Source organism: Janthinobacterium sp. GW460-12-1-14-LB5, from assembly GCF_059423585.1.
The window spans coordinates 57,086-167,694 of sequence record NZ_JBWKYD010000005.1 but is presented as its reverse complement, the minus strand read 5'-3'; the positions used below and the strand labels follow the sequence as shown (position 1 = coordinate 167,694).

The 110,609-nt window shown below is 63.4% G+C and carries 113 protein-coding genes and 1 other RNA gene (1 of these 114 cut by a window edge); 45 read left to right on the top strand and 69 right to left on the bottom strand.

The genetic code is table 11. The features are described 5' to 3' along the window. On the top strand, positions 1 to 395 hold the 3' portion of the coding sequence (locus AC07X6_RS06745; protein WP_494790461.1) for an FAD-dependent oxidoreductase. Its footprint begins 1,375 nt before the window's first position; the window shows 395 of its 1,770 coding nt (coding positions 1,376-1,770); its start codon lies beyond the left edge, outside the window; the stop codon is at positions 393 to 395. A gap of 124 nt (positions 396 to 519) precedes the next feature. Beyond that, the gene (locus AC07X6_RS06740; protein WP_494790460.1) at positions 520 to 2,085 is read left to right on the top strand and encodes a phospholipase D family protein; all 1,566 of its coding nucleotides are present in this window, start codon (positions 520 to 522) and stop codon (positions 2,083 to 2,085) included. 100 nt (positions 2,086 to 2,185) lie between these two features. On the opposite strand, the gene AC07X6_RS06735 is transcribed toward AC07X6_RS06740, so the two are convergent. From AC07X6_RS06735 to gyrA, 15 genes are all read right to left on the bottom strand, one after another. Then, complete coding sequence (locus tag AC07X6_RS06735; protein WP_494790459.1) at positions 2,186 to 2,866, bottom strand: ComEA family DNA-binding protein; 681 nt, start codon at positions 2,864 to 2,866, stop codon at positions 2,186 to 2,188. A gap of 165 nt (positions 2,867 to 3,031) precedes the next feature. Then, positions 3,032 to 3,985, bottom strand: coding sequence for a D-glycero-beta-D-manno-heptose-7-phosphate kinase (gene rfaE1 / locus AC07X6_RS06730; protein WP_474295314.1), 954 nt, complete (start codon positions 3,983 to 3,985; stop codon positions 3,032 to 3,034). Then, the gene (locus tag AC07X6_RS06725; RefSeq protein WP_474295312.1) at positions 3,982 to 5,349 is read right to left on the bottom strand and encodes a UDP-glucose dehydrogenase family protein; all 1,368 of its coding nucleotides are present in this window, start codon (positions 5,347 to 5,349) and stop codon (positions 3,982 to 3,984) included. Before AC07X6_RS06725 ends, rfaE1 begins: the two co-directional genes overlap by 4 nt. 82 nt (positions 5,350 to 5,431) lie before the next feature. Continuing rightward, a complete protein-coding gene (gene lapB, locus AC07X6_RS06720) occupies positions 5,432 to 6,607 on the bottom strand; it encodes a lipopolysaccharide assembly protein LapB (protein WP_494790458.1) in 1,176 nt (391 codons plus the stop codon). A gap of 46 nt (positions 6,608 to 6,653) precedes the next feature. Then, the gene (locus AC07X6_RS06715) at positions 6,654 to 6,956 is read right to left on the bottom strand and encodes a LapA family protein (protein WP_076567441.1); all 303 of its coding nucleotides are present in this window, start codon (positions 6,954 to 6,956) and stop codon (positions 6,654 to 6,656) included. Positions 6,957 to 7,192: 236 nt separating this feature from the next. Further along, positions 7,193 to 7,498 carry an integration host factor subunit beta gene (locus AC07X6_RS06710; protein WP_008446215.1) on the bottom strand — a complete coding sequence of 102 codons (306 nt, stop codon included), beginning with the start codon at positions 7,496 to 7,498 and terminating at the stop codon, positions 7,193 to 7,195. A 20-nt stretch (positions 7,499 to 7,518) separates the two neighbouring features. Further along, positions 7,519 to 9,231, bottom strand: a complete 1,713-nt coding sequence (gene rpsA, locus AC07X6_RS06705; protein ID WP_071650172.1) for a 30S ribosomal protein S1 — start codon at positions 9,229 to 9,231, stop codon at positions 7,519 to 7,521. A 119-nt stretch (positions 9,232 to 9,350) separates the two neighbouring features. Next, positions 9,351 to 10,019 (bottom strand): (d)CMP kinase, encoded by a 669-nt coding sequence (cmk, locus tag AC07X6_RS06700; protein ID WP_494790457.1) that lies wholly within the window; start codon positions 10,017 to 10,019, stop codon positions 9,351 to 9,353. 16 nt (positions 10,020 to 10,035) lie between these two features. Continuing rightward, positions 10,036 to 11,391: a 3-phosphoshikimate 1-carboxyvinyltransferase gene (gene aroA / locus AC07X6_RS06695; protein ID WP_494790456.1), complete on the bottom strand. Its 1,356-nt coding sequence runs from the start codon at positions 11,389 to 11,391 to the stop codon at positions 10,036 to 10,038. 15 nt (positions 11,392 to 11,406) lie between these two features. After that, positions 11,407 to 12,312: a prephenate dehydrogenase gene (locus AC07X6_RS06690; protein WP_474295307.1), complete on the bottom strand. Its 906-nt coding sequence runs from the start codon at positions 12,310 to 12,312 to the stop codon at positions 11,407 to 11,409. A 4-nt stretch (positions 12,313 to 12,316) separates the two neighbouring features. Beyond that, a complete protein-coding gene (gene hisC, locus AC07X6_RS06685) occupies positions 12,317 to 13,423 on the bottom strand; it encodes a histidinol-phosphate transaminase (protein ID WP_494790455.1) in 1,107 nt (368 codons plus the stop codon). A gap of 44 nt (positions 13,424 to 13,467) precedes the next feature. Then, the gene (gene pheA, locus AC07X6_RS06680) at positions 13,468 to 14,538 is read right to left on the bottom strand and encodes a prephenate dehydratase (protein WP_474295303.1); all 1,071 of its coding nucleotides are present in this window, start codon (positions 14,536 to 14,538) and stop codon (positions 13,468 to 13,470) included. 83 nt (positions 14,539 to 14,621) lie between these two features. Then, a complete protein-coding gene (serC, locus tag AC07X6_RS06675; protein WP_494790454.1) occupies positions 14,622 to 15,713 on the bottom strand; it encodes a 3-phosphoserine/phosphohydroxythreonine transaminase in 1,092 nt (363 codons plus the stop codon). Between the two features lie 24 nt (positions 15,714 to 15,737). Continuing rightward, positions 15,738 to 16,322, bottom strand: a complete 585-nt coding sequence (locus tag AC07X6_RS06670) for a DUF2059 domain-containing protein (protein ID WP_230538497.1) — start codon at positions 16,320 to 16,322, stop codon at positions 15,738 to 15,740. 156 nt (positions 16,323 to 16,478) lie between these two features. Continuing rightward, entirely contained in the window at positions 16,479 to 19,157 is a 2,679-nt protein-coding gene (gene gyrA, locus AC07X6_RS06665) for a DNA gyrase subunit A (protein ID WP_494790453.1), read from the bottom strand. Between the two features lie 220 nt (positions 19,158 to 19,377). On the opposite strand from gyrA, the gene AC07X6_RS06660 reads away from it, so the two are divergent. The 6 genes from AC07X6_RS06660 (at position 19,378) to AC07X6_RS06635 (ending at position 23,411) form a co-directional block, all read left to right on the top strand. Then, positions 19,378 to 19,593 carry a hypothetical protein gene (locus tag AC07X6_RS06660; protein WP_230538499.1) on the top strand — a complete coding sequence of 72 codons (216 nt, stop codon included), beginning with the start codon at positions 19,378 to 19,380 and terminating at the stop codon, positions 19,591 to 19,593. Between the two features lie 176 nt (positions 19,594 to 19,769). Beyond that, positions 19,770 to 20,480, top strand: a complete 711-nt coding sequence (ompA, locus tag AC07X6_RS06655; protein WP_071078971.1) for an outer membrane protein OmpA — start codon at positions 19,770 to 19,772, stop codon at positions 20,478 to 20,480. Positions 20,481 to 20,607: 127 nt separating this feature from the next. Next, on the top strand, positions 20,608 to 21,303 hold the full coding sequence (gene ubiG, locus AC07X6_RS06650) for a bifunctional 2-polyprenyl-6-hydroxyphenol methylase/3-demethylubiquinol 3-O-methyltransferase UbiG (protein ID WP_230538500.1): 696 nt from the start codon (positions 20,608 to 20,610) through the stop codon (positions 21,301 to 21,303). A 68-nt stretch (positions 21,304 to 21,371) separates the two neighbouring features. Further along, the gene (locus tag AC07X6_RS06645; RefSeq protein ID WP_494790452.1) at positions 21,372 to 22,076 is read left to right on the top strand and encodes an HAD family hydrolase; all 705 of its coding nucleotides are present in this window, start codon (positions 21,372 to 21,374) and stop codon (positions 22,074 to 22,076) included. Between the two features lie 91 nt (positions 22,077 to 22,167). Next, positions 22,168 to 22,528: a transfer-messenger RNA gene (gene ssrA, locus AC07X6_RS06640) on the top strand. A 463-nt stretch (positions 22,529 to 22,991) separates the two neighbouring features. Further along, a complete protein-coding gene (locus tag AC07X6_RS06635) occupies positions 22,992 to 23,411 on the top strand; it encodes a hypothetical protein (RefSeq protein ID WP_494790451.1) in 420 nt (139 codons plus the stop codon). Between the two features lie 284 nt (positions 23,412 to 23,695). Here AC07X6_RS06635 and AC07X6_RS06630 read toward each other — a convergent pair whose 3' ends face one another. From AC07X6_RS06630 to AC07X6_RS06620, 3 genes are all read right to left on the bottom strand, one after another. Then, the gene (locus AC07X6_RS06630; protein WP_494790450.1) at positions 23,696 to 24,148 is read right to left on the bottom strand and encodes a GTP pyrophosphokinase; all 453 of its coding nucleotides are present in this window, start codon (positions 24,146 to 24,148) and stop codon (positions 23,696 to 23,698) included. A 2-nt stretch (positions 24,149 to 24,150) separates the two neighbouring features. Continuing rightward, positions 24,151 to 24,999, bottom strand: a complete 849-nt coding sequence (locus AC07X6_RS06625; RefSeq protein ID WP_494790449.1) for a hypothetical protein — start codon at positions 24,997 to 24,999, stop codon at positions 24,151 to 24,153. Positions 25,000 to 25,131: 132 nt separating this feature from the next. Next, positions 25,132 to 26,733, bottom strand: coding sequence for a sensor domain-containing diguanylate cyclase (locus AC07X6_RS06620; protein ID WP_494790448.1), 1,602 nt, complete (start codon positions 26,731 to 26,733; stop codon positions 25,132 to 25,134). 240 nt (positions 26,734 to 26,973) lie between these two features. Here AC07X6_RS06620 and AC07X6_RS06615 point away from each other — a divergent pair, with 240 nt between their 5' ends. Continuing rightward, positions 26,974 to 27,438, top strand: coding sequence for a hypothetical protein (locus AC07X6_RS06615; protein ID WP_150130824.1), 465 nt, complete (start codon positions 26,974 to 26,976; stop codon positions 27,436 to 27,438). 1 nt (position 27,439) lies between these two features. Then, on the top strand, positions 27,440 to 27,808 hold the full coding sequence (locus AC07X6_RS06610; RefSeq protein WP_230538545.1) for a hypothetical protein: 369 nt from the start codon (positions 27,440 to 27,442) through the stop codon (positions 27,806 to 27,808). A 47-nt stretch (positions 27,809 to 27,855) separates the two neighbouring features. Here the strand turns inward: AC07X6_RS06610 and AC07X6_RS06605 are convergent, their stop codons facing one another. Next, positions 27,856 to 28,098 carry a hypothetical protein gene (locus AC07X6_RS06605; protein ID WP_230538546.1) on the bottom strand — a complete coding sequence of 81 codons (243 nt, stop codon included), beginning with the start codon at positions 28,096 to 28,098 and terminating at the stop codon, positions 27,856 to 27,858. A gap of 251 nt (positions 28,099 to 28,349) precedes the next feature. Here AC07X6_RS06605 and AC07X6_RS06600 point away from each other — a divergent pair, with 251 nt between their 5' ends. The 3 genes from AC07X6_RS06600 (at position 28,350) to AC07X6_RS06590 (ending at position 30,415) form a co-directional block, all read left to right on the top strand. Then, positions 28,350 to 29,108 (top strand): hypothetical protein, encoded by a 759-nt coding sequence (locus AC07X6_RS06600; protein WP_494790447.1) that lies wholly within the window; start codon positions 28,350 to 28,352, stop codon positions 29,106 to 29,108. Next, complete coding sequence (locus tag AC07X6_RS06595) at positions 29,105 to 29,347, top strand: Imm32 family immunity protein (RefSeq protein ID WP_494790446.1); 243 nt, start codon at positions 29,105 to 29,107, stop codon at positions 29,345 to 29,347. The genes AC07X6_RS06600 and AC07X6_RS06595 overlap by 4 nt, the downstream gene beginning before the upstream one ends. 63 nt (positions 29,348 to 29,410) lie before the next feature. Beyond that, on the top strand, positions 29,411 to 30,415 hold the full coding sequence (locus AC07X6_RS06590; RefSeq protein WP_494790445.1) for an SMP-30/gluconolactonase/LRE family protein: 1,005 nt from the start codon (positions 29,411 to 29,413) through the stop codon (positions 30,413 to 30,415). On the opposite strand, the gene AC07X6_RS06585 is transcribed toward AC07X6_RS06590, so the two are convergent. Next, the gene (locus AC07X6_RS06585) at positions 30,402 to 31,469 is read right to left on the bottom strand and encodes an SDR family oxidoreductase (protein ID WP_494790444.1); all 1,068 of its coding nucleotides are present in this window, start codon (positions 31,467 to 31,469) and stop codon (positions 30,402 to 30,404) included. The two genes, AC07X6_RS06590 and AC07X6_RS06585, sit on opposite strands and share 14 nt — an antisense overlap. A 95-nt stretch (positions 31,470 to 31,564) precedes the next feature. On the opposite strand from AC07X6_RS06585, the gene AC07X6_RS06580 reads away from it, so the two are divergent. The 3 genes from AC07X6_RS06580 to AC07X6_RS06570 all read left to right on the top strand — a co-directional run bounded on the left by AC07X6_RS06580 (position 31,565) and on the right by AC07X6_RS06570 (position 34,730). Then, on the top strand, positions 31,565 to 32,479 hold the full coding sequence (locus tag AC07X6_RS06580) for a LysR family transcriptional regulator (RefSeq protein ID WP_494790443.1): 915 nt from the start codon (positions 31,565 to 31,567) through the stop codon (positions 32,477 to 32,479). A 69-nt stretch (positions 32,480 to 32,548) separates the two neighbouring features. Beyond that, positions 32,549 to 33,583, top strand: a complete 1,035-nt coding sequence (locus AC07X6_RS06575) for a MerR family transcriptional regulator (RefSeq protein ID WP_494790442.1) — start codon at positions 32,549 to 32,551, stop codon at positions 33,581 to 33,583. Between the two features lie 67 nt (positions 33,584 to 33,650). After that, entirely contained in the window at positions 33,651 to 34,730 is a 1,080-nt protein-coding gene (locus tag AC07X6_RS06570) for a hypothetical protein (RefSeq protein ID WP_494790441.1), read from the top strand. Here the strand turns inward: AC07X6_RS06570 and AC07X6_RS06565 are convergent. Continuing rightward, a complete protein-coding gene (locus AC07X6_RS06565) occupies positions 34,727 to 35,947 on the bottom strand; it encodes a D-amino acid dehydrogenase (RefSeq protein ID WP_494790440.1) in 1,221 nt (406 codons plus the stop codon). The two genes, AC07X6_RS06570 and AC07X6_RS06565, sit on opposite strands and share 4 nt — an antisense overlap. Continuing rightward, on the bottom strand, positions 35,944 to 36,399 hold the full coding sequence (locus AC07X6_RS06560) for a winged helix-turn-helix transcriptional regulator (RefSeq protein ID WP_474295264.1): 456 nt from the start codon (positions 36,397 to 36,399) through the stop codon (positions 35,944 to 35,946). The genes AC07X6_RS06565 and AC07X6_RS06560 overlap by 4 nt, the downstream gene beginning before the upstream one ends. A 91-nt stretch (positions 36,400 to 36,490) precedes the next feature. On the opposite strand from AC07X6_RS06560, the gene AC07X6_RS06555 reads away from it, so the two are divergent. Next, complete coding sequence (locus tag AC07X6_RS06555) at positions 36,491 to 37,690, top strand: MFS transporter (RefSeq protein WP_494790439.1); 1,200 nt, start codon at positions 36,491 to 36,493, stop codon at positions 37,688 to 37,690. On the opposite strand, the gene AC07X6_RS06550 is transcribed toward AC07X6_RS06555, so the two are convergent. From AC07X6_RS06550 to AC07X6_RS06535, 4 genes are all read right to left on the bottom strand, one after another. After that, a complete protein-coding gene (locus tag AC07X6_RS06550) occupies positions 37,687 to 38,382 on the bottom strand; it encodes a Crp/Fnr family transcriptional regulator (protein WP_034759676.1) in 696 nt (231 codons plus the stop codon). The two genes, AC07X6_RS06555 and AC07X6_RS06550, sit on opposite strands and share 4 nt — an antisense overlap. A gap of 155 nt (positions 38,383 to 38,537) precedes the next feature. Further along, positions 38,538 to 39,215: a response regulator gene (locus tag AC07X6_RS06545; protein ID WP_442908025.1), complete on the bottom strand. Its 678-nt coding sequence runs from the start codon at positions 39,213 to 39,215 to the stop codon at positions 38,538 to 38,540. A gap of 3 nt (positions 39,216 to 39,218) precedes the next feature. After that, entirely contained in the window at positions 39,219 to 40,451 is a 1,233-nt protein-coding gene (locus tag AC07X6_RS06540) for a GAF domain-containing sensor histidine kinase (protein WP_230538558.1), read from the bottom strand. 69 nt (positions 40,452 to 40,520) lie between these two features. After that, entirely contained in the window at positions 40,521 to 41,102 is a 582-nt protein-coding gene (locus tag AC07X6_RS06535) for a DJ-1/PfpI family protein (RefSeq protein WP_230538559.1), read from the bottom strand. A 171-nt stretch (positions 41,103 to 41,273) separates the two neighbouring features. Here AC07X6_RS06535 and AC07X6_RS06530 point away from each other — a divergent pair, with 171 nt between their 5' ends. Next, entirely contained in the window at positions 41,274 to 41,603 is a 330-nt protein-coding gene (locus tag AC07X6_RS06530; protein WP_230538560.1) for a hypothetical protein, read from the top strand. Positions 41,604 to 41,670: 67 nt separating this feature from the next. Next, on the top strand, positions 41,671 to 41,970 hold the full coding sequence (locus AC07X6_RS06525) for an antibiotic biosynthesis monooxygenase family protein (RefSeq protein WP_230538561.1): 300 nt from the start codon (positions 41,671 to 41,673) through the stop codon (positions 41,968 to 41,970). Positions 41,971 to 41,995: 25 nt separating this feature from the next. Here AC07X6_RS06525 and pncB read toward each other — a convergent pair whose 3' ends face one another. The 3 genes from pncB to AC07X6_RS06510 all read right to left on the bottom strand — a co-directional run bounded on the left by pncB (position 41,996) and on the right by AC07X6_RS06510 (position 44,510). After that, complete coding sequence (gene pncB, locus AC07X6_RS06520; protein ID WP_230538562.1) at positions 41,996 to 43,186, bottom strand: nicotinate phosphoribosyltransferase; 1,191 nt, start codon at positions 43,184 to 43,186, stop codon at positions 41,996 to 41,998. 77 nt (positions 43,187 to 43,263) lie between these two features. Then, a complete protein-coding gene (locus AC07X6_RS06515) occupies positions 43,264 to 44,127 on the bottom strand; it encodes a cysteine hydrolase family protein (protein ID WP_494790438.1) in 864 nt (287 codons plus the stop codon). 128 nt (positions 44,128 to 44,255) lie between these two features. Beyond that, on the bottom strand, positions 44,256 to 44,510 hold the full coding sequence (locus AC07X6_RS06510; protein ID WP_230538564.1) for a hypothetical protein: 255 nt from the start codon (positions 44,508 to 44,510) through the stop codon (positions 44,256 to 44,258). A 137-nt stretch (positions 44,511 to 44,647) separates the two neighbouring features. Here AC07X6_RS06510 and AC07X6_RS06505 point away from each other — a divergent pair, with 137 nt between their 5' ends. Beyond that, positions 44,648 to 44,947: a YciI family protein gene (locus tag AC07X6_RS06505; RefSeq protein WP_230538565.1), complete on the top strand. Its 300-nt coding sequence runs from the start codon at positions 44,648 to 44,650 to the stop codon at positions 44,945 to 44,947. 16 nt (positions 44,948 to 44,963) lie between these two features. Here the strand turns inward: AC07X6_RS06505 and AC07X6_RS06500 are convergent, their stop codons facing one another. Both AC07X6_RS06500 and AC07X6_RS06495 read right to left on the bottom strand, forming a co-directional pair. Next, a complete protein-coding gene (locus AC07X6_RS06500) occupies positions 44,964 to 45,518 on the bottom strand; it encodes a Cif family virulence factor (RefSeq protein WP_494790437.1) in 555 nt (184 codons plus the stop codon). A gap of 114 nt (positions 45,519 to 45,632) precedes the next feature. Then, positions 45,633 to 46,238 (bottom strand): FMN-dependent NADH-azoreductase, encoded by a 606-nt coding sequence (locus AC07X6_RS06495; RefSeq protein WP_494790436.1) that lies wholly within the window; start codon positions 46,236 to 46,238, stop codon positions 45,633 to 45,635. A 134-nt stretch (positions 46,239 to 46,372) separates the two neighbouring features. Here AC07X6_RS06495 and AC07X6_RS06490 point away from each other — a divergent pair, with 134 nt between their 5' ends. Together AC07X6_RS06490 and AC07X6_RS06485 are read left to right on the top strand one after the other, a co-directional pair. Next, complete coding sequence (locus AC07X6_RS06490) at positions 46,373 to 47,287, top strand: LysR family transcriptional regulator (RefSeq protein ID WP_230538568.1); 915 nt, start codon at positions 46,373 to 46,375, stop codon at positions 47,285 to 47,287. A gap of 59 nt (positions 47,288 to 47,346) precedes the next feature. Continuing rightward, positions 47,347 to 47,574, top strand: coding sequence for a hypothetical protein (locus tag AC07X6_RS06485; protein WP_086138121.1), 228 nt, complete (start codon positions 47,347 to 47,349; stop codon positions 47,572 to 47,574). A 7-nt stretch (positions 47,575 to 47,581) separates the two neighbouring features. On the opposite strand, the gene AC07X6_RS06480 is transcribed toward AC07X6_RS06485, so the two are convergent. The 6 genes from AC07X6_RS06480 to AC07X6_RS06455 form a co-directional block, all read right to left on the bottom strand. Then, on the bottom strand, positions 47,582 to 47,893 hold the full coding sequence (locus tag AC07X6_RS06480; protein ID WP_474295250.1) for a chaperone modulator CbpM: 312 nt from the start codon (positions 47,891 to 47,893) through the stop codon (positions 47,582 to 47,584). A gap of 3 nt (positions 47,894 to 47,896) precedes the next feature. Then, the gene (locus AC07X6_RS06475) at positions 47,897 to 48,817 is read right to left on the bottom strand and encodes a DnaJ C-terminal domain-containing protein (protein ID WP_494790435.1); all 921 of its coding nucleotides are present in this window, start codon (positions 48,815 to 48,817) and stop codon (positions 47,897 to 47,899) included. A gap of 96 nt (positions 48,818 to 48,913) precedes the next feature. Then, positions 48,914 to 49,579, bottom strand: a complete 666-nt coding sequence (locus AC07X6_RS06470) for a beta/gamma crystallin-related protein (protein ID WP_230538571.1) — start codon at positions 49,577 to 49,579, stop codon at positions 48,914 to 48,916. Between the two features lie 159 nt (positions 49,580 to 49,738). Continuing rightward, positions 49,739 to 50,746 carry a beta/gamma crystallin family protein gene (locus AC07X6_RS06465; RefSeq protein WP_494790434.1) on the bottom strand — a complete coding sequence of 336 codons (1,008 nt, stop codon included), beginning with the start codon at positions 50,744 to 50,746 and terminating at the stop codon, positions 49,739 to 49,741. 102 nt (positions 50,747 to 50,848) lie between these two features. Further along, positions 50,849 to 51,715 carry a beta/gamma crystallin family protein gene (locus tag AC07X6_RS06460; protein ID WP_230538573.1) on the bottom strand — a complete coding sequence of 289 codons (867 nt, stop codon included), beginning with the start codon at positions 51,713 to 51,715 and terminating at the stop codon, positions 50,849 to 50,851. A gap of 180 nt (positions 51,716 to 51,895) precedes the next feature. Then, on the bottom strand, positions 51,896 to 52,579 hold the full coding sequence (locus tag AC07X6_RS06455; RefSeq protein WP_230538574.1) for a beta/gamma-crystallin: 684 nt from the start codon (positions 52,577 to 52,579) through the stop codon (positions 51,896 to 51,898). Positions 52,580 to 52,767: 188 nt separating this feature from the next. Between AC07X6_RS06455 and AC07X6_RS06450 the strand changes: the two genes are divergently transcribed. The 3 genes from AC07X6_RS06450 (at position 52,768) to AC07X6_RS06440 (ending at position 57,432) form a co-directional block, all read left to right on the top strand. Further along, positions 52,768 to 54,159 (top strand): MATE family efflux transporter, encoded by a 1,392-nt coding sequence (locus AC07X6_RS06450; RefSeq protein WP_494790433.1) that lies wholly within the window; start codon positions 52,768 to 52,770, stop codon positions 54,157 to 54,159. Between the two features lie 33 nt (positions 54,160 to 54,192). After that, positions 54,193 to 55,032, top strand: a complete 840-nt coding sequence (locus AC07X6_RS06445) for a PhzF family phenazine biosynthesis protein (RefSeq protein WP_494790432.1) — start codon at positions 54,193 to 54,195, stop codon at positions 55,030 to 55,032. A gap of 189 nt (positions 55,033 to 55,221) precedes the next feature. Further along, entirely contained in the window at positions 55,222 to 57,432 is a 2,211-nt protein-coding gene (locus AC07X6_RS06440; protein WP_494790431.1) for a S9 family peptidase, read from the top strand. Between the two features lie 74 nt (positions 57,433 to 57,506). Here the strand turns inward: AC07X6_RS06440 and AC07X6_RS06435 are convergent, their stop codons facing one another. From AC07X6_RS06435 to AC07X6_RS06425, 3 genes are all read right to left on the bottom strand, one after another. Beyond that, entirely contained in the window at positions 57,507 to 57,692 is a 186-nt protein-coding gene (locus AC07X6_RS06435) for a CsbD family protein (protein WP_071324957.1), read from the bottom strand. A 154-nt stretch (positions 57,693 to 57,846) separates the two neighbouring features. After that, positions 57,847 to 58,494 (bottom strand): class I SAM-dependent methyltransferase, encoded by a 648-nt coding sequence (locus tag AC07X6_RS06430; RefSeq protein WP_494790430.1) that lies wholly within the window; start codon positions 58,492 to 58,494, stop codon positions 57,847 to 57,849. Between the two features lie 70 nt (positions 58,495 to 58,564). Further along, entirely contained in the window at positions 58,565 to 60,622 is a 2,058-nt protein-coding gene (locus AC07X6_RS06425) for a M13 family metallopeptidase (RefSeq protein WP_494790429.1), read from the bottom strand. 161 nt (positions 60,623 to 60,783) lie between these two features. On the opposite strand from AC07X6_RS06425, the gene AC07X6_RS06420 reads away from it, so the two are divergent. Together AC07X6_RS06420 and AC07X6_RS06415 are read left to right on the top strand one after the other, a co-directional pair. Continuing rightward, on the top strand, positions 60,784 to 61,611 hold the full coding sequence (locus AC07X6_RS06420) for an HDOD domain-containing protein (protein ID WP_230538580.1): 828 nt from the start codon (positions 60,784 to 60,786) through the stop codon (positions 61,609 to 61,611). Between the two features lie 178 nt (positions 61,612 to 61,789). Then, positions 61,790 to 62,086, top strand: coding sequence for a flagellar protein FliT (locus AC07X6_RS06415; protein WP_494790428.1), 297 nt, complete (start codon positions 61,790 to 61,792; stop codon positions 62,084 to 62,086). Between the two features lie 416 nt (positions 62,087 to 62,502). Here the strand turns inward: AC07X6_RS06415 and AC07X6_RS06410 are convergent, their stop codons facing one another. Beyond that, positions 62,503 to 63,633, bottom strand: a complete 1,131-nt coding sequence (locus AC07X6_RS06410) for a type IV pilus assembly protein FimV (RefSeq protein WP_494790427.1) — start codon at positions 63,631 to 63,633, stop codon at positions 62,503 to 62,505. Between the two features lie 172 nt (positions 63,634 to 63,805). On the opposite strand from AC07X6_RS06410, the gene fumC reads away from it, so the two are divergent. From fumC to AC07X6_RS06395, 3 genes are all read left to right on the top strand, one after another. Continuing rightward, positions 63,806 to 65,200, top strand: coding sequence for a class II fumarate hydratase (gene fumC, locus AC07X6_RS06405; RefSeq protein WP_230538583.1), 1,395 nt, complete (start codon positions 63,806 to 63,808; stop codon positions 65,198 to 65,200). Between the two features lie 96 nt (positions 65,201 to 65,296). Next, positions 65,297 to 65,518: an RNA-binding S4 domain-containing protein gene (locus tag AC07X6_RS06400; RefSeq protein ID WP_092798343.1), complete on the top strand. Its 222-nt coding sequence runs from the start codon at positions 65,297 to 65,299 to the stop codon at positions 65,516 to 65,518. 125 nt (positions 65,519 to 65,643) lie between these two features. Continuing rightward, positions 65,644 to 65,931: a hypothetical protein gene (locus tag AC07X6_RS06395; RefSeq protein WP_494790426.1), complete on the top strand. Its 288-nt coding sequence runs from the start codon at positions 65,644 to 65,646 to the stop codon at positions 65,929 to 65,931. Here the strand turns inward: AC07X6_RS06395 and bufB are convergent. The 9 genes from bufB to AC07X6_RS06350 form a co-directional block, all read right to left on the bottom strand. After that, positions 65,926 to 67,563, bottom strand: a complete 1,638-nt coding sequence (gene bufB, locus AC07X6_RS06390) for an MNIO family bufferin maturase (protein WP_494790425.1) — start codon at positions 67,561 to 67,563, stop codon at positions 65,926 to 65,928. The genes AC07X6_RS06395 and bufB overlap by 6 nt on opposite strands. 17 nt (positions 67,564 to 67,580) lie before the next feature. Next, entirely contained in the window at positions 67,581 to 67,883 is a 303-nt protein-coding gene (locus AC07X6_RS06385) for a BufA1 family periplasmic bufferin-type metallophore (RefSeq protein WP_230538586.1), read from the bottom strand. Between the two features lie 221 nt (positions 67,884 to 68,104). Then, positions 68,105 to 68,305, bottom strand: a complete 201-nt coding sequence (locus AC07X6_RS06380; protein ID WP_071079054.1) for a YjfB family protein — start codon at positions 68,303 to 68,305, stop codon at positions 68,105 to 68,107. A gap of 57 nt (positions 68,306 to 68,362) precedes the next feature. After that, the gene (gene mobB, locus AC07X6_RS06375; protein WP_230538587.1) at positions 68,363 to 68,887 is read right to left on the bottom strand and encodes a molybdopterin-guanine dinucleotide biosynthesis protein B; all 525 of its coding nucleotides are present in this window, start codon (positions 68,885 to 68,887) and stop codon (positions 68,363 to 68,365) included. Between the two features lie 95 nt (positions 68,888 to 68,982). Continuing rightward, a complete protein-coding gene (locus AC07X6_RS06370; protein ID WP_494790424.1) occupies positions 68,983 to 70,470 on the bottom strand; it encodes an alkaline phosphatase family protein in 1,488 nt (495 codons plus the stop codon). 100 nt (positions 70,471 to 70,570) lie between these two features. Continuing rightward, entirely contained in the window at positions 70,571 to 71,281 is a 711-nt protein-coding gene (locus AC07X6_RS06365; protein ID WP_494790423.1) for a general secretion pathway protein GspB, read from the bottom strand. A gap of 1 nt (position 71,282) precedes the next feature. After that, positions 71,283 to 72,917, bottom strand: a complete 1,635-nt coding sequence (locus AC07X6_RS06360; RefSeq protein ID WP_494790422.1) for an ExeA family protein — start codon at positions 72,915 to 72,917, stop codon at positions 71,283 to 71,285. 51 nt (positions 72,918 to 72,968) lie between these two features. Next, on the bottom strand, positions 72,969 to 73,493 hold the full coding sequence (locus tag AC07X6_RS06355) for a hypothetical protein (RefSeq protein WP_230538591.1): 525 nt from the start codon (positions 73,491 to 73,493) through the stop codon (positions 72,969 to 72,971). 230 nt (positions 73,494 to 73,723) lie between these two features. Beyond that, positions 73,724 to 74,011 carry a hypothetical protein gene (locus AC07X6_RS06350; RefSeq protein WP_034759823.1) on the bottom strand — a complete coding sequence of 96 codons (288 nt, stop codon included), beginning with the start codon at positions 74,009 to 74,011 and terminating at the stop codon, positions 73,724 to 73,726. A gap of 346 nt (positions 74,012 to 74,357) precedes the next feature. Between AC07X6_RS06350 and AC07X6_RS06345 the strand changes: the two genes are divergently transcribed. The 12 genes from AC07X6_RS06345 (at position 74,358) to AC07X6_RS06290 (ending at position 87,457) form a co-directional block, all read left to right on the top strand. After that, the gene (locus AC07X6_RS06345; protein WP_494790421.1) at positions 74,358 to 75,230 is read left to right on the top strand and encodes a glucosamine kinase nucleotide-binding domain-containing protein; all 873 of its coding nucleotides are present in this window, start codon (positions 74,358 to 74,360) and stop codon (positions 75,228 to 75,230) included. 2 nt (positions 75,231 to 75,232) lie between these two features. Beyond that, entirely contained in the window at positions 75,233 to 75,967 is a 735-nt protein-coding gene (locus AC07X6_RS06340; protein WP_052140116.1) for a GntR family transcriptional regulator, read from the top strand. Continuing rightward, positions 75,964 to 77,076 (top strand): N-acetylglucosamine-6-phosphate deacetylase, encoded by a 1,113-nt coding sequence (nagA, locus tag AC07X6_RS06335; RefSeq protein WP_230538593.1) that lies wholly within the window; start codon positions 75,964 to 75,966, stop codon positions 77,074 to 77,076. The genes AC07X6_RS06340 and nagA overlap by 4 nt, the downstream gene beginning before the upstream one ends. Beyond that, positions 77,066 to 78,079 carry an SIS domain-containing protein gene (locus AC07X6_RS06330; RefSeq protein WP_070221837.1) on the top strand — a complete coding sequence of 338 codons (1,014 nt, stop codon included), beginning with the start codon at positions 77,066 to 77,068 and terminating at the stop codon, positions 78,077 to 78,079. Before nagA ends, AC07X6_RS06330 begins: the two co-directional genes overlap by 11 nt. Before the next feature lie 101 nt (positions 78,080 to 78,180). Further along, on the top strand, positions 78,181 to 79,437 hold the full coding sequence (locus AC07X6_RS06325; protein WP_494790420.1) for an ABC transporter substrate-binding protein: 1,257 nt from the start codon (positions 78,181 to 78,183) through the stop codon (positions 79,435 to 79,437). 7 nt (positions 79,438 to 79,444) lie between these two features. Next, positions 79,445 to 80,314: a carbohydrate ABC transporter permease gene (locus tag AC07X6_RS06320; RefSeq protein WP_219310923.1), complete on the top strand. Its 870-nt coding sequence runs from the start codon at positions 79,445 to 79,447 to the stop codon at positions 80,312 to 80,314. Between the two features lie 13 nt (positions 80,315 to 80,327). Further along, positions 80,328 to 81,164, top strand: coding sequence for a carbohydrate ABC transporter permease (locus tag AC07X6_RS06315; protein WP_230538595.1), 837 nt, complete (start codon positions 80,328 to 80,330; stop codon positions 81,162 to 81,164). Then, positions 81,161 to 82,159, top strand: coding sequence for a glycoside hydrolase family 3 N-terminal domain-containing protein (locus AC07X6_RS06310; protein WP_494790419.1), 999 nt, complete (start codon positions 81,161 to 81,163; stop codon positions 82,157 to 82,159). Before AC07X6_RS06315 ends, AC07X6_RS06310 begins: the two co-directional genes overlap by 4 nt. Positions 82,160 to 82,216: 57 nt before the next feature. Continuing rightward, entirely contained in the window at positions 82,217 to 83,563 is a 1,347-nt protein-coding gene (locus AC07X6_RS06305; protein WP_230538597.1) for an MFS transporter, read from the top strand. 14 nt (positions 83,564 to 83,577) lie between these two features. After that, a complete protein-coding gene (locus tag AC07X6_RS06300; RefSeq protein WP_494790418.1) occupies positions 83,578 to 84,711 on the top strand; it encodes an ABC transporter ATP-binding protein in 1,134 nt (377 codons plus the stop codon). A gap of 160 nt (positions 84,712 to 84,871) precedes the next feature. Next, the gene (locus tag AC07X6_RS06295; protein WP_494790417.1) at positions 84,872 to 86,176 is read left to right on the top strand and encodes a tetratricopeptide repeat protein; all 1,305 of its coding nucleotides are present in this window, start codon (positions 84,872 to 84,874) and stop codon (positions 86,174 to 86,176) included. A gap of 81 nt (positions 86,177 to 86,257) precedes the next feature. Beyond that, a complete protein-coding gene (locus AC07X6_RS06290) occupies positions 86,258 to 87,457 on the top strand; it encodes a hypothetical protein (protein ID WP_494790416.1) in 1,200 nt (399 codons plus the stop codon). Here the strand turns inward: AC07X6_RS06290 and AC07X6_RS06285 are convergent. The 3 genes from AC07X6_RS06285 to AC07X6_RS06275 all read right to left on the bottom strand — a co-directional run bounded on the left by AC07X6_RS06285 (position 87,454) and on the right by AC07X6_RS06275 (position 92,762). Continuing rightward, on the bottom strand, positions 87,454 to 88,566 hold the full coding sequence (locus AC07X6_RS06285) for an acyltransferase family protein (protein ID WP_494790415.1): 1,113 nt from the start codon (positions 88,564 to 88,566) through the stop codon (positions 87,454 to 87,456). The genes AC07X6_RS06290 and AC07X6_RS06285 overlap by 4 nt on opposite strands. Continuing rightward, positions 88,563 to 89,876: a glycoside hydrolase family 18 protein gene (locus AC07X6_RS06280; RefSeq protein ID WP_494790414.1), complete on the bottom strand. Its 1,314-nt coding sequence runs from the start codon at positions 89,874 to 89,876 to the stop codon at positions 88,563 to 88,565. Before AC07X6_RS06280 ends, AC07X6_RS06285 begins: the two co-directional genes overlap by 4 nt. Positions 89,877 to 89,999: 123 nt before the next feature. After that, on the bottom strand, positions 90,000 to 92,762 hold the full coding sequence (locus AC07X6_RS06275; RefSeq protein ID WP_494790413.1) for a TonB-dependent receptor: 2,763 nt from the start codon (positions 92,760 to 92,762) through the stop codon (positions 90,000 to 90,002). A 388-nt stretch (positions 92,763 to 93,150) separates the two neighbouring features. On the opposite strand from AC07X6_RS06275, the gene AC07X6_RS06270 reads away from it, so the two are divergent. Then, positions 93,151 to 93,891, top strand: a complete 741-nt coding sequence (locus AC07X6_RS06270) for a GntR family transcriptional regulator (RefSeq protein ID WP_034759852.1) — start codon at positions 93,151 to 93,153, stop codon at positions 93,889 to 93,891. Positions 93,892 to 94,083: 192 nt separating this feature from the next. Here the strand turns inward: AC07X6_RS06270 and AC07X6_RS06265 are convergent, their stop codons facing one another. The 10 genes from AC07X6_RS06265 to rpsP form a co-directional block, all read right to left on the bottom strand. After that, entirely contained in the window at positions 94,084 to 95,547 is a 1,464-nt protein-coding gene (locus tag AC07X6_RS06265) for a nitrilase-related carbon-nitrogen hydrolase (protein ID WP_494790412.1), read from the bottom strand. Next, entirely contained in the window at positions 95,544 to 96,362 is an 819-nt protein-coding gene (locus AC07X6_RS06260; protein WP_494790411.1) for an AraC family transcriptional regulator, read from the bottom strand. Before AC07X6_RS06260 ends, AC07X6_RS06265 begins: the two co-directional genes overlap by 4 nt. 88 nt (positions 96,363 to 96,450) lie before the next feature. Next, positions 96,451 to 96,900, bottom strand: a complete 450-nt coding sequence (locus tag AC07X6_RS06255; protein ID WP_070221849.1) for a CBS domain-containing protein — start codon at positions 96,898 to 96,900, stop codon at positions 96,451 to 96,453. 81 nt (positions 96,901 to 96,981) lie between these two features. Beyond that, positions 96,982 to 97,317: a DUF3579 domain-containing protein gene (locus AC07X6_RS06250; protein ID WP_029496213.1), complete on the bottom strand. Its 336-nt coding sequence runs from the start codon at positions 97,315 to 97,317 to the stop codon at positions 96,982 to 96,984. A 225-nt stretch (positions 97,318 to 97,542) separates the two neighbouring features. Next, positions 97,543 to 98,502 (bottom strand): CobD/CbiB family protein, encoded by a 960-nt coding sequence (locus tag AC07X6_RS06245; RefSeq protein WP_230538607.1) that lies wholly within the window; start codon positions 98,500 to 98,502, stop codon positions 97,543 to 97,545. A 97-nt stretch (positions 98,503 to 98,599) separates the two neighbouring features. Further along, positions 98,600 to 99,259, bottom strand: a complete 660-nt coding sequence (locus tag AC07X6_RS06240; protein WP_494790410.1) for a CoA pyrophosphatase — start codon at positions 99,257 to 99,259, stop codon at positions 98,600 to 98,602. 80 nt (positions 99,260 to 99,339) lie between these two features. Further along, positions 99,340 to 99,723: a 50S ribosomal protein L19 gene (gene rplS / locus AC07X6_RS06235; protein WP_035825414.1), complete on the bottom strand. Its 384-nt coding sequence runs from the start codon at positions 99,721 to 99,723 to the stop codon at positions 99,340 to 99,342. A gap of 132 nt (positions 99,724 to 99,855) precedes the next feature. Continuing rightward, positions 99,856 to 100,602 (bottom strand): tRNA (guanosine(37)-N1)-methyltransferase TrmD, encoded by a 747-nt coding sequence (gene trmD, locus AC07X6_RS06230; RefSeq protein ID WP_230538609.1) that lies wholly within the window; start codon positions 100,600 to 100,602, stop codon positions 99,856 to 99,858. Positions 100,603 to 100,652: 50 nt separating this feature from the next. Continuing rightward, positions 100,653 to 101,210 (bottom strand): ribosome maturation factor RimM, encoded by a 558-nt coding sequence (gene rimM, locus AC07X6_RS06225; protein ID WP_494790409.1) that lies wholly within the window; start codon positions 101,208 to 101,210, stop codon positions 100,653 to 100,655. 13 nt (positions 101,211 to 101,223) lie between these two features. Further along, complete coding sequence (rpsP, locus tag AC07X6_RS06220) at positions 101,224 to 101,475, bottom strand: 30S ribosomal protein S16 (protein ID WP_010395524.1); 252 nt, start codon at positions 101,473 to 101,475, stop codon at positions 101,224 to 101,226. Between the two features lie 277 nt (positions 101,476 to 101,752). Between rpsP and AC07X6_RS06215 the strand changes: the two genes are divergently transcribed. Together AC07X6_RS06215 and AC07X6_RS06210 are read left to right on the top strand one after the other, a co-directional pair. Continuing rightward, positions 101,753 to 102,187 (top strand): NINE protein, encoded by a 435-nt coding sequence (locus AC07X6_RS06215; protein WP_494790408.1) that lies wholly within the window; start codon positions 101,753 to 101,755, stop codon positions 102,185 to 102,187. A gap of 134 nt (positions 102,188 to 102,321) precedes the next feature. Then, positions 102,322 to 102,948 (top strand): glycine zipper 2TM domain-containing protein, encoded by a 627-nt coding sequence (locus AC07X6_RS06210; protein ID WP_230538612.1) that lies wholly within the window; start codon positions 102,322 to 102,324, stop codon positions 102,946 to 102,948. 76 nt (positions 102,949 to 103,024) lie between these two features. Here the strand turns inward: AC07X6_RS06210 and AC07X6_RS06205 are convergent, their stop codons facing one another. The 6 genes from AC07X6_RS06205 to AC07X6_RS06180 form a co-directional block, all read right to left on the bottom strand. Then, a complete protein-coding gene (locus AC07X6_RS06205) occupies positions 103,025 to 104,815 on the bottom strand; it encodes an acyl-CoA dehydrogenase (protein WP_494790407.1) in 1,791 nt (596 codons plus the stop codon). Between the two features lie 90 nt (positions 104,816 to 104,905). Continuing rightward, a complete protein-coding gene (locus AC07X6_RS06200; protein WP_494790406.1) occupies positions 104,906 to 105,838 on the bottom strand; it encodes an electron transfer flavoprotein subunit alpha/FixB family protein in 933 nt (310 codons plus the stop codon). Positions 105,839 to 105,878: 40 nt separating this feature from the next. Then, on the bottom strand, positions 105,879 to 106,628 hold the full coding sequence (locus AC07X6_RS06195; protein WP_034759884.1) for an electron transfer flavoprotein subunit beta/FixA family protein: 750 nt from the start codon (positions 106,626 to 106,628) through the stop codon (positions 105,879 to 105,881). A gap of 252 nt (positions 106,629 to 106,880) precedes the next feature. Next, the gene (locus AC07X6_RS06190; protein WP_010395510.1) at positions 106,881 to 107,108 is read right to left on the bottom strand and encodes a sulfurtransferase TusA family protein; all 228 of its coding nucleotides are present in this window, start codon (positions 107,106 to 107,108) and stop codon (positions 106,881 to 106,883) included. Between the two features lie 237 nt (positions 107,109 to 107,345). Next, the gene (gene alaS / locus AC07X6_RS06185; protein WP_494790405.1) at positions 107,346 to 109,958 is read right to left on the bottom strand and encodes an alanine--tRNA ligase; all 2,613 of its coding nucleotides are present in this window, start codon (positions 109,956 to 109,958) and stop codon (positions 107,346 to 107,348) included. Between the two features lie 119 nt (positions 109,959 to 110,077). After that, on the bottom strand, positions 110,078 to 110,524 hold the full coding sequence (locus AC07X6_RS06180; RefSeq protein ID WP_494790404.1) for a Fur family transcriptional regulator: 447 nt from the start codon (positions 110,522 to 110,524) through the stop codon (positions 110,078 to 110,080). Between the last annotated feature and the right edge of the window lie 85 nt (positions 110,525 to 110,609).

The window sequence follows — 110,609 nt, the reverse complement described above, 5'->3', positions numbered from 1 at the left end:
ACGATGGCTTGACGGAGGTGCGCTGGCGCAACAACCAGACGGGCACAGAGTGCGATTGCGCCGTGCGCCGCGTGTTCCTGTTCGTGGGCGCCGATCCGAACACGGACTGGCTGCACGACTGCGCCGTGGCCGTCGATGAACAGGGTTTTATCCGCACGGGCTTCGACGTCACGCGCGCCGAATGCCGCGCCCACGGCCACGCTGCGCTGTTGACCGAGCCGCCTCCCGACCTGCCCGAGCGGGCCGCGCTGGAAACGAGCGTGCCGGGCGTGTTCGCCATCGGCGACGTGCGGGCCGGTTCGACCAAGCGCGTGGCCGCCGCCGTCGGCGAAGGCGCGGCCGTCGTTTCCCAGATTCACGGCTTCCTGGCACGGCTGCCGGCGGGCTCGGCCTGAAATCGTGCGTTATAGAAACTGCTACAATCGGCTCTCGCCATCCAGCTGAAAGAGTCCGCATGCCCCACACCACCAGGCTTTCCCCGCGCCGCAGCATGCCCGCGGCCCGCTGACGGTGCGCCGCATGCTCGTCAAACTATTGCTGCTGGGCACGCTTTTTGCCGTGCTCAGCATCGCCGCCCTGTACAGCTACGGGCGCTTCGCCCAGCGTTCGCTGGGCGCGCCAGGGATGGCCTTGCCCGTGGCGATGGATGCCACCCTGCTCGACCGCGTGCTGGCGCCGCAACTGGCGCAACGCCCGGGCCACAGCGGCACGGCCCTGGTCGACGACAACCTGGAAGCGTTCGCCCTGCGCGCCCTGAGCGCGCGCGAAGCGGGCCGCAGCATCGACCTGCAATACTACATCTGGCATAACGACGTCACGGGCCGGCTGCTCGTGCGCGAACTGCTGCGTGCGGCCGACCGCGGCGTGCGCGTGCGCGTGTTGCTTGACGACATCAACGCACGGGGCCAGGACGCCGCCATCCTCGCGCTCGACAGCCACCCGCTGATCGACGTGCGCATCTTCAATCCAGGCCGCAACCGCGACGGCATCTGGTGGCGCGCCGTGGAAATGGCCTTGCGCGCCGTCAGCCTGAACCGGCGCATGCACAACAAGGCCTGGATCGTCGACGGCAGGGTCGCCCTGGTCGGCGGGCGCAATATCGGCGATGAATACTTCGATGCCGCCGAGCAAGTCAATTTCCAGGATGCCGACTTGCTGCTGGTGGGCCCCGCCGTGCAGCAGACGAGCGACATCTTCGACCGCTTCTGGAACAGCCGCGCCGTCCTCCCCATCGGTGCCTTGCATGCAGGCAAGAACGCGGGTGCGCCCGAATTGCAGGCGGTGCGCGCCCGCCTCGATGCGCTGACGGGAGAACTGGGCGCTTCGCCGTATTTGCGGCAACTGACCGACACGGGCCAGCTGCAGGCCCACCTCGATGGCCGGCTGCGGCTGCACTGGAGCGCGCAAGTGCAGGTGCTGTCGGACCCGCCGGAAAAAGCCGCGCCCGTGGCCAGCCTGCAGCGCAGCGAGCACTGGCTCATGCACAGCCTGCTGCCCCTGCTGACGCAGGCGCGCGAAGAAGCGCTGCTGACTTCGCCCTACTTCGTGCCCGGCACGGCGCTGAGCACGCTGCTGGGCGACAAGGTCGCGGCCGGCGTCCAGGTCAAGGTGCTGACCAACTCGCTGGCGGCCACCGACGTGGCCCTCGTGCATGCGGGCTATGCGCGCTACCGCCAGCTGCTGCTCGATGGCGGCGTCGACCTGTATGAATTGAAGACGCAGCATCGCAAGCGCATCAGCCTGATGGGTTCGAGCCGCGCCAGCCTGCATACCAAGGCCGTGGTGGTCGATGGCCGGCGTGGTTTCGTCGGTTCCTTCAACCTCGATCCCCGCTCGGCCCAGCTGAACACGGAAATGGGCGTGCTGTTCGACGATGCCGCGCTGGCGGCCGACATGCGCACCCTGTTCCTGCACTCGACCTCGGCCGACACCAGCTACCGCCTGTTCCTCGACGATGGCGCGCTGCGCTGGTCCGACGCCACCGAGCAGCCCGCCAAGCTATGGACGCACGATCCGGAGTCGGGTTTCTGGCGCCGCATGCTGGTGTCCGTGATGCGCTGGCTGCCGATCGAGTCGCAGCTGTAAACTGGCTGTCGCATAAAAAAACCCCGCGCGGCCGGTACCACGCGGGGCTTTCTTGCATGCTGCGCGGCACCACCACGCAGCACGCTCTACAACAAAACGCTTATTTTTTCTCGGCTTCCGCTTTCTTCGCCTCGGCGGCAGCCAGTTTCGCTTCTTTCTTCGCGGCAGCGGCAGCAGCCTTCGCTTCTTTCTTGGCAGCGGCAGCTTCCTTCTTCGCTTCGGCGGCCGTCTTCACTGGCGCGGCGCCATCGGCTGCGGCGGCAGGCGCTGCAGCGGGCACTGCCTTGGCGGCGGCTTCTTTCTTGGCTGCAGCAGCAGCGGCCTTGGCTTCTTTCTTGGCTGCAGCAGCTTCTTTCTTCGTTTCAGCGGCCGTCTTGGCTGGCGCCGCAGCGGTGTCGGTCGCAGCAGCTGGCTTCGGTGCGGCTTCTTTCGCTGCAACTTCCTTCACAGCAGCTTCCTTTTTTGCCGGGGCAGCCTTCGCCGCCGGGGCGGGCGCCGCCGGCGCGCCGGACTTGGCCTGGCCATTCACCTGCAAGCCCGCTTCCGACAGCTTCACGGAGCTTTTCGGGCCGATGCCCTTCACGCGGCTTTCGAAATCGGCCCAATCCTTGAAGGCGCCGCCCTTGGCGCGCTCGTCGATGATGGCTTTCGACGTGACGGGGCCAATGCCCTTGACGCTGTCGAGTGCCGCCTGGTCCGCCTTGTTGACATCGACCTGGGCAAAGGCAAAGCCCATCGTCGCGATCAGGGTGGCGATGGCCAGCAGTATTTTTTTGAACATGGGTATCTCTCCGTGATGTGGTTTCAAGATGACTCGAACGCAAGGGAGGAACAGCGCCTTAACGGCTTTAACGGCTGTGGCGTGATATGGTTGACAAGACGGCACGGCGGAACGGCAGGAAAACCTGCGCCAGATCAAACGGCCCGGCGCAGGTAGTGCAACAATTTACTGCGGGAACAGCTCTTCGCGGGTGACGGTGGCCGTGCCCAGCTTGCCGACGACGATGCCGCCGGCGCGGTTGGCCGTACGCACGGCGTCGCCCAGGCCCATCCCGGCGCCCAGCATGGCCGCCATGGTGGCGATCACCGTGTCGCCGGCGCCCGAAACGTCGAACACTTCGCGCGCATCGGTGGGCATGTGCAGCACGTCATCGGCCGTGTACAGGCTCATGCCTTCTTCCGAACGCGTGAGCAGCAAGGCGTCCAGCCCCAGCTGCGCGCGCATCTGCTGCGCGCGTTCCGTGAGTTGCTCTTCCGTGCTCCAGCTGCCGACCACGCGGCGCAGCTCGGACTTGTTCGGAGTGAGCACTGACGCTCCCGCATAGCGGCTGAAATCATCGCCTTTCGGATCGACCATGACGATCTTGCCGGCGGCGCGGGCCGCCTTGATCATCTCGGCCACGTTCACCAGGCTGCCCTTGGCGTAATCGGACAGGATCACCACGTCGTAGCTGGGTAACAGCGCATTGAATTGCTTGAGCTTGTCGCGCAGCACCGTGTCGCTGGGCGCATCCTCGAAATCGATGCGCAGCATCTGCTGCTGGCGGCCGATCACGCGCAGCTTGATGATGGTGGAAATGGCCGCGTCGCGCTGCAGATAGCTGTGGATGCCGCCGCCTTCGAGCAGGCGCTCGACCTGGCTGCCCGCCTCGTCGTCGCCCACCACGCCCAGCAAGCTCGTCTTCGCGCCCAGCGCGGCCGCGTTGCGCGCCACGTTGGCCGCGCCGCCCAGGCGCTCTTCGCGCTTCTCGATGCGCACGATGGGCACGGGCGCTTCCGGCGAAATACGGCTGACGTCGCCGAACCAGTAGCGGTCCAGCATCACATCGCCCACCACCAGCAGGCGTACCTGGGCCAATGCGGCCGGCGCCGTCAAGGCGACCACCTCATTGGCGCTCATGCGCGCGTCAGGATCGAGCGACCGATCCCGTGGTATTCGATGCCGTTCTCGGCCATGACGGCCGGCTCGAACAGATTGCGTCCGTCAAAGATCACGGCCTGCTTCAGGCGCGCCTTGACCTGCTCGAAGTCGGGGCTGCGGAAGGCTTTCCATTCCGTCACGATGAGCAGCGCATCGGCGTCCTGCAGCGCATCCTTCGGACTGTCGGCAAAGCGCACCTTCGCCAATTGCTCCGGCGTCAAGTCCAGTTGCAGCACGCGGCGCGCCTCGGCCATGGCGACGGGGTCGTACACGGCCACGGTTGCGCCGCGTCCCAGCAAGTCCGCCAGCAGGACGCGGGCCGACGCTTCGCGCATGTCGTCCGTATTCGGCTTGAAGGCCAGGCCCCACACGGCGAAATGCCGGCCCGTCAAATCTTCGCCGAAGCGAGTGACCACTTTGCGTCCCAGCACCTGCTTCTGCTGGTCGTTGACGGCTTCGACGGCACGCAGGATCAGCAATTCCTGGCCGTAGCCGCGCGCCGTGCGCTCGAGCGCCTGCACGTCTTTCGGGAAGCAGGAACCGCCATAGCCGCAACCGGCGTACAGGAAACTGTGGCCGATGCGCGGGTCGGAACCGATGCCATGGCGTACGGCTTCGATATCGACGCCCACCTTGTCGGCCAGGTTCGCCAGTTCATTCATGAAGGAAATGCGCGTGGCCAGCATGGCATTCGCCGCATATTTGGTGAACTCGGCCGAGCGCACGTCCATCCAGTGGGTGCGCTCGTGGTTGCGGTTGAACGGCGCGTACAGGCTTTTCAGCAATTCGCGTGCGCGCTCGCCGTCCGGCGTGGCATCGACGCCGACGACGATGCGGTCCGGGCGCATGAAGTCTTCGACGGCCGCGCCTTCCTTCAGGAATTCCGGGTTCGACGCCACCGAGAACGTGGCGGCCACGCCGCGCGCGTCCAGTTCGCCCTGGATGGCGGCGCGCACTTTTTCAGCCGTGCCGACGGGCACGGTGGACTTGTCGACGATGACCTTGAAGTCCGTCATGTACTTGCCGATGCCGCGCGCGGCGGCCAGCACGTATTGCAAGTCGGCCGAGCCGTCTTCATCGGGCGGCGTGCCGACGGCGATGAATTGCATCACGCCGTGCGCGGCGGCCGCTTCGACGTCGGTGGAAAAGGTCATGCGCCCGGCGGCGCGGTTGCGCGCAACGACTTCTTCCAGGCCCGGTTCATGGATGGGGATGCCGCCGCTGTTGAGCAAAGCGACCTTCTGTGCGTCCAGGTCGAGGCAAAAGACGTCGTTGCCCAGCTCCGCCAGGCAGGCGCCGGTCACGAGGCCCACATAGCCCGTGCCGATAATGGTGATTTTCATGGTTGTGCCGTATTTCTGAAATATAGGTGTTACATACGAGTACACGCCACGTTGCGCGAGGCAAGGTGGCGTGTACGATTGATCAATTCATGACATTTAATTCTTCAGTGCGGCGCGGCGGGTAGGTTTCCCACTTATTGCAGCCCGGGCAGTGCCAGTAGAACTGGCGCGCCTTGAAGCCGCAGTGGCTGCACTGGTAGCGGGCCAGCTTCTGCGTGTAGCCGTGCACGAGGTTTTTCACCATCGACAGCTCCGACCAGATGGCGGCCGGGGCATCCATCATGCGCGCTTCCAGCAGTTTATCGAGGCCCAGCAGGGTCGGCGTGCGGCGCAATTCCGCGCTGACCAGCTGTTTCGCCGCTTCCACGCCGTCGAGTTCGATGACGGCCTTGAAGACGACTTCGATCAGGTCGATCGACGACGCCTCTTCCAGGTAGGAACGCAGCAGGTTGACGCCTTCCTGCGGACGGTTCAACTTGGTGTAACCATCCATCAGGCGCTGGGCCACCAGGGCCACGTGCGGCACGCTTTGCTGCTCGACGCGGCGCCAGGTGGTCAGCGCGCCTTCCACGTCGCCGCGCGCCAGCAGCACGTCGCCCGTCAGGATGGTGGCGCGCACGCTCTTGCGGTCCGTCTGCAAGGCTTTTTCCAGCAGCGGCATGGCTTCGTCCGGTTTCATGTGCACGAGGGCGTCATGCGCCAGCTCGCAATAGAACTGGGCGATTTCCTTCTGGCGCGCGCCGGCGCCCGATTCCTGCAAGCCCACGGCCGCTTCGATGGCGCGTGGCCATTCCTTTTCGCGCTGGTAGATTTCCAGCAGCGCGCGGCGCGCCTGGGCCGCATATTGCGTGTCGACCAGGCTGTTGAAGGTTTCTTCGGCGCGGTCCAGCAAACCCGCCTTCAGGTAATCCATGCCCAGCTCGTAGGCGGCATGGCCCTGCTGTTCCAGCGGCAGATCCGGGCGCGCCAGCAAGTTCTGGTGCACGCGGATGGCGCGCTCCGTCTCGCCGCGGCGGCGGAACAGATTACCCAGCGCAAAATGCATATCGGCCGATTCCGGGTCCAGCTTGACGACTTCGATGAAGGCGTCGATGGCCTTGTCGTGCTGTTCATTGAGCAGGAAATTCAAGCCCTTGAAGTAATTGCGCGGCAGGCTGCGCGATTCGGACACCAGTTGATGAATGTCAACACGCGCGGCGATCCAGCCCAGCGCGAAAAACACCGGGATACCCAAGAGCCACCAGAGTTCAAAATCCATGCGATTGTTTTTATTCGAGTAAGAGAGATAGGAGCGAGGACGGCGCTTACTGCGCGCTCACGCTGTCCGGTTGCGGCTGGACATTGCTGGGCACGCCAACTGTCTGCAGCGCGGCAATGGTGGTTTTTTGCTTGCTCGCTTCGCGGCGGTGACGGAACACGGTCGGCGTCAGGGCCAGCACGCCCAGGCTGGCGCCAGCGACAAAAAAGCCCAGCAGCATCAGGACCAGGGGGCCGCGAATTTCATAATTGAGGAAAACATGCAGGTCGACAACCTGCGCATTCTTCAGCGCAAAACTGAAGAACAGGACGAAAAGAACACAGCCAACGATGGTGGAGATGATTTTCATCGATACGCCCAGAAAGTACAAAAAATGCCCGTATGGCACAACCTTGGAATGCCTGACAGAAGCGCAGCGAGCGTCAGTGATTTGTGGCCAAGAAGCGCAACCGTGCTCGAGCACGGTGAGCATCGCCGGCCGCAAAGCGCGACGCGCAGTAGCTTATGTCAGGTATTCTCAGCATATTAACAAAAAAAAGCGGCATCCAAGGGACGCCGCTTTCTATGTCGCCTTCCAGCAGACGATTAATCCTCGATAATCGGTTGCCCGACCATCGCGTCCACCCGCTCGCGCAACTGTTTGCCCGGCTTGAAGTGGGGTACCCGTTTTTCGGGCACCATCACCTTGTCGCCGGATTTCGGGTTGCGGCCGATGCGCGGGGGCCTGCTGTTCAGGGCAAAACTGCCAAAACCGCGGATCTCGATACGCTGACCGGTCGCCAGGGCGTTGGTCATCGCATCGAGAATGGTCTTGACGGCATACTCCGCATCTTTCGCCACCAGCTGAGAATAACGCTCAGCGAGGCGGTTGATCAGCTCGGACTTTGTCATCTGCCAGTATCCGCGAAGTCTTAGTTCTTGTTATCGAACTTAGCTTTCAACAAGGCGCCCAGGCTGGTGGTGCCCGAAGCTGCATTGTTGTCGGTAGCTGCCATCTTCTGCATGGCTTCCTGGGTTTCCACGTTGTCTTTCGCTTTGATCGACAGTTGGATACCACGGGCTTTGCGGTCGATGTTCAACACCATGGCTTCGACGGTATCGCCGACTTTCAGGTGCGTACCAGCATCTTCAACGCGGTCGCGCGAGATTTCGGAAGCGCGCAGGTAGCCTTCAACTTCTTCGGACAGTTGGATCACGGCGCCTTTAGGCTCAACCGATTTAACGGTGCCGGTTACCAGCGAGCCCTTGTCGTTCATGGCTGCGAAGTTGTTGAATGGGTCACCTTCCAGTTGCTTGACGCCCAGGGAAACGCGCTCGCGCTCAACGTCGATGGCCAGAACGATGGCTTCCAGTTCGTCACCTTTCTTGAAGCGACGCACGGCTTCTTCGCCGGTTTCGGTCCAGGACAGGTCGGACAGGTGCACCAGACCGTCGATGTTGCCGGCCAGGCCGATGAACACGCCGAAGTCGGTGATCGATTTGATCGCGCCGCGGACTTTGTCACCTTTCTTATGGGTAACACCGAAGTCGTCCCATGGATTGGCTTTGCACTGTTTCATGCCCAGCGAGATACGACGACGCTCTTCGTCGATTTCCAGAACCATCACTTCTACTTCGTCGCCCAGTTGGACAACTTTGTTTGGAGCAACGTTTTTGTTCGTCCAGTCCATTTCGGAAACGTGTACCAGACCTTCGATACCCTGTTCCACTTCAACGAACGCGCCGTAGTCGGTCAGGTTCGTTACTTTACCGAACAGACGGGTGCTTTGTGGGTAACGACGGGACAGACCGGTCCAAGGATCGTCGCCCAGTTGTTTCACGCCCAGCGAAACACGGTTTTTCTCTTGATCGTATTTCAGGACCTTGGCGGTGATTTCCTGGCCAACCGTCAGTACTTCCGACGGGTGACGTACACGGCGCCATGCCAGGTCGGTGATGTGCAGCAAGCCATCGATACCGCCCAGATCCACGAACGCGCCGTAGTCGGTGATATTTTTGACGACGCCGGTCACGACCGTGCCTTCTTTCAGCGTTTCCATCAGTTTCTGACGCTCTTCGCCCATCGAAGCTTCGATGACGGCGCGGCGGGACAGAACCACGTTGTTACGCTTGCGGTCCAGTTTGATGACCTTGAATTCGAGGGTTTTGCCTTCGAATGGGGTGGTGTCTTTGACAGGACGGGTATCAACCAGCGAACCCGGCAGGAATGCGCGGATGCCGTTGGTCAACACGGTCAGACCGCCTTTGACTTTACCATTAACGGTACCGACGACGATTTCGCCCGATTCCATCGCTTTTTCCAGAGCCAGCCACGAAGCCAGACGCTTGGCTTTATCGCGCGACAGGATGGTATCGCCGAAACCGTTTTCCAGCGATTCGATCGCCACGGAAACGAAGTCACCAACTTTGACTTCCAGTTCGCCGTGGTCGTTCTTGAATTCTTCGACAGGGATGAATGCTTCGGATTTGAGGCCGGCGTTGACGATCACGAAATTGTGGTCGAGGCGCACGACTTCAGCGGAAATAACTTCGCCGGAGCGCATATCTTGACGCGACAACGATTCCTCGAAGAGCGCAGCAAAACTTTCCATACCGGTAGATTCGTTAGTTGTAACAGTAGACATAGGGTTCACACAGGTTATCCAGCAGAGATCGCACGATGCGACTTAAACTGGGTTAGGTTTTTGACACACCCGGACAGGCCAGGAGCCGTCAACGGGCACCACATAGCATAGTAATCACACTATTTTGCAACTGACGCATACCATTTCAACACGGTTTCGACGGCATCATCTGCCGTCATTTCCGACGTATCGAGGACATGCGCCCCTTCCGCGGGGACCAGCGGCGCAATCGCACGGTGAGTATCACGTTCGTCCCGCGCCTGCAAATCCATCAGAAGGTCTTCCATATTAGCAGAAAAACCCTTGTCTATCAATTGCTTGTAGCGCCGTTGCGCGCGCGCCTCGACGCTGGCCGTGAGAAAGACCTTCAATTGGGCATGCGGGAAGATCACCGTGCCCATGTCGCGCCCGTCGGCCACCAGGCCCGGCGTCTTGCGGAAACCCAGCTGCAAGCCCACGAGGGCATGGCGAACCGTTGGCAATACGGCAATTTTCGACGCCGTATTACCCACTTCTTCGGCGCGGATCTGCTCGGTGACGTTTTCCTGCGCCAGCAGGATTTCGCCGCCCGCGAAATGGCAGGGCAAATGCTCGGCCAGCTTGGCCAGCGCGTGCTCGTCGCGCAAGTCGGTGCCGCGGCGCAGCGCGCTCAAGGCCGTCAGGCGGTACAGCGCGCCCGAGTCCAGGTAATGAAAGCCCAGCTTGTCGGCCACGCGATGGGCCACCGTGCCCTTACCGGAAGCGGTGGGGCCGTCGATGGCGATGACTGGGATGTTGGAGGTTGGCATAGTATTAAACAATCAATTAAATCAAGGTGTCTTTGGCAATCCCCGCGAATGCGGCGAAATACTCGGGGAAGGTCTTGGCCACGCATTTCGGGTCGTTGATGCGCATCTCGTTGCCGCGGCGCGCGGCGCCATCGAGCGCGGCGAGCGAAAAGCACATGGCCATGCGGTGGTCATCATACGTGTCGATGGTGGCAGCGGCAATTTGCGCCGGCGGCGTCACGCGCAGATAGTCCGCGCCCTCTTCCACTTCGGCGCCGAGTTTACGCAATTCCGTCGCCATGGCGGCCAGGCGGTCCGTTTCCTTCACTCGCCAGCTGGCGATATTGCGCAAGGTCGAGGTGCCGTCCGCGTACAGGGCCGCCACGGCGATCGTCATGGCCGCGTCGGGGATGTGATTAAAGTCCATGTCGACGGCTTTCAGCACGCCGTTCGAACGGGCCTCGATCCAGTTCTCGCCCATGGTGATGGTCGCGCCCATCTGCTGCAAGGCTTCGACGAAGCGCACGTCGCCCTGGATGCTGTCGCGTCCCACGCCCTCCACGCGCACGGGACCGCCGCCGATGGCGCCGGCCGCCAGGAAATACGAGGCCGACGAGGCGTCGCCTTCCACGTGGATGGTGCCCGGGCTTTGATACTGCTGGCCCGGCTGCACGGTAAACGACTGCCAGCCGTCATGCTCGACCGTCACGCCGAAACGGCGCATCAGGTTCAGGGTGATCTCGATGTACGGCTTCGAAATCAGCTCGCCCGTGACATCGATGGTCACGGCATGGTCGCGCGCCATCAGCGGCGCCACCATCAGCAAGGCCGTCAGGAACTGGCTCGACACGTTGCCGCGCACGGCGATGCGCTGCGCGTGGATGTGACCGCGGCGAATGCGCAGTGGCGGGAAGCCCTGCTCGCCCGTGTATTCAATTTGCGTGCCGACGGCGTTCAGCGCGTCGACCAGGTCGCCGATGGGGCGCTCGTGCATGCGCGACACGCCATGCAGCGTGTAGTCGCCGCCGATCACGGCCAGCGCCGCCGTCAGCGGGCGGATCGCCGTGCCGGCGTTCCCCATGAACAGGTCCGCCGCGTGGTGCGGGAACACGCCGCCGCAGCCTTCCACGTGGTGCACCTGGTGGGCAGTGGCCGGGTCGCCCGTCAATTCATCCTGCGTCCATTTGACGCCCAGCGACGTCAGGGCCGTCAGCATGACGAAGGTGTCGTCGGAAGCGAGCAAATCGATGATTTTCGTCGTGCCCCTGGCCAGCGCGGCCAGCAGCAGCACGCGGTTGGAAATGCTTTTCGAGCCGGGCAAACGCACCGTGCCTTCGACGTGCATCACCGGCTTCAAATCGATATGGTGGGGGTAGTGCTTGATCTGGGTCATGCTGGAATCCTTCAATTATTGTGTGGGCGCGGGCGCTTCCGCCGTTTCGATCGCCTCTATCCATTGCTGCCGCGCGTGCTGGGCATTCGCGTACACGCCCTCGATGGCGGCGCCGTCGTTGGCGGCCAGGTGGGCGCGCAAGGTCGTCAACTGCGCCAGGTAGGCGTCCAGTTCGTGCAGCAGCGCCGGCTGGTTGGCCAGGCTGATGTCGCGCCACATTTCCGGCGATGAGCCGGCGATGCGCGTAAAGTCGCGAAAGCCGCTGGCCGCGTATTGAAACAGCAGGCCCGCGTGCGGCTTGTTGGCGATGTCGTCGACCAGCGCAAAGGCCAGCAAATGCGGCAGATGGCTGACGGCGGCAAACACCTTGTCATGCTCTTCGGGGCTCAAGGTGTGCAGGATGGCGCCGCAGGCACGCCAGGCGGCCGTCACCCGCTCCACGTCGGGCGCGGCGTTTTCCGCCAGCGGCGTGAGCACCACTTTCTTGCCTTGATATAAGTCAATGATGGCCGCGTCAGGGCCATTCGTCTCGCGTCCCGCGATCGGGTGGCCGGGCACGAATTGCGCCACCTTGCCACCAAGTGCTGCGCGCGCGGCCGCCACCACGTCGCTTTTCGTGCTGCCCGCGTCGGTGACGATGGTTCCCGGCTGCAGGTGCGGCGCGATGGACGCGAGGATGGCACCCGTCTGCGCCACGGGCGCGGCCAGCAGCACCAGATCGGCGCCCGCCATGGCTTGCGCCATGTCGCCGCCGATTTCGTCGATGATGCCCAGTTCAAGCGCGCGCGCCATCGATGCCGGCGACCGGCCCATGCCGACCACCGTGGCGACGGCTCCCGCGTGCTTCAGGGCGCGCGCGAACGAGCCGCCGATCAGGCCCACGCCGAAAATGACGACCTTGTTCAGTGCAGGCGTCGTCATATCGTCAGGCCAGCGCTTTCGTCAGCGCGGCGATGAAGATGGCGTTTTCCTGCGGCAGGCCGATGGAAATGCGCAGCCATTGCGGCAAGCCGTAGCTGCCGACGGGGCGCACGATCACGCCCTGCTTGAGCAGCGCCAGATTGACGCGCGCGCCGGCGCCGTCGTCGTCGCCCACCTTCACCAGCACGAAATTGCCATGCGACGGCACGTATTCCAGGCCCAGTTGCGTAAACGCCTCCGTGAACTGCTGGTAACCGGCCGCGTTGTTGCGCGCGCTTTGCTCGAGGAAGGCCTTGTCGTTCAGGGCGGCAATCGCTGCCGCCTGCGCCAGCGAATTGACGTTGAATGGCTGGCGGATGCGGTTCATCAGGTCCGTCAGCGCCGGCTGGGCGATGGCAAAGCCGATGCGCAGGCCGGCCAGGCCATACGCCTTCGACAGGGTGCGCGACACCACCAGGTTCGGATACTGGCGTACCCACGCCGTCGACTCGTACTGGTCGTCGGCCGACAGGAATTCGTTGTAGGCCTCGTCCAGCACGACGACGACGTGCGCAGGCACTTTCTTGAGGAAGGCTTCCAGCTGCGCGGCCGTCAGGAAGGTGCCGGTCGGGTTGTTCGGGTTGGCGATGAAGACCAGACGCGTATCGTCGGCGATCGCCGCCGCCATGGCGTCGAGGTCATGGCCGTAGGCTTGCGCCGGCACGACGATGTGGCGCGCGCCCAGGCCCTGCGTGGCCAGCGCGTACACGGCGAACGAGTATTGCGAGTACACGACGGACTGGCCGTGCTCGACAAACGCGTGCGCGGCGATTTCCAGGATGTCGTTACTGCCGTTGCCCAGGGTGATCCAGTCGGCCGGCACGTCGTAGCGTTTCGACAGCACGGCCTTCAAGTCAAAGCCGTTGGCGTCCGGGTAGCGGCCCAGGTCATCGATGGCGGCGATCATCGCCTGCTTGGCCGATTCCGGCATGCCGTACGGGTTTTCATTCGACGCCAGCTTGACGATGGCTGCCTCGTCGAGGCCGAATTCGCGCGCGACTTCCGCGATCGGTTTGCCGCTCTGGTAAGGGGCGATGGCGCGGACGTATTCTGGACCGATATTTTTAGACATGGTGTTCTTTAAAAAAGTGGGTGATTGTAAGAATCGCTACAACTTCACAGGCTGACCGGATACGACCCCAGCACCTTGAAAAACGCCGCGTTGCTCTGCAGCTCGGCCAGCGCCTGGGCGACGGCCGCGTCATGCACGTGGCCCTCCACGTCGACATAGAAATAATACTCCCAGCTGCCCATGCGCGCCGGGCGCGACTCGAAGCGCGTCATCGACACGCCGTGCCTGGCCAGGGGCGCCAGCAACTGATACACGGCGCCGGCCTTGTTCGGCACGGCCAATACCAGCGAGGTCTGGTCCTTGCCCGACGGCGCCGTCTGCAAGGTGCCCACAACGGCAAAGCGCGTGCGGTTGTGCGGGTCGTCCTGGATGTGGCCCTTGACCACGCCCAGCTTGTACTGCGCGCCCGCCAGTTCGCTGGCGATCGCCGCCACCGTGCCGTCTTCGCCGGCCAGGCGCGCCGCCTCGGCGTTCGAGGCCACGGCGCGGCGCTCGACGTGCGGATAATTCTGGTTCAGCCACACCTGGCACTGCGCCAGCGCCTGCGAATGCGCGCAAATGGCAGTGACGCCATCCATGTTGCCGCTCTTCGTCATCAGGCTGTGGTGCACGGCAATCGCGACTTCACCGCTGATGATGAGGCTAGTCTGCAGCATCATGTCCAGGGTGCGGTTGACGGCGCCTTCCGAGGAATTTTCGATCGGCACCACGCCGAAATCCGCCGTTCCCGCTTCAGCGGAGCGGAACACTTCGTCGATGGAGGCGCACGGCAAACCTTCGACGGCGCTGCCGAACTGCTGGTAGACGGCCTGTTCGCTGAAGGTGCCTGCCGGGCCAAGATAGGCGACAGTGACGCGTTTTTCCAGCGAGCGGCAGGACGACATGATTTCGCGGAAGATGGTCTGCACTTCGCGGTCGCCCATGGGGCCGGGATTGCGCTCGGCCACGCCGCGCAGCACCTGCGCTTCGCGCTCGGGGCGGAATACGGGCGCCTGGGTTTCGGCCTTCACGTGGCCCACTTGCTGGGCGATCTGCGCGCGGCGGTTCAGCAGTTCGAGGATTTGCGCGTCGATGGCATCGATCTGTTCGCGCAGCGGTTTCAATTTATCGGTCATGGTTGGTTTGTTTCGTCAGCTGTACTTCAATCATTGCCGCGCGGCCTGCGCCGGCGGCGGGCCGGCGCGGTCGGTCAAGCGACTCAGCGTCCGGCAAACTCGTTCAAATAGGTGACCAGGGCTTGCACGCCCTCGATCGGCATCGCGTTATAGATCGATGCACGCATGCCGCCGACGGACTTGTGGCCCTTCAGTTGCAGCAGGCCGCGCTGCTTGGCGCCGGCCAGGAATGCGTCGTTCAAGCTTTCGTCGCGCAGATAGAACGGGATGGTCATGCGCGAGCGGTATGCGGGGTCAACCCGGTTCTGGTAGAAATCGTCCGCATCGAGCGCCGCATACAGCAGCGCCGCTTTCTCAATATTACGCTGTTCCATGGCTGCAACGCCACCCTGGCGTTTGAGCCACTGGAAAACCAGGCCGGCGATATAGATGCCATAGGTGGGCGGCGTGTTGTACATCGACTCATGTTCGGCCACGATGGTCCAGTCGAAAGCGGACGGGCAGATCGGCAGCGCCTTGCCCAGCAAGTCTTCGCGCACGATGACCAGGGTCAGGCCGGCCGGGCCGATATTTTTCTGCGCGCCGCCAAAAATGACGCCATATTGCGATACGTCAATAACGCGCGACAGAATGTGCGAAGACATGTCGGCCACGATGGTGGTGCCTGCGGGGACATTCGGCGCCTGCTGGAATTCCACGCCGTCGATGGTTTCATTGGTGCAGATGTGCAGGTAGGCGGCGCCCGGCGTCAGCTGCCATTCGGCGACGGGCGGCACGCCCGTGAAATGGGCAGCCTTGGACGACGCGGCCACGTTGACGTTGGCATACTTGCCCGCTTCCTGGATCGACTTGCCCGACCACGAGCCCGTATGCACGAAGTCGATGGTGGCCGGCTGCTGCGCGGCCAGACCCACCAGGTTCATGGGGATGATGGCGTTCTCGCCCAGGCCACCGCCCTGCAGGAACAGGATTTTATAGTTCTCGGGCACGGCCAGCAGCTCGCGCAGGTCGGCCACCGCCTGCTTGTAGATGGAGATGAATTCGGGACCACGGTGGCTCATTTCCATCACCGACATGCCACTGCCATGCCAGTCCTGCATCTCGGCCGCCGCTTGCGCCAGCACTTCCTTGGGCAGGACGGCGGGGCCGGCGGAGAAGTTGTAGATATGGGTCACGATACGGTCCTTAATAAAATGAAATTATTGGGGCGGCTGCGTGGCCGCCCGCATGACCTGGTCAAGCACGGCATTCACGCGCGGGATCAGCACGCGCTGGCTGATGGCCATCGACTCGGCCGACAGTTGCGGCATGGTGGCCAGCATCTTGCGGCCCAGCGGCGTCTTGTAGAAGGCCGTCAGCTGCTCGACTTCCTGCACCGTGTAAAAGCGCGCGTACAGGGGCACCATTTCGGCGCTCAGATCATCGATCAGGGTCGGGTCGGCCAGCACCTGCGTCAGGGTGGCGATGGCGACGGGGATCTCCTCCTCGGCGCTGGCCAGCGCGCGCGCCTTGCGCTGCTCGTCCAGGTTCGGGTTGCTGCTGATTTGCTGCTGCGCCGACTGGCGGATCATGGCGGGCACCGATTGCAGCATCTGGTCGAAGATGTTGCGCGTCAGCTGCGGGAATTGCATCGCGTCGAGCATGCGCCGCACGGCCACCTTCATGGCGGGGCTGGGCGCCGCCTGGCGGGCGGGCGTGGCTTGCGTGCTCTGGGCCAGGGCCGGCAGGGTGGCAAGGAAGGCCAGCGAAAACGCGGCGAAGAAGGTGGCGACGATTTTTCTCATGGCATGCGGGATGTTGATTGACTGGTAAAAGGGCACTGTCGGCGATGCATGTCGGCTTACGCCCGACGGGCTAAGCCGACCTACGAAATTGTGCTGGCGGCGCCAGGAAAAGGCACGCCAATAGCAATTGGGGCTCCCGAAAGAGCCCCAATCATCTTACTCCGGCTGGGCCGGGTCGACAGGATCGGCTGGTTCGGCCGCTGCCGGCGCAGGCGCGGCGTCCGCCTCCGTCGTCAGCTCGACTTCGTCGATATCCGTCTCCACCACGCGCTGCAGGCCGGACAGCTTGGTGCCGTCTTCCACGGCGATCAGGGTCACGCCCTGCGTCGCGCGGCCCATCTCGCGGATTTCCGACACGCGGGTGCGGATCAAGACGCCACCGGTGGTGATCAGCATGATTTCATCACTGGCATCGACCAGGGTCGCGGCAACCACTTTGCCATTGCGCTCACTGGTCTGGATGGCGATCATGCCTTTCGTGCCACGGCCATGGCGCGTGTACTCGGTGATCGGCGTGCGCTTGCCGTAGCCGTTTTCCGTGGCCGTCAGCACCGACTGCTGCTCGTTCTCGGCCACCAGCAGGGCGATCACGTGCTGGCCTTCTTCCAGGTTCATGCCGCGCACGCCGCGCGCCGTGCGGCCCATCGGACGCACATCGTTTTCGTCGAAGCGCACTGCCTTGCCCGAATCGGAGAACAGCATCACGTCGTGCTGGCCGTCCGTCAGCGCCGCGCCGATCAGGAAGTCGCCGTCGTCCAGGTCGACCGCGATGATGCCGGCCTTGCGTGGATTGCTGAAGTCCTTCAGCGGCGTCTTCTTGACGGTGCCCAGGCTGGTCGACATGAACACGTAATGGTCTTCCGGGAACGTGCGGTTCTCGCCCGACAGCGGCAGGATCACGGTGATCTTTTCGTTGTCCTGCAGCGGGAACATGTTGACGATCGGCTTGCCGCGCGAATTGCGCGAGCCTTGCGGCACTTCCCACACCTTCAGCCAGTACATGCGGCCACGATCCGAGAAGCACAGGATGTAGTCGTGCGTATTGGCGATGAACAGCTGGTCGATCCAGTCTTCCTCTTTGGTCGCCATGGCCTGCTTGCCGCGGCCGCCGCGCTTCTGCGCGCGGTATTCGGTGATCGGCTGCGCCTTCATGTAGCCGGTGTGCGACAGGGTCACGACCATGTCTTGCGGCGTGATCAGGTCTTCCGTTTCCAGGTCGGTCGCATTGAGCTCGATCTGCGAGCGGCGCACGTCCTTGTTGCCGGCGCCGTATTCGTTCTTCGCCAGGGTCATTTCATCGGTAATGATGACGGTGACGCGTTCCGGCTTGGCCAGGATGTCGAGCAAGTCGGCGATATGTTCCATCACGTCCTTGTACTCATTGACGATCTTGTCCTGTTCCAGGCCCGTCAGGCGCTGCAGGCGCATCTGCAAGATTTCCTGCGCCTGGTCGTCCGACAGCTTGTACAGGCCATCGGCCTGCATGCCGTAGTGCTTCGGCAGGTTTTCCGGACGGTAGGCGTCCACGCCGCCCGGCGTCGTGCCGTCGCCCGTGCGGGCCAGCATTTCGCGCACGACGGACGAATCCCAGGCCTTGGCCATCAGCTCGACCTTGGCGATCGGCGGCGTCGGCGCGGCCTTGATGATGGCGATGAAGTCATCGATGTTGGCCAGCGCGACAGCCAGACCTTCGAGCACGTGGCCGCGTTCGCGCGCCTTGCGCAATTCGAACACGGTGCGGCGCGTGACCACTTCGCGGCGGTGCGACAGGAAGCATTGCAGCATCTGCTTGAGGTTCAGCAGCTTCGGCTGGCCATCGACCAGGGCCACCATGTTCATGCCGAAGGTATCCTGCAACTGGGTCTGCTTGTACAGGTTGTTGAGCACCACTTCCGGCACTTCGCCCCGTTTCAGCTCGATCACCACGCGCATGCCCGACTTGTCGGATTCGTCGCGGATGTCGGAAATGCCGTCCAGCTTCTTGTCACGCACGTTTTCGGCGATGCGTTCCAGCAAGGATTTCTTGTTGACCTGGAAGGGCAGCTCGTCGACGATGATGGCGATGCGGCCGCCATCCTTGCCGTATTCTTCGAAGTGGGTCTTGGCGCGCATCACCACGCGGCCGCGGCCCGTGCGGTAGCCGTCGCGCACGCCCGACACGCCATAGATGATGCCGGCGGTAGGGAAATCGGGGGCGGGAATGATCTCGATCAATTCATCGATCGTGCATTCCGGGTTGCGCAGCACGTGCAGCGCGCCGTCGATCACTTCGGTGATGTTGTGTGGCGGAATGTTCGTCGCCATGCCGACGGCGATACCGGACGAGCCGTTGATCAGCAGGTTCGGGATACGCGTCGGCAAGACCGTCGGCTCCTTTTCCTTGCCGTCGTAGTTGGGCTGGAAGTCGACGGTGTCCTTGTCGATATCGGCCAGCAGCTCGCTGGCGATCTTGTCCAGGCGGCACTCGGTGTAACGCATCGCCGCGGCGCCGTCGCCGTCGACGGAACCGAAGTTGCCCTGGCCATCGACGAGCATGTAGCGCAGCGAAAAATCCTGCGCCATGCGCACCAAGGTGTCGTAGATCGAGGCATCGCCGTGGGGATGGTATTTACCCATGGTTTCGCCGACCACGCGGGCGCACTTGACGTAAGGGCGGTTCCACACGTTATTCATTTCATGCATCGCGAACAAGACGCGGCGGTGCACTGGCTTCAAGCCATCGCGCGCATCGGGCAAGGCACGGCCGACGATCACGCTCATGGCGTAATCGAGGTAGCTCTTGCGCATCTCTTCTTCGAGGGAAATAGGAATTGTTTCTTTTGCGAATTGATCCATTGGCGGTTCGACTGATCTCAGGCTGTGGTTAACTTATCTGTTACGCAATGTATGACGCAATACTGCATATCCTGGGTGGCTGTCGTCGTGGATGCCGCACTGCGCGCTGCTGGCGCGGCCCGGCGTCCATGTCGCAGAGTGCCTGACAAACCATCCCGGGCGGTAGCGCCGCCGCGGGCATTTGCTTCACACTCTTGACAGTCAAGCGCACGATTTTAGCATGCGCGCCCTGTTACCTGTACAAATTGGCCAGACCGGCAATATTGCCAGTTTGCACCGGGAGCGTGCACGCCGGCCTGTCGATAATGCACAATGGCAATACCAGTTCAAGACGCCTGCCCTTAAAAGAGGCAAAAAAACCGATCAATTGTTACAGATGCGTTACAAATGGGCATTTTCGTTGCGCAAAAACAACGTGCGGTCTAAAATCGGGTAAGCTTTGATTTAACCACGGTCGTGCGCCCCTGATGCGTGTGGCAAAATGACTGAGAAGTTAATTGCTAGTTTCGCAATCTGAAACGAGCGCATATGGTCTACATGATAAAATCTTGGCACGTAGCACCAGTAGCGCAGTGTTGTTCTGCGGATATCACCCCCCGAAAGGAAAAAAGAATGAATAAATTTGTAACGCTGTTTTTCGCTGCATCCGCAGTGATTGCTGGCTCGGCTTCGGCCCAAACCCCAACCTCCCCACCATTCGCGCCAGTTACCACTGACATCAAAGCACCAAGCCCAAAAAGCGCTTACGTGCAAGATGCCCGCGGCGTCATCGTGCGTGACCCATTCGGTCTGTGCTGGCGTACCGGCTACTGGACACCTGCTGACGCAGTGCCAGGTTGCGACGTGCCACTGTGCGTAGAGCCAGAAACCCTGCAAGACGGCAAATGCGTGGCTCCTCCAGCACCAGTCGTACCAGCACCGGCACCAGTCGTTGTCGTACCAGTACCAGTCGTCGTTGCTCCTACCTCGGAAAAAGTCAGCTTCGCTGCTGATGCCTTCTTCGATTTCGACAAAGCTACGCTGAAGCCAGAAGGCAAAGCCAAGCTGGACGAGCTGTCCGCACAACTGGGCGGCATCAACCTGGAAGTCATCATCGCTGTGGGTCACACCGACTCCGTCGGCACCGATGCTTACAACCAAAAACTGTCGGTACGTCGTGCTGATGCTGTCAAAGCCTACCTGGTTTCCAAAGGCGTTGAAAGCAACCGCGTGTACACCGAAGGCAAAGGCGAAAAACAACCTGTTGCTGACAACAAAACTGCCGAAGGCCGTGCGAAAAACCGTCGCGTGGAAATCGAAGTTGTTGGTACCCGCAACAAGTAATAGCTGAGCCCCTGGACTTGCCGCAAGACATCGCGCAAGTCAAGGACAGCATGAAAAACCCCGCCATGGCGGGGTTTTTTTTCGTCCGTGGCTGCCCAATTGTAAAATTGCCGCTATTATTCGACCTATGAACGCCGACCCTCTCGAAATCCAAAAATTCAGTGAGCTGGCCCACCGCTGGTGGGACCCCACTTCCGAGTTTCGTCCCCTGCACGAAATTAACCCCCTGCGCCTGGAATGGATCAACGCGAAAGTGCCGCTGGCCGGCAAGCGCGTGATCGACATCGGCTGCGGCGGCGGCATCCTGGCCGAATCGATGGCCCGCAAGGGCGCCGACGTGACGGGCATCGACCTGTCCGACAAGGCCCTGAAAGTGGCCGACCTGCACAGCCTGGAATCGGGCGCCAAGGTACGCTACAAGCTGATCGCCGCCGAAGCCATGGCCGAGGAAGAGCCGGGCCAGTACGACGTCGTGACCTGCATGGAAATGCTCGAACACGTGCCGGATCCCGCCGCCATCGTCAAGGCTTGCGCCACGCTGGTGAAACCGGGCGGCCACGTCTTCCTGTCGACCCTGAACCGCAACCCGAAAGCGTACCTGTTCGCCATCCTCGGTGCCGAATACCTGCTGCGCCTGCTGCCGAAAGGCACGCACGACTACGACAAATTCATCACCCCGGCCGAGCTGTCGCAATACGTGCGCAGCGCCGGCCTGGACGTCAACAGCATGCGCGGCATGGGCTACAATCCGCTGACCAAGATTTACTCACTTAATAGCGATACCAGCGTCAATTATTTGGTGGCCTGCACCCGGCCGTTGTAACCATCACGCACAATACCAGGCGGCTGCGGCCGCCATTTTTCATTCTTACTTGACACACTTCGCCCGCCATGATCACAGACCCTCTGCCAGCCCCGCGCGCCATCCTGTTCGACCTCGACGGCACCCTGGCCGACACCGCGCCCGACCTGGCAGCGGCCATCAACCTGCTGCGCGCGCGCGCCGGCCTGGCGCCGACCCCGTATGACATCCTGCGCCCCACCGCCTCGGCCGGCGCGCGCGGCATGATCGGCGCGTCGTACGGCGTCCAACCCGGCGAAAGCGGCTATGAAGCCCTGAAAGACGGATTCCTGAACAATTACGAAGCGGCCCTGGCCGTGGAAAGCCGTCTGTTCGACGGCATCCCCGCCCTGCTGGAAGGCCTGCAAGCGCTAGGCCTGGCCTGGGGCGTGGTCACCAACAAGGCCGCCCGCTTCACCGACCCGCTGGTCGGCCAGATCGGCCTGGGCGCGGCCGGCTGCGTGATCTCGGGCGACACCATGGCGCACCCGAAGCCGCACCCCGCCCCCCTGCTGGAAGCGGCGCGCCGCCTGGACCTGGCGCCGCAAGACTGCTGGTACGTGGGCGACGACCTGCGCGACATCCAGGCCGGCCGCGCCGCCGGCATGCGCACGGTGGCCTGCGCCTGGGGCTACTGCGGCCCCGTCGAACCGCAGCACTGGAACGCCGACCATTTGCTGGACACGCCGCAGGCGCTGCTCGAGCTGGTGAGTACTGTGGTGAAGGCGGCGCAGGAGCGGCAGCTGGCGGCTTGATGGCTTGAAGCTGGGTCTGCCTGGCCTTATATCCATTACTGCGAATGCATCATGCAAGAGTGGGCAGATTGCGCTACAATGAAGGTTCTGTGGGGACGACCTGGTTTCGACGTGGGTTGCAAAGCAGCGCAGGGCATACCGAGGGCGGGCTACCTCGTAAATACAACCTGAAAAAACTTAACTGCAAACGATAACTCGTACGCACTGGCAGCTTAATCGCTGTTAGCTCTAGAACACCTCGTCCCTGGGGTGGGCCGTCAAAAGCTCTAGAGTCATTTACAGGGACTCGTCGTATGCTGGGTTACTTAGCGTCCGACTAAATAATAGGTAACTCGCTTGCCCATAACGTGCACATCCGTGCTGGCTGAGTTAAATTAAATGATAGTGCTAAGTATGTAGAACTGTCTGTGGAGTGCTTGCGGACGCGGGTTCGATTCCCGCCGTCTCCACCACTGAATAAATAAAAGGGCTTCCCCGTTTTGGCGGGGAGGCCCTTTTCATTTATTCCATGCATGCAGAGCGCGGGCGTCGAATCCGCGTCCGGTACGGGCGCGGGGGTTGTGCGGGGCCTTCGGCGAGCGCAGCTCGGCGCCGCACAACCGGGTTGCGCTTGCAAGCGCAACCCTCTCCGATTCGTCTGGCCAGGTTTTACGCCGCAGGCGGTTTTTCCTAACGACAAACTTAGTTGCTCAGGCTGTGTGCGAATGCCGGACCTGCCCCTCGCTCCTGCCCCTCACTTACTGGGATTTGAAACGGGTCATGGCCAGGCACCAAGCCAATATGGAAATTAGTAAATATGCTATATTTACCAATTCCGAAAACCTGAATTTTCACGGCAGGTGAAATCATTCGCAAGGGTGACCGCGACAAGCCATGGCGGCGCGATCTCAAAGCATAGGCAGAGAAATCCCAACCATGAAAATTGCTCGCCTGCTTTCCTCCAGTTTCCTCGCACTCGCCGTGGTCCTCGTCGCCTATGGTCTTTTCGGCTTCTCCCGTTTTGCCTGGTACACCGGCGCCTACTACGATGAACGCATGATCTTGTTCGACCACGGCTTCTATCCTTTTGCGTGGGGTATCGCGCTGCTGCTGATGGGGCAAATCACCCGCTTGCAGCATCGTCGACCGGCGATGCTGCTCGCCGCTGGCGCGGCCCTGGTGCTCCTTCTGTGGAAGCGTGCAACAGTGCCTGACGCCATCGCCAATCAACAACTTTTTCCGGGGTCTGATTTACTGGAGGGACTGATTGTTACCGCTGTCGTGGTCATCGTCCTGGCGCTGATAGACCGCCCCATCGAACAAGCCATCCGCAAGGCTTTTAGGCGTACCCGGTGACCATCAAAGGGCTGCCGCCGCCCCGCTGCTGCTGCCCACCTGCGACACCGCCCGCCGCGCCCCCAATACGTCAGCCCCGTCGAAAAATCGAAACCGAAATCACAGCGGCAATCCCCGCACGTTCGCAAAGCGACATGCGCGCTCGACGATTTTTGCCGCCATGCATTTTCTGTGCATTGCCAAGGATCAAACATCCGTACGTTACGGGAAGTATATGCGAGAATTGTCGCTACTCGAAACCATGGCCTTGAGCCAGCGCAAGGATGCGCCACGCCACCTTAAAATTAAGAAACCTCCCCCCGCAAATACCCGATCGCCCGCCGATACTTCTCTATCCTCTCCAGGTCCTTCGGCGTCGGCGCCCCTATCCTCGACAAGTCGCTGTTTTCCGCCAGATCAGCCAGCTTGACGGCCTTGCCGACCGGGTTCAAGGCCGCGCGGGCGATGAAGTCCTCGTACGACTCGCCCTCGACCTTGGTCACGGCGCGCACGCCGTCGATGACTTCCTGGGAAAAACCTTCGCGCGCCAGGTCGTCGAAGGTGACTTTACCGTCGCTGTCTTCCACCACGTCATGCAGCACGGCAACGATCTGCTGGGCGCCGGGGGCGACGCGCAGCATTACGCGCAAGGGGTGCAGTATGTAGGGCGCGCCGCCCTTGTCCGTCTGGCCGGCATGGGTGGCGGCGGCGATTTCAATCGCGCGTTCCAGGGTGCCGCGTCTTGCGTGTTCACTCATGTTCACTCCTTGTTCACTCCACTGTGGTTGACGTTCGTGGCGCGCCAGCCGCGGCGCTGCAAGTGGCAAACGCTGCTGCACAGCAAGGCTGGCACCAATAAATTGAGGACCGGCACGAGCATCAGCAAACACAGCAGCAGTCCCAGGGCAAAGATCGCCGGATGCTGGGCGCGGCGCAACACCGCTTGCTGTTGCTCGTCGAGCACATCCTTTGCCGCCGCGCCATAGATCGCCTGCACGTTCCAGGCCAGCAGGCAAGCAATCAGCACGCACATGGCCCACACGGGGATCAGCAGGGAGAGCAGCAGCAACAGGCGGCGCCACCAGGCCGGGCGTGCGGCGGACAGCGCCAGGCTTGCCGGCGCTTGCCGGCCGGCATAGCGGCGCGCCGCTACCGCCTTGGCGCGCTCCAGCAAGAACCAGCGCAGCGGCAAGCGCGCCGTACCGATGGCGCCGACGATAAAGACCATGACATAGAACAAGGTGGCCAGCGCCAGCAACGCCAGGGCGATCTGGCCGATCGACAATAAGGCTTTGGCGGCGCTGCCCAGGCTGCCGGCGATATTGCCCATCTGCGAGAGCGTGGCAGGCCCGTTGGCCAGTGTCCCGACGCCATCCATCACGCCCAGGCCCAGCAAGCCGGTAACCGACACCAGCGCCAGCATGGCGCTCAGCTCGACAAAAAAACGGCCGAAACAGCTATACAGCCCCAGCCACAACGCCACGACCGCCATGCACCACAGCGCGGAGCGCCACCACAGCCCCGCATGACGCGCATCGCGCAATCCCAGGCCGATGCACGTGAAGGCTTCGCGCCAGGCCAGCAGCCAGGTTTGCAATGTTTGTGTCACGCTAGTGGGCACTCCGCGATGAGGGGTGGATACGTCGATCCGGATGTTGCCGATTGTACATGGACACGGCTGGCGCACGCGCCACCGAGGACGCAGCGCACAGCCCACGCCGGCCCCGCCCCTTCAAAATTGCTATCGAAACGCCAAAACAGTCACAGCCTGCACCGCACTTTCAAAGGAAGATTCAAAACAGACCCGGTTTCTGCCGGCTGCCTTGGCCTTGTACAGGGCCTTGTCAGCGAACTCAAGCAGCTCGACTGCCTGGTTTTCCAGATGCGTCGGCATAAACGCCGCCACGCCGACGCTGGCCGTCACCACGCCAGGAGGATTGCCCCGATGCTCGATTCCAAGCGATTGCACGGCATCGCGCACGCCTTCCGCCACCGCCAAGGCGCCGGCCATATCCGTGCCGGGCAATAAAACGACCATTTCCTCGCCGCCATAACGCGCAGCAAGGTCTCCCGGCCGGCGCATGCTGTAGGCCACCACCTTGCCAATTTTTCTCAGGCATTCGTCGCCGGCCACATGGCCATAGATATCGTTGTATTGCTTAAAGAAATCGACATCGATCAACACCAGTCCCATGGCGCTGCCTTCACGCTGCGCACGGCTGAATTCGGCAAGCAGCGACTGGTCGAAGTGGCGCCGGTTCGCCAGTCCCGTCAGCCCATCCTGGTTGGCAAGGCGGGCCAGGGTTTCATTGATCAACTCCAGCTCGTTACGCGCCTCCAGCAAACCCGCCTCGCTCTTGACCCGCAAATCGATTTGCCGCACCACGCGGTAACCGATGAAGGCAATCAGCAGTACCAGTACGCCACCCACCGCGTTTTGCAAAATCATGTCGAGACGCCATTCGGCGAGCACTTCTTCCTGCGACAAGGCGGCAGAGACCACCAGCGGGTATTCCTCGATTCTTCGGTAGCTGTTGATACGCGTTACGCCATCGACCCGCGACTTGATCACGGCCGTGCCAACGGGGCTCTTGGGCAAATAATCATGAAATAAAGGAAACTGCGAAAGATCGCGCCCCAGCATGCTTTCATCGAACGGCCTTCGCAATAAAAGAATGCCTTTTCCATTCGCAATGAAAATGGCGCCTTTTTTCCCTATCGAAAAGCGCTCATAAAACTGCCTGAAATAATGCATATCGATGGTCGCCAGCGCCACGCCGCCGAAACTGCCGTCCGGCATATTGATACGCCGCGATACCGTGACGATCCAGTCCCCGGTCGATTTGCTGCGCACGGGCGGGCCGACATAAGGCCCGCGGTCATCATGCGTTCGGTGGTAGTTGAAATAATCCCGATCGGAATTATTCAGATGGCTCAACAGCGTTTTCTGGGAGTTCACCAGCCAGCTGCCATCCTTGGCATAAATGAAGATGCCGTGCAGCTGCGGCAGCTCGCCGACACGGGTGACCAGCAATTTATGGATACGCTCCAGTTCAAGGTCGGAGACACCATCTGTCTCCACCCGCTCCACCAGTCCGACCAGCACCGTATCGGCTTCCTTGATGGTGTCATAGGCATGCTGCGCAACGGATTGCGCCAGATTGGCGCTTTCACGGGCCGCTTCATTGAGCTGCACTTCCCGCGCGCGCAAGGTCATCCATAACTGGATCGCCAGGAGCGACAGGCACACCAGCACGACAAAGAAGATTGCCAGCGGCAACAAAGAGAATCCCCGGAAACCGGCACCCAACAGGCGTGGCGGCAAGCTGCGTGACCTGGTCATGGATTAACTCCCGGTTTGATATCCGGCAAAGTGTGCACCAAATAGGCAGCAACATACTCACACATCGTCACAAAAGATATAAAAAAGTTACCGCAACACTGGCCGGGCAAGGTGTTCTTTCCGCCATGGCGGCGTTGACTCCTGTTCCAGCCCGCAATTGTTTGCGGAAGCGCAATCCTATATGAAGCGGAATGCGAAACAATGCCATTTCCCCCAGCGTTGCGTATCGCGGAGTTGAGCATGCTTGAAGTACAGCCCAGGGACAAGCGTGGATTTTTCATCCTGCCGCAGGCTCCGGAAGGTGCAGGCTATTACGTCTATGGCACCCCTGGCAGGGGCGCGGGTCAATATGCGCATCCGAACATGATGATGGCGCTCCTGTATGTGGAGCGCGAATGGCAAGCGGTCGATGACCGGCAATTTGGCATTGGCAACATCAGTCTGGCTAACGGAACCGCCTATGGCCAGCACTCAACCCACAAATCCGGCTTGGAGGTGGACATTCGCCCGCTGCGCAAGGACGGCCTTCAACTCCCTGTTTATTGGTATGACAGAGACTACGATCAAGCCGCGACGGCGAAGCTCATCGCACTTTTTCGTGCCCATGCCAGCGTGCGCAGGGTGCTGTTTAACGATACCCACATTCCATTCGTGACGCCATTCAAAAATCACGACCATCACTTTCATCTGGAACTGAGAGCCTGATATGAAAACACTATGGCCTATGGCGCTGAGCGCCCTCACCCTGTTTTCACCGGCCTATGCAGGTGGCAACAGCGACTGGGGCGCAGACAAACAGTTCAAGGGTTCTTATCTGATTTATTCGAACACCTTGGGCGAGCAACAGCCTCCCACACCGCATGACCGCAAGATTTCTTTCATGGTCACGGGGGCCGTTGCCAAGGAAATGTTTGACTCCATGGCTCCGGATTCGAAAGAACGCTGCAGTTTGGAGAAAGGCTATCGGCAGCGCGATAAGGAAAATGTTTCCTGTGTCCGGGATCATGACGGCTACAGGTGCTACTTCGGCTTTAACTTGCGCAATGGCAAAAGCATAGGTGGCTCGATTTGCTAGCGCCCATACAGCCTGGCAGCCATTAAACAGCCAGGCTCCCGCGCCCCCTACCTTCGGCTCAACGGCACATACTCGCCCGGCAAGCCCGCCACTTCCAGCGCATCGGCAAACGCCAATAAGAACTTCGCCGGGCCATGTTCGGACACCAGCAGAGAGGCGCCCTTGTGGCGCAGCAGTTTCAGCACTTCCTGCTGGTGCGCCTGGTATTCCTGTGAATGGCCGTAGAACGTTTGATACATCTCAAGGGTTTCCATGGCCTTGGCGGCCAGGATGAATTCGGGTTTGTCCATGATGTCTCCTCGTTGTTACTGCTGCCAAAACCACGAAAAAAAACCTGCAGGACGTGCTGGCGCGTGCCGGTCGCACTGCCTTGCGGCAACCACATCCGTATTTCCATCATACGCCTCAAGCGGGCCGTTGCGCAGTCCTGCCGTGCATCTTTTTCTATCGCTCCCATCCCGCGCCATCGCTGCGGTGCGCGCGCTGGCGCCAGGTGCCCGCGCATGGCATCATGCGCGTTGCCCACCCCTAATAACGACATATGGACCAATATCACTTCCTCGTAGGCGAATTCAAGAAAAATACCCCCTTTATTCCCGCCACGGCCAGCGCGCAGCTGTTTGCCTGGTTCGCGCACATCGGCGAACCCGTCGAGCGCTACGGCAACAAGCGCGGCAAGATCGTCAAGTTCTCACAGCGAAATTACGAGAAGATGCTGTTCGCGCCAGAGACCAACAGCATCGGACTGCTTTCGCCGCGTCTCGTACCGCCCGACGAAGCTTACGAGGCCGTCAACTGCGACGCGCAGGCCATGTATTCATCGGACTCGGAGCTGGTTCTGTCCATACGCGCCAGCAAGCTTGCGCTGGCGCCGCTGTTCGACGGTGCGCGGGCCATACCCGGCCTGTTTGAGCATTGCGAATATGTGTACTGCTACGCTGAAACGCAGGGCTATGGCACCGGCTACGCACTCGGCTACCGGCAGCTCGATGAGGCCCATCCGATGACCTTTGGCACGCCTTGCCCCGCCAATAACTGGGCAGCCATCAAGCGGCGCGGGTTGCAAGATGCGCACCTGCGCGATGTCTATCCGATCAATGGTTTCATGCAAGCCAAACTGGATGCGCTGCCGCCCGAGCGCCGGCAAGCACTGCGCGCTGCGATGCAAGCCCATGGCCGCTGTGAAGAGCATGCCGGCTGGATCTTCTGGTACCTGCAGCCCGGGGAACTGGAAGCGGCCCGCGCCGCACTGAACGCACACGCCATGCTGGGCGCCTACATCAACCACCGAAGCTCATGACCACACATTTATCGCTGCACTGCTATCTGCAAGACGAGGCCGCAGAACGGCCCCTGCCCTGCTCCGACGTGACCATCCAGGCCGACCCGGCCACCCTGCGCGCCATTGCCCATTTTCTGCTGGCCAGCGCGGACGCCTTTGATCTGGCGCAAGACCGGGCCGGCATGCACGCCCATCTGCAAGATGCATGGGACGGCTGGCAGGACGATTTCCCCGACCTGGTCGTGGTGGCCGCCTAGCTTGGCGCCCCGCTTGCTGCGCGTCGGGTAACATACGCCACCGTTGCCATACAGAGAACCTTGATGCCCGATTCCCGAAACGCCCTGGCGTCGCTGCGCGCCGCCGTGCTGGCCGCCGCGCTGGCCAGCCTGTCCGCCTGCGCCAGCCCGCCCGCGCACGAAACGCTGTTCCTCGCCACCACCCTGACCGCCCCGCATTCCTTTACCAAGGGCATCGAAGGGCCGGCCGTCGATGCGGATGGCAATATCTATGCCGTCAACTTTGCGCGCCAGCAAACCATCGGCAAGGTCAGCCCCGGCGGCGTTGCCGAGGTGTACCTGACCCTGCCCGGCACCAGCATCGCCAACGGCATCCGCTTCGGCAGCCGCGGGCAGATGTACCTGGCCGACTACATGGAACACACGATCTACCTGGTCGATCCGGCCACGCGCGCGCTCGCCATCCACGCGCGCGAGCCGCGCATGACGCAGCCGAACGACATCGCCATCACGGCCGACGACGTGCTGTATGCGAGCGACCCGAACTGGAAGGAAAACACGGGCCGCGTGTGGCGCATCGCGCAGGACGGCACGGTAACCCTGGCGCTCGACACCATGGGCACGGCCAACGGCATCGAAGTCAGTCCCGACGGCAAGATTCTGTACGTGAATGAAAGCGTGCAGCGCAATATCTGGATGTATGACATCGCCGCCGATGGCAGCCTGAGCGGCAAGCGCTTGCTGATCAAGTTCGACGATTTCGGCATGGACGGCATGCGCGTGGACGTCGACGGCAACCTCTATGTGACGCGCTACGGCAAGGGCACGGTGGTGAAATTGTCGCCGCAAGGGCGCATCTTGCGCGAGATCAGCGTGCCCGGCGCCAAGCCCAGTAACATCACCTTTGGCGGCCCCGATGGCCGCACGGCCTACGTGACGGAAGTGGTGCAAGGCCGGCTGCTGCAATTTCGCGTCGACCGCCCGGGCCTGGAATGGCAGCGGGCGCAGCGGCACAAGCAAAATGCGGCGAATGCGGCAGCGGCTGCAATGCCGCCACCGGCCGCGGCGGACAGCGTCAGCGCGGAATGATGCACTGCGCCTTCAGGCGCTCGAACAGTTTGATGAAGGCATCGTGCGTGTCCTGGTAGTCGAGAAAGCCCGCCTTGCGGCTCTTGCCCATGTCCGTCATCACTTCCATCGGCCGGCCCAGGTCCGCATCCGTATGCCACCATGAGGCCAGGCGGCCGATGTCCGCTTCCGCCAGCCCATGCTGCCCGGCAATCGCACGCCATTGCGCGGGCGCGTCGTGCATGCGGCCGGCCAGCGGCGCCATCGTTTCCGGCAAGTCCGCCGCTTCGATGCCGAAATACGCGGCCAGGCGCGGCCACAGCCACTTCCAGCGGAACACGTCGCCATTGACGATATTAAAATCTTCGTTGCGCGCGCAAGGGCTGTCCGCCGCCCACGCCAGGTGGCGCGCGATCTGGCCCGCATCCGTCATGTCGGACAGGCCGTGCCACTGCGCGGACGAACCGGGAAAGACGAAGGGCTGGCCGCCGGCCTTGCATAAATTCGCGTACACGGCCAGGGTCAGGCCCATGTTCATGGCATTGCCCAGCGCATAGCCGATGATGGTGTGCGGGCGGTGCACGCTCCACGTGAAGCCGTACTGCGCGGCCGCTTCAAACAGGCGGTCTTCCTGCGCGTAATAAAAATTCTCGACAGGCTGGCGGCCCTGCTCTTCGCGGAACGGCGTGACGGGCACGGCGCCCTGTCCATAGGCATCGAACGGACCCAGGTAATGCTTGAGACCCGTCACCAGGGCCGCGTGGCGCAAGCGGCCGTTCGGCCCCAGCGCGGCCAGCACGTTGGCCACCATGGCGCCGTTGACGCGGATGTTTTCCTGTTCATTTTCCTGGCGCGCCCAGGCTGTAAAAAAGACGTGGCTGGCGTCGAAGCCGGCCAGGGCGGCGGCGACGGCGGCGCCGTCCGTCGCATCCAATTGCAGGGCCGTGCAGCCGGCGGGGACAGGCGTGCGTCCGCGCGAGACGCCCGTCACCTGCCAGCCTTCGCCGAGCAGATGCGTGGCCAGATTGCTGCCGATGACGCCGCTGGCGCCGATGATGAGGGCGTGTTTTTGCATGAGAGTGGCTCCGAAAGAAAAATCCATCATATCCGCGACACAAATTCTTATCCGCGATACTATTTCACCCTATTCATGAATAAAATTCGCGGATCATGTTTTCATCAGAACATCTGAAGGGCCTTACGCCCTTCCTCGCCACGGCCGACGCGGGCAGTTTTACGAAGGCGGCCGAGCGCCTGCACCTGAGCAGCTCGGCCGTCAGCAAGAGCGTGGCGCGGCTGGAGGAACGGCTGGGCGTGCTGCTGTTCCAGCGCAGCACGCGCCGCCTGACACTGAGCGACGCGGGCCGCGCCTATTACGCCACCTGCAAGCGCGTGCTGCAGGAACTGGCGGATGCGGAAAACGTGCTGGGCGACCATGCGGCGGAACTGGCGGGCCAGGTGCGCATCGGCGTGCCCGCCGCGTACGGGCGCCTGCGCGTGATGCCGGCGCTGATCGGTCTGTGCGAAAAATATCCGCGCCTGCAGCCGGCCATCGCCTTCAGCGACCGCTTCGTCGACCTGTTCGAGGAGCGCATCGATATCGCCGTGCGCATCGGCGCGCCCTCGCACTGGCCCGCCGCGCTGGGGCAGATGCAGCTGGGCGACGAACAGCTGATCCTGTGCGCGGCGCCCGCCTACCTGGCGCGGCGCGGCACGCCCGCCTCCATCGCGGACCTGGACGGCCACGACTGCATCGCCTACGGGCGCGGCGACGGCTCGCCCATGCCGTGGCTGTTCCCGGACGGGGACAAGGGCGGCCAGCTGGAATACCGCCTGGCGTCTCCCCGCATGACGGTGGGCGACGCGGAGGCGCGCACGGCCGCCGTGCTGGCGGGCCTGGGCGTGGCCCAGCTGGCCACCTGGCTGGTGGAAGACTGCCTGGCCACGGGCGCCATCGTGGCAGTGCTGCCGGAACTGGCCACGCCGGGCCTGCCCCTGTACCTGGCGTGGCCGCTGGCGCGCCAGCTGACGCCAAAGACGGGCACCCTGCTGCAGGAATTGCGGCAACGGCTGACGATCAGCTGAAAATATTGCTTGACCCTGACGTAGCGTCAGGATCGAACCTGTCTGTACGCAACAAGAAAGGAGCAAACGATGCTGTTAAAAATCGGTGAACTGGCCAGGATGACAGGCTTGAGCATCCGCACCCTGCACCACTACGACAGCATCGGCCTGCTCTCGCCTTCGGCGCGCACGCAAGCTGGCTACCGCCTGTACCAGCACGGCGACATGGACCGGCTGCACCGGATCATGGCGCTGCGCAAGTTCGGGCTGTCGCTGGCCGATATCGCCAACGCACTCGCCGGCCCGGATCTGCCCTTGAGCGCCATCGTGGCGCAGCAGATCGCCATGCTGGAACGCCAGATCGCGCAGGCTTCCACCCTGCGCGAACGCCTGCGCACCTTGCAGGCGCAACTGGCGCAGGGGCAGGCACCGGAACTGGCCGAGTGGCTCACCACAATGGAGTTGATGACCATGTACGACAAATATTTTACCGAGGAAGAACTGCAACGGATGCCGCTGCTGACAGATAGCGCCGTGGAACAGGAATGGAAGGCACTGGTGACGCGCGTGCGCGCCGCCAGGGACGCGGGCGCGGGCCCCGGCGATGCGCAGGCGCAAGCGCTGGCCACGGAATGGATGGTCAAGCTGGTGCGCGACACGGGCGCCCATCCGGGCTTGTTCGCGCGCCTGAACAGCATGCACGAGCAGGAGCCATCCATGCAGGCTACCACCAGCATCGATGCGGAACTGATGCAATTCATCATCGCCGCCTTCAACGCTTCGCGCATTGCGCTATATCGACCTTTCCTCGATGAGCAGGAATATGCGTATTTACTCGCCAACTACGGCAGGCGCTCGGGCGAGTGGCCGGCCCTGATCGCCGCCGTGCGCGCCGCCATCGATGCGCGCACGCCGCCCACGGACCCGGCCGTGCTGCAGCTGGCGCGGCAGTGGCTGGATCTGTTCCGCTCGTATGCGGGCACGGACCCGGCCACGCAGCTGAAGTTCCGCCAGGCGCACCAGCAGGAACCGCGCTTGATGCAAGGCAGCTTCGTCGACGCGACCATGCTGCAGTACCTGGGCGCGGCGATGGCCGTGGTGGCGCAGGAGCGTCCGGCCAAATAAGTTGACGTGTGGCATCTCGTGGGCGGGGCCATGTAGAATCGGCCTTCGCCCACGAGAGGAACCACCGATGCGCCGCTTTCTGTTTGCCTGCCTGACCCTGCCCGCCTGCCATATCGCCATGGCTGGCGATACGCCCGTGCAAGGCGTGTGGCAGGGCACCCTGGGCAAGGCGAATATCGTCGCCTGCTTCAACCAGCCCAGCCCCACGCAAGGGTCTGACCGCAGCGGCAATTACTACTACACGCGCTACAAGACGCCGATCATGCTGTCCATGGCGAACGGCAAGAGCGAGTGGAGCGAATCCGACGCCAAGGGTGATACCACGGGCACGTGGAAACTCAATGCACCTCAGGGCGGCAAACTGTCCGGCACCTGGACGGAGCCAAAAAGCGGCAAGACCCTGCCCCTGGCCTTGACCCTGCTGGAAGCGGCGGGCGACCGCGAGCATCCATCCTGCGCCAGCGATGCCTACAACCTGGCGCTGGAAGATTTTCCCAATACCAAGACGAGCAAACCGATCGCCTTCGAAGGCAAGCAATACCGCAACCTGCAAGTGGGCGACACCATCACCGTGGAATTGATGGCGCCCGGCGATGGCATCGCAAAAATCAACGCGCAGCTGCGCGCCGTGCTGGCAAAAAGTAAAAAAGACCTGGAAGACTTCTATGCCACGCGCCGCGAATACCTGGGCCGCAACGGTTTCACGACGGAAGACGAAGTGTATGCGGAGCCGACCTACTGGTCGCCGCGCTGGGTGACGGTCAAATTCTACCGCTGGGCGGCCGGCTATGGCGCCAGCGGCATTTCCATCCGCTTCCGCACCTGGGACGTCAAAACGGGCCAGGAAACGGACGTGTGGAACTGGTTTGGCGCCAGCGCCAGCGATGGCGACGACAAGGCCGAATTGCCGGACCGCCTGCGCCAGGCCCTGTTCAAGGACGTGAAAATCGACGCCGAGTGCAAGGGCACGGATTACGACGGCCGCGGCCGCTTCCACCTGTCATTGAAACCCGAAGGGGTGTCGTTCTGGGAAGACTCGAACGGCAGCGGCTGCGAAAACGATTTTTTAATGCCCTACAGCAAGGTCGGCCCCTTCCTCACCGTCAAGGGCCGCGCCGCGCTCAGCGATCTATTGCCGAAGAACTAAGCACCCGCCTTGTCCACCGCCTTGTCCACCATCATGGCCACCATCTCCGCCGTAGCGGCCGCCAGGGTCCAGCCCAGGTGGCCATGGCCCGTGTTGTAGTACACGCCCGGCGCCTTGCCCGGCCCCACTTTCGGCAGCATGGCGGGCAGCATGGGGCGCAGGCCCGCCCACGGGATCACCTTGCGCGTATTGACTTCAGGAAAGCACTGCTGCACCCACTGCAATAGCGGGCGGATGCGGTCGGCGCGGATGTCGTCATTGACGCCGTTGAACTCGGCCGTGCCCGCCACCCGCAACCGATCCTCGCCCAGGCGGCTGCTGACCAGCTTGGTGGCGTCGTCGAGCAGGCTGACCTGCGGCGCGCCCGCCCGGCTGGCGGCGTCATCGAGCTGCACGGTAATCGAATAGCCTTTCACGGGATACACATTCACATGGTCGCCCAGCATGGCCGCCATGGCGCGGCTGGCCGTGCCCGCGCAGATGACGACGGCGTCGAACACGCCGCTGTCCTCGTCCGTCACGATGCGCACCTGGCCATGCTCGCGCGCCAGCGCCGTGACCTTCGCGCCGTAGCGGCACGCCACGCCCAGGCGGGCGCAGGCATCGGCCAGGCCGCTGGTGAACTTGTGGATGTCACCCGTGGAATCGCTGTCCGTGTAGTAGCCGCCGTAAAAATCGCCGTGCAGCGCCGGTTCGATGGCGCGCATTTCCAGCAAGCTCACGGCGCGCCGCTCCAGGCCTGCCTGCGCCAGCAGGCGCGACACGCCTGCCGCACGCTCGAAGCCGCGCTGGTCGCGGTAGACGTGCAGGATGCCGGCGCGCCGGTGATCAAAATCAATGTTTTCTTGCTCGGCCCACGCAAACAGGTGTGCGCGCGCGGCAATCGCCATGCGCGCCGTGGCGATGGTGTTGCGCTCGTAATCCGGCATGGCGGCGAGAAACTCCGCAAACCAGCTCAGCTTGTGCCAGCTGGGCCAGGGATGCAGCAGCAGCGGCGCATCGCGCCGCGCCATCCATTTCACGGCGTTCAGTATCGTTGCCTTGTGGTTCCACACTTCCGCGTGCGAGGCCGACAATTGCCCGCCATTCGCATACGACGTTTCCATGGCGGCATAGCGGTGGCGCTCGATCAGGGTCACGTGCACGCCGCGTTTCGCCAGCGCATACGCCGTGGTGACGCCCGTGATGCCGCCGCCGATGACGGCCACGCGCTTCATGTCCTGGACTCCACCTTGTGCACCACCGTATCGCCCGCCTGCAGGACGCGGCCATCCTCGGCCAGCACGTCCAGCCTGCGCACGGGCAAGCCTGACCCGCGCTGCAGCAGGGTGGAGTGCGCCTCGCCTGGTTCAAACAATTGCGCCTCGCTCCACTGGCGCAAGCCGACGACGACGGGAAACAGGGCCAGCCCCTTGGCCGTCAGCACGTATTCCTGGTAGGCCGTGCCGTCCGACGCGGGCGCAATGGTAAAAATGCCCTCTTCCACCAGGGTGTGCAGGCGGTCGGCCAGGATGTTCTTCGCCACGCCCAGGCTTTTCTGGAATTCCCCGAACCGGCGCATGCCGTCGAAGGCGTCGCGCACGATCAAGAGCGACCAGCGCTCGCCGATTGCGTCGAGCGCGCGCGCCACGGGACAGGGGTCGGTTTTCAGGCTCTTGCGCTTGGCCATCGGCATGCTCCAGGATTGAGTGGTTGCATTTTAAAACTAATCACCGTAGACTCCAACTGGTTTTAATTTGAAACCACTATTGGACTAGCCCATGCGCGACACGACCATCCCCATCACAGCAGCACTTCCTTCCACTCTCGTCTGGCTGTTTGCCACGGCGGCCGGCCTCAGCGTGGCCAATGTGTATTACGCCCAGCCCTTGCTCGCCACCCTGGCGCACGAGTTCGGCATGACAGAGGCGGCCAGCGGCATGGTCATCACGGCCACGCAACTCGGCTGCGCGCTGGCCCTGCTGCTGCTCGTGCCCTTGGGCGACATGCTGAACCGGCGCCGGCTGACCCTGTTCCAGCTGGGCTTGCTGGCCATTTCCCTGGCGGCGCTGGGCTGCGCCCGTTCCACGGCCGCCTTGCTGGGCGGCATGCTGCTGGTGGGTTTGCTGGGCACGGCCATGACGCAGGGCTTGATCGCCTACGCGGCCAGCGCGGCGGCCAGCCACGAGCGGGGCAGGGTCGTCGGCATGGCGCAGGGCGGCGTGGTGATCGGCTTGCTGCTGGCGCGCACCCTGTCCGGCGTGGTGGCAGATATCGCCGACTGGCGCGCCGTGTATTTTGTCTCGGCCGCCATCGCCTGCGCCCTGTTGCTGCTGCTGTGGCGCAAGCTGCCGCCGGCGCAGCCATCCGATCAAAAGCTGGCCTACGGCGCCCTGCTCGCTTCCATGCTGGACATGCTGCTGCACAACAAGGTGCTGCGCGTGCGCGGCATGCTGGCCCTGCTGATGTTTGCCGTCTTCAATATTTTTTGGAGCGCCCTCGTGCTGCCCCTGACGGCGCAAGGCTACAGCCATGCGGCCATCGGCGCGTTCGGCTTAGTGGGCGTGATCGGCGCGCTGGGCGCGGCGCGTGCGGGCGCCATGGCGGACCAGGGCCGCGCCCAGTGGACGACGGGCGCCGCCCTGCTGTTGCTGCTGGCCGCGTGGCTGCCGCTCAGCTTTGCGGGCGCGGCCCTGTGGCCGTTAATCGTCGGCATCATCGCGCTGGACCTGGCGGGCCAGGCCATCCACGTGACGAACCAGAGCCTGATCTTCAAGGACGACAGCGACGCGCACAGCCGCCTGGTGGCGTGCTACATGCTGTTTTATGCGGTGGGAAGCGGTGTGGGGGCGATTGCCGCCACCAGCGTGTATGCGCTGGCGGGCTGGCATGGGGTATGCGCGCTGGGCGCGGCGGTCAGCTTGCTCGCCCTGCTGTTCTGGCGGCTGACCTTGCCTGCTGAAAAAGCTGAGAGCGCCTAATTCAGCATGGCCGTGGCGGAACCATGGCGATACGTTTTCAATGCATCGGGCTGGATCTGGATCAGCGAACCGCTGACTTTAATCAAATGCAAGTCCGTCAACTGGTGCAGCACGCGCGACAGGGTGGCGGGCGCCAGGTTCAGGAACGATGCCAGCAGACTTTTCTTCAGGTCCAGCTTGACCTCGTTCGAACGCTGCTGGTCCGATGCCTGCAGCAGATACTCGACCACGCGCTGGGTGGCGTTCTGCACGGAGCAGCGTTCCACGTTGCGGATGAAACCCATCAGGTGGTGCGACAGGCTGTTCATCATCTGGCGCGCGATGCGGGGCGACTGGTCCAGCAGGCGCAGCAGCGCGTGCGGCGGGATGCGCAGCAGCAGGCAGTGCTCGAGCGCTTCGGCGCAGAATGGATACGGTTCATCAAGGAAAATCATGGCTTCGCCGAAACTCTGGCCCGGGCGGATCAGTTCCAGAACCTTGTCGGTCCCTTCCATGGAAAACACGCTCAGCTTGACGAGGCCGAAAACCACCACATAGGCGCCTTCCGCCACTTCGCCCTTGCGGAACAGCACTTTGCCTTTTTCCACTTCGACACGCACGACATCCTGGCGCAATTGCTCTAATTGCGAAGGGGAAATATGGCGGAACAGAGCCTGGCTCGACAGCAAGCCATCGACGTTGACCTTATGCATGACACTCTCTTATTAGATTAGCGAATGACTAAGAGTGTAATGCGCAGGCACGGTCAAGGCCATACGTCAAAGGAACTAGGGTTGTCTAGGCCGTAACGCCATGCAGATCAAACAATCGCGCATTCCTTGCGCACTATTTGCGCTTTGCTTGATCTTTATTTGCCGAATTCGCGCTCGACCGCGTAGACGGCGATCTGCACGCGGCTGCTCAGCTTGAGCTTTTTGAGGATGTTTTGCACGTGGATTTTCACCGTGCTTTCGGCCACATCCAGCTGGCGCGCGATTTCCTTGTTGCTCAGCCCTTGCGCCAGGCAAGCCATGGCTTCGCGTTCGCGCGGCGTCAATTTGTCGTAATCGGCCTGGGGCGCGTTCTGCCCCGCGCGGAACTGCGACACCAGCTTGGCCGTCATGGCGTCGGCAATCACGGATTCGCCGGCGGCGGCGCGGCAGATGGCCTGGCCCAGCTGCTCGGCCTCGATGTTTTTCAGCAAATAACCGCGCGCGCCCGCGCGCAGGGCCGCGCCCAGGTCGGCCGCGTTTTCCGACACGGTCAGCATCAGCACCACCATCTGCGGCATGTCCTGCAGGATCAGCTGCAGCGCTTCGACGCCGGTCACGCCGGGCATGTTCAAGTCCATCAGCACCACGTCGGGCCGCAGTTCGGCCGTCAGGCGCACGCCGTCGAGCCCGTTCGATGCCTCGCCCACCACCTGGAATTGAGGATTGCGCTGCAGCAGCAGCTTGACGCCGCTGCGCAGCAAGGTGTGGTCGTCGACCAGCAGGATTTTGATTGGAGCGTTCACTATGTTTGTTGCCTGATAAGGATGATTCATCTGTTACGCGGCCTGGCGCCGGGCTGCCGGCAGGGCCAGCGAAATCGTCGTGCCGCCGCCGGGCCTGCTGTCGATGGCAAATTGCGCACCGAGCCGCTCGGCCCGTTCCTGCATGATACGCAAGCCGATCTGCAATTCCGTTTTCTTGTCGCGCAGGTTGGCGGCGAAGCCTTCGCCATCGTCGCGCACCTGCAGCGCAAAATCGCGTCCGTTTTCCACGCGCAGCGCCACATTGCTCGCTTGCGCGTGCTTGCGGATGTTCGACAGCGCTTCCTGCACGATGAACAGGATCTGCAATTGTTGCTCGGGCGCCAGCGGCGCGCCGTTGCCGCTCATGTCCAGCGTGCCGACGACGCCCGTCTGCAGCTCGAACTTGGCCAGCACTTCCGACAGTTTGCTTTCCAGGTCGCTGCCATGCCAGCGCGTGCGGAAATTGACCAGCAATTCGCGCACGTCCTGGTAGCTTTGCTCGACGCCCATGCGCATCAGCGGCAACACTTCGGCCGCCTCGTCGAGCTGGCCCCGGCGCACGGAATCGTCGAGCATCTGCACTTGCAGGCTGATGAAGTTCAGGCTTTGCGCGATGCTGTCATGCAAGCCTTCGGCCAGCAGGCTGCGTTCGCGCGCCACGGCGAATTCCTTTTCGCGCGCGATCAGGCGCTGGTTCTCGATGGCGATGCCCAGGCTCTGGCCCAGGGTTTCCAGCCAGCCCTGCTGCTGCGCATGGGCCGCTTGCGGGCGCGCAAAGTGCAGCGAAAAACTGCCCACCACCTGCTCGCGCGCGAGGATGGGGAAGACGGCGATGGCGATAAAACCTTCGTCCTGGCAGCGGAAGCGCTGCAAGGCATCGACCTGGCGGAAATCGCGGATCTGGATCACGCCCTGCGCCACGGCCGCGCCGCACAGGCAATCGTTGTTGCGGATGCAATGTTCCTCTTCCACCATAGCGTCGGAAATGCCCTCGTGCACGATGATGTGCACGGTATCTTGTTGCGGATCAAGGATGCGCACGGTGCCGCCTTCGGCCTGCGCGAACTGCATCACGTGGCGCAAAAAGCCGCGGCACAGGGCATCGATCGCGTGCTGGCCCGCCAGCAGGGTGGAAATGTCATGCAGGGTGGCCAGCTGGCGTTCCTGCGCGGCGCTCAGGCCCGATGCGGCTTGCGCCTGGCGGCGCTGGCGCCAGCGCGACGCTGGAAGTTGTTTGCGGGAAGGTTGACTGCGCGGCGCATGCATGAAGAACTCGAATCAAAAAAGGGGAAACACCCGCCAGGCTGGCGTGCAGCGCGGCGGGCAAATCTATCGTTACAAATGGATCTCGGTACCGAGCAGCTTGACGAACTGCGCCAGCCACGCCGGATGGGCGGGCCAGGCGGGCGCCGTGACGAACTGGCCATCCGTGACGGCGTCCGTGACGGCGATGTCGGCATACGTGCCGCCCGCCAGTTTGACTTCCGGCGCGCAAGCGGGATAGGCGGAAATGCGCTTGCCGCGGATGACGTCGGCGGCGGCCAGCAATTGCGCGCCGTGGCAGACGGCCGCGACAGGCTTGCCCGCCTCGGCGAAATGGCGCACGGCGGCGATGACTTTGTCGTTCAGGCGCAGGTATTCGGGCGCGCGGCCGCCGGCGATCATCACGGCGTCATAGTGGGCCGGGTCGATCTCGTCGAAGCTGGCATTCAGGGTGAACAAGTGGCCCGGTTTTTCCGTGTAGGTCTGGTCGCCCTCGAAATCGTGGATGGCCGTCTTGATCGTCTCGCCGCTTTTCTTGCCGGGGCAGACCGCGTGCACGGTATGACCGAGCATCAGCAGGGCCTGGAAAGGCACCATCGTTTCATAATCTTCTGCAAAATCGCCGGTCAAAAACAGAATTTTCTTCGCTGCCATTTAGTTCTCCTATGAAAGATTGATCCCGCAAGCCGTATCTTAGCGCGACTTGGCAGCCATACTGGATATTTATCAAACTTTTGCCACCGAATGCAGGCATTTAGAGGCTGAGCCAGAATTATTTCAAGGCTCGCAGGTCAAATCCGGAAGACCCTCTTTGAAAGCCTGGCCATGAGCACCTCCACCAGCCCCCTTGTTTCGCCGGCCCTGATCCGTATCTTCGACCAGTTTGCCGATGCCCAGCAGGCCCGCAGCGCCCTGCTGGGCGACGGTTTCCCCCCGCACGCCGTACAGCTCGACACGGTCGACGACGAGGCCGTCCCCGTACAGGGCAAGGCGGCGTGGCGCGGCATGTTCCGCCTCGTCGTCGCCGTCAGCACGCCGCAGGAACGGGAACGGGCGCACGCCATCGTGCAGGCATGCAATGGCTGCGACATCGAACAGCGCACGGCCAGCCACGCGGGCGGGCGGCGCACCGGCACGCCTGCGCTGGCGGGCTGACACCCCTCCCCTGCGCGGCCAAACTATGGCAAGATCAGCGTTCCTTCATTCCACAGTGGAACTTGCCATGATTTATGAAATTGCCCATATCCAGATCAAATCGGCCACGCACGCAGCCTTCGAGGCGGCCGTGACGCAAGCCGTGCCCCTGTTCCGGCGCGCGCGCGGCTGTGAATCGATGCGCCTGGAGCGCTCGATCGAAAACGGCGACGCCTACCGCCTCGTCGTGGGCTGGACGACACTGGAAGACCATACCGTGCATTTCCGCGGCAGCGAAGACTTCCAGGCCTGGCGCGGCCTGGTCGGCGAATTCTTTGCCGCCCCGCCGCAGGTCGAGCACATGAATACCGTGGTCACGGGTTTTTAAGCCGTCAGCGCCTGCCCTGCCGCCGTCATGCCGCAGGGTGGTGGAACACTTGCCGCAAATACGCGAGGAAGGTTTCATCCTTGCACAGCGTCTTGCCCGGCGAATCCGACAGTTTCGCCACGGACTGGCCATTGCAGCGCACCAGTTTCATGACGATATTGAGCGGCGTCAAACCCACGTCGTTGGTCAGATTGGTGCCGATGCCAAAGCCCGTCATGATGCGGTCGGCGAAGTGCTGGTACAGGGCAAACGCCTTGTCCAGGTCCAGGCCGTCGGAAAACACGAGGCGCTTGGTATTGGCGTCGATGCGCAAGGCCGCATAGTGGGCCAGCGCCTTCTCGCCCCACTCGACGGGGTCGCCCGAATCGTGGCGCAAGCCGTCGAACAGCTTGGCGAAATACAGGTCGAAGTCGGCCAGGAAGGCATCCATGCCGACCACGTCCGTCAGGGCGATGCCCAGGTCGCCACGGTATTCCTGCACCCAGTCTTCCAGTGCCGCCTTTTGAAAGTCGCGCAGGCGCACGCCGAACGACTGGAACGACTGCATGTATTCATGCGCCATGGTGCCGATCGGCACGATGCCGAGCTTTTTCGCCAGATACACATTCGACGTGCCCTTGAAATACTCGGGCACTTCGCGCGCCAGCCGCTGCACCACCTCGTCATGCCAGGCGCCGGAGAAACGCCGGCGCACGCCGAAATCGGAAAATTCAAACGGATGCTTGCGCCGCGGCAGCTTGCCGAATTCCTTGACGGCCGCCACTTTCAAGCCCAGGCGGTGGCGCCCTTCGCGCATGGCCGCATCGAGGTCGAAACGGCGGAAATACAGTTCGTTGATGATGTACAGCACGAAAATCTCGAAGCCCATCACGTGCACCTGCGGCCCCGCCGCATGCACGAGCAAGGTGTCGCCGTCCGTGCTGACCTCGATGAATTTTCTCTGGAAGCGGAACACCGTCAAAAAGTCGACGAAATCGCTCTTCATGAAGCGCAAGGTGCGCAGATAGGCCAGCTCGTCGTCGGCAAACGACATCGAGCATAAATGGTCGAGCTGTTCTTCCAGCTCGCCCTTCAGTTCGGCCAGCGGGAACGCCGTTTTATTACGGCAGACAAATTCGTATTCGGTATGGGTATTCGGATGACCGTGCAGCAATGCTTGCCACATTGTAAATTTATACAGATCGGTTTCCAGCAAACTGCGCACTATCGGGGTCATGTATGTTTTCTCCAACTTCCTGAAGCCAGAATAGTACGCCACCGCAAGCATTTCAGCAGGGCACGATTAACAGTGGCTCAGGCAGCCGCGTTGGCCAGCAGCTCGGGAACGACGTCGGCAGCCGTGGCCAGACCTACGCCGCGCTCTTGCATGGCAGCAAGAAACTCGTGCTGTTGCCGTTCAAAACCCGTGACAGGGCTCATGCAGTCCGTCAGCAGCACCAGGCGCGACAGGGCTCCCTTGCCTTGCTGCGCTTGCAGGTAGTCGGCGATGTGCTCGGTGCTGGCTTTGACACAGTGGCTGCCCGCTTCGCCGCAGACATAAATCTGCTGCGCCGGCAGCAAGGTGTCTAGGAAAGCGCGGTTGAGCTGGGTGGCCGCATCCTGCGCATCGGGCACTTCGGCCATGACGGCCGAGTAATGCTCGGTCCACGGGTTGGAACCCTTGCTCAGCTTGGCGACCACTTGCAGATTTGCCACTTCCCAGCCGTTGTAGGCGGCGCGCACGGCCGCGTGCACATTCTGGCCCCAGCTGCCGATTTCGCAGTGCACGGGCCACACCATCAGCTGGTAGCGCCCCGCCTGCTGCAAGGCATCGAGGTAAGCCAGCGCGCGCGGCAAGGCGCCGCTGGCGGCGGGCAGGAACAAGCGGTCGCGCACTTGCCGGGCGCTGATCTGCGTGAACGGCGCGACCGGGCCGCCATCGCCCGTGCGCCAGAACGCGGGGTGGGCGATGTCGTAGCGGTGGTGGGCGTCAAGCGTAATGCTGATCTGCGTCAAGCCGCCGCCCGCTTCACGGATCAGCTGCGCCACGCGCAGCATGTCGGCGTGGGCGCCGGGCACGGCCAGGGCCGGCGCCGCATCAGGCGGCAGCCAGGTGGCGGGCAAGTCGCAAAAATCGTTTTGCGGGTCGATGACGAGCAGGTGCAACTGGCGTTTCATGGCGGTCCTCTGGCGTGGCGATATCTTGCATGATAGCTTGCATAATACGGGCAACTTCGCTGGCGCGCCTGGCCAGCCGGCGCCAGGACTGTGCTCATTCGCAATAACTTGCGCCTGAACAAGCCAGGTCAGGGGTGGAAGACATAGCGGCGCTGGCGCCGCTCGACCAGCTTCACGGCCGCCTCGTCCGCTTCCGCCATGGCGTCCGCTTCCGTTGTAAACTGGTGGTCGGCCGCTACCCTGCGCTTTTTCACCAGGTTCACCCGGTGCATGGGGTTGGGCGACGGGGCATAGATGGCGACATAGGCGCCCCACAGCTTGCAGCCCCGCAGGCGCTCTGCCGTGTAATTCACCTCATAAAAATCAACATACTTTATCGGCACGATGTACGCTCCAAAAATGACATGGCCGGACAGCTTGTCTCTACGGACTGACGCGGTAAGGGTAAAACCATGCGCTCGCGATTGCTTGGGATACTTGATTCAGCTCTCTTTTTATCACGCGGCACAGGAGAAAAAGGATGAATGACTACATCATCTTCATGCATGACGACACGGAAACACCGATGGACGTCGCCACCTCGGCCTGGGAAGACTACTTCGCCATGCTCAGGGCCAGCGGCCGCTTCTGCGGCGGCAGCTCCATCGGGCCCGGCATCTGCGTGCACCGCTCCGGCCAGGCCAGAGCGGTCACGCCACACTTGTCAGGCTATCTACGCGTGCAAGCTGAAAGTATAGACGATGCTAAAAAATTGTTAATCGGAAACCCCGTACTGAACGCAGGGGGGACGGTGGAAATCCGCGAACTGCCGCGCGACTGACGCGGCACGGCTGGCCCTATTTTCCTGCCTCGGCGGCGGAATGCATGGACCAGACGACGCTGAGGATTTTCCATGCGCCGTCGCGCTTGACCATCTGCCATGCTTCCACGCCATAGTTCGATAATTTGTCGCCGACGAGGAATTCGTAGTCGAAGTTGACCCACGCCACATGGCGGTCCTGGGTGATCTTGACGTTGTAGAATTTTTCTTCCGTGCGCTGCGGTTCGCGCTTGATGAAGTTGGCGAAAGCGACATAACCGCCCGCCGCGACGCCGTCGAAGTGGACGTCCGTCGTGTCGCGCATTTTCTTGATGAAACCGTCGTCGGCCGGCGAGGCGAACAGGATGTTGGTGTGCAGCATCAGCGACGACAGCAGCTTGACGTCCTTGGCGACCAGCGCCGCCTGGAAGTCGGCGACGACTTGCTCGATGGCGCGGATATCTTCGGGCGTGGAGGCGTGGCGGCCCACGTGGGGCGGTGCAGGTGGTGCAGCGGGCGCGGTCTGCGCCAGCGCCATGCCTGCTGAAAACAGGGAACATCCGAACAGTACTGCGCTTGCCAACTTGTACATGGGGGACTTTCATGGCGAACGGCTCGCCGGCCTGGCACGGGGCGTGCCGCCGGCAAGCTTATGTCAACCATGGCAGATTGGCAATCCCCCTTTGGAACTAGGGCGGGGCCAGACTCAGGCCGCCAGGGCCTCGATCGAGGCCCGGCCCTTGGCGATCGCGCTGGCGACGGCGTCCTCGCCCATGGCCACGCCTTCCGCCTGCACGAACTCGATATCGGTGATGCCGATGAAGCCCAGCGCCGTGCGCAGATAGGTGCTCAGGTAGTCATACGCGGCGCCCGGGCCTGCGCTGTAGACGCCGCCGCTGGCCGTGAAAATATACGCTTTCTTGCCCGTGGCCAGGCCGACGGGACCCGTCGCCGTATATTGAAAAGTGCGGCCGGCGCGCGCCACATGGTCGATCCACGCCTTCAGGGTCGACGGCACGGAAAAATTGTACATGGGCGCGGCCAGCACCAGCACGTCGGCGGCCAGCAATTCATCGACCAGGGTATCGGACAATTGCACGGCCGCTGCCGCCTGCGCGCTGCGCTGGTCGGCCGGCGTGAAGAACGCGCCCATCACCTCTTCCGTCAGGTGCGGCACGGGCTGCGCCGCCAGGTCGCGCTCGACGACGCTGGCGCCTTGCGCGGCCAGTTTGGCGACGAATTCGCCCGATAATTGGCGCGACAGGGAACCGCTGTTGCGCACGCTGCTATTGATGTATAAAACCTTGCTCATGAAGTGCTCCTGTGAAAACGGGTGACGGGAATGGCCGCATCGCAGCCCTTGCATACAGCATAGTTCGGGTCTACCATCGATGAAACCGTATAAATATCAATGGTTAGCATCGAATTTCTAGATAGGGAGTTGCCATGAGAGAACCGGGCCAGCCTTCGCTCGACCAGTTGCGCGTGTTCGTCGCCGTCATCGACGCGGGCGGTTTCGCCCACGCGGCGCGCCAGCTGCACCGCACGCAGTCGGTGATCAGCTACACCATCGCCAACCTGGAAGAACAGCTGAACGTGGTGCTGCTCGACCGCGGCAAGCGCAAGCCCACCCTGACGGACGCGGGCCGCGCCCTGCTGGCCGACGCGCGCGCCGTGGCGCTGAAGGTCGACGGCATGCGCGCGCGCGCCAAGGCGCTGGCCGGCGGGCTGGAAGCGGAAGTATCGGTGGTGGTCGACGTGATGTTCCCCACTTGCGTGCTCGTGCGCGTGCTCGAGGCGTTCCAGGCGCAGTTCCCCACCGTCGCCCTGCGCCTGCGCATCGAAGCCATGGGCGCCGTGGCGCAGCTGGTGATGGATGGCAGCTGCCACATCGGCCTGGGCGGCTGGATGACGGCCACGGCCAGCGTCTTCGAACGCCTGGCCGTCGGCCACGTGCGCCTGATTCCCGTGGCCGCGCCCAGCCACGCGCTGGCGCAGCTGCAAGGGCCGATTGCGTCCAGCGTGGCGCGCGAGCACGTGCAGCTGGTGCTCAGCGACCGCAGCGTGCTGACGGAGGGCCAGGATTTCGGCGTGCTGGGATTGCGCAACTGGCGCCTGGGCGACCTGGGATCAAAACACGCGCTGCTGCGCGCGGGCCTGGGCTGGGGCAACATGCCCGAAGCGATGGTGCGCGACGACCTGGAAGCCGGCCGCCTGGTGCACCTGCCGCTGGCCGTCGACAACGGCGAAAATTACCCGATTTACCTGATCCAGCGCGCCGACACGCCGCCGGGCCAGGCGGGCAAGTGGCTGACGGAGCGGTTTGCGGAGCAGTTGCCGTTGCTGGAACAAGTCTTTTAGATGCGCGCACGGGCGGGTATCATGCGCGCATACATTGATCAGTATCAAAAGGAAACACCATGGCCGGCATCGACGACTTCGTCAACAAGCAAAAACCAGGCGCGCGCTTCGTCATCACGGCGCAGATGCTGCGCATGACGCCGCAGCAGTTCGACTCGCTGGCGCAGGAATGGATGGAAGACGGCGGTCCCGGCTTCGACGTGGCCGGCATCCCGCACCGGGTGGTCGTCGACGGGCAATTTTATATTGCGCGGCTCACCGTGGCGCGCCACGGCGAGCCTGAGTAAATAAAAGCTACTCGACGCCCAGCACGTGCAGGCGGCGGCGCAGGCGCGCCACTTCTTCCGATAAATCGACCACCAGCGCGGCCAGGTCCGCGTTCGCGTCGAACACGGATTCGATTTCGTGCAGGCGGCGGGCGCGCACCAGATCCAGGCTGGTGAAGCGCCACGCCGTCCATTGACCCGGCGGCGGCCCATCCTGCAGCAGCACGCCCGTCTGCACATGCTGCACCACCCAGTCCGGCTCCACGGCGCAGGCGCGCGCCAGCTCCTCCAGGCTCAGGGCACGGTCTTCGAGCAGTTCGCCAATTACCTTGTTTGTCATGATTTACCCTCCCAGCTTCTGGCGCGGATTGAAAGCCATCTCGCGCGCCATGGTTGCATACAGTTCGCGCGCCTTGTCGTCGTTCGCCGGCGGCAGCACCACTTCCAGCAGCAGATACAGGTCGCCCGGCTGGGCGGCGGGAATGCCGCGCCCCTTCAGGCGCAGCTTGCGCCCCGTCTGCGAATTGGGCGGCACGCTGACGGACACCGTGCCCGAAGGCGTGGGCACGTCGATGTCGCCGCCCAGCGCCGCTTCCCATGGCGTCACGGGCACCGTCTCGAACACGTCGCGCCCTTCCACCTTGTAGCGCGCATCGGGCCGGAAGCGGATTTCCAGATACAGGTCGCCGGCGGGCGCGCCGCCGCTGCCCGGATGGCCCTGCCCCTTCATGCGCAGCTGCTGCCCTTCCGTGACGCCTTTCGGTATCGTCACTTCCAGGGTGCGCTCGCGCGTGACGACGTGGCCCTGGGCGTCCGCTTCGGGCACGCGCATGACGACGTGGCGCCTGGCGCCCTGGTAGCTGTCCTGCAGGTCGATGGTGATGGCGGCGTGGCTGTCCTCGCCCTGCATCTGGAAAGTGCTGTTGGCGCGACGCCGGCCGCCCACATGGGCGAACAGGTCGGCAAAGAAGTCGCTGTCGTCGGCGCCCGACGATTCGTAGCCCGAACCCCAGTCCGGCGGCGGGCGGAAAGGCTGGCCCTGCGCCCCCTGGTTGCGGCCCAGTTCATCGTAGGCGGCGCGCTTTTCCGCGTCGCCCAGCACGCCGTAGGCTTCGTTCAGGGCCTTGGTGCGCTTGTCGGCGTCCGGCTCCTTGCTCACGTCGGGATGGTATTTGCGCACCAGCTTGCGGTACGCCTTCTTGATCTCGGCCTCGGTCGCCGTCTTTTCGACGCCCAGTTCCTTGTAGTAGTCCTTGTATTCCACCGTGCCTGCTCCCCATGGTTGAACTGCCTGAGGGAAGAGTACACGAATTAGTCGCTGGACAGCGTGCGCACAATACGACGCTGCCCGGCAGCGGAATCAGCGCACGCGGCGCAGCGAGGAAATGCGGCGGTCCAGACCACCGTGCAGGCGGCCGTAGCTACCCGGCCCCATCACCACGCAGCGGCCGCGGAAATTGGCGTCGACGCAGAATTCCCAGCGGCCGTAGTTGACGACGACCGATTCGGCGCGGTCGTTGAAGCCATAGCGGCTCAAGTCATGCACTTCGCGGTCCAGGCGCACGGGCCGGCCGCGCATGCCCGCATCGGGGAACAGCAGCACGGCGCCATTCATGTCCGGACGGTGGCCGCCGCCGTGGCCGGGATAACCGGGATGAGGACGCTCGGGGCGCGGCGGGTAGGGACGGTGGTCGCCGCCGCCGTGGCCCGGGCGGCCCACTTCGCGCACCGAGGAAACGGCATCGTTCATGCCCGGCATGCTGTCGTAGCGGCCCGGTCCGAAGGTACGGCAGTTGCCCCGGTAATTGGCATCCTTGCACACTTCCCAGGTGCCCGAGCGCACGATGATGCTGGAGGTCTTGTCGTTAAAGCCCATGCGCGACAGGTCGCCCGTGTCGGAACGCAGGGTCACGGGACGGCCGCGGAAACCGGCATCCTGGAACAGGGTGATTTCGCCCGCGAAGGCGGCCAGCGGGGCGAGGAAGGTGGCGGCGCACAACAGCGCAGGGCGGAAAGATCGAACCATGACAACTCCAATACTGAGACATTTTCGCCAGTGTAGTCCAGGCGGCAGGCGGCGAGTGTAACAAAGGGCAAGCAAATGTCAGCACACGGCTGGGAATGTAAAAGCCGCCTGGCGGGGCATTCCCGGCAGGCGGCCTGTCAGCAAGGCGTCAAGGCGCGGTCAGCGCACGCGGCGCAGCGAGGAAATCTGGTTTTCCATGCTGTTCAGGCGCCCGTATTCGCCCGGCCCGATCACTTCGCAGCGGCCACGGAAGTTCGAATCGCTGCACACTTCCCACTGGCCCTCGTTGACGACGATGGACGAGGCGCGGTCGTTGAAGTTGTAGCGCACCAGGTCTTCCGCATTGCGGTCCAGCGCCAGCGGTTCGCCGCGCATGCCCGCTTCGGGGAACAGCAGGACGGCGCCGCGCTGCTGGTACTGCGGCTGCTGGTATTGCGGCTGCTGGTATTGCGGATACTGCGGCTGGTCGTACTGCGGCCGCTGGTACTGATTATCGTATTGCTGCTGGCGGCGCGCCTCGCGCTCGTCGACCATGCGCGCCGACGAAACGCGCCCGTCGAGGCCGCGCCCCAGGTCGTCGTGGCGGCCAGGGCCGAAGATGCGGCACACGCCGTTGTAGTTCGAATCGCTGCACAGCTGCCAGTAGCCGTTATGGATGACGATGCTGGTGGTGCGGTCGTTGAAGCCGATACTGACGAAATCGTCCGTATCGCGGTTCAGCCGTGCCGAGCCGCCATTCTGGCCCGCGCCCGAATACACTTCCAGCGAGCCGCCACGGCCATAGCCGCCGTTGCCGCGGTCAGGGTCGCGTCCCGGGCGTCCCGGATTGTTGCCATCGCCGCGGCCCGACTCGCGCACCGAACTGATGGCGTCGTTCATGCCGGGCATCGAGCTGTACTCGCCAGGCCCCAGGGTCTTGCACCTGCCGCGGAAGCCGGCATCGGTGCACACGTCCCAGGTGCCTGAACGCACGAGGATGCTCGACACCTTGTCGTTGAAGCCAAAGCGCGACAGATCGTCCGTCGTCTCGCGCAGGTTCACCGCGCGGCCACGGAAATCAACGTCTTCGAACAAGGTGATATCGCCCGCATGGGCGGTCGCATGCGCCCCCAGCGAGAGCAGCAAGGTCGCCGCGCATGCCAGCGCGTGTTTGAGAGGGCCCGTCATGATTAACTCCATTCTTCATTCTTTGGTGATGATTTGCCTGGCGATTGCGCCAGGGTGTTAGTGTAACAAATACAAGGCCTCGGCGAAGGCCCGGTCGCGCGCTCAGTACAGGCGACGCAGCGAGGAAATGCGCTTTTCCAGCGTCGCGCCCAGGGTTTCATACTTGCCCGGCCCCATGCGCTCGCAGCTGCCGTTGAACTGCGAGTCCGAGCACACTTCCCAGGTGCCTTCGTGGATGGCGATGGAGGCGGCCTGGTCATTGAAGTTCAGGTGCACCAGGTCGCTGACGTCGCGGTTCACCTGCAGCCCGGGCCCCTTCAGGAACGCGCGGCCGTACAACACCACCAGTCCCTCGTTATTTTGCGGACGGTTCTCTTCGCGCGGATCGACGAGGCGCGCAGACGACACGCGCCCGCTCAGGCTGCCCAGGTCATCGTGGCCGCCAGGCCCGAACACGCGGCAGCTGCCGCGGTAGTTGGAATCGCTGCACAGCTGCCAGTAGCCATATTCGATGCGCGCGCTGCTGGCGCGGTCGTTGAAGCGGATGTCGACCAGGTCGTCGCGGTCCGCGTTGATGCCGGCCGACGCGCCGCGCTGGCCGCCGTCCGCATACAATTCCAGTGCCGCGCGGCGGCCGCCGCCGCTGCTGCCGCTGCCGCCGACTTCGCGCACGGATGAAATTTTGTCGTTCATACCCGGCATCGAGCGGTAGTCGCCCCGTTCCAGCGTCTTGCAATCGCCCTTGAAATCGGAATTCGTGCACACTTCCCAACTGCCCGACTCGACCTGGATGCTCGACACGGTGTCATTGAAATTGACGCGCGACAGGTCATCGGTCGTATCGCGCAAGACTACCACCCTGCCCTTGAAATTATCGTCGGTGTACAGGCGAATCTCGCCGGCCTGGGCCGCGAGGTGGACAAACAGCGAACTGGCGCACAGCAGGGCAAAAGCGAACGGGCGATTCATGGGGCGGTCTCCGGTGGCGGCAAAGGCAAGTGATCGACATGACAACTGATGCCAGTGTAGCCATCTGCAGAAAAAACGGTGTAACAAAGTATGCGAAAAGCACAATAAATTGTTACCAAAAGCAATGGCAGGCCCCCGCGGGAGCCTGCCATTACCATTTGCCTTGCCAGGCGACCCGCGTCAGCGCACTTCGCGCACCGAGGAGATGCGGTTGCTCATGCGCTCCAGGCTCGCATATTCGCCGGGTTCGAGGGTGCGGCAGCGGCCGCGGAAGCCCACGTCCTCGCACACTTCCCAGTAGCCGGAGCGCACGCGCACGCTTTGCACCGTGTCGTTGAAGTCGCGTTCGCGCAAATCGGCCGAACTATTGCGCACGGTCAAGCTACGGCCGGCGAAATCGTCGCGCGTATAGAAGGTCAGCTCGCCGCCCAGCGAACGCCCCGGCAAATGGCCGCGCTCGCGGTCACGCTCGCGGCGGCCGTCCCAGTCGCGGTCCCGCTCGCGGTCGCGCTCCCAATCGCGGTCGCGGCCCGGATGACCGCCCCAGCCGCCGCGCACTTCGCGCAGCGACGTGATCTTGTTGGCGCGGCCATCGAGCGACGGGTACTCGCCCGCCTCGAGCAGGAAGCAATCGCCGCGGAAATCGGCTTCCTCGCACGCTTCCCAGCGGCCCGAGCGCACGCGGATGCTTTGCGTCGTGTCGTTGAAGCGCAGGGTTTCCAGGTCGGCGACGGCGTCGCGCACGGTCTGCGAGCGGCCGTGATAATCGTCGCGCGAATACAGGGTCAGTTCGCCGGCGCCGGCCAGTTCGGCCGTCATGGCGGCGCCCAGCAACAGGGCGCACCTCAGGGTGTGTTTCAGCATGGTCTTGCTCCATAGTCAGGGTATTGCGGTTGACTATTTGGTCATTTTGCCAAATAGAGCGCGCAGTCTATCCGCGACTGGCATTCTTAGCTGTAACAAATGATTACCGTGGCGGGCGCCGGGGGCGCCGCGTCGGACAAGCACGGCGAATGCCGGTAGAATCTTGTGTTTAGTCAAGCTTGCCGCCCATGCCACACACGACCTCGTTCACCCTGCCCGCCGTCCGCAATGAAGTTTCCTCGCTGTGGAAGCTGGCCTGGCCCATCCTGATCGGCCAGCTGGCCACCGTCGGCATGGGCGCGGCCGACGTGGCCATGACGGGGCATACCAATCCCGAGGAACTGGCAGCCGTGTCGCTGGGCGCGGCCATCTGGTCCATCGTACTGGTGACGGTGAGCGGCATCATGATGGCGATCAATACGCTGGTGGCGCATGAAATCGGCGCCGCACGCCACGACCGGGTGCCGCACATCGTGCGCCAGTCGCTGTGGAAGGCGCTCCTGGTGGGCCTGGTGGCATGTTTGCTGACGAACATGGCTGCGCTGGTATTCGACCACCTGATGCTGGAACCCGCCGTGGCATCCAAGGCCAAGCTGTTCGTGCACATCATCAGCTGCGCGCTGCCGCCGTTCGCCGCCTACCGCGCGCTGTACGGCTACAGCACCAGCATCAACCAGACCAAGCCCGTGATGGTCATCGCGCTGGCCGCGCTGGCGCTGAATATTTTCGTCAACTACCTGCTGATCTACGGCCACTGGGGCATGCCGAAACTGGGCGGCGTGGGCTGCGCCGTGGCCACCACCTGCTGCGTGTGGATGATGCTGCTGGCCATGCTGGCGTGGATCAGGATCGCGCCCGCCTACCGCGCCACGTATCCGTTCACGCACTGGGAATGGCCGCAGCTGTCGTCCATCGGCCCCATGCTGCGCCTGGGCCTGCCCATCGGCGTCACGTATTTTGCCGAAGTGAGCGCCTTTGGCGTCATCAGCCTGCTGGTGGCGCGCTTCGGCGTGATCCAGGTGTCGGCGCACCAGATTGCCCTCAATTTCTCGTCCGTCGTCTTCATGGTGCCGCTCACCTTCGGCATCGCGCTCGTCACGCGCGTGGGCCATGCCGTGGGCGAAGCTAATTTGCGCCGCGCGCGCTTCATCTCGTGGGTGGGCGTGGCCATGTCGCTGACGGCGGCCATCGTCTCGGCCACCCTGATCACCGTCTTCCGCCACCAGATCGCGCAAGCCTACACGTCCGACCCGCAAGTGCAGGCCCTGTGCGCGCAACTGCTGCTGTTCGCCGCCCTGTTCCAGCTGTCGGACGCCACGCAGGTGGCCACTTCCTGCGCCATCCGCGGCTACAAGGTGACGCGCCAGCCGATGCTGATCCAGCTGCTGGCCTTCTGGGGCTTCTCGCTGCCCATCGGCTATGTGCTGGGCCTCGCGCCGCAAGGCTTCATCTGGTCGCCGGCCGAACCGATGGCCGCCGCCGGCTTCTGGATCGGCCTGGTCACGGGCCTGACGGTGGCCGCCGTGCTGCTGACCTGGTACCTGAACCGATTGTCGCTGCAGCGCCTGCGCGCAGCCTGAGACAAGGAGCACACCATGCACAAGGAGCACACCATGCCGCAACCACGCCCCTTCAGGCAAGTCGACGTCTTCAGCACCACGCCCTTCTCGGGCAATCCGCTGGCCGTCGTGCTGGACGCCGATGGCCTCGACGCCGCGCAGATGCAGGCCATCGCGCGCTGGACGGGCCTGTCGGAAACCACCTTCGTGCTGGCGCCGCGCGACCCGGCCGCCGATTACCGCGTGCGGATTTTTTCGCCCGAGATGGAATTTCCGTTCGCCGGCCACCCGACCCTGGGCACGGCGCACGCCCTGCTCGATGCGGGCATGCAGCCCAGGGGCGCGCGCATCGTGCAGGAATGCGGCGTCGGCCTGGTGCAGATAGAACGCGGCGCCGGCGGCGTGCTGGCGTTCCAGGCACCGTCCTGCAGCACGCGCGCGCTCGCCCCGGATCTGCTGCCGCTGCTGCAAACAGCGCTGGGCGGAGAACTGGCCGCTGGCGCCACCATCGCCGACATGGGCATCCGCTGGCTGTGCGTGCCGCTGGCCAGCGCCGCCGCCTGCCTGGCCGTGCGCGCCGACATCGCCGCGCTGACGCCATTGCTGGCCGCCGCCGGCGCCGACGGCCTGGCGCTGTACGGCCCGCACGGCGCAGGCGGGCCGGCCGATTACGAAGTGCGCGCGCTGCTCAGCGAGCATGGCGCGCTGGTGGAAGACCCCGTCACAGGCAGCGCCAACGCCTGCATCGCGCACCTGCTGGCGGGCAGCGACTACACGGTCCGCCAGGGCACGTGCCTGCAGCGCGACGGCCGCGTGTCCGTGACTTTCCGCGATGGCCACGCCTGGATAGGCGGCACATGCCTGACGGTAATCGAAGGCACGATATTGGCCTGAACGGGGCAAAGCGCCATGGAATGGGCGGCTGCTGGACATTTTTGACGAAGGAAATATGGCCAGGAACGCCATATTCCGTGGCATGGGCTATCGCATAAACAGGCACGCTCTGGTATCGTCTTACGCTTAGGCAACGCTCAAGCTCGCCTTAACATGCAGTGCCCTTCCCTTCCAACTACCGAGACATCCATGCGTTTTATTCTTTGTTTCCTGGCCGCGATGGCCAGCGTTCCCGCATCGGCTGAAAAGCTGACCCTGGAACGCATCCACGCCGATCCGGCGCTGGCCGGCCCCGGCGTGCGCAACCTGAAGGTCTCGCCCGATGGCGAGCGCGTCACCTTCCTGCGCGGCCGCGCCGACAACCAGTTCCAGCTCGACCTGTGGGAATTCAAGCTGAAGGACAAGAGCACGCACCGCCTGATCGACTCGAAGGCGCTGGTGCCGAATGAAACGATTTCGCCCGAAGAGCAGGCGCGCCGCGAACGCGAGCGCACGGCCAGCCTGAACGGCATTCTCAGCTACAGCTGGTCGCCCGATGGCAAGCAGCTGCTGGTGCCGCTGGCCGGCAATCTGTACCTGGTCGACGCGGCCCACCCGGACAAGGCGCGCCTGGTCGCCAAGGGCAATGTGCTCGATCCGAAAATCTCGCCGAAGGGCCGCTACGTGTCGTTTGTGCGCGATCAAAACATCTACGTGATCGACCTCAAGACGGACAAGGAACGCCAGCTGACGACCGACGGCAAGGGCACGATCCGCAACGGCGAAGCCGAATTCGTGGCGCAGGAAGAAATGGGCCAGCGCACCGGCTACTACTGGGCGCCGGACGATTCCGCCATCGCCTATAAACGCTACGACGAAGCGCCCGTGCCCGTCGTGCGCCGCTTCGAAATCTTCGCCGACCGCACCGACGTCGTCGAGCAGCGCTACCCTGCCGCCGGCGACCCGAACGTGCTGGTGCAACTGCTGATCGTCTCGCCGGAAACGGGCGCGCAGCGCCAGGTGGACCTGGGCACGAACCCGGACATCTACCTGGTGCGCGCCGACTGGAGCGCGGACAGCAAATCGCTGGTCTACCAGCGCCAGTCGCGCGACCAGAAGACCCTGGACCTGGTCGCCGTCGATGCGGCTACCCTGGCGCAGCGCACCTTGCTGACGGAAACGTCGACAACCTGGGTCAGCATCCATGACGACCTGCGCTTCCTGTCGAACGGCACCTTCCTGTGGTCGTCCGAGCGCACGGGCCGCAACCATCTGTACCTGTACGACATGGGCGGCAAGCTGCTGCACCCGGTCACTTCCGGCGAGTGGGGCATCGACAGCGTGCTGGCCGTGAACCAGAAGACGGGTAAAGTGTTCGTGTCGTCGAACCGCGACGCCGTGATCGACAAGCAGACCTACGCCCTGGCCCTCGACGGCAGCACGGCCGACAAGCCGCAGCGCGTCACCAAGGCCGACGGCTGGCACGACACGACGTTCTCGCGCAATGGCGAAGTCTTCGTCGACACGTATTCCGACCCGGCCACGCCGCCGCAGGTGAGCATCCGCCGCCCGGACGGCGCCATGGTGGGCTGGCTCGAAGAAAACGCGCTCAACGCCAGCCACCCGTACGCCAAGTACAAGGCCGACCACCTGCCGACCGAGTACGGCACCCTGAAGGCCAACGATGGCCAGACCCTGCACTATTCGATCATCAAGCCGTCGAATTTCGACGCGGGCAAGCGCTACCCCGTCTACCTGTCGACGTATGGCGGCCCGCACTCGCAGCACGTGGCGCGCCGCTGGGGCAACAACTTCGACCAGTACATGGCGCAGCAAGGCTTCGTCGTCTTCCGCCTCGATAACCGGGGCTCGTCGCGCCGCGAGCGCGCGTTCACGGACGCCATCTATCACAACCTGGGCGCGGCCGAAGTGGCGGATCAGCTGGTCGGCATCGACTGGCTGGCCAAGCAAAGCTTCGTCGATGCGAAACGCATCGGCGTGTTCGGCTGGAGTTACGGCGGCTTCATGACCCTGCGTTTGCTGTCGGCAGCATCGGACAAGATCGCCATGGGCGTGTCGGTGGCGCCCGTGACCGACTGGTCGCTGTACGACACCCACTACACGGAGCAATTCCTCGGCATGCCGAAGGAAAACGTGGACGGCTACAAGGCCAGCACCGTGTTCGCCCACCTCGACGGCCTGAAGTCGCCGCTGCTGCTGGTGCACGGCATGGCCGACGACAACGTCTTGTTCAGCAACAGCACGCGACTGATCGACGCGCTGGTGAACCGTGGCGTGCAATTCGACCTGATGACGTATCCGGGCGCCAAGCACGGCATCTCGTCGCGCGCCGGCCAGCGCCACGTGTACAAGAAAATCGAGCTGTTCTTCAAGCAAAACCTGATGAAGCCAGCGCAGTAAGCTTGCGCTGTATCAAATAAAAAACCGCCGCCTGTCTTGCGACAGGCGGCGGTTTTTTTATACTGGAGCAGAAATTATGGCTTGCGCGTGACAGTTTCCACCGCCTCTTTCACATCGCCAACTTTCTTCTGCACTTTGCCTTCGACCTGGTTTGCCAGGCCCTTGGCTTGCTGTTCTTCGCTGCCGACGACTTTGCCAGCGGCTTCCTGGATTTTACCGCCGACTTCCTTCAGTTTACCTTCGACTTGATCTTTGTTCATGATGGATCCTCACTGTAGTTGGTACATCTGTTGTCCAGCCCATCAGGGCCGGTACTGCGGCTCACACGCTGCTTGTTGCGTGTCGATGTGTCCATAGTACGCAGTGGGGATCAAAGGCTCTGTACGGTTCCTAACACAGTGCCAACATCGTCGATCAGGCCGTCAAATCCTTGCGCCAGACGGTGGCCAGCCACGGCTGCTGCTCGCGCGGCAAGCCCGGCGGACGGTAGTACTGCTCGACCAGGCTGAAGCCGGCCGCCTGCACGTAGGCGGCCCACGTCGCTTCGTCGTGATAACTGCCGTAGCGCGCGCCATTCCAGCCTTCCTCGTTCTGCCCGCGCGGGTTCGAGCTGAACAGCACGCCGCCCGGTTTCAGGCACGCGTACAAAGCGCGCAGCACGCCGGGCAAGGCGGCGCTGGGCACGTGGAACAGCACGGCATTCGCGAACACGCCGTCGAAGTGTGCGGCCGGCAAATCGAGGTCGACGAAATCCTGCTGCCACACGGTACAGCCGCTGTAGGCGCGCGCCATCCCGACGAAACGGGGACAGCCATCGACGCCCGTCGCATGGTGGCCCAGGCCCGTAAACGCCTTCAGATCGCGGCCGGGGCCGCAACCGAGGTCGAGAATCGCCAGCGGTGCGGGCTTGCCGATGGCGTTCAGCAGCGCGCTAATGTTCTGGCTGACGTCATGGTCGCGCGTGCCTTCGAAAAACTGCTCGGCGCTGGCGTCGTAATGGGCCAGGGTGCGGCCCGTGATGGCGTGGATGGGATCTTGCTGGTCTTGCGAGGTCGGCTTCATGGCGCTCCAATCAGTAATCACGCCATTTTACGGCGCCGGCGCATTGCGCGTCCGGCACCGTCCACATTGTCTACCAGACGCGCACGCGCTGTTCCGGCGCCAGGTACAGCTGCTGCCCCGGCTGGACGTCGAAGGCCGGATACCAGGCGTCGAGGTTGCGCACGGTGGCGGCGCGGTATTGCGCCGGCGCATGGCCATCCGTGAGGATTTGCTGGCGCGCCGCCGCTTCGCGCGCCTTGCTGCGCCAGCTGACGCCGTAGCCGATGAAGAATGCGCGGTCGGCGTCCGCCTGCGCCGGCTTGCCCTGTTGCGATAGCGCAAACGCATCATGCGCGGCCGCCACGCCGGCCAGGTCGGCCAGGTTTTCGCTCAGGGTCAGCTGGCCATTCACGGCCAGGTCGGGGAACGGTTTATAGGCGGCGAACTGCGCCACCAACTGCTTGGATGCCGACTGGAAATGCGCCAGGTCGGCCGGCGTCCACCAGTCGCGCAACTTGCCCTGGGCGTCGAACTGCGCGCCCTGGTCGTCGAAGCTGTGGCTGATCTCGTGGCCGATGGTGGCGCCGATGCCGCCATAGTTGGCCGCGTCGGACGCTTGCGGGTCGAAAAACGGCGGTTGCAGGATGGCGGCGGGGAAATTGAGCGCATTTTGCAGCGGCAGGTTGACGGCGTTGACCAGCTGCGCCGGCATGGCCCAGGCCTTGCGGTCGGGCGCCTGGCCCAGCCTGGCCAGTTCCTGCCGGTAATGAAACTGCTCGGCCCGCTGCACATTGCCCAGCGCATCGCCGCGCACCACGCGCAAGCCCGCGTAGTTTTCCCACCGTTCCGGGTAGCCCACGCCCACGTACAGGGTTTGCAGTTTTTCCTGCGCCTGCGCCTTGGTGGCCGGCGCCATCCAGTCCAGCTTGTCGATGCGGCGCGAGAAGGCGGCGACGATATTCGTCACCATGTCTTGCACGCGGGCTTTCGATTCCGGTGGGAAATAGCGCTCGACGTACAGCTTGCCGACGGCGTCGCTCAGGGCCGCATTCGTCGCGGCCAGCGCGCGCTTGCTGCGCAGCGACTGCTGCGGCGTGCCGCTCAGGGTGCTGCCATAGAAGGCGAAGCGCTGGTCGGCGGCCGCCTTCGGCAAGGTGGTGCTGAAATGGTTGATCGCGTGGAAGGCCAGGAAATCTTTCCACGTGGCCAGCGGCACGCTCGCCACCAGCGCGGCGCTGCCCGTCATGGCCGACGGGTGCCAGACGATGAAATCCGTCTGCTGGCCCAGCCCTGCCGCCTGGAAGAAGGCTTTCCAGTCCAGGCCCGGTGCCTTGCTGGCGAAGTCGGCGGCGCGCCACGCGTTGTTGCCCTTGACGACATCGGCCGAATCCTCGCGGCTAGCGTGACTCGCGGCAATTTGTTGTTCCAGCGCAAACACGCGCGCGGCGCGGGCCGGCGCATCGCCGTAGCCGGCCTGCTTGAGCATGGCGGCGATATGCGCCTGGTAGCCGGCGCGCAAGCCCTGCATGCGGGCGCTGTCGCCCTGGTAGAAGGCGCGGTCGGGCAAACCCAGCCCGCCTTGCAGCAGGTAGGCCACGTTGCGCGTGGTGTCGTTCAAGTCTTGCGCCACCCACAGGCCGAACAGGTTTTCCGTATAAAAATTGGTGGCGTTGAGCGGATCGACATCGGCGCGCAAGCTTTCGCCCAGCGCGCGGGCCAGCCCTGCCCGGTCGCGTATGCCATTGATCTTGCTCAACAAGGGCTTGATCGGCGCCCAGCCTTTCGCTTCGATAGCCGCTTCATCCATCCAGGAACGGTAAAAATCACTGACCTGGCGCGCGGACGCGTCCGCCTGCGGCGTAGCGGCCAGGCCTTCGACGAGGCCGATGATGCGTTCGTTGGTGGCGTTGGACAGGATGGCAAACGAGCCCCAGCTGCTGCGGTCGGCGGGAATTTCCGTGCTGCGCAGCCAGTCGCCATTCACGTAATCGTAGAAATCGTCGCCGGGCAAGGTCTTCGCGGCAGCGGGCACGGCCGCTTGCTGGCCATGCGCCTGGGCGGGAAAACCGGTCAGCGAGGCGCCGGCCAGGGCGAGGACGATGGCGGCCTGGACTGGCGTCCGGGACCAGGAAAAACGCAAACCGTGCATGGCGATCCTTTCGATGAAATAGCTGAAAATGAGCTGAAACCAGGGCTGAAATCATAGCCTGTTTCCCGCCCAAAATCCGCTCCTGAACTTTTTTGCATGCGGACAAAAAATCAGCATATAGTTGCACGACCCCGTACCGCGCGAACGCCAAGGAGATTGCCATGCAACTGGAAGCGCTGTTCCAGCATCCCCACGCCCTGCCCGCCGCCCCGAAGATCGTCGATGAACTGGTGCGCAGTTTCGACAACCCCGCCTGTGCCACCGAAGACATCGCGCGCCAGCTGAGCGCGGATCCTGTGCTGAGCGCCAAGCTGCTGCGGCTGGCCAATTCGGCCTATTACCACGTCTCGCGCAGCATCGGCACGGTGGAAGACGCCGTGCTGATGCTCGGTTTTGTGACCGTGCGCACCCTCGTCATCAGCTCGGGCCTGGTCAGCGGATTCAAGACCGTGCCCGGACTGAATCTGCAGCAGTTCTGGCGCTACAGCCTGCACAGCGCCGTGTCGGCCCGCTGGATCGCCAGGCAGACGGGTGACAACCAGGACCTGGCGTTCACCATCGGCATGATGCATGCGATCGGACAACTGGTGATCCATGCCGTCATGCCCGAGCAAGCCATGCAGCTCGACAAGATCGCACCGCCGCTCGATGCGCGCCGGCTCGATGCGGAACGGGTATCGCTGGGCTATGACTATGCGCAAGTGGGCGCCGAACTGGCGCGCCGCTGGAAGTTTCCGCCCGCCTTTGCCGAGGCCATCGCCGCCTTTCCCGATCCGCTGGCCAAGGCGCCGTTGAACCGCCTGGCCGCCATCATCCACCTGGCCGCCTGGCGCGCGCGCATCGAGGAAAATGCGTTGAGCAATGAAGAAATCATCGCCTGCTACCCGAATGAAGTGGCTGAAGCGCTGGGTTTACCGCCCTCCGTGCTGGTCGACAAGATGCCGCCGCCTGCCGAACTGAGCGCAGGGTTGGAAGAACTCGTCAAATAAATCCACCGCTGCCGGTATCGCCACCCCAGCATCCATGCGGGTTTGCGGGCGATTCCGGCGGCACGCCAAAATCAGGCAAATTATTTTCACTTTTTTTTCAAAAACACCCTCAAGTTCCCGTTGGACCCGCCGTTAATCTAGACAAGCGGTAATCCATTCACTAGTTACGGGTGTGCTCATGACCTCCAACGACGTTCTCTCGATGTATGAAAATATTGCAGGAATGACCAACAAAATGGTCGTGGCCGCACGTTCGAGCGACTGGGATGGCTTGGATACCCTGGAAAACCAGTGCGCCAGCGCCGCCAGCGCGACCATGGCGGGCAGCATGCCTGCCCAGGCCGGCGCCTCGCGCCAGCGCAAGATCGATTTGCTCAAGCAAATCCTGGCAAACGACCGCGAAATCCGCGCCATCACGGAACCGTGGATGACGCAGCTGTCGAACGCCATGCCGGGATCGCGCGCCCGCATGTAAGAAGCAGCCGCATCAGAAACGATAAAAGCACCCGAGGGTGCTTTTTTTACGTCTGCCGCCGTGCCAGGGAGCGCGCCATCTGCGGCGCCCAAAAAGCAAGGAGGGGAATTTGGAAGGCGAGCCCCAGGTATCTCCTGGCGTCGCCTCGCTGCCGGTTGCATCCGGCGTTCGCGAGCACATCGTCGGCATCGCGAACCGCTTCCAGACCCAGGCGTTTATGCAACGCTACACCTGTTTGCCGCGCCACACTATCGTTGGTGACTGCGCCAGGCTGGGGCTGTTTTGTCGTAGAGCAAGTCCACTGAATTAATCATAGCACCATCTTTAAGAAACAGGCAACGTGATTGGCAAGCGTTCCCATGTATTTTTTCAATATCTTTTTTTATATCAAATTGGGGTGCGGCCTTGCAGCGGCATTAACGCGAGAACGGCTCCGCTTCCGGCGCGGCCGCTTCCTCCTCCACCGCTTCCGTCAGCACGGGCACATCCTTCTTCCTGCGGCCGAACGGCTTGCGCAGCAAAACCCAGTATTTCGACGGCGTGCCCGGCCCCGCCCCTTGCCTGCGCTTGCGCACGGCATACACGATGAGCGCCGTCACCAGCAGGAAGAGCAAGGTGCCGACACCGAGCCACAGCAAGCCGTTGCCACCCGGCTTCTTTTCCTTGTCGGCAGCCGGCGCCGCGTGCAGGGGCTTGGGCTTGGCATGGGGCGCTTCCGCCACGGCTGGCGCGGCAGCAGGCGGCACGGCCGCGGCGGCAGGCAGCGCCAGCGCCTTTTGCAAGGCGCCGATCTTGCCCTCCAATTCGCCGAGCTTGTCATTCAGGGCCGTATTTTTCTCGTCCAGCGCCACGCACGCTGCCGCCTGCCCGGCATCGGCCTGCGGCGCGCAGGCGGCCACGGGCGCCGTGGCGCGGCGCAACGGCGGCGGACGCAGCGCGGGAGCGGCTGGCGCAGGCGCGGCGGGCGGCGGCACGAACACGCGGGCCGGACGCACCAGACCCTCGGCGCGCGCGCGGGCCGCCAGCGCGGCAGCATCGGGCGGCGGCGCTCCGGCCACGGCGCGCGGCGGCGCTACAGGCATGAGCGCGGGCACTGGCGCGGGCGCCGGAACAGCTTGCCTGGCTGGCGCACTGGCGGCAGCGGGCGGCGCCGGCGTCAGCCACAAGGTGCCCAGGCGCACGACGGCACCATTGCCACTGCCCAGCAACAAATACAGATGCACGTGGCCAGCCTGGATCGCTTGCCGGGTGGTCACGCGCACATAGTGGCGTCCACCGCGTTCAAACGGACTGATCGCCAAGGTTTGCAGGGCGGCGTCCATGCCGATGCCGCCACCCCGGTACACATCGGGCGAAGCCAGGCGCACGGCCACGCCGCCGGCTTCCTCGGGCGCCAGCGCCGTCAGTTCGATCTCGGCCAGCAAGGGCTGGCCCACGTGCGACAGCACGGCCATGTCGCCCAGTTCGGCCGCCATGACGGGCGGCAAGGCCAGGCTGGCGGCGGCGCACGCGATCAGGGACCAACGGGGAAAGATGCTGCTCTGCATGGACTGATCGCTTTGATAACAAGATAAATAATGGAGACTCGCCTGTCTTTAACGGCAGGAAATCGCAAAAATATAGATGAGCCAAGGCAAAAATGATGCAATACAGCATCATCCTGTGCCTTTTTGACGTCTGGAGTACACTCGATCCACCTCCATCGATGAAAGGGATGCCATGAGTAGCAGAATCGAACGCGACAGTTTCGGCCCGATCGACGTACCCGCCGACCGGCTTTGGGGAGCGCAAACGCAGCGCTCGCTTGAGCACTTCCATATCTCCACGGAAAAGATGCCGCCCGAACTGATCGCCGCCCTGGCCACCGTCAAGCGCGCGGCCGCCCACGTCAACCTGGACCTGGGATTACTGGATGGCAAAAAAGCCATCGCCATCACGCAGGCGGCCGACGAAGTACTGGCCGGTAAGCATGACGGGGAATTCCCGCTGGCCGTCTGGCAGACGGGTTCCGGCACGCAAAGCAATATGAACATGAACGAAGTGCTGGCCAACCGCGGCTCCGAGCTGATCGGCGGCTTGCGGGGTGCCGAGCGCCTGCTGCACCCGAACGACGACGTCAACCTGGGCCAGTCATCGAACGACATCTTTCCCACCGCCATACACGTGGCGGCCGCGCTGGCCGTCGCCCACACCGTCTTGCCGCCGCTGCGCCAGCTGCGCGCCACCCTGGACGCGAAAGCGACGGAGTTTGCCGACATCGTCAAGATCGGCCGCACGCATTTACAGGATGCCACGCCCTTGACCCTGGGCCAGGAATTTTCCGGCTACGTGGCGCAGCTGGACTTTGCCGAGCACATCATCACGGCAGCGTTGCCGCCGCTGCTGCAGCTGGCCGCCGGCGGCACGGCCGTCGGCACGGGATTGAATGCCCACGTGGAATTTGCCGGCCGCATCGCTGCCGAACTGGCGCGCCTGACGGGCCAGCCTTTCGAAACGGCCAGCAACAAGTTTGCCGCCCTGGCCGCCCACGATGCCTTGGTCGCCGCCCATGGCGCCTTGAAAACCCTGGCCACGGCCCTGATGAAAATCGCCAACGACGTGCGCTGGATGGCGTCCGGCCCCCGTTCCGGCCTCGGCGAAATCACCATCCCCGAAAACGAGCCGGGCAGCTCCATCATGCCGGGCAAGGTCAATCCCACCCAGTGCGAAGCGCTGACCATGCTGTGCTGCCAGGTATTCGGCAACGACGTCGCCATCACGGTGGGCGGCGCCTCGGGCAATTTCGAGCTGAACGTCTTCAAGCCCTTGATCGCGCACAACTTCCTGCAAAGTGCGCGCCTGCTCGGGGACGGCATGCGCAGCTTCGACGAGCATTGCGCGCACGGCATCGCACCGAACCGTGGTCGCATCGCCGAACTGATGGAACGCTCATTGATGCTGGTCACGGCGCTGGCACCGCACATCGGCTACGACAAGGCGGCGCAAATCGCCAAACAGGCCCAGCACGAAGGCACGACCCTGAAACAAGCGGCGCTGGCCCTGGGCTTTGTGACGGAAGAGCAATTCAGTGCATGGATCGTTCCCCTGGAGATGACGCAGCCCAACAAAAGTTAAGGCTCAGCCTGCATTCCCCCTCGCTTCATGTAAACTATGACCTTAGTTGACACTGTCATTCAGTGTTGAAAACACATCGTTGCAATAAGGGATACAATGCAAAAAGTAAGCTTTGATTTAACATCCGAGTTCGTCGAGCTGAACCAGCTGCTGAAGCTGGTCGGCCTGTGCGACAGCGGTGGCGCAGGCAAGGTCATGGTCGATAGCGGCGTGGTGAAGGTCGATGGCAAGAAGGAATTGCGCAAGACCGCCAAGATCCGCGCCGGTCAGGTGGTCAGCGTGGGCGATATCCGTATCACGGTCGTCGGCCCCGTTTGATACCGGCATGGGGTGCGAAAGCAGCCCCATGCGTCCAGCCAGCACCCCTGCCAGCCCGGCTGCCCAAGTCAAGCTGCGACACGTCGTTATTGTCAGATAAATATCGATTGCAGAAGGGAAGCGCCATGGACCATCCCGAACAAGGTACGCGCAGCCAGGAACGCCTGATCGGCGACTTGCGCCAGGTAATAGAAAACGCGGAAGAATTACTGCGCAACACAGACAAATATACCAGCAGCCTGTACCAGAGTGCGCGTGCCAGGCTGCAACTGGCCCTCGTCGCGGCCACTGCCGAGCTTGCCCGCTTTGAAGAGGAGCAAGTCACCCGCATGATGGACGCCACCCTGACCGCGAATGCCCTGTACCGCGATCAGACGGGCGAAGCGCGCCTGCTGCGGGCCTTCGAGTCATAGTGACGCCACTAGCACCGCATGCGCCAGCCATTGGCGCAAGTGCGCGGCCAGGTCGAAGGCCGGATCCAGCTCGAACGCCGCATCGAGCGCGGCGCCGAACGTCTGCCCCTGCCGCAAGGCTTGCAAGGCGGCATGCTCAGCCGCATCCAGTACCAGCACCTGCGCCTTCCAGCGCGGCCGGCACACCAGTGCGCAGCTCGCCACCTGCAGATCTTGCGGAAACATCGCCGAACCGTCCCCCTCCTGATGCGCCTGCCACATGGCCGCCACCTGCCAGCCGGACGCCAGCAAGGCGCAAGCGGGATGCAGGGTAAAACGGCGCGCTTCCAGCTGATCCGGGTGCAAGGCGGCCAGCGACTCGGGCACCAGTGCCTGCGCATCGGCCGCGTAATGGGCCAGGTGCAAGGCCCATTCCAGGCGCGCCATGTCCGGCAGGTAAGGCAGCTCATCCACAGGCGGGAACGCAGCAAGAAAATCGGCGAAACGGGCGCCAAACTGATTCAAATCGGCGCTATCGGATGGCATTTTACGCCCATACGCACGCGCCAGGCCGCCAAAGAAATCCTCGCCCACCAGCGCCAGCACGACGGGATAGGCGTGCGCCAGCGTGCGGCGCCAGGCGGCGCTCAAGTTGCCACGGTACAGTGAAAAACGCTGCGGCACCACGTCTCCCGCGAACGCTGGCAGGACTGCCGCTGTATCGAGCAAGGCGGTGGCGAACGCTTGCTGGCCAGCAGCCAGCGCGCCTGGCGACGCGGCCGGCGGCGGTGACGGCAGCGGCGGCATCGCGTGCCACGGCGCATGTTGCGCGTGGCGCGCCAGCATGGCTTGCGCCTTGTCTGCCTCGCCCAGCAGGATATCGAGCGGCGGCAAATCCGTGTCCCATTCGACCAGGGTGGGCACGGCGCCAAAGCGCTGCAAGGCGGCCGCATATAACTCCCAGACGGGATCGGCCACGGCGGCGCCGTGATGGTCGATCACGGCGTGCGGCGTCAGCAAGTGGCCGCCCAGGTGCAGCTCGCCCACGCTGCCCGGCGCGATGGCTTGCATGGCCGCCAAGGCGTCTTCGCCGTGATTGCACTGGTTCACATACAGGTTATTGATATCGAGCAGCAGCCCGCAGCCGCTGCGGCGCGCCAGTTCCGTCAGGAATTGCGCTTCGCTCATGGCATCGTCGGCAAAACGCAGGTAAGTGGAGACATTCTCCAGCAAGATCGGCCTTTTCAGCACATCCTGCACCTGCCCTACTCTTGCGCACAGTAAATCGAGGGCGGTGCCATTCAAGGCCAGCGGCAACAGATCATTGAGTTGCTGCTGCGCCACGGCGCCCCAGCACAGGTGTTCCGACACGAGGGCCGGCTCGATGCCTTCCACCACCGCGCGCACGCGCTGCAGATGGGCTTCGGAAAAGCCCCGGACGGATCCCAGGCCCAGGCCCACGCCATGCAGGCTGAGCGGGTAATCCTGGCGCAGGGTTTGCAGCACATGCCAGTCCCAGCCCGAAGGCTGCAGATAATTTTCAGTGTGCACTTCCAGCCAGCCGACCTTGGGCCGGCGCGCCAGGAAGTCGCGGTAGTGCGCAGCGCGCAAGCCGACGCCGGCGCCGGCTAGCGCGAGGACGGGCGGCGGCATGGGCGGGCGGCGGACGCTCAGGGCTGCGTGGCCGGCTTGGCAGCCTTGGCGGCCTTGACGGGTTTCACGGAGCCGCCCGCCTGTTCGCACGTGCCCTTGGCAACATACGCCCATTCCGTGGGCAAGTTGTCCGCCTCCGCCTGGCCCGCGCAGGAATGCGCGCCATCGGACGAAGCGCAATCGTTCTGCCCCGCCTTGGCCACGCCATAGCATTTTTCCTTGTCGCCGGGGGCGGGACCATCGTGGGCGGCCGCGTTGACGGTGGTGCCGGCGCACAGGCCCGCGAGGGCGGCGGCGATAAGAGCTTGACGTTTGTTCATGGGGAATCCTCTTGCATGGGTCAAAGTAAAGTGGACACGCCCCGGGCTGCACGATGGACAACGCGAGGTGATGGACGTCATTCTACTGAATCGGCCGGGTTATGGCGAACGGAGACGGGAGGAAGGCGAAAAGACAAACAAAAACACCCACGCGCCACCGTCGATGACGGTGGTGTGGGCATGGGTACGACCAGCGCCGGACGGGCGCTACCGACCTGCGCTCAGGCTGTCGTGTTGATGCGGTTACCGAGGTGAGCCGGCAGGCTCGGCGCCGACTGTATCGGTGGCAGCGCTTCCAGCAAGGCAGTGGCAGTCGAACTTTGAATATCCTGCGCTTTTTTCAGGACAGTCAAACCGACGGCTTGACGCGTGCCTGTCTCCGCCATCGTGGTTGACAGTTGAGCAATGCTTGCGACGTCCATACGTTTCTCCAATGAGGTTCTACCCTTGTTAACGGATGCTGCCGGCAAACCTTTAACTTATTTTTCCAGCCTGTGCAGCAGCCAGGCCAGCACGTGCTCGCGCGCATTCAAGTCCAGCCATTGCACGCCCTCGCGCAGATCGTCCGGTGCCGGGCTGTCGGAGGCGACGGCGATCACATGCGGGTCATGCGGATACAGGGGCGCTTGCCCCACTTCCGGGCGAAACACTTCCAGCTTGGGGATGGGATCCGTCTTGAAGCCCTCGACCAGGGTCAGGTCTGCCGGCCCCATGCGGGCCAATTGCTGCGCCAGGCTCGGTTCCGGCGCGCCGCGCAGCTCATGCACGATGGCAAAGCGATACGGCGACGCCACCAGCACTTCCGCCGCGCCCGCCAGGCGCAGGCGGGCGCTGTCCTTTTGCGGCGGCTCCAGCGCCAGGTCATGGTGGCTGTGCTTGACCAGGTTGACGCGCAAGCCGCGCGCCGCCAGTTCCTTCACCACAAATTCCAGCAGGGTCGTCTTGCCGCTACCGGAACGGCCGATCACCCCCAGTACCGGGTGTGCGGGCATCGCATCGTGCATGGTCACTCCTTGATTGAGAAGGAATGATTATACGCAGCCCCACCCGCGCATTGCCCAGCGCATTGCATTGCCCAGTGCCTGGCTCATCGCCCAAATCAAGCGCCTCCGGATTTCCCCCCATTCCCGGCGCCGGCGGGGGCCGGCTTGCCACCCTGCCGCCGGCGCCGGCCTGCCGGCTGGGCCACATTTTTTCCCGCATTTCTCCCCGTATTTTTCCCATTCTGCGCCTGCACATTCCTGGCCATGCGCGCCAATTGCCGATGCGCGGCAAGCGCGCCCGCCTCGGCATCGGAGAGCGCGGGCACGGCGGCAGCAGCGTCCAGCTCGCCAGCCGTCGCCAGGTCAGCGGCGGGCTGGCAGGCGGGCGTCAGCGGGGCGAAATCCCGGGCCCGCACATCCGCTTCCCAGGCGGCGCGCTGCGCCAGCACTGTCGCGGGCACGGCCGGCGCCGCGCGGGGCTGCACCAGGGTCAGCACGGCGCCCAGGCCGCTGGCGGCCGCCACGCGCGCGCCCATCTGGGGCAAGCTGCCATCGGCGGCGCGGCAAAAGCGCTGCAGGATGGTTTTGATAATCGACGTGTGGTCGACCACCTGGTGGCTGACGCTGCCCGGCGCGATCAGCGGCGACACGAGCAGCATGGGCACGCGCACGCCATACTGGCGAAACGCGGGGTCGTCGTCGGCGGCGGCGGGCGGCGGCACATGGTCGAAAAAGCCGCCGTGCTCGTCATAGCTGAGGATCAGCAAGGTGCGCGCCCAGGCGGGACCGCGCGACAGGGCCTGGTAGACCTGCGCCACCAGCGCCTGGCCGGCGCGGATATCGGCCGGCGGGTGGTCGTCGTTTTCAAAGAAATGCGGATCGATCCAGCTGACCGGGGGCAAGGTGCCGGCCAGCGCATCGCCGATGAAGCCATAGCGGCGCGCGCTGGAACCGAACGGTTCGTACCACTCGGACGAGCGGTAATGGTCGTCGCTGAAGGCCAGGCTCCAGGGCTTCCAGGCGGAATAAAATTTCCAGCCGATCTGGGCGCGGTCCAGGTGCCGCACGAAGGACTTGTTCGCATACAGGGGCACGCGCTTGCTATCCTTGCTGCCGGCCGCCTTGCCGCTGACCGCATACAAACGGTTGGGCCAGGTAGCGCCCGGCACGGAACTGTAGCAGCGGTCGCAGACGCAAAACTGCTGCGCCAGGAAATCGTACATGGGCAAGTCGGCCCCATTGTAGTAACCCATCACCAGGTCGATGTCGGGGTCGCCCGGATGCGTTTGCGCATAGTCGTCGACGAAGCCGCCGTTATTGTTTTGCAATTGCTGCGCCACCGACTGGCCCGTATGCGACGGGTCTTGCTGCGGGCCGAAGGCCGTGCGCCGCAAATGGTGCACGGGATACGTCACGCCCGCATGCACGTTGGCATGGCTGGCCTGCAAGCCGTCGATATCGGCACGCCCGCCTTCCAGGCTCAGGTAGCCGAGCATGTGGTCGAACGAACGGTTTTCCATCATCAGCACGACGATATGCTCGATGCGCGCCAGGTTTCCCGGCGCATCCGCATCAAGCACACCCTCACCGGCAGCAGCAATCATGGGACCTCCCCGGCCGCGCGCACGGACGCGGCAATCCTGGTTCGACCAGGCCAGGCCAGTATGATTCAGCTACTGTACCCCTGCCTTGATGTGCAACAACTCAATACGGCACGCGGTAGCGGTAGCCCTTGAAACTGAAGATGGCCGCCTTCGGCTGCAGCTTTTCCAGCACCAGGCCAGGCGCCAGTTCCTCGCCTTCGTGGCGCAGCACCTTGTCGATCAGCAGCAAACGGTCGGCCGGATTCTTCGAATAAATATAGCCGCCGATGGCGATCGGGGGAATTTGCCGCTGTATCGGCTCGGGCAAGTCGCGCATGCCGGGCACGGCCTCTTCGGCTGCAGGCGCGGGCACGGGCACGGCAGGCGCCGGGGCCGTAACGGGCGGCAGCGCGGCCTGGCCCGGCGTTTCCTGCTTCGGTTCCGCCACGGGCCTGGCATGGTGTACGGGCGCGGCGGTGGCCGCCGGCGGCACGGGCACGGGCGCGGCGACCGCCGGCGGGGCCGCCACGGGCACAGGGACTACCGGCATCGGCGCTGGCACAGCCTGGGCCAGCACGGCAGGCGCGGCAGCTGGTAAGGGAACAGGTACGGCTACAGGCGCAGCAGCACCCGCCTGCCACGGCTGCCACAGCAGCAGTGCGGCAGCCACGGCCACCGTCACGCCGCCCAGCGCCAGCCAGACGGGCGCGCGCCGCGCCGCGCCGGACGCCGCGCCATCGTGCAGCTGCACTTGCGGTGCGTGGATCGACGGCAACTCGCCCAGCTGGCGCTCGGCTTGCGATTTTTTCAGTGCTTCAAGTATGTAGGACATCTTATTTCCCCGCCACCATCGCCGTCGCGGCGGGCGCCGCCACGGCAGGAGCAGCACCGCTCAGGCGCGGCTCCGCGTTGTCGCCCAGTTGCCTCAGGCGTATATATGTTTTCGGGCCCGCCAGGCCATCGGCCCGCAGGTTCTGGCTTTGCTGGAAAGCGCGCAACTGGCCTTGCATCTCGGCATCGAGCGGCAGATTGGCGGCCGGCGCCGGCAAGCCCCGCTGCTGCGCCAGGCGCTGCGCCAGCCAGTCCACGTCGGCGCCGCGGGCGCCCAGCGGCACTTCGTCGCGCCAGACGCGCGGGGCGCGCCAGAAGGTGGTAAAACTGCCATCGCTGCGCTGCGCCAGCTGGGCCAGCGGCAAGCTGATCTGCTTGCCATCGAGCATCAAGGTGGCGGTATCATCCTGCAGGCGCGTCAGCAGCGCCGGCTGTTCCGTGCCACCCGCATCGCGCAAGGCCAGCATGGCGGGAGTGTCCAGCACGCGCAGTTCGGCGATGCCGCCACGGCTGTGCAAACAGCGCAGGCCGGCGCGCGCGCCCGCCTGGCAAGCGTCGCCGGCCGGCAACTGCTCGCCCCACAGGGCGGCCAGCTGGCGCAGCACGGCGTTGCGGTCCGGCACGCTCGCGGGCGCAGGCGCAGGCGCCTTCGCAGGAACAGCGGCGGCAACGGGCGCCGCCACGGCAGGCGCTTTCGCCACTGCCACCGTGGCAGGCGCGTGCGGCATGAAATGCCAGGCCAGCGCGGCCGTCACCAGCGCGCCAGCCAGCACGCCGCCGGCCACGTGCGGCCAGCGCAAGCCCCGTCCGGCAGCCGGCTTGCCCTCTTCCGCAAACACTTCCTCGGCGGCACGGCGCAATATCTGGCGCGTCACCTGCGGCTGGTTTTCCACGTAGGCACCCAGCAGCGCGCGGTCGCACAGCAGGTTGATGCGGCGCGGCACTCCCTTGCTCAAGGCATGGATGGACGCCATCAAACGGGGCGCGAACGGCGTCTGCGCCGTGCTGCCCGCCACGGCCAGGCGGTGGCGGACATAGCTGGCCGTCTCGTCCTCCGTCAGCGAGCCCAGGTGATAACGGGCGATGACGCGCTGCGCCAGCTGCTCCAGCTCGGGCCGGGCCAGCATGGCGCGCAATTCCGGCTGGCCGATCAGGATGATCTGCAGCAGCTTGCGCTCGCTCGTCTCCAGGTTGGTCAGCAAACGCAGCTGCTCCAGCACGGCGGCGGACAGGTTTTGCGCTTCATCAATGATCAGCACATTATTCTTGCCCTGCGCATGGCTGGCCAGCAAGTGCGCATTGATGGCGTCGACATAGCCTTTCACGCTGGCCACGCCGGGCGCCACGGCGATGCGGAATTCCTCGCAGATCGACAGCAGCAATTCCTCGACGGACAATTTCGGATTGAAGATATAGGCGAGCTGGCAATTTTCCGGAATCTGCTCCATGAAGCAGCGGCACACGGTGGTCTTGCCGGCGCCGATCTCTCCCGTCAGCAGCACGAAGCCGCCGCCGCTGCCCACGCCATACAGCAGGTGCGCCAGCGCTTCGCGGTGGCGTTCGCTCATGAACAGGTAGCGCGGATCGGGGGCGATCGAAAACGGCGATTGCTTGAGCTGGAAATAATGCGTGTACATGGAGACCCTGCGGATGAAACGATCAAAATGCGCTGCGGCAAGCCAATACCCTCAACGGGTGCGGGCGGGCGGCAAGGGCTTGTATTTGGCGCAATACACTTTCGCCTTGCTACGGAAGTAGACGATTTTACTGCCAGGCACGGAACCACGGACAGGAAAGGCGGAATTGTCGAGTTTATTGAAACGCAGGCCAGAGGCGCCGCGGATGGCCGGTTCCAGCTTTTCCGGTGTCGAATCCGCCACCACGCCCATGAAGACGAGGGGACTGGTATCGTCGCTGACGATCACGTCGGTAACGGGCGCGCCCCACAGGGTCGCTTCCGTGCGGAACCAGTAGGCGCCCCCTTCATGCTTGTAGGCGGGGCCGAAGGCCGTCAACAGATAGGCATAGAAGGCCTTGTTGTCGATATGGTCGATGCACAGCACGGCATTGCCCACCACTTGCCCGAACGTGGACGGCGCCGGCTTGGCCTGCGCCAGCACGCCGGACACGGGCACGCCAAAGCCCAGCAGGGCGAACGCCGCCAGCAGGGCCGGCGCACGCCACGGGCGCGTCAGGGTACGGCGCAGGCGCATGATCAGCGCTTGCGCTCTTCTTTCTTGACCTTCTTGGCTTCCTTCTTTTCCTTCATGGTCTTGGCCGGTTCTTTCTTGGCTTCTTTCTTGCTGTCCTGTGCCTTGCTCATCATCTACTCCATGCCTGGGCGGAAATGCCTGGGCCATTATGACACTCCCCCATGAAAATGCCACCCGAAAAGCAAAACGGCCGCGCAAGGCGGCCGTTCCAGTCGTACGTCAGTGCCGGATCAATGCAGGCACAGGCGGCGGCGCGTCTTTTCGATCAGCGCCGCATCGTAGGGATACAGGTTCTCGATGAAGAACAATTCCGTTTCCGCCTCGTCTTCCAGGCACATCTCGATCATGACCGGGCCATCGCTTTCGCGGCCCAGGAAATCCTTCGGCCAGCGGTTCTTGCGGTGCGTGCGCATCATTTCCATGCCCAGCGCGGCCAGCGGCGCCGACACGCCGGCGGCCAGTGCCTCTTGCTGCCAGTCGTCCCAGTACTCGCTCTTTGCTGCCTTGTCGTTCATCATGCTCTTCCAACTCAGGTGTAAAAGGCCGACTTTACTCTTCATGGCGTCCCTTGCCAAGCATGCACAAAAGCAATACCGCAACACCGGGCACAGACCAGTGGGAAAAAATTGGCATTAAACAAGGCCAATTTCAATACCATTTTCAATCGACAAAAACTCCTTTATTAACAACAGCTTGTGGCGAACTTTCCGGGCGCGACACATCAAGCGCAAGAATATTTTACAATACCACTTAAATACCTCTTGACTAGCCATCGAGGCAACAATATAGTGCCTTCAGCTTTTTCGCCGCCCGACAAATAAAAACGAGACAGGCGCATCCAACCATACGCGGGACTGCACACACATGATCGAATACATAATCGGCGTCGACGGCGGGGGCAGCGGCACCCGCGTACGCCTGGCGCGCCTCGATGGCCAGGAACTGGCGCAGGGACAAAGCGGCCCTTCCGGCCTGGGCCTGGGCATCGAACGGGCCTGGACCTCTGTGGCGCATGCCGTCACCCTGGCCTTCCGCGCCGCCGGCCTGGAACAGCCGCCCCTGCAGCGCATGGCCATCGGCCTGGGCCTGGCCGGCGTGCACAACAAGCAGTGGGCCGCCAGCTTCATCGAACACAATCCCGGCTATGCCTTGGTGGCATTGGAATCGGATGCCCTGACCACCCTGCTGGGCGCGCATGCGGGCCAGCCGGGCGTCATCGTTGCCATCGGCACGGGCAGCGTGGGCGAAGTGCTGCACGCGGACGGCAGCCGCCACGAAGTGGGCGGCTGGGGCTTCCCCTCCGGCGACGAAGCGGGCGGCGCCTGGATCGGCATGCGCGCCATCAACCACGCGCAACAGGTGGCCGACGGGCGCGTGCCCGGCAGCGCCTTCGCCACGGCCATCATCGACGCCTGCGGCGGCCAGCGCGACGCCATGCAGGTGTGGCTGGCGGCCGCCAGCCAGACCAACTTTGCGCAACTGGCGCGCCTGGTGCTCGAACACGCGGCCACCAACGTGGTGGCGCGCGCCATCCTGACCGACGCGGGCCAGCAGATCGCCCTCATCGCCCGGGCGCTCGACCCGGCCGGCAGCTTGCCCGTGGCCCTGTGCGGCGGCCTGGCGGCGCCCTTGTCGGGCTACCTGCCGGCGGCACTGTTGCAACTGGTCGTGCCGGCACAGGGCGACTCGGCCGCAGGCGGCCTGCGCCTGATACGCAAGCACTTGCAGGAGCAATGACCATGCTGGCCAAACTGTCCGCCTTCAAACCCAATCCCGCCAGCGACACGCCGCTCTACATGCAACTGGCGAACATGCTGTCGGACGGCATCGCCAGCGGCGACTGGCGCGCCAACCAGGCCTTGCCCTCGGAGCGCGTGCTGTCGGACATCCTGGAAATTTCGCGCGTGACGGCGCGCAAGGCCATCGACATGCTGTGCGACCGGGGCATGCTGACGCGCAAGCGCGGCTCGGGCACCTACATCACGCCCAAGCTGGAACAGCCGCTGTCGCGCCTGACGAGCTTTTCGGAAGAATTGCGCCAGCGGGGCTTCACGGCCGGCTCGCGCTGGCTGCAGCGCGACATCGGCTCGGCCGCGCCGCTGGAACTGCTGTCGCTGGGACTGTCGCCGCACATGCCGGTGGCGCGTTTGCGCCGCCTGCGCACGGCCGACGAAGTGGTGATGGCGATCGAGACGACCACCATCCCCGCCCTGTACATGCCGGACCCGCAGCAAGTCACCGATTCGCTGTACGGCTACCTGGAGTCGCGCGGCACCATCCCGATGCGCGCGCTGCAGCATATCCGCGCCGTCAACGCCACGGCGGAACAGGCCAAGCTGGCCAATATCAAGACGGGTGAAGCCATGCTGCACATCACCCGTGTCAGTTATCTCGACAACGGCGCAGCGGTGGAACTGACCCACTCGTATTGCCGCAGTGATTATTATGAATTCGTAGCGGAGTCGCGCAGATGAGCAGCACTATCAAAGGCAATATCCTTACCCCCGGCGGCTGGATCCACGGCGCCATCGCCTTCGGCGAGCGCGTCGACAGCATCGAGGGCGATTCCCTCCACCCGTCGAACAACAGCGACGACTATATCTTGCCCGGTTTTATCGACCTGCACGTGCATGGCGGCGCCGGCAAGGACATCATGGAAGGCGGCGAAGCCGTCTACACCATCGCGGCCATCCATGCGCGCCACGGCACCACCAGCCTGCTGGCCACCACCATGACGGCGCCGCCGGAAGACATCGACATGGCCTTGACGGCCATCGGCATCGCCGCCAACAACCGCCGCCCGAACACGGCGCGCGTGCTGGGCGCCCACCTGGAAGGCCCGTACATCAATTCCGGCAAGCTCGGGGCGCAGCCGAACTACGCGCGCGCCGCCACGCTGGCCGAAATCGAACGCCTGCAAACGCTGGCCAGGCTGCGCGTCATTACCGTGGCGCCGGAAATCGCCGGCCACCTGGATTTGGTGCGGGCCCTGGCCGACGCCGGCGTGCGCGTGCAGATCGGCCACACGCTGGGCTCCTATGAAGACGGCGTGGCCGCGCTGGAGCACGGCGCGGTGGGCTTCACGCACCTGTTCAACGCCATGAGCGGCCTGCATCACCGCGAGCCGGGCATGGTCGGCGCCGCCCTCGCGCACGCCGAATACGCGGAACTGATCCCCGACCTGCTGCACGTACATCCGGGCGCCATCAAGGTGGCCCTGCGCGCGATCCCGCGCCTGTACTGCGTCACCGATTCGACCGCCGCCACCGGCATGCCGGACGGCGAATACATGCTGGGCCGCCACGCCGTGCAGAAATGCATGGGCGGCGTGCGCCTGCCCGACGGCACGCTGGCGGGCAGCACCCTGACCCTGGACCAGGCGCTGCGCAACCTGGTGGGACTGGGACTGGACCTGGCCGACGCGTCCAAGCGCGTGTCGACCAATGCCGCCGATTACCTGGGCCTGGAAGAACGCGGCCGGCTGGCCCCCGGCACTTACGCCGATCTGGTAGTACTCGATCGCGATCTCAAACTCAAAGCAGTGTATATAGAAGGAGAAATCTGTGACCTCAATGATGCTTAAAGAAGCCGTTTCCGCCGCCGAATGCGTCGCCCTGCAACTGGCCAGCGACACCGAACGCTACGCGGAACTGGGCCGCAAATTGAGGAGCACCTCGTTCTCGACCGCGCTGACCATCGCGCGCGGCAGCTCCGACCACGCCTGCAACTACGTCGCCTACCTGATCATGGCGCGCCTGGGCCGCGTCGTCGCGTCCCTGCCGATGTCGCTGGTGACCCTGAACAAGTCGCCGCTGGTGACGCGCGACACGCTGGCCATCTCGATCTCGCAATCGGGCCAGAGCCCGGACGTGGTCGAACCGATCCGCTACTTCCGCGACGGCGGCGCCACCACCGTGGCCCTCGTCAACGACATCGATTCGCCGCTGGCGCACGCCGCCGAATGGGCCATGCCCCTGCGCGCCGGCAAGGAACAAAGCGTCGCCGCCACCAAGAGCTTCATCACCAGCCTGGTCGCCGGCGCGCGCATGGTAGCCCAGTGGCAGAACGATCCCGAACTGCTGGGGGGCCTGGAAGCGCTGCCCGAAGCGCTGCTCGAAGCGACCCGCGTCGACTGGTCGCCCGCCATCGACGTGCTGGCCCCGGCCCGCAACATCATGGTCGTCGGACGCGGCATCAGCTTCCCCGTGGCGCTGGAATCGGCCCTGAAATTCAAGGAAACCTCGGCCCTCCAGGCGGAAGCGTTCAGCGGCGCCGAAATCAAGCACGGCCCCATGGCCCTGATCGAAGACGGCTACCCGCTGCTGATTTTTGCAACCCGTGGCCCGACCCAGGCCGGCCTGCTGCAGCTGGCAACAGAGATGCGCGGCCGCGGCGCCAAGGTCTTGCTGGCAGCCCCCGCCGACGTGGCCGAGCGCGACCTGACCCTGCCCGTGGCGGCCACGCCCGATCTCGATCCGATCGTCGCCATCCAGTCGTTCTACGTGATGGCGGCGAAGCTGTCGGCCGCGCGCGGCATGGACCCGGATGCGCCGCGCCACTTGAGCAAGGTAACAAAAACAAACTAAGCAACAAGTAGTAACTTACGCCCCCCCAAAGGCAGAGACGGGGGTCGGACCCTGAGGGTCCGACCCCGGCACTTGCGGGGTCAGTCGCCAGGATAATAATAATGATCAAGAGACTGTTGGCAGTGTTTGCCTGCGCGGGCCTGCTCGCGCCACAGGCATGGGCTGCCGAGAAAATCGAATTCTGGACCTTCAGCATGAAGCCCAAGTTCACGCCGTATTTCAATGCGGTGATGGCGCGCTATGAGGCGCAAAATCCCGGCGTCAAAATCGAATGGATCGACTTCCCGTGGGACATCATCCAGACCAAGCTGGTCACGCGCATCGTGGCCGGCACGCCGCCCGCGCTGGTCAGCCTGAACGTGCCCTGGGCCGATGAATTTGCGCGCGACGGCTTGCTCACACAAGTCGATGGCCTGATCGCGCCTGCGCGCGCCAGCTACATTCCCAGCGCCCTGGCGGACTTGCGCTTCAAGGGCCGCACCTACGGCTTCCCCATGTACAGCAATGTCGCGGTGATTGCCTTCAATACCGCCATTTTCAAGCAGGCGGGGCTCACGCGCGGCCCCGCCAGCCTCGATGAACAGCTGGCGTTTGCGCGCCAGATCGCGCAGCGCACGGGCAAGGCCGGCATCGCTCCCGCCCTGTCGAAAATCGACGGCCTGTTCATGCAGCAGGGCCTGGCCGTCATCACCGACAACCGCGCCGTCTTCAATTCGCCGCGGCACGTGGCGCTGGTGCAAAAGCTGGCCGACACCTACAAGGTCGGCGGCCTGCTGAAAGAAAGCCTGTTCGCCGAAGACAATTTCCCGGCCGTGATCGACGCCTACAAGGGCGGCCGCCTGGGCATGCTGCTGGCGCCGCCGACGGCCATGCAGCGCATCCGCGGCGACGCGAAAGACATTTACGCCATCACCGACGTGGCGCCCGCGCCGCTGGGCCCCACCGGCATCGCCGACGGCGGCTGGCTGGTGCACTTCGCCATCCCGAAAGGCGTGCCGGCAAGCCTGCTGCCCTCGGTGGGCAAGTTCGCGCGCTTCCTGACGAACGATGACAACCAGCTGGCCTTCGCCAAACAGGCCAGCGTCTTTCCCACCACCGTCAAGGCGGCCGCCGACCCGTTTTTCCTCGCCACGCCGAAGAACGCGGGCGCGGCCGAAAAGGCGGTGGCCGCCGGCGCCCTGTCGATGGGCCACTCGCGCACCCTGTACGTGGCCGGCATCGACGACTACGACGAGCTGCGCCGCTCGCTGGTGAAAGCCGTCGAGGCGGGCGTGACGGGCAAGCAGGACGTGCAGCAGGCGCTGGACCAGGCCGTCGCCATCTGGAACCGCAAGCTGGCCACCCTGCCGCGCCACTAAGGACACCATGAAACTCGCCCACCGCCACACCGTGCAAGCCTGGCTGTTCCTCGCCCCGGCCCTGCTGCTGCTGGCCGCCTTTTCCTTCTGGCCCGTCGGCTACGGCTCCGTGCTGGCGTTTACCGATTACAGCCTGATACGCGAGACGCGCTTCGTCGGCCTCGACAACTTCCGCTACATCTTCAACAACGAGATGTTCGTCTCGGGCCTGAAGAATTCGCTGATGTTTTTGCTGATGGTGCCCTTCGTGCAGGTGGGCGCCATCACCCTGGCCGTGCTGGTGAACAACCGCCTGCCCGGCATCCGTTTGTTCCGCGCCGCCTTCTACGTGCCCGTGGTGACCACCGTGTCCGTCGTCGGCATCATGTGGGGCTTCATGTTTCACGAACAGGGCGCCCTGAACTACGTGATGATGACCTTGAAGCTGGTGAACGCGCCCGTGGGCTGGCTGTCGAACGACAGCCTGGCCCTGTTCGCCGTCATGTTCGTCACCCTGTGGCGCGGCCTGGGCTGGTACATGGTGATGTACCTGGCGGCGCTGCAATCGATTCCGTCGGACATGCAGGAAGCGGCCATGCTCGACGGCGCCAACCGCTGGCAGCGCTTCTGGAAGATCACCGTGCCCATGCTGCGCCCGACCATCATGCTGTGCTCCATCCTGTCCGTGCTGGCGGCCCTGAAGGCTTACCAGGAAGTCGACGTGCTGACCCAGGGCGGCCCGATGAATTCCACCTTCACGGCGCTGTATTACGCGTATGACCAGGGCCTCAAACACTTGAAGCTGCCGCGCGCGCTGGCCGCCAGCTTCGTCGTGTCCCTATTCTGCATCGGTATCGCCCTGCTGTGCCTGCGCTACCTCAAACCCAAGCACCGCTGACCGGGGAATGACCATGAAAATCCGTTCCCGCCCCCTGAAAACGCGCCTGCACATACTGGGCCACTATGCCGTGCTGTGCGCGATCGCCGTCGTCTGCGTCTTCCCGTTCTGGTGGACGCTGGTGACGGCCATTTCCACGGAAGGCAATATCTTCGCCTTCCCGCCCACCTTCTGGCCGAAGGCACCGTCCTTCGAGAACTTCATCGAAGTGTTCAACGCGATTCCCATCTGGTCGTTCTTCAAGAACTCCGTGCTGATCGCCGTGTTCACCGTGTTCTGGAAACTGCTGCTGTGCTCACTGGCCGCGTATCCGCTGGCGCGCCTGAAATTCCGCGGCCGCAAACTTGTGTTCGGCCTGATCCTCGCCACCTTGGTGCTGCCGTCGGAGGTGAACTTCCTCGTCAACTTCATCACCATCACGCAAATGAGCCTGGTCGACACCTACACGGGCGTGATCCTGCCCAACGTGGTGACGGCCGTGGCCATCTTGCTGCTCAAGCAGGCGTTCGAGGAAGTGCCGCAAGACCTGATCGACGCGGCCAGGGTCGATGGCGCCTCCGAATGGGTGATCTTCAGCCGCATCATGCTGCCGCTGATTACGCCGTGGCTGGCCACCGTCGGCATCCTGACGGCCGTCGAATCGTGGAACGAGTACATCTGGCCGTCCATCGTCATGAGCAAGCCCGATGAATTCCCGCTTTCTGTCGGCGTGCTGTATTTGCGCGGCACCTTCGGCAGCAGCACGCGCGTGATCGCCGCAGGCACATTGATCACCATCGTGCCAACCCTGCTGGCGTTTTTGTTCACCCAGCGCTTCTTCATGCGCGGCATGGACGGCGCCGTCAAATGAGCGCCGCCATCGCCACCGACCTGCGCCTGCTGGCTGGCCAGCTGCTGATGACGGGCATCGCCGGCACCGGGCTCGATGCGGCCACGGCGCAATGGCTGCGGCAGAATGGCATCCGCGCCGTGTGCCTGCGCGCGGCCAATCTGCGCGATGCGGCGCAGCTGACGCGCCTGAGCATGGACTTGCGCCGCGCCCTGGGTCCGCAGGCGCTGATCGCCATCGACCCGGCCGGCATGCCTCCCGCTTATCCGGCCTGGCTGCCGCAGCCACCGGACGCCATGGACCTGTGCGCCCTTGGCGACGCGGAACTGGCCAACGGCACGGGCGCGGCGACGGCGCGCGGCTTGCGCGCACTGGGCATCAACTGGCTGCTGGCGCCCCTGATCAATCTCGATACGGCTGCCGGACAGGCGCCGGGCGCGGCGCAGGCGTTTGGCGGCGATCCGGCACAAGCGGCCGCCATGGCGCACGCATGGACGGCGGGCTGCCAGGCCGAGGGCGTGGCGTGCTGCGCCAGGCTGTACCTGCCGCAGCACGGCGCCGGCAGTCCTCTCCCCAGCGTCGACAAGACCCGCTCGCAGCTGGAAGAACACGATTTCGTGCCGTTTCGCCGGGCCGCCGCGCAGACGGCCTCGATGATGAGCGCGCACGTGGCCTATCCGGCCCTCGATGAAAACCAGCCCGCCAGCCTGTCGCACGCGGTGATGCACGGCGTGCTGCTCGCGCCGGGCATCGATGCGCAGGGCGGGTATGTCGGCGCGCGCGCCCTGGCCGCCGGCGCCGACATGGCGCTGCTGGCCGATGCCGCGCAGCTGCCGGCCGCGCTGGACGCCGTCGGCGCCGCGCTGGCCTCTGGCGCCCTGCCGCTGCAGGCGGTGGGCACGCGGCTGCAGCGCCTGGCCGCGATGGCCGCACGCTACCCGGCCGGCGCCGGCGTGTACGCGCAGGAGGCGGCCGACCGCATCATCATGGCCGAGGCCAGGCGGCGCTGCCAGTGAGCGCCGCCCTTGCCACCGAATCAAACCGCACTTTCAAGACGACCCGAGGAAGCATCCATGAATGACAAGACCAGCAGCAGCAACAGTAGCAAGGGCGGCGTCCGCAGCCCGATTTCGTGGGTGCCCACCTTGTACTTCGCCCAGGGCTTGCCGTTTTACGCGGTCGCCCTGGTGGCCGGCCTGATGTTCAAGAGCATGGGCGTGCCGAACGACCAGATCGCCCGCTGGACGGGCCTGATCGGCTTCGCCTGGGTCTTCAAGTCGCTGTGGAGCCCCTTCCTGGAGCTGGCGTCGAGCAAGAAGACCATGGTGGTGCTGTTCCAGTTCGCCGGTGGCCTGAGCCTGGGCCTGATCGCGCTGGCGCTGCAAACGCCGCTGTGGTTCGCCGCCTGCATCGCCGTGCTGTTCGTCGCCGCGCTGGCCTCGTCCACGCACGACATCGTCTGCGACGGCCTGTACATCGCCAGCCTGTCCGACAAGCAGCAGGCGGCCTACGCGGGCTGGCAGGGCGCCTTCTTCAATGCGGGCAAATTCATCTCGCTGGGCGGCCTGGTGATCCTGGCCGGCTACCTGGAAAAAAACATCGGCGTCAAACCCGCCTGGTCGGTGATTTTCCTGATCATCGGCGCCATGATGGTGTCGCTGGCCGCCTACCACCTGTGGGCGCTGCCGCAGGTGCGCAACGCGGCCGTGGCCGACAAGAGCGTGGCTGGCATCAGCCGCACCCTGTGGGACGTGCTGGTGGACTTCCTGAAAAAACCGGGCATCTGGGGCATGATCGCCTTCATCATCCTGTTCCGCGCGGGCGAGGCGCAAGTGCAGACCATCGGCCCGCTGTTCCTGCGCGAAGCGCGCGAACTGGGCGGCCTGGGCCTGTCGACGACGGAAGTGGGCGCCGTGTACGGCACGGCCGGCACGGTCGCCTTCCTGCTGGGCAGCATCGGCGGCGGCTATTTCACGTCCTGGCTGGGCCTGAAGCGCGCCATGCTGTTCCTGATCCTGGCCATGAACTTGCCGAACCTGGTGTTCTACTACCTGAGCCACAGCATGCCCACCGATCTGACCCTGATCACGGCCGCGCTCAGCGTGGAGATGTTCGGCTATGGCTTCGGCTTCGTCGGCCTGATCCTGTTCATGATGCAGGTGGTCTCCGTCGGCAAGTACCAGACGGCCCACTATGCGTTTGCCACCGGCGTGATGCAGCTGGGCTTCGTGCTGTTCAAGATGATCAGCGGCGACATCCAGACGGCGCTCGGCTACAAGACCTTTTTCCTGTGGGTGCTGGTGTCGGCCCTGCCCGTCCTGATCCTGTCGCGCTTCATGCGCATCGGCCCCAAGGACGCCGCCGGCAAGCCCGACCTGAGCAAGGCCGATTCCCCCCAGGCGCCAGCCAGCGCCAGCTAAGATAGATCCACTCCATGGCACACATCGTTTTAAAGAATATCGTCAAGCTGTACGATGACAAGCACCCGGTCATCCACGGCATCGACCTCGATATCCGCGACGGCGAATTCGTCGTCTTCGTGGGACCTTCCGGTTGCGGTAAGTCAACCCTGCTGCGCATGATCGCGGGCCTGGAAGACATCACGGATGGCGAGCTGCATATCGGCGGCAAGCTGGCCAACGATATCGCGCCGGCCGAGCGGGGCCTGGCCATGGTCTTCCAGAGCTACGCCCTGTATCCGCACATGACGGTGTTCGAGAACATGGCCTTCGCCCTCTCCCTGGCCGGGCATAAAAAGGCCGAGGTGCGCGCCGCCGTCGAGCGCGCGGCCGAGATCCTGCAGATCACGCCTTTGCTCAAGCGCAAACCGAAGGACTTGTCGGGCGGCCAGCGCCAGCGCGTGGCCATCGGCCGCGCCATCGTGCGCAAACCGCAGGTATTCCTGTTCGACGAACCGCTGTCGAACCTCGACGCCTCGCTGCGCGTGCAGATGCGCGTGGAAATCTCGCGCCTGCACCAGGAACTCAAGACCACCATGATCTACGTCACGCACGACCAGGTCGAGGCCATGACCCTGGGCGAGCGCATCGTCGTGTTCAACGGCGGGCGCATCGAGCAGGTAGGCAGTCCGCACGAGTTGTATAACAATCCCGGCAACCTGTTCGTCGCCGGCTTCCTCGGCGCGCCGAAGATGAACTTCATCGCTTGCGAGGCCGTCGCGGCCAGCCCCGGCTCCGTGGCCGTGCGCCTGCCCGGCGGCGCCGTGATCGACGTCGAAGCGCAGGGCGGGAGCGTGGCGCCGGGCAACCGGCTGACCCTGGGCGTGCGGGCCGAGCATGTCAGCCTGCAGCACGGGGACGATGCAGGCGACAACCTCGTCGACGCGGCCGTCAGCCACGTCGAATACCTGGGCGACGTGGCCATCGTTTACGCCAGCATGCCGGGCGTGAGCGAAATGCTGGCCGTCAAGCTGCCGGCCGAGGAAGGCTTGCGCCAGGCGGGCGACGCCATGCGCCTGCATCTGCCGCCGCAGCGCTGCCTGCTGTTCGATGCAAAAGGGCAAGCCCTGGCGCGCACGTTTGCCGCACCCGCTCAGCCGTTTATGTGACAATAGCCGCTTTGTATCATGCCGCTTCTGTTTGACTTACGCAGGCAGAACGGCAGAAATGTGTTTTTTCGAGCTTCCTTGCCCCTCTGGCAATGCCACTGCACGATGTTGCGGCTGCCACTGCAGGTGCGTATTTTTGTTATTGATTGAAGGATAACCCATGTCCCAATTCCGTCTTGCCCGTCTTAGCCTGCTCCTGGCCGCCATCGGCCTGAACTGCCTGCCCACCCTGTCGCACGCGCAGGATGCCAAGCCGGCTGCCGCCGCTGCCGCTCCAGCCGACACGGTGCGTCCTGAAGTGTTCAAACTGCTCGATCCAGCCGCCGTGAAGGCCTCGATGGATGCCAAAAACTACGCCGACGTGCAAAGCCGCATCGACCAGGCTGCCGCCATTCCGGCCCTGACGCCCTACGAATTGTTCGTGCTGAACCGCCTGCGCGTGGCGCTGGCCTCGACCACCAACAATGCGGCCATGGCCATGACGGCGCTGGAAGCGGTGATCGAATCGGGCAAGCTGGACAAGAAATCGGAAGGCGACTTCATCCAGGCACTGGCGAACTACCACTACAACGCCAAGGATTACCCGAACGCCATCAAATGGTTCACCCGTTACCAGACGACAACGGGCGACGTGGCGACCGTACGTCCCTACATCATCCGCGCCTATTACTTCAGCAATGATTTCGCGCGCGCCAAGCAGGAACTGATGGCCGACGTGACGGCCAAGCAGCAGGCGGGCAAGACGCCGAGCATCGAAGAACTGCAATTGCTGGCCAACACGGGCTCGAAAAGCAAGGATCCGGCCACCTACCTGATCGCCATGGAAAACCTGGTGCGCTACTACCCGTCGGACGACTACTGGAGCGACCTGCTGGGCCGTCTGCAGGGCAAGGCCGGCTATTCGGACCGCTTCGCGCTGGACGTGCTGCGCCTGCAATTCAAGGCCGTCGACACCATGCCGCCACAGGATTACAGCGACATGGCTGAAATCGCCTTGCAGAACGCCTTCCCGACGGAAGCGAAAAAAGTCCTCGACGCCGGCTTTGCCAAAGGCGTGCTGGGCACGGGCGCGAATGCCGCCAAGCACAAGAAACTGCGCGACCAGGCCGCCAAGGCTGCCGCCGACGATGCGAAAAACATCGCCAGCGGCGAAGCGTCGGCCATGAAGAGCAAGGATGGCACGGGCTTGATCAACCTCGGTTACGCCTTCGTGACGATGGACCAGTTCGACAAAGGTATCGACCTGATCCAGAAAGGCATCGCCAAGGGCGGCCTGAAGCGTGCTGAAGACGCCAAGCTGCGCCTCGGCTATTCCTACGCCATGGCCGGCAAGAAAGATGAAGCCATCAAGGTCCTGGAAACGGTCAAGGGCGGCGATGGCGTGGGCGACCTGGCACGCTACTGGATCCTGTGGCTGAACCGTCCTGCCACGGCAGCGGCGGCACCGGCAGCAGCGGCCCAGTAATTCCTGCTCCCTGCCACATGCGCAAGGCAGTTCCCGGCTCAGGCCGGGGCTGCTTTTTTTTCGACTTTTTTTCATCCTGCCATGCCGCCAGCCACCGCCCCCGCACCCGCACCTGAACGATTGATCAGCCTGGACGCCTTCCGCGGCTTCGTCATCGTCACCATGATCTGGGTCAACTACCTGGCCGGCATGCCCGGCATTGCCTTCTGGCTCGAACATGCGGGACCGCGCGCCGACGGCATCACCGTGCCCGACCTGGTCTTTCCCGGCTTTCTGTTCATGGTCGGCATGGCCATTCCGCTGGCCTTGCAGCGTCATTGCGGCCACGTCACGCCGGCCCTGCTGGGACGCCTGCTGTGGCGCTCCGCCAGCCTGATGCTGGCCGGCGTGGTGCTGGCGAACGCCTACCGCTACGATGCGCAGGCGGCGCCGCTGCCGCACGCCGTCTACTTCCTGCTGTTTTATATGGCCATGATACTGCTGTGGCGCCAGGGCGCGGGCAAGCTGGAGCTGGCCGCGGGCGGCGTGCTGATGCTGTTCCTATTGGCAACTTTTCGAGGGGAATTGAACAGCGAGTTTTCCAGCACCTGGCTGCAGCCGTCGTGGTGGGGCATCCTCGGCATGATAGGCTGGGCGTATCTGCTGTGCAGCCTGCTGTACCTGGCATGCCAGGGTAGCGGCACGGCGCTGATGGGCGTATTTTCCCTGCTGATCGTGCTGTACATGGGGGGCACGGCGGGCAGCCTGGATTTCTTGCCGGCTGGCGTGAACGCCATCGTCAACGTGCCGCAAGTGCTCGGTTCGACGGCGGCCAATGTGCTGGCCGGCACCCTGGTGGGCCAGCTGTTCCTGCGCGGCGCCGCCCTGAGCCATGGGCAGCGCATCCGTTTCATGGCGTGGTTCGCCCTGGGCTTGCTGGCGGCCGGCCTGCTGCTGCGGCCGTATCACCACATCAACAAGATCGCGGCGACGGAATCGTACACACTCGTGTGCAGCGCCCTCATCCTGGCCCTGTTCCTCGTGTTTTATGTCGTCATCGACGTGTGGCGCTGGCGCGCCTGGGCCGTGGTATTGTTGCCTGCCGGCACCAATGCCCTGTTCGCCTACATCGTGCCCGACCTGTGGCAGCAACTGGCGGCCGTGCTGCACCTGCCGCGCTTCTGGTGGCCGTATCTGGCCACCGGCGGCGCGGCCGGCCTGTGGAATGCCGCCGCCGTCACCGCCCTGATGCTGGCCTTCACCGCGCTGGCCACGCGCTACGGATTAAAACTGAAGTTCTAGACCTTGATATAGATCTTGCGCTTGTCCATGGCGTAGGCGATCAGCCAGCACAGCAGCATGAAGCTGATGGCAAACAGCAGCGAGCCCACGCGCGCCGGCGCCCAGCCCGTGAACCACTGCTGGTACAGCCACTGGTACAGATTGCCGCTGCCGATGCGCACGGTAAACGCGATGATCACCAGCACTTCCGACACCAGGTAGATGAACAGGGTGTTCTTGCCGAAGACTTCAAAAAAGTAGGTCCAGCCCGTCATTTGACGCACGTCAATGATGAACATCAACAGTGCCAGCAGCAGCAAGTCCAGGCCGATGCCCAGCATCACGTAAGAGCTGGTCCACAGCTTCTTGTTAATCGGAAACACCTCGTTCCAGCACAAGGCCACCGCCACGCACATGGCGCCGGCCACGGCCAGCTGAACCAAGCTTGAACGCAGCCGTGCCGGCGCCGTCTGGCGCAGGAAACTGCCCGCCAGATAGCCGGCAATCACATTGACGATGGCCGGCAAGGTGCCCAGCACGCCCTCCGGGTCGAAGGCGATGCCTTCGCCGTGGTACAAATGGCTGTCGCCCAGCAAGATCAGGTCCAGCTTGGCCGGCGCGTTGCCGTGCAGGCTGTAGTCGCCAAAGCATGCCAGGATGGCCCAGTAGCCGAGCAAGGCGCAGGCGCTGAAGACGAGCGCGCCGCGCGTCTTCCAGTAATGGAGGATCAGGGCGGCGGCCAGGTAGCACACGGCGATGCGCTGCAGCACGCCGGGAATGCGCGTGTGCGACAGCGGCGACCAGGCGAACTGGCCCGCATCGTCGATCTTAAAGAAGGGAAACCAGTACAGCAAAAAGCCCAGCAGAAAGATCAGCGCGCTGCGCTTGCACAGCTTGGCCAGCACGGCGCCATGACCCAGGTTTTCATACTTGCCCAGCGCAAAGGCCAGCGCATTGCCGACAACAAACAAAAAGCTGGGAAAGACCAGGTCCGTCACAGTAAAACCATGCCATTCGGCATGCAGGAACGGCGCATACACGCTGCCCCAGTCGCCGGGCGTATTGACGACGATCATCAGGGCGACGGTCAAGCCGCGCAGGACGTCGAGGGCGAGGTAGCGCTGGTTCATGGCTGCGCCCCCTTCAGGACAGGCGCCAGGGCCGAGCCCAGCACATGTTGCGCATCGCCGCTCAATTCCCAGAACATGCCACCGCGCAAGCCCTTGTCGCGGATATAGCGCACTTTGTGGGCCACCGACTGCGCATCTTCATAGCTGATGAACACGCCGCTGTCGCGGTTGTACAGATACGGCACTTGCGACGCGGCATTCCAATGGCGCAGGAAGCCCCGCGCGCCCTGGCCTTCGACCAGATACCCTTGCTCCAGCAGATGCCGGTAAGCAAATGTCGGCGTAGCGTCATTGCCGCTGGCCGCTCCCTGGCAAGGCTGGTACAGGCCATCGCCACGGGGGCCGGCGGCGCACTGCTTCCAGCCATAGCCATAGAAGGGCACGCCCAGCACCAGCTTGGCCGCCGGCACGCCGGCGCGCAGGAAACGCGTCACGGTGGCGTCCGCATACAGGTGCTTGTCGCGCTGCGGGTCGGCGGGGTCGGCGTACAGGGGCGCCAGCTGGCCGTTCTCGGCATCCCACACGCCGCGGTAGTCGTACGTCATCAAGTTGATCCAGTCTAGCTGCGCCGCCAGGCGGACGATCCAGCCGGGCGCGGCGTCGCTGTCATCGGTCAGGCTGGCATGCGCGCCGGCGGCGATGGTGATCAGGTAATGGCGGCCGGCCGCCTGCTTGCCAGCCTGGTCGAAGGCGCTGCGCAGTTCGCTGGCCAGGCGCACATAGTTTTCCTTGTCGTCGCTGCGGTGGCAGAGGCGGCCTTCGATACAGGGAATGCCTCCCGTGGCCGGATGTTCCCAGTCGATATCGATGCCATCAAGGCCATGGCGGCGCACCAGCTCCAGCGCGGAAGCGATAAACGCCTGGCGCGCGGCCGGCGTGGCGGCCACGTCCGAAAAACGGTTCGACCAGATCCAGCCGCCCACCGACAGCAGGACGCGCAGCCGTGGATGACTTTGCTTGAGCGCATTGAGCTTGCGCAAGTTGTCGGCGTCGGCTTGCGGCGCCGGCAGCACGATGCTGCCATTGGCCGGCCGGGATGGCTGGCCGGCTGCATCGAGGCAGGCGCTCACGCCGCCGCCCTCGGGCGCGGGGTTGCCATGTTCGCCATCCCAGCAAATGTCGGCGAACGCGTACTGGATCAGGCTGACATTGCTGGCACGAATATTGTGCTCGTTAACGGGAAAATCGGCCGATTTCCAGCCGGGATAGTAAGCCACCACTTCCGGCGCCAGGTTCGGCGCGGCGGGAGCGGCGGAAGCGGCCAGTGGCAGCGCGCAGGCGAAGCAAGCCAGCATTGCGTGTAAGGTCATCGGAGGTATCCCAACATATAAAAAAACCATCTTGCAATAAAAAAATGGCGGAGCCAGCTGCGCTCCGCCATTGTCATGCCATCCCGGGTGTCCGCCGGGAGGCATTAACTAAATAAAAACGTATTACATCTTGCCCTGCAGTGCCAGGTAGATCTGACGACCGTTCTTGTAGAACGCGCCTGGCATGTCGGCATAGCCTGCCGTACGGATCTTCGAACGCACCATTGGATTGTTCAGGTCCTTGCCATCGAGCGTGATGGCCAGGTTTTCCGTCAGTTGGTAAGCGATCGATGCCGACAAGGTACCAATCGAACCTTGATAGGCAGCGCTGTTGCGGCTGGTCCCGTTCAAGAAGCCCGAGCGGTAGTTGTAGGTCAGGCGGGCGCTGAACTTGTCGTTTTCAAAGAAGGCGCCGATATTGTAAGCATTGCGCGAAGTACCGATCAACGTGCAATCCTGACGAATTTCATTGGCGCAAGGCGAACCGACAGCGTGACCCGTTTCCTTACCATCCGTGAAGGTATAGTTGGTGTTCACACCAAAACCACCCGGCAGCGCTTGAACATACGCCAGTTCCAGACCCTTGACTTCAGCCGTCGTATTGACCGGCGTACCGATGACATACTCGGTATTCTTTTTTTGCAACTGGTTAAAGTACACACCTTTGGTCGTGCCGTAGGTCACGTAGCCATCGAGTGCCGAGAAGAAGGCATTCGCCGACAACAGCGATTTTGGCGCAAAGTACCATTCCACGCCGATATCGGCATTGTTGGAACGGATAGGACGCAGGTTAGGATTGCCGACCACGCCGAACAGTTGCTGATCGCGCAAGTCCAGGCCCGCCATTTGACCCAGTTCCGGACGCGCCATCGTGCGGCTTGCACCGAAGCGCGCCACGACGTTTTTCGACACGTCCAGGCGGAAGTTTGCACTCGGCAGAATATCGGTGTAACCATTCTTATAGTTACGCACGGTATACACGCCAGCACCATCCATCTCGGAACGGGTCACATCTTCCGTGGTATGCACGACGCGCACGCCGAAGTTACCGGAGAGTGCTTCGGCGCCAAAGTTCGCCATCACATAAGCCGATTGGGTCGGCTCCTTGATGTTGAATTCGTTCTGACGCAGGTGACCCGAGTAATTGGCATACTTGGACAGCCAGCCATTCACGGCATTTTGCGAGAAGGTCCAGAAACCGGCGCCATTCGTGCCCAGATCTTTGAAGCCGCTCGGGAACGCTGTCAGGCCACCGAATGGCAGGTTGGCAGGATTGCCCAGCGCGCCAGCATCCGTGTTGCCGGCAACGTTCGAATTGATGCCGATCGCTTCCAGCGTACGCTTGTGTTCCGCGACACGTGCACCGAACTGCAAGGACGAAATCGATGGCAGATCCAGTTTCAGCGTAGCATCAACCTGGCCATAAGTTTCCTTGTCGACGGCTTTCACGTGCGAGCCATAGGTATATGGGTCAGCTGTGCCGCGAATCGAAAACTGGTCCGCGCCAGGAATCGTGTAGGTAACCGGATTTTCCGAACCGTTCATCTGATAGCTGCCGCCGCGGAATGGCATCCAAACACCCAGCGCGCCACTGACGGTTTCGCCGACACCTTTGGTGGTGCCCAGTTTGCCGGTCAGCACCAGGCGCTCATTGACGCGGAATTTACCGTCGAGGTTGATGAAGTCGGATTTGCTTTTTGCTACGGGACGGCTGAACTCTTCCTGCACCGAACCGGACGTATCGGCGCAGGTCGGGCAATTGGCTGGCACGGTGGTGTTCAGATTGGTGATGACACCGCCGGCAATCGTGCCATTGATATTTGCCGAAGGAAAGCCAGGTGGCGATGCCCACGAGGTACCGAATGCACGACCCAGCGATTGCATGAAGTTATGGTTGATGTTCGGTGCATCCAGTTGCGAATGGAACAGCGTCAGGTCCAGCATGACATCGTTCGACGGTTTCAACTGAATGTCGATCAAGCCGCCATCGCGTGTACGCTTCTGCTCAAACCACGCGGTGCCGCCCAGGAAGTTGGCCATCGAACCAGCCGCGCCCGGGATGGCGCCAGCGATAGGCGTACCAGGCTCAACTTTGTCGTACCACACCTGGTTTTCTTGGCCGTAACGGGTAAGGGTGCGTTTTTGATGGAAACCCTGTACCAGCACACCCAGGGTATTGGTGTCGTTCTTCCAGGCGATCATGCCGCTCAATTGAGGGTCGGTTTTACCGGAATTCGACGAATACACGGCACCGGCGTTAACCTGGCCCGTAAACGACTTTTTGAAGTCCAGCGGTTTGCGCGTCTCGATGTTAACCACGCCTTCGGCGCCGCCTTCCAGCAAATCGGCTTGCGAACCTTTATGCACCGTCACGCGGCCGATCAGTTCCGATGGGAACAGCGAGAAGCTGACGCTGCGGCCACCGCCGATGATGTTGTCGGCGAACCAGTCGCCGCTGCCGACTGCGTGGCCGTTGAAGGTGGTCAGGGTCAGGCCGAACGGCGTGCCACGCAGGGCCACGCGATCATTCTCGCCAAAGCTGCCTTCGCCGCCGCCAGCCGCGGCAACGCTCACGCCTGGCAGGCGTTGCAGCGAGTCAGCGATGTTTTTGTCAGGCATCTTGCCCACGTCTTCAGCCGTGATCACTTCGACCAGGCTGTCAGAATTGCGTTTTTGATTCAAGGATTGTTGCAGCGATGCACGGATACCGGTCACGACGACGGTCTGGCCTTCGTCAACATCAGCCGTCGCTGCCGGCTTGGCCTCTTTGGCCACGGCTTCCTGCGCATGCGCCGAGAAACTCGCGCCGGCCATCAACATAGCCACAGCAGCGGCGATAGGCGTCAAATTGCGTGCTGCAGAGCTAGCTGTCAAATTGCGTTTCATGTACTCCCCCTTGATTTAGGCTCCAGGATTGGAACCTTTTCATTTTTAACGTAGATCTTCTTTCCAGCCCGCCCACTCTCGCCGGCATGCTGCAGACCCTTCGGTACAACCACTTACAAAACCAATTCAACGCCAATATACTACTATCCAATACCAGAACACTACCAGTTGCAACTTTTTTTTTATAACGTTGTTTGAATCACACAGACCACTTTATCTAAATCAATCCGTAGCCCGTGTGGACGGACTAAATACGAGCGTAGCCAGGCATAAATTGCTGGCTTGATAATTGAAATTGGTTTTATAACGGCCTTTTTTGGTATTATCCAGCGACACAAAACAGATACAGAGCGCGTCTGCAACGCGCCGTAACGGAGACCCTCAGCGTATGACAACCCTGGCTCACATCATGCAAGGCCTGGGGCAGACGAGTAGCCTGCCCCTGTACCAGCAACTGCAGCGCGCGCTGCGCGAAGCGATCGACAAGCGCATCCTCGGCCCCGACGAAGCCCTGCCGGCCGAGCGCCAGCTGGCCAGCGACCTGGCCGTCTCGCGCATCACCGTGCGCAAGGCCATCGACGGCCTCGTCAACGAGGGCTTGCTGGTGCGGCGCCCCGGCTCGGGCAATTTCATCAATACGCGCATCGAGAAGAATTTCGCCAAGCTGACCTCGTTTTCGGAGGACATGCGGGCGCGCGGACGCACGCCGCGCAGCGTGTGGCTCAAGCGCGCGGAGGGCACCGTCACACCGGAAGAAGCCTTGCGCCTGCGGCTGTCGCCGGGCGCGCCCGTGTACCGCTTCCACCGCATCCGCTATGCGGACGAGGTGCCGATGTGCCTGGAATACGCGACCATCGTCGCCAGCTGCCTGCCGGCGCTCGACGCCGTCGACGTATCGATGTACGACGCGCTGGAACAGGCGGGCAACCGCCCCGTGCGCGCCTTGCAGCGGCTGAGCGCGCTGTTGCTGACGGGCGAGCAGGCCAGCCTGCTGCAGGCGGAGGAAGGCGACGCGGGCTTGTCGGTGGAAAGGCTGGGCTTTTTGCGCGATGGCCGCGCCGTGGAGTTTTGCCGCTCCTACTTCCGCGGCGATATGTATGACTTCGTGGCCGAATTAAGTACCAATTAATACCAATCGCCCCATTTCACCAATACCAGATAACACCACTTATTGCACTGCAATATATATGCCGGCGCCGCGCCGATATATGCACCACCATGGTGAATTAATCGGCGGCGATTATGTGGCCTGCGTACGGAGAATATAAAAAGGGCTACATAATGCGGTTTTGCGCATTGCAGCAAAACCTGTCATTTCCCATCAGGCAGAAGGCACGGCGCGGCGCCCCGCGCACAGCAGGATCACGCCCAGCGCCACGCACAGCCAGCCGAACAGCGGCCCCAGCCAACCGGCCCAGGTTGCCACAGGCAGCGCCGCCGGCAACGGCGCCAGCAAGGTGCTGCCCGGCATGGCGCTGCTGGTCCGTTCCGCCAGCACCCGTCCATACGCATCGCTGACCGTCAGCATGCCCTCGCGCGCCGCGCGCAGCACGGCATAACCGTTTTCCACGCCGCGCACGACCGTCATGCGCGCCCCCATCCAGGCATCGAGCTGGAAATCCCAGGCCGGCACCAGCATCGCTTGCGCGCCGGCCACGCCGTATGCCCGCCCCAGCGGCGCAAAATGCATGTCCTTGCAAATGGCCAGGCCCATGGCCTGCCCCACCACGGGCTGCACGGCATACGCGTTGCCAACAAGAAACTCGCGCTCGGGAGGCGCCAGATGATGTTTTTGATAGCTGACCGGCGCGGCGCCATCGGGAGCAAACAGCCAGGCCAGGTTGCGCCGGCCGGCGGCGTCCTGCACGCCGATGCCGAGAACGATCCACACGCCCGTGCCGCGCGCCAGCGCCTGGAAACGCTGCCGCACGGCATCCGCCTGCGCGGGCGCCAGCACGGCGATCTTTTCCGGCAGCAGCACCAGCCGGGCGCCCTGCCCGGCCAGCTGCACCACGTGGCGCGCGTACTGGTCCCAGATGGCTTGCGCGCGCGCCGGCGGCGTGGCCGGGCCGATGAAGTCGTCGATGGCCGCCAGCCCCGCCAGCGGCCCGCCTGGCGCCGGCGCCGGCGCACCTTGCACGCGCCAGGCGCCAGCGGCGAACGCTGCCGCCAGCAGCAACACGGCGGCACCCGCCGCCGGCGCATACGCGCGGCCGCCCGCCAGCAACAAGGCCAGCGCCGAGGGCAGCAGGCACAGCAAAAACAGCAGGCCAGGCACGCCCGCCAGGGCTGCCACCTGCAGCACGGCAAGGTTATCGGTTTGCGAATACGCAAGGCTGCCCCAGTTACCATCGAGCAAAAAAGCAGCCATCAGGGTATCGATGGCCACCCACAGCACGGGATACGCCAGCACCGTCCAGCCGGAGCGGTAGCGCAGCACGAGGCGCCGCGTGGCCAGCACCACCAGCAGCCACAGCAAGGCCTTGGCGACGGTCACGGCCAGCACGGCCGGCAAGGGCATCAGCAAGCGAAAATAGCTGAAGTTCGATGACAAGCCCAGCAAGGCGGCCAGGAAGGTCATCCAGGCGGCATCGCGGCGCGAAGAACGCAGGGCCAGCCACAGCACGGGCAGCGGCGCCAGCCAGGCCAGCGGGCCCAGCGGCTGCGGTCCCAGCACCCAGTACAGGGGCAGGCCCGCCGCCAGCGCGGCGGCGGTTTGCAACAGGCGCTGGCGCAGCGCGGTGCCGCCGACAGCCGGCGCAGACAAGGTATTGAGCATGCTCATGCTTTCAAGGGGAGCCAGATTTCCACGCCGCCGATGCCGCTGGCGGGATCGAATTGCCGGTCGTAGCGTTCAAAATCGGGCGCGTCGGCCACCTCCAGCCCGGACTGCGGCAACCATTCGTTCCACACGGTATGCCAGGTGGCGCGGATGGTGGAAATGTGGCCGCGGTGGTGAAACACGGCGTAGCGCCGCGGGGCGATGCGCAGCCGCATCCAGCCCTCGGGCGCCCGGGAAAAGTCGCTGACCGGCATGGCGCACAGGTAATCGAAATTGCCCGCGTCATCATTATTGCAGCACACGCCATACACGAGCTGGCCGGGCGCCACATGGGGCAGGAAACGCTGCCACAAGGCGGGGATGCCGGCAGATGTTTCCGCGCGATAACGTTCGACGAGGCCCGCCAGCAGCATGGCGGGGCCCTGCTCGAAACGGGGCGGCGCCAAAGGCACGCCAGGCGCCACATCCATTTTGATGGCTTCCACCAGCGCGAGGTTGGCGACGTGGCGCTGGGCCCGCACCTTTTCCGGCGTGACGTGGAACTGTTCGCGGAAAGCCCGCGTAAAGGCTTCATGGGAGCTGTAACCGGCCTGCAGCGCGACCGAGAGAATATCTTGCGCGCCCTGGGCCAGCGCGCGGGCCGCCTCGCTGAGCCGGCGCGCCCGCACATAGCGCATCACGGAGTGGCCCGTGGCCAGGCCGAACGCGCGCGTCAAATGACACGGCGAGGCGCCGCCCACGTGGGCGATATCGCCGAGCGAGAGATCGTCCGCGTAATGCGATTCGATATACCAGAGTGCCTTGGCCAGATAATGCATGAACGCTTCCCGTTGAACGAGCAGCGACTGTAGCATTTTCAGCAAGCCGTGGCTTGACCGGAATTGCGCAATAACCGGCGAGCGCTTCCTATTTTCGCGTGCGCTTTTCGTGAACCAGCTGGCCGCTGCTGATGCGGGCCAGTTCGGCCATTTCCTGGGCCAGGAAGGCCAGCAGGTCGTCGATGCTGACGACGCCGGACAGCGCGCCCAGGCTATTGACCACGGGCAAGCGGCGGATGCCGTTGACGCGCATGCGTTCGATGATGTCGTAGACGTCTTCGTCTTCGCTGGCCGTCAGCAGTTGCGCGCTCATGATGTCGCCCACCAGCAGGCTGGCGGGGTCGAGACCCAGGGCGATGACGGAAATGACGATGTCGCGGTCGGTGAGGATGCCGATGGGGACGCGCTCGCCGTTCGGCTGCTCGGCCACGATCAGGTCGCCCACGTGATGCTGGCGCATCAGCAGCGCCGCGTCTTGCACGCTGGTGTCACGCTGGCAATGGATGGTGTGCAGGGTGCAGATGTCGCCGATACGCATGTCGCCACTCCGTTTGAGGCAGAGTGTCTACGCTACGCCAGCCCGCCGTGGCGGGTTTGCGGCAAATCAATTGAAACGGTCTTACTTTTCTTCGGGGGGCGGCAGGAAGCAGGCCTCGACGATTTGCAGGTCATTATCCTTGGCAAATTCGCGCACGAAGTGAAACGCCATCGGCTCGATCTCGCGCAGCTTGGTGTTGACCACCACCGACTTGACGCCGTTGACGACGGTCGGGCGCACGTAGGGCGAATACTGGAGGTGCGCGTTGCGCCCGCCGCCTTCGGGATTGAAACAGGACATCACTCCGCAAAGGCGCTCGGCCCAATCGCTGGGTCGGAATTGCTTGCCATTGCTGGTGAGACCAAGGATGAAGAACTCGTCTGAGAGTTCCCCTGTTTTTTGAGATAACTCGGCCATGTGGCTTGTCGGGACTGGATTGCGTGAATGGCCCCGGCGGGTAAGCCGGGCTGGTAATTCAACTACGTTTGCTGCGGTAAGCCAGTATTATATCTTATAGAAGACTTGGGTTCTACCTCGATCTGCCCTGACGATGCAAACAGGGGCCGGCACGCCTTGCGCGCCAGCCCCTATTTTAACCTTGTTCCGCGCGCAAGGCGCATGGATGGCGCGTGTGCGCCCGCGTCAGCCGAGGAAAACGGCGCCCGACATCAACAGCAGCAGCAGCATCCACAGCAGCAAGGCGCGCCAGACCAGGCCGACCGTGCTCTGCAAGGCGCGCGCGCCCGGTTCTTCGCCGGGCAGGATATCGCTTTCGCTGTCGCTGTCATCGACGGCCATGTCGGGGGTCACCAGCACGCGGGCCGCCGTTTCCGCTGGCGTGCCCAGGCGCACGCCCATGGCGCCGCCGCCGGCCGTCAGGATGATGCCGATGGCCTCGTCCTGCCAGCGCTGGGCGAAATTGCGCCAGGCATAGATGGCATCCTCGAAATTGCCGACCACGGCAAACGCCACGGCCGTCAGGCGCACGGGGATCCAGTCGATCCAGTAAAAGGCGCGCGCGGCGAACTGGCCGAACGCTTCATTGCGCATGTGCTCGGGCTCGTTCCAGGCGCGCGCCAGGTATTCGGCCACGCGGTACATCACGGCGCAGGCAGGGCCCAGCGGCATCAGGAACCAGAAAAATACGCCAAAGACATTGCGATGCGTGGTGATCAGGGCTTTTTCCACGGCGATGCGGGCGATTTCGCTCGCTTCCATGCCCACCGTGTCGAGTTTGGTCCACTCGGCCAGCAAGGTGCGCGCGGACGCCTCGTCGCCGGCGCTCAGGGCCAGCTGGATCGACGTGAAGTAATGGCTGTAATGGCGAAAGCCCAGGGTCAGGTAGACGATGAGGACATTCCAGACGAAGGCCAGGGGAGTCAGCTTGTAATACAGCAAGAGCCAGTACACGCCTGCCGTCGGCACCATCAGCGCGCCGATCATGAGGAACCAGCCCGTGCGGCCATGGTTGGCGTGGCCGGCATTGAACCAGGTCTCCATGCGCATTGCCAGGCTCTTGATTTCGGCGTAGATGGGATTATCCGCGCGCAAAGGTTTGAGCTGCTCGATCAGCAATGCGCAAAGTATGGAGAGAAATGTCATCAATGGTCCTTTTTGTCTTTTTCAGCAATACCGCAATGCCCGCTACGATAGCGCAGTGCCGTGCTGGAATCAAACTTATTACGTGCGCGGCGCCATTTTACGCGCGCAAGAGGTGAAACAGATTGCGCAGCATGCCGGCCGTGGCGCCCCAGATATAGAAGCGCTCGTACGGCATGGCGTAGAACGAGCGCCGTCCGCCGGGCAATTCCACCGACAGGCGTTGATGGTTGAGGCCATCCATGAGGAAGACCAGCGGCACTTCGAAGATTTCCGCCACTTCGGACGGGTCGGCGCGCAGCTCGAACGGCGGCGTCACCAGGCCCACCACGGGCGTGACCTGGTAGCCGGTGCCCGTCAGGTAATCGGGCAGGCAACCGAGCACTTCGATATGCTGGCGCGACAAGCCCACCTCTTCTTCCGTTTCGCGCAGGGCCGTGGCGATGGCCGAGCCATCGAACGGTTCGCTGCGCCCGCCGGGGAAGCTGACCTGGCCCGCATGGCTGCTCAGGTGGTCCGTGCGCATGGTCAGCAAGATGGTCAAGCCCTGCGGACGTTGCACGAGAGGAATGAGCACGGCGGCGCGCACGGGCACGGCGCGGGCGGACAGGAAATCCTGGGTGATCTCGGGCTGCCAGTCCGGCGGTTCGGCAAGGCGCTGGCGCAGCCAGTCCGGCGTCAGGCGCACGGCGTCCAGCGCCGCCTCGCCGGCGATCGAATCGATGGCTAGTTGTTTTGGATCAAATGCGATGGCGGCCATGGCAGCTTGTCCCATTAGCAATTCAGAATAAAAAAAGGGGCACCAATACGGTACCCCTTTTCCCAACGCAGACGCTGATATTACGCGCTTGCTTTCGCCACAACGCGGCGATTTGGCAATTTTTCTTTGATACGCGCCGATTTACCCGAACGCTCACGCAGATAGTACAGCTTGGCGCGGCGAACATCACCACGGCGTTTCACTTCGATCGAAGCGATCAGCGGCGAGTACAGTTGGAACGTACGCTCAACGCCTTCGCCGGACGAGATCTTGCGAACGATGAAGTTCGAGTTCAGGCCACGGTTACGACGGGAGATAACGACGCCTTCGTAAGCCTGGGCGCGCTTGCGCGTGCCTTCGACTACGTTGACGCTGACGATAACGGTATCGCCTGGTGCGAAGTCAGGAATCGATTTACCCAGACGGGCGATCTCTTCTTGCTCTAATTGTTGAATCAAGTCCATTTTTAACACTCCGAAAACCATCATGCCGGCGCACTGTGGATAGCAAGTATCCGCCCGGTAGAGGATGGGTAACACAATATGGGCAACATGCCCGGCACTACAAAGCCACCCTGCCGGCCGTCCGGAGACGGCTTACAGGCTGGCCAGGAATTTTTCGTCCGTCTTGCTGAGCAAGCCGGCGGCGCGTGCACTGACCAGCAGGTCAGGCCGCTTCGCCGCGGTCGCTTCCAGCATGCGCTGGCGGCGCCACTTGACGATCTCGGCATGATTGCCACCCATTAAGACGGGCGGCACGGCCATGCCTTCATATGTTTCCGGCCGCGTGTAGTGCGGCGAATCGAGCAAACCATTGACGAAGCTGTCCTCGATGGCCGATGCCTCCGTGTTCAAGACACCGGGCAACAAACGGATTACCGCGTCCATCAGCGCCATGGCGGGCAATTCACCGCCCGACAGGACAAAATCGCCCATGCTGATCTCTTCGTCGACGCAACGGTCCAGCAAACGCTGGTCCACGGCTTCATAGCGGCCGCACAGGATCACCAAACCAGGTTCGGCTTTCAGCTGCGTGACGCGCTCGTGCGTCAGCGGACGGCCTTGCGGCGACATGAACACCACGCGGGGCGCCGCCAGGCCGAGATCGGTCTGGCGTTGCTTTGCGGCATTAATTGTCGCTTCGAGGGGACGCGCCATCATCACCATGCCGGGGCCGCCGCCATACGGGCGGTCATCCACGGTGCGGTGATTGTCGGTCGTGAAATCACGGGGATTCCACAGCGACAAGCCACATTTCCCCTGCTCGAAGGCGCGCCGGGTCACACCCGACTGCGTCAGCGCGGCAAACATTTCCGGGAACAGGGTCACGACATCAAATTGCATCGCTCGCCATCCTGAAAACATTGCTCGGCGCAAAATTATGCGCAGGCGGTTTAATAATCGAGGCCCCAGTCGACCGTGATCTTGCCGGCAGCCTTGTCAACGTTAATGACAAACTGGCCAACAAACGGGATCAGGCGCTCAGGCGCCTTTTCAACGGTCTCATCGGCAGTGGCGACGGGCGTGACGCGCAAGATCGACTGCGGACCATTGCTCATCATGTCGTGCACGGTGCCGAGGCGCTCGCCTTGCAAATTCTCGACTGTCAGTCCAATCAGATCGGACCAATAAAATTCATCGGCCGTCAGCGTCGGGAAATGGCTACGCGGAATTTGCACAGAGACGCCTTTCAGCGCTTCTGCGGCATCCCGCCCGACCACACCCACCAGCTGGGCCACGACGTCGCCGCCGTGTAACTTCGCTTGCCTGACTTGAACATCATGCAAGGTCGGTTTATCAAACCACCAGGTTTTGACGCTTAATAATGCATCCGCGTCGTCGGAGAAAGGAGTGATCCTGACCCCGCCAGCAATGCCATAAGCACCGGAGACATAGCCTACCTGTACCAGGTCATCGGGGACTTTCACCCCGGATGCAGTCTTGACCGTCAAACCAGTGATCTAATTAAGCTGCTGCTTTGTTGTTGCTGGCTACCAGGCGAGCAACGGTTGGCGACAATTGTGCGCCAACGCCTTGCCAGTAGGCCAGACGGTCTGCGGTGATACGCAGTGGAACTTCGCCACCTTGCGCCATCGGGTTGTAAAAACCGATACGCTCAATGAAGCGACCATCGCGGCGATTGCGCGAATCAGTAGCGACGATGTTGAAGAACGGGCGCTTCTTGGCGCCTCCACGAGCTAAACGAATAACGACCATAATATTTCCAAAAAGTGTGCTGAGGCGGAAAAAGCCGCAAATTATAGCGCGCTTTACCGCCAGGCAGCAAGCGTTATGATGACGGGCGTGTAATTTGGGCTAATCAAACATTATGACCAGACATCGCCGAAGACGCAATAGGCGCGTGCGTCTATCGTGCCGGCCATGGCTTGGAATCAGACGAAATCATTCCATAAACGCCACAGGAAAGTGCTATCGTTGTGCGAGACAATGACCGATACTGGCAATCTTTACCGATGAGCAACTCTGGAGTCCCATGACCACCGCTACCATTTTGCAACAGTCGCACAAGAACAAGGCCTTCACCACCTTGCTGGCCTTCCTGCTGGGCGCCCTGGGCGCGCACCGCTTCTACCTGCACGGCGCCAAAGACCGCTGGGGCTGGCTGCACCTGGCCGCCCTGCCCGCCAGCGCGCTGCTGCACCAGCTATTTCCCGAGGCCGACTGGTTTTACCAGATACTGCCGCTGACCCTGTCCGCCCTGGGCGGCTTCCTGGAAGCGCTGGTGCTGGGCTTGATGCCGGACGACAAGTGGGACGCCCGCTACAACGCCGCATCAAGCCGCCAGTCGGACACGGGCTGGCCCCTGGCCGTGGTGCTGGTCGCTACCTTGATGCTAGGCGCGGGCGTGCTGATCGCCACCATGGCGCGCCTGTTCGACTTGCTGTACACGGGCGGCGCCTACGGTTAATTTCCGTATGGAAATGGCATCATTTGCCACGCCCCGCGCGCACATGTAAGTGTTGGTAAGCAATCATGATTTTCCTCTATACTGCATTCACAATGCCGACATTACTGGCTCATTCAACACCCTAGGAGAAGATCATGATTCGTCGCCCACTCATCCTCGCAGTCGCCGTTACGGCCCTGTTCAGCACTTCCGCCTTTGCGCAAAACCTGTCGCCGAAGGCGCAATACGCCTACGATACAAAGCAAGCGAACACGCGCTATGCGGACGACAAGAAATTGTGTGCCGAAGAAACCAGCTCGAAAGCCCGCATGCAATGCCTGCGCGACGCCAAGGGCGAATACGACCAGGCCATCATCAACGCCAAGGCCGCGCAAAAAGCGGGCAATTCCTACGCCAGCCAGCCTTCCAAGCAGCCGCAGCACCAGATCTGCGCCGAGTGCGGCAAGGTGCTGGCAGTCAACGTCACTGAAAAAGCCGGTGAAGGCGGCGCCCTGGGCATGATCGGCGGCGGCGTGGCCGGCGCCCTGCTGGGCCGCCAGGTGGGCGGCGGACGCGGCAAGGATCTGGCCACCCTGGCCGGCGCCGCCGGCGGCGCGTATGCCGGCAAGCAAGTCGAAGGCCACATGAAGAACGCCAAGACCTGGACCGTCACCGTGCAATACGAAACGGGCGCCAAGGCTGACTTCGCGTTTGACCAGGATCCTGGCCTGGCGGCCGGCGACTTGGTGCGCAATTCCGGCAACGGCATCGCCAGAAGGTAAGCTGAACCCAAAAGCAAGGACTGGGGTGGGGACCCTGAGGGTCCGACCCCGGCATTTGCAGTTGGGTTGGTTAAGCTTAAAACTGCTCTTCCGACAGCGCCATCACGCCGGCGCTGCCGTCGATGATGGTGGCGCGCAAGCCGGGTGCTTGCGACAGGATGTGGTCGGCAAAGAAGCGGGCCGTGGCGATCTTTGCCTTGTAGAACGCCGCGTCGCCGCTGCCCTCTCCCAGCTTTTGCTGCGCCGCCACGGCCGCGCGCGCCATTTGCCAGCCGCCCAGCACGATGCCGGCCAGTTTCAGGTACGGCACGCTGCCCGCGAAGACGGCCTTGATGTCCGTCTTCATGTTCGCCACCACATACTCGACCACGGCTTCCAGCGCGGCGCTGCCTTCGGCCAGATGGCGCTGCATGGCCTGGAAGTCGGCGCCGGTCAGCTCGCCCAGCTGGGCTTCCGTGGCGCGCACCTGGGCAATGATGGCTTTCGCCACAGCGCCGCCGTCGCGCACCGTCTTGCGGCCCACGAGGTCGTTCGCCTGGATGGCCGTCGTGCCTTCGTAAATCGTCAGAATCTTGGCGTCACGGTAATGCTGGGCCGCGCCTGTTTCCTCAATGAAACCCATGCCGCCATGCACCTGCACGCCATCTCGCGTGACGTCCTGCGACATTTCCGTGGCCCAACCCTTGATCACGGGCACCAGGTATTCATACGTCGCCAGGCTTTCCGCGCGCACCTCGGCGTCCGGATGGTGGTGCGCCACGTCGCTGATGGCCGCGCCCACGTAGGCCAGCGCGCGCGCCGCCTCCGTCTGCGAGCGCATCGACATCAGCATGCGGCGCACGTCCGGGTGGTGGATGATGGAGACGGGGCCGGCGGAACCGGCCAGGTCGCGCGACTGCACGCGGTCTTTGGCGAAGGCCACGGCCTGCTGGTAGGCGCGCTCGGCCAGGCCGATGCCTTGCAAGCCCACGCCGAAGCGGGCCGCGTTCATCATGATGAACATGTATTCGAGGCCGCGGTTTTCCTCGCCCACCAGGGTGCCGATGGCGCCGCCGTGGTCGCCGAACTGCAATACGGCCGTCGGGCTGGCCTTGATGCCCAGTTTATGTTCGATGGAAACGCAGTGCGCGTCGTTGCGCGCGCCGAGGCTGCCATCCGCATTGACGAGGAATTTCGGCACGATGAACAGCGAAATGCCTTTTACGCCAGCGGGCGCATCCGGCGTGCGGGCCAGCACCAGGTGGACGATGTTTTCCGCCATGTCGTGCTCGCCGTACGTGATGAAAATCTTCGTGCCGAACACTTTATAGGTGCCATCGTCCTGCGGCACGGCGCGCGTGCGCACGGCGGCCAGGTCGGAGCCCGCTTGCGGCTCCGTCAGGTTCATGGTGCCCGTCCACTTGCCGGAGACCAGGTTTTCCAGATACACCGCTTTTTGCTCGTCGCTGCCGGCCGTCAGCAGCGCTTCGATGGCGCCATCCGACAGCAGGGCGACCAGGGCGAAGGAGATGCTGGCCGAGTTGAGCATTTCGATGCACGGCGTGGCCAGCAGCTTGGGCAAGCCCTGGCCGCCGAACTCGGTCGGATGCTGCACGCCCTGCCAGCCCGCTTCGCCATACGCCTTGAACGCTTCCTTGAAGCCTTTCGACGTGGTGACTTGCCCGTCGTGCCAGAAGCTCGGTTCCTTGTCGCTGGGGCCGTTCAAGGGGGCCACCACGCCGCCGCAGAACTTGGCGTTCTCTTCCAGCACGGCTTCGGCCGTGTCGGGCGTGGCGTCTTCACAGCCGGGCAAGGTATGGATTTCGGCCAGGCCGGCCAGTTCGTTCATCACGAACAACATGTCTTTCAGCGGGGCTTGATAGCTCATCTATTTCTCCAAGAAAAAAGCCACGCGCGGCTCGCCGTGTGGGGCGGGCCGGCGTGGCTTTGTCAATAACAAAACCTGAATGGGTAAGACTTAGCCCAGTTCTTTGACCAGTTGCGGCACGATCTCGAACAGATCGCCCACGATGCCGTAGTCGGCCACGGCAAAGATCGGCGCTTCCGGATCCTTGTTGATGGCGACGATGGTCTTCGAGTCTTTCATGCCGGCCAGATGCTGGATCGCGCCCGAGATGCCGACGGCGATGTACAGCGATGGGGCGACGATCTTGCCCGTCTGGCCCACTTGCCAGTCGTTCGGCACGAAGCCGGCGTCGACGGCGGCGCGCGAAGCACCCATGGCGGCGCCCAGCTTGTCGGCCAGCGGCTCCAGGATGTGGAAGTTCTCGGCCGACCCCATGCCACGGCCGCCCGACACGATGATTTTCGCGGCGGTCAGTTCAGGACGGTCGGACTTGGCCAGTTCGCGGCCCACGAAAGTGGACTTGCCATTGTCGCCAACGGCGGTGACGGTTTCCGTGGCAGCCGAACCGCCGGTGGCGGCAGCGGCGTCGAAACCGGTGGTGCGCACGGTGATGACCTTGACCTTGTCGCCAGATTGCACGGTGGCAATGGCGTTACCGGCGTAGATCGGGCGCTCGAAGGTGTCTGGGGAATCGACCTTGGTGATTTCCGAGATTTGCGCTACGTCAAGCTTGGCGGCCACGCGCGGCAGGATGTTCTTGCCGTAGGCGGTGGCTGGCGCCAGGATGTGGCTGTAGTTGCCGGCGATGGCCAGCACTTGCTCGGCCACGTTTTCGGCCAGGCCGTCGGCAAAGTACGGCGCGTCGGCCACGATGACTTTCGTCACGCCGGCGATTTGCGCGGCGGCAGCGGCGGCAGCCGATGCGTTCGAGCCTGCGACCAGTACGTGCACGTCGCCGCCGCACTGGGCAGCCGCGGTCACGGTGTGGTGGGTGCTGCCCTTTAAGGTAGCGTTGTCGTGTTCAGCAATAACTAATGCGACCATGATATGTCCTGTAATTGTTCTGGAGTGACGGCAAAGCCGCTTAGATGACTTTGGCTTCGGTACGCAGCTTGGCGACCAGGGTAGCGACGTCCGGGACCTTGATGCCGGCCGAGCGCTTGGCTGGCTCGACGACTTTCAGGGTCTTCAGGCGTGGCGCAACGTCGACGCCCAGGTCTTCCGGCTTGACGGTCTCGAGCGGCTTTTTCTTGGCCTTCATGATGTTCGGCAAGGTCACATAGCGTGGCTCGTTCAGGCGCAGGTCGGTGGTGATGATCGCTGGCAAGGTCAATGCCAGGGTTTCCAGGCCGCCGTCGACTTCGCGCGTGACGGTGACTTTACCGTCTTCCAGCACGACTTTCGAGGCGAACGTGGCTTGCGGCCAACCCAGCAGGGCAGCGAGCATCTGGCCCGTCTGGTTGCTGTCGTCATCGATCGCCTGTTTGCCCAGGATGATCAGTTGCGGCTGTTCTTTCTCGGCCAGGGATTTCACCAGCTTGGCGACGGCCAGCGGTTCCAGTTCGGTCGTCGTTTCCACCAGGATGCCGCGGTCGGCGCCGATGGCCATGGCCGTGCGCAGGGTTTCCTGGCACTGCGTCACGCCGCAGGAGATGGCGACCACTTCCGTGACCTTGCCGGCTTCTTTCAGGCGCATCGCTTCTTCCAGCGCGATCTCATCGAAAGGGTTCATCGACATTTTGACGTTGGCGGTATCGACGCCAGTGCCGTCACTCTTGACGCGGACTTTGACGTTATAGTCGACCACGCGTTTGACGGGTACCAAGACTTTCATAGCTATGCCTTTGGGAAATTATAAAAATGACGGATCAAGTGCTGATTGTGCGTTCGATTATAAGAGAAATTTGAATCCTGAACCGAATTTAAGCACGATCGTGCGATTTTTTGTTAGAGCAATCCATCTAAACTGTCCAGCTTCGAGGATTTCAGGGGAGTCGGCCGCTACGCTGCAGGGCAGCAAAAAGGCGCAAAAATGGCACGGCTGGGTATCGACCAGGCCGCGCCACGGCGGCCCCGGCTGGCAGAATTATTTGCGTTGCATCAGGAAGACGAATTCGGTGCCCGTCTGCACGTGCGACAGCAGGGCATTGCCCGTTTGCTTGGCGAAAGCCTGGAAGTCGCGCACGGAACCGGGATCGGTTGCCATGATGCGCAGCACTTCCCCGCTCTGCAGCTCCGACAAAGCCTTTTTCGCCTTCAGAATCGGCAACGGGCAATTCAAGCCCCGCGCGTCGAGTTCTTTGTGAAATTCCATAATCTCGGTATCAAGTAGTGTGTCGCTCATCATCAATATCCCACCATTGTTTTGTTGTACTGATTTTCGACATACTACTCTAAATCAGGGGCATTGACGCGCTGCACCAAAATAGTTCATCGGCTGTTGTGGTGTCACAACGAGATTCCACACGGCAAAACGGCCCGCAAACAATGTCTGCGGGCCGTTTTCACGGGGCTGTGGGATGAAAACCCCGCATGCCCTCTAGCTTACGCCTTATTTGGCGCGTTCGCCGACCCAGGCCGGCACGCCGGCCAGGGCGTTCGCCAGGCCGCTCGGATCGGTGCCGCCCGCCTGCGCCATATCGGGGCGTCCGCCGCCTTTTCCGCCCACTTGCTGTGCAACGAAGTTCACCAGCTCGCCCGCCTTGACCTTGCCAGTCGCGTCGGCCGTGACGCCGGCGATCAGGCTGACCTTGCCGTCGGCCACGCTGGCCAGCACGATGGCGGCCGTTTTCAGCTTGTCCTTCAGCTTGTCCATGGTTTCGCGCAGACGGGCCACGTCGGCGCCATCGAGCACGGCGGCCAGCACCTTGATGCCATTGACATCGACGGCTTGCGTGACCAGCTCATCGCCCTGGCCCGATGCCAGTTTCGATTTCAGCGCGGCCAGTTCCTTCTCCAGCGCCTTCACGTGGTCTTGCACCTGGCCGATGCGGGCCGTCAGTTCTTCCGGCTGCGCCTTCAGGGCGTTGGCCGCTTCGACCAGGCGGCGGTTGATGGTTTGCACCAGCGCCAGCGCGCCCTCGCCCGTCACCGCTTCCACGCGGCGGATGCCGGCGGCCACGCCGCTTTCGCCGATGATCTTGAACAGGCCGATGTCGCCCGTGCGCTGCACGTGGACGCCGCCGCACAGCTCTTTCGAGCTGCCGATGTCGAGCACGCGCACTTCGTCGCCGTATTTCTCGCCGAACAGGGCCATCGCGCCATGCTTGACGGCATCGTCAAACGACATCAGATGGGCTTGCGTGGCGCGGTTTTCCAGGATTTCCTTGTTGACAATCGTTTCCACGGCAGCGATCTGCTCCGCCGTCATCGGCGCATTGTGGCTGAAGTCGAAGCGGGTCTTGTCCGGGTCGACCAGCGAACCCTTTTGCGCCACGTGGCTGCCCAGCACTTCGCGCAAGGCCTTGTGCATCAGGTGCGTGGCCGAGTGGTTGCGGATGGTGCGCGCGCGCTTGGCCGTGTCGACTTCGGCCGAGACGGCGTCGCCCACTTTCAATACGCCCGATTCCAGCACGCCGTGGTGGCCGAACACGTCGGCCTGGATTTTCAGGGTGTCACTGACGGCAAAGCTGCCGGCGCCCGAGGCGATCACGCCCTGGTCGCCCACCTGGCCGCCCGATTCCGCGTAGAACGGCGTGGTGTCGAGCACGACGATGCCCGCCTCACCGGCTTTCAGTTCCTGCACGGGCGTGCCGGCCGCGTACAGCGCGACAACCTTGCTGCTGAACGTCAACTGGTCGTAGCCGACGAATTTGTTTTTCTCGCCCGTGTACTCGACCTTGCTGTCCTTGTGCGTCTTGCCGCCCTTGCGCGACAGTTCCTGGCTTTCTTTCAGGGCCGCATCGTAGCCCACCTGGTCGAAACTGATGTCGCGTTCGCGGCAGATGTCGGCCGTCAGGTCCGGCGGGAAGCCGTAGGTTTCGTACAAAGTAAAAGCGGTGGCGCCGTCGATGCCCGTGGCATCCTTGGCCAGCTGCGCTTCCAGCACTTTCATGCCCGTTTCCAGGGTTTCGCCGAAACGCTCTTCCTCGGCTTTCAGCATGTTGGCGACGTTTTCCTTCGCTTCTTCCAGCTCCGGATAGGCGCCGCCCATCTCGATGGCCAGATCGGCTACCAGCTTGTAGAAGAACGGTTTCGTCTGGCCCAGCTTGTGGCCATGGCGCAGGGCGCGGCGGATGATGCGGCGCAACACGTAGGCGCGGCCTTCGCTGCCCGGAATGATGCCGTCGACAATCATGAAGGCGGCGGAGCGGATGTGGTCGGCGATCACGCGCAGCGACTTGTTTTCCAGGTCCGTGGCGCCCGTTTCGCGCGCGGCGGCGCGGATCAAATGCTGGAACAGGTCGATTTCATAGTTCGAATGCACGTGCTGCAGCACGGCGGCCAGGCGCTCCATGCCCATGCCCGTGTCGACGCATGGCTTCGGCAGCTTGTGCATGACACCCGCTTCGTCGCGGTTGAACTGCATGAACACGAGGTTCCAGATTTCAATGAAACGGTCGCCGTCTTCGTCAGGCGAGCCCGGCGGGCCGCCAGGAATGTCGGCGCCGTGGTCGTAGAAGATTTCCGTGCACGGACCGCATGGGCCCGTATCCGCCATCTGCCAGAAATTGTCGGAGGCGTAGCGCGAACCCTTGTTGTCGCCGATGCGGATGATGCGCTCGACGGGCACGCCGATTTCTTTCGCCCAGATGTCGTACGCTTCGTCATCTTCAATGTACACGGTGACGGTCAGCTTGTCGGCCGGCAAGCCGTACACCTTGGTCAGCAGTTCCCACGCAAAGTGAATCGCGTCGCGCTTGAAATAGTCGCCGAAGCTGAAGTTGCCCAGCATTTCAAAGAAGGTATGGTGGCGCGCCGTGTAGCCGACGTTTTCCAGGTCGTTGTGCTTGCCGCCGGCGCGCACGCAGCGCTGCACCGAGGTGGCGCGCGTGTACGGACGGCTGTCCATGCCCGTAAACACGTCCTTGAATTGCACCATGCCGCTGTTCGTCAACAGCAAGGTCGGATCGTTGCCTGGCACCAGGGAGCTGGAACGGACGATGGAATGGCCCTTGGATTCGAAAAATTTGAGGAACTTGTCGCGGATTTCAGATGATTTCATGTTTTTTTGGCAAAAAGTGGCGGCAGCTTTAAAGGGAAGATTATACGTGATATGGGGTGCGGCATTGGCGGCTGGCCAGGGCATTGTTGCGCCCGTGCCAACATCGACAGCCTGCCGGCTCAGGCCGGGTCGTGGCCGCTGGCGCAGGCGTGCGGTGTGGTCACGGCGGCGGGCACTGCGGCGCCGGCAGCGGCATTGCAGTCGGCGCAGCGGCCGTACAGGGTCAGCTCGTGGCGCTCGACGACAAAGCCTTGCGGCGCCATGCGCTTCAAGTCGCCCGGGCAATCATGCACGTCGAATACGCGCTGGCACGTGGTGCACTGGAAATGGTGGTGGTGGTGATTGGCGGCCGTGTTCGACTCATAGCGCGGGTTTTCGCCCGGCAAGGTCACCACGTGCACCTTTTCTTCCAGCACCAGGGACTTCAAGTTGCGGTAAACGGTGGCGATGCCCAGCTGCGTCACCTGCAAGCTGGCCTGTTCGAGGATTTCCTGCGCCGACAAGGGGCGCTGGGCCGACTCGATGGCGGCTTGAATAGCGGTTTTTTGACGTGTTGTGCGTTCCATAGCCGACAGAATACACCATCCGCCTGCATCCACCGCCCGGAAAAACTGTCACACAGTAATGATAATGGGTTATCATTATCAACTT

Bases quoted from the DNA above. Each gene is read 5' to 3' on its own strand.
- AC07X6_RS06310 (WP_494790419.1), top strand. From the start codon at position 81,161: ATGAGCGCCGCCATCGCCACCGACCTGCGCCTGCTGGCTGGCCAGCTG.
- AC07X6_RS06555 (WP_494790439.1), top strand. From the start codon at position 36,491: ATGCGCGACACGACCATCCCCATCACAGCAGCACTTCCTTCCACTCTC.
- AC07X6_RS06605 (WP_230538546.1), bottom strand. From the start codon at position 28,098: ATGGACAAACCCGAATTCATCCTGGCCGCCAAGGCCATGGAAACCCTT.
- AC07X6_RS06305 (WP_230538597.1), top strand. From the start codon at position 82,217: ATGAATGACAAGACCAGCAGCAGCAACAGTAGCAAGGGCGGCGTCCGC.
- AC07X6_RS06550 (WP_034759676.1), bottom strand. From the start codon at position 38,382: ATGCATAAGGTCAACGTCGATGGCTTGCTGTCGAGCCAGGCTCTGTTC.
- AC07X6_RS06470 (WP_230538571.1), bottom strand. From the start codon at position 49,579: ATGGTTCGATCTTTCCGCCCTGCGCTGTTGTGCGCCGCCACCTTCCTC.
- pheA (WP_474295303.1), bottom strand. From the start codon at position 14,538: ATGACCGATAAATTGAAACCGCTGCGCGAACAGATCGATGCCATCGAC.
- rpsA (WP_071650172.1), bottom strand. From the start codon at position 9,231: ATGTCTACTGTTACAACTAACGAATCTACCGGTATGGAAAGTTTTGCT.
- AC07X6_RS06460 (WP_230538573.1), bottom strand. From the start codon at position 51,715: ATGAATCGCCCGTTCGCTTTTGCCCTGCTGTGCGCCAGTTCGCTGTTT.
- AC07X6_RS06440 (WP_494790431.1), top strand. From the start codon at position 55,222: ATGCGTTTTATTCTTTGTTTCCTGGCCGCGATGGCCAGCGTTCCCGCA.
- AC07X6_RS06325 (WP_494790420.1), top strand. From the start codon at position 78,181: ATGATCAAGAGACTGTTGGCAGTGTTTGCCTGCGCGGGCCTGCTCGCG.
- rpsP (WP_010395524.1), bottom strand. From the start codon at position 101,475: ATGGTCGTTATTCGTTTAGCTCGTGGAGGCGCCAAGAAGCGCCCGTTC.
- ubiG (WP_230538500.1), top strand. From the start codon at position 20,608: ATGAACGCCGACCCTCTCGAAATCCAAAAATTCAGTGAGCTGGCCCAC.
- AC07X6_RS06515 (WP_494790438.1), bottom strand. From the start codon at position 44,127: ATGAAACGCCAGTTGCACCTGCTCGTCATCGACCCGCAAAACGATTTT.
- AC07X6_RS06385 (WP_230538586.1), bottom strand. From the start codon at position 67,883: ATGAACAAACGTCAAGCTCTTATCGCCGCCGCCCTCGCGGGCCTGTGC.
- AC07X6_RS06710 (WP_008446215.1), bottom strand. From the start codon at position 7,498: ATGACAAAGTCCGAGCTGATCAACCGCCTCGCTGAGCGTTATTCTCAG.
- fumC (WP_230538583.1), top strand. From the start codon at position 63,806: ATGAGTAGCAGAATCGAACGCGACAGTTTCGGCCCGATCGACGTACCC.
- AC07X6_RS06330 (WP_070221837.1), top strand. From the start codon at position 77,066: ATGATGCTTAAAGAAGCCGTTTCCGCCGCCGAATGCGTCGCCCTGCAA.
- AC07X6_RS06740 (WP_494790460.1), top strand. From the start codon at position 520: ATGCTCGTCAAACTATTGCTGCTGGGCACGCTTTTTGCCGTGCTCAGC.
- AC07X6_RS06725 (WP_474295312.1), bottom strand. From the start codon at position 5,349: ATGAAAATCACCATTATCGGCACGGGCTATGTGGGCCTCGTGACCGGC.
- AC07X6_RS06245 (WP_230538607.1), bottom strand. From the start codon at position 98,502: ATGACATTTCTCTCCATACTTTGCGCATTGCTGATCGAGCAGCTCAAA.
- AC07X6_RS06540 (WP_230538558.1), bottom strand. From the start codon at position 40,451: ATGCATGCGCCGCGCAGTCAACCTTCCCGCAAACAACTTCCAGCGTCG.
- AC07X6_RS06345 (WP_494790421.1), top strand. From the start codon at position 74,358: ATGATCGAATACATAATCGGCGTCGACGGCGGGGGCAGCGGCACCCGC.
- AC07X6_RS06270 (WP_034759852.1), top strand. From the start codon at position 93,151: ATGACAACCCTGGCTCACATCATGCAAGGCCTGGGGCAGACGAGTAGC.
- AC07X6_RS06635 (WP_494790451.1), top strand. From the start codon at position 22,992: ATGAAAATTGCTCGCCTGCTTTCCTCCAGTTTCCTCGCACTCGCCGTG.
- AC07X6_RS06290 (WP_494790416.1), top strand. From the start codon at position 86,258: ATGCCGCCAGCCACCGCCCCCGCACCCGCACCTGAACGATTGATCAGC.
- pncB (WP_230538562.1), bottom strand. From the start codon at position 43,186: ATGACCCCGATAGTGCGCAGTTTGCTGGAAACCGATCTGTATAAATTT.
- AC07X6_RS06415 (WP_494790428.1), top strand. From the start codon at position 61,790: ATGACCTCCAACGACGTTCTCTCGATGTATGAAAATATTGCAGGAATG.
- AC07X6_RS06505 (WP_230538565.1), top strand. From the start codon at position 44,648: ATGAATGACTACATCATCTTCATGCATGACGACACGGAAACACCGATG.
- rplS (WP_035825414.1), bottom strand. From the start codon at position 99,723: ATGGACTTGATTCAACAATTAGAGCAAGAAGAGATCGCCCGTCTGGGT.
- AC07X6_RS06365 (WP_494790423.1), bottom strand. From the start codon at position 71,281: ATGTCCTACATACTTGAAGCACTGAAAAAATCGCAAGCCGAGCGCCAG.
- AC07X6_RS06500 (WP_494790437.1), bottom strand. From the start codon at position 45,518: ATGTACAAGTTGGCAAGCGCAGTACTGTTCGGATGTTCCCTGTTTTCA.
- AC07X6_RS06560 (WP_474295264.1), bottom strand. From the start codon at position 36,399: ATGGCCAAGCGCAAGAGCCTGAAAACCGACCCCTGTCCCGTGGCGCGC.
- AC07X6_RS06420 (WP_230538580.1), top strand. From the start codon at position 60,784: ATGCAACTGGAAGCGCTGTTCCAGCATCCCCACGCCCTGCCCGCCGCC.
- AC07X6_RS06450 (WP_494790433.1), top strand. From the start codon at position 52,768: ATGCCACACACGACCTCGTTCACCCTGCCCGCCGTCCGCAATGAAGTT.
- AC07X6_RS06485 (WP_086138121.1), top strand. From the start codon at position 47,347: ATGGCCGGCATCGACGACTTCGTCAACAAGCAAAAACCAGGCGCGCGC.
- rfaE1 (WP_474295314.1), bottom strand. From the start codon at position 3,985: ATGAGCGCCAATGAGGTGGTCGCCTTGACGGCGCCGGCCGCATTGGCC.
- AC07X6_RS06265 (WP_494790412.1), bottom strand. From the start codon at position 95,547: ATGAGCATGCTCAATACCTTGTCTGCGCCGGCTGTCGGCGGCACCGCG.
- AC07X6_RS06480 (WP_474295250.1), bottom strand. From the start codon at position 47,893: ATGACAAACAAGGTAATTGGCGAACTGCTCGAAGACCGTGCCCTGAGC.
- AC07X6_RS06490 (WP_230538568.1), top strand. From the start codon at position 46,373: ATGAGAGAACCGGGCCAGCCTTCGCTCGACCAGTTGCGCGTGTTCGTC.
- trmD (WP_230538609.1), bottom strand. From the start codon at position 100,602: ATGCAATTTGATGTCGTGACCCTGTTCCCGGAAATGTTTGCCGCGCTG.
- AC07X6_RS06195 (WP_034759884.1), bottom strand. From the start codon at position 106,628: ATGAAAGTCTTGGTACCCGTCAAACGCGTGGTCGACTATAACGTCAAA.
- AC07X6_RS06190 (WP_010395510.1), bottom strand. From the start codon at position 107,108: ATGGAATTTCACAAAGAACTCGACGCGCGGGGCTTGAATTGCCCGTTG.
- AC07X6_RS06535 (WP_230538559.1), bottom strand. From the start codon at position 41,102: ATGGCAGCGAAGAAAATTCTGTTTTTGACCGGCGATTTTGCAGAAGAT.
- AC07X6_RS06200 (WP_494790406.1), bottom strand. From the start codon at position 105,838: ATGGTCGCATTAGTTATTGCTGAACACGACAACGCTACCTTAAAGGGC.
- AC07X6_RS06210 (WP_230538612.1), top strand. From the start codon at position 102,322: ATGATTCGTCGCCCACTCATCCTCGCAGTCGCCGTTACGGCCCTGTTC.
- AC07X6_RS06395 (WP_494790426.1), top strand. From the start codon at position 65,644: ATGGACCATCCCGAACAAGGTACGCGCAGCCAGGAACGCCTGATCGGC.
- AC07X6_RS06205 (WP_494790407.1), bottom strand. From the start codon at position 104,815: ATGAGCTATCAAGCCCCGCTGAAAGACATGTTGTTCGTGATGAACGAA.
- mobB (WP_230538587.1), bottom strand. From the start codon at position 68,887: ATGCACGATGCGATGCCCGCACACCCGGTACTGGGGGTGATCGGCCGT.
- AC07X6_RS06545 (WP_442908025.1), bottom strand. From the start codon at position 39,215: ATGAATCATCCTTATCAGGCAACAAACATAGTGAACGCTCCAATCAAA.
- AC07X6_RS06600 (WP_494790447.1), top strand. From the start codon at position 28,350: ATGGACCAATATCACTTCCTCGTAGGCGAATTCAAGAAAAATACCCCC.
- AC07X6_RS06260 (WP_494790411.1), bottom strand. From the start codon at position 96,362: ATGCATTATCTGGCCAAGGCACTCTGGTATATCGAATCGCATTACGCG.
- AC07X6_RS06255 (WP_070221849.1), bottom strand. From the start codon at position 96,900: ATGCGTATCGGCGACATCTGCACCCTGCACACCATCCATTGCCAGCGT.
- AC07X6_RS06300 (WP_494790418.1), top strand. From the start codon at position 83,578: ATGGCACACATCGTTTTAAAGAATATCGTCAAGCTGTACGATGACAAG.
- AC07X6_RS06715 (WP_076567441.1), bottom strand. From the start codon at position 6,956: ATGAAAATCATCTCCACCATCGTTGGCTGTGTTCTTTTCGTCCTGTTC.
- AC07X6_RS06180 (WP_494790404.1), bottom strand. From the start codon at position 110,524: ATGGAACGCACAACACGTCAAAAAACCGCTATTCAAGCCGCCATCGAG.
- AC07X6_RS06455 (WP_230538574.1), bottom strand. From the start codon at position 52,579: ATGCTGAAACACACCCTGAGGTGCGCCCTGTTGCTGGGCGCCGCCATG.
- AC07X6_RS06735 (WP_494790459.1), bottom strand. From the start codon at position 2,866: ATGTTCAAAAAAATACTGCTGGCCATCGCCACCCTGATCGCGACGATG.
- AC07X6_RS06430 (WP_494790430.1), bottom strand. From the start codon at position 58,494: ATGAAGCCGACCTCGCAAGACCAGCAAGATCCCATCCACGCCATCACG.
- AC07X6_RS06690 (WP_474295307.1), bottom strand. From the start codon at position 12,312: ATGACGACGCCTGCACTGAACAAGGTCGTCATTTTCGGCGTGGGCCTG.
- AC07X6_RS06360 (WP_494790422.1), bottom strand. From the start codon at position 72,917: ATGTACACGCATTATTTCCAGCTCAAGCAATCGCCGTTTTCGATCGCC.
- AC07X6_RS06240 (WP_494790410.1), bottom strand. From the start codon at position 99,259: ATGGCCGCCATCGCATTTGATCCAAAACAACTAGCCATCGATTCGATC.
- AC07X6_RS06525 (WP_230538561.1), top strand. From the start codon at position 41,671: ATGATTTATGAAATTGCCCATATCCAGATCAAATCGGCCACGCACGCA.
- AC07X6_RS06425 (WP_494790429.1), bottom strand. From the start codon at position 60,622: ATGCACGGTTTGCGTTTTTCCTGGTCCCGGACGCCAGTCCAGGCCGCC.
- cmk (WP_494790457.1), bottom strand. From the start codon at position 10,019: ATGCCAACCTCCAACATCCCAGTCATCGCCATCGACGGCCCCACCGCT.
- AC07X6_RS06280 (WP_494790414.1), bottom strand. From the start codon at position 89,876: ATGACCTTACACGCAATGCTGGCTTGCTTCGCCTGCGCGCTGCCACTG.
- AC07X6_RS06295 (WP_494790417.1), top strand. From the start codon at position 84,872: ATGTCCCAATTCCGTCTTGCCCGTCTTAGCCTGCTCCTGGCCGCCATC.
- AC07X6_RS06400 (WP_092798343.1), top strand. From the start codon at position 65,297: ATGCAAAAAGTAAGCTTTGATTTAACATCCGAGTTCGTCGAGCTGAAC.
- AC07X6_RS06595 (WP_494790446.1), top strand. From the start codon at position 29,105: ATGACCACACATTTATCGCTGCACTGCTATCTGCAAGACGAGGCCGCA.
- AC07X6_RS06410 (WP_494790427.1), bottom strand. From the start codon at position 63,633: ATGCAGAGCAGCATCTTTCCCCGTTGGTCCCTGATCGCGTGCGCCGCC.
- bufB (WP_494790425.1), bottom strand. From the start codon at position 67,563: ATGCCGCCGCCCGTCCTCGCGCTAGCCGGCGCCGGCGTCGGCTTGCGC.
- AC07X6_RS06320 (WP_219310923.1), top strand. From the start codon at position 79,445: ATGAAACTCGCCCACCGCCACACCGTGCAAGCCTGGCTGTTCCTCGCC.
- AC07X6_RS06495 (WP_494790436.1), bottom strand. From the start codon at position 46,238: ATGAGCAAGGTTTTATACATCAATAGCAGCGTGCGCAACAGCGGTTCC.
- AC07X6_RS06660 (WP_230538499.1), top strand. From the start codon at position 19,378: ATGCGCGCCCTGTTACCTGTACAAATTGGCCAGACCGGCAATATTGCC.
- AC07X6_RS06315 (WP_230538595.1), top strand. From the start codon at position 80,328: ATGAAAATCCGTTCCCGCCCCCTGAAAACGCGCCTGCACATACTGGGC.
- AC07X6_RS06585 (WP_494790444.1), bottom strand. From the start codon at position 31,469: ATGCAAAAACACGCCCTCATCATCGGCGCCAGCGGCGTCATCGGCAGC.
- AC07X6_RS06275 (WP_494790413.1), bottom strand. From the start codon at position 92,762: ATGAAACGCAATTTGACAGCTAGCTCTGCAGCACGCAATTTGACGCCT.
- AC07X6_RS06285 (WP_494790415.1), bottom strand. From the start codon at position 88,566: ATGAACCAGCGCTACCTCGCCCTCGACGTCCTGCGCGGCTTGACCGTC.
- AC07X6_RS06645 (WP_494790452.1), top strand. From the start codon at position 21,372: ATGATCACAGACCCTCTGCCAGCCCCGCGCGCCATCCTGTTCGACCTC.
- AC07X6_RS06620 (WP_494790448.1), bottom strand. From the start codon at position 26,733: ATGACCAGGTCACGCAGCTTGCCGCCACGCCTGTTGGGTGCCGGTTTC.
- AC07X6_RS06565 (WP_494790440.1), bottom strand. From the start codon at position 35,947: ATGAAGCGCGTGGCCGTCATCGGCGGCGGCATCACGGGCGTCACCACG.
- AC07X6_RS06590 (WP_494790445.1), top strand. From the start codon at position 29,411: ATGCCCGATTCCCGAAACGCCCTGGCGTCGCTGCGCGCCGCCGTGCTG.
- nagA (WP_230538593.1), top strand. From the start codon at position 75,964: ATGAGCAGCACTATCAAAGGCAATATCCTTACCCCCGGCGGCTGGATC.
- aroA (WP_494790456.1), bottom strand. From the start codon at position 11,391: ATGACCCAGATCAAGCACTACCCCCACCATATCGATTTGAAGCCGGTG.
- AC07X6_RS06630 (WP_494790450.1), bottom strand. From the start codon at position 24,148: ATGAGTGAACACGCAAGACGCGGCACCCTGGAACGCGCGATTGAAATC.
- lapB (WP_494790458.1), bottom strand. From the start codon at position 6,607: ATGGATTTTGAACTCTGGTGGCTCTTGGGTATCCCGGTGTTTTTCGCG.
- AC07X6_RS06355 (WP_230538591.1), bottom strand. From the start codon at position 73,493: ATGCGCCTGCGCCGTACCCTGACGCGCCCGTGGCGTGCGCCGGCCCTG.
- AC07X6_RS06530 (WP_230538560.1), top strand. From the start codon at position 41,274: ATGAGCACCTCCACCAGCCCCCTTGTTTCGCCGGCCCTGATCCGTATC.
- AC07X6_RS06435 (WP_071324957.1), bottom strand. From the start codon at position 57,692: ATGAACAAAGATCAAGTCGAAGGTAAACTGAAGGAAGTCGGCGGTAAA.
- AC07X6_RS06445 (WP_494790432.1), top strand. From the start codon at position 54,193: ATGCCGCAACCACGCCCCTTCAGGCAAGTCGACGTCTTCAGCACCACG.
- ompA (WP_071078971.1), top strand. From the start codon at position 19,770: ATGAATAAATTTGTAACGCTGTTTTTCGCTGCATCCGCAGTGATTGCT.
- AC07X6_RS06370 (WP_494790424.1), bottom strand. From the start codon at position 70,470: ATGATTGCTGCTGCCGGTGAGGGTGTGCTTGATGCGGATGCGCCGGGA.
- AC07X6_RS06250 (WP_029496213.1), bottom strand. From the start codon at position 97,317: ATGGCCGAGTTATCTCAAAAAACAGGGGAACTCTCAGACGAGTTCTTC.
- AC07X6_RS06350 (WP_034759823.1), bottom strand. From the start codon at position 74,011: ATGATGAACGACAAGGCAGCAAAGAGCGAGTACTGGGACGACTGGCAG.
- AC07X6_RS06580 (WP_494790443.1), top strand. From the start codon at position 31,565: ATGTTTTCATCAGAACATCTGAAGGGCCTTACGCCCTTCCTCGCCACG.
- AC07X6_RS06615 (WP_150130824.1), top strand. From the start codon at position 26,974: ATGCTTGAAGTACAGCCCAGGGACAAGCGTGGATTTTTCATCCTGCCG.
- gyrA (WP_494790453.1), bottom strand. From the start codon at position 19,157: ATGGATCAATTCGCAAAAGAAACAATTCCTATTTCCCTCGAAGAAGAG.
- AC07X6_RS06380 (WP_071079054.1), bottom strand. From the start codon at position 68,305: ATGGACGTCGCAAGCATTGCTCAACTGTCAACCACGATGGCGGAGACA.
- alaS (WP_494790405.1), bottom strand. From the start codon at position 109,958: ATGAAATCATCTGAAATCCGCGACAAGTTCCTCAAATTTTTCGAATCC.
- AC07X6_RS06610 (WP_230538545.1), top strand. From the start codon at position 27,440: ATGAAAACACTATGGCCTATGGCGCTGAGCGCCCTCACCCTGTTTTCA.
- AC07X6_RS06670 (WP_230538497.1), bottom strand. From the start codon at position 16,322: ATGAGAAAAATCGTCGCCACCTTCTTCGCCGCGTTTTCGCTGGCCTTC.
- hisC (WP_494790455.1), bottom strand. From the start codon at position 13,423: ATGTCTAAAAATATCGGTCCAGAATACGTCCGCGCCATCGCCCCTTAC.
- AC07X6_RS06215 (WP_494790408.1), top strand. From the start codon at position 101,753: ATGACCACCGCTACCATTTTGCAACAGTCGCACAAGAACAAGGCCTTC.
- AC07X6_RS06465 (WP_494790434.1), bottom strand. From the start codon at position 50,746: ATGACGGGCCCTCTCAAACACGCGCTGGCATGCGCGGCGACCTTGCTG.
- AC07X6_RS06575 (WP_494790442.1), top strand. From the start codon at position 32,549: ATGCTGTTAAAAATCGGTGAACTGGCCAGGATGACAGGCTTGAGCATC.
- AC07X6_RS06340 (WP_052140116.1), top strand. From the start codon at position 75,233: ATGCTGGCCAAACTGTCCGCCTTCAAACCCAATCCCGCCAGCGACACG.
- AC07X6_RS06570 (WP_494790441.1), top strand. From the start codon at position 33,651: ATGCGCCGCTTTCTGTTTGCCTGCCTGACCCTGCCCGCCTGCCATATC.